A 115,343-nucleotide genomic window follows, 5' to 3' on the forward strand; every position below is an offset into this window, starting at 1 on the left:
TGTGTGCGGGCCGCACCGACGCTGGTGTTCACGCCTGCGGGCAGGTTGTGCACTTTGACACCCAAGCCGAGCGCAGCCTGAAAGCCTGGGTGATGGGCGCCAATATCAACTTGCCCCACGACATCAGCGTGACGTGGGCCAAGGTGATGCCGGCGCACTTTCACGCCCGCTTCAAAGCCATCGCCCGGCGCTACCGCTACGTCATCTACAACGACCAGATCCGACCGGCGCATTTGGGTGAGGAGATCACCTGGAACCACCGGCCGCTGAACGTCGAGCGCATGCGCGAAGCGGCTCAGTATTTGGTCGGTGAGCATGACTTCAGCGCCTTCCGCGCCGGCCAATGCCAAGCGAAATCGCCGATTAAAAAGATGCACCACCTTCGTGTGACGCAGCACGGCAAAATGATTGTGCTGGACCTGCGCGCCAACGCCTTTCTGCACCACATGGTGCGCAACATTGCCGGCGTGCTGATGACCATTGGCGCGGGCGAGCGGCCGGTTGAGTGGATGAAAGAGGTGCTGGAGTCGCGTATTCGCCGCACCGGCGGGGTGACGGCGCATCCGTTTGGCTTGTACTTGGTGCAGGTCGAATACCCCGCGGAGTTTGTGTTGCCGGAGCGCTATATCGGGCCGCATTTCCTCTCGGGTCTGCCGGACCTTGGCTGACGCCTGCCGATTGCCTTTGCTACCATTCCAGGCCTTGTGTTCAACAGCCGGTTATTCAGGTGTCTGCCGTGTCCGTCGTTCGTAGCAAAATCTGTGGCATCACCCGCCTTGAAGACGCACTCGCGGCCATCGAGGCGGGCGCCGACGCGTTGGGTTTCGTGTTCTTCGCCAACAGCCCGCGGGCGATGACGGCAGAGCGAGCCGCCGCCATCATCGCCGCGCTGCCGCCATTCGTGACCACGGTCGGGCTATTCGTTGATATGCCGCGCACTGAGTTGGAAGCCTTGCTGCAACAGGTGCCGCTGGACCTTCTGCAATTCCATGGCGACGAAACGGCAGCCGATTGCGCCGGTTATGGCCGCCCGTATGTCAAAGCCCTGCGGGTGCGTACCGGCGATGACGTTGCGGCAATGATCGCGCGCTACCCCGAGGCTTCAGGCATTCTGCTGGACACCTTTGTCGCCGGCATTCCGGGTGGCACCGGTGAAGCGTTTGACTGGGCGTTGGTGCCAAGCCAGGCGAGCAAGCCGATCATCTTGGCCGGTGGGCTGACGCCTGAGAATGTGCGCGCCGCGATTGAACAGGTGCAACCGTATGCCGTGGATGTCAGCGGCGGGGTAGAGCAGAGCAAAGGCATTAAAAGTGCGTCGAAAGTGCAGGCGTTTATTCGCGCTGTTAAGGGGGCTTGAAACGCCCGCCAGGCATGTGACGGTTGGCCATCATGTGCCGTCCATAACCCTGTCGCTGCGCAAGGCGCGTGAACTTCGCCGTCTCGTTGCGGTTAAACCCATACGGCAACGAGCGGCATCAGCGGGTCTGAGGCGGTACCTCAGGTGATCGACCGGACCGCAAACCTGAATTTTTTGCTTTGCGACAGGCAGCGGTAACGCCGCCTGTACAGGCCAACAGCTTTGGAGAATGAGTGCATGAGTAACTGGCTGGTAGACAAGCTGATCCCATCGATCATGCGTTCCGAGGTGAAAAAGAGCTCTGTCCCCGAGGGCTTGTGGCACAAATGCCCATCCTGCGAAGCGGTGCTTTACCGTCCTGAGCTTGAGAAAACCCTGGATGTTTGCCCTAAGTGCAACCACCACATGCGCATCGATGCCCGCGCCCGTCTGGACATTTTCCTCGACCCCGAGGGCCGCGAAGAAATCGCCGCTGATCTCGAGCCGGTTGATCGCCTGAAATTCCGCGACAGTAAAAAGTACAAAGACCGCCTCACCGCGGCGCAAAAGCAGACCGGCGAAAAAGATGCGCTGATCGCTATGCGCGGCACCTTGCAAGACCTGCCTGTGGTCGCGTGCGCGTTTGAGTTCGCCTTCATGGGTGGCTCGATGGGCGCCATCGTCGGCGAGCGTTTTGTTCAGGCCGCCAACGTCGCGCTGAAAGAGCGTTGCCCACTGGTGTGCTTCGCCGCCTCCGGTGGCGCGCGTATGCAGGAAGCGTTGATCTCGCTGATGCAAATGGCCAAGACTTCGGCCGTATTGGCCCGCTTGCGTGAAGAGGGCGTGCCGTTTATTTCCGTACTGACCGACCCGGTCTACGGCGGCGTGTCGGCCAGCTTGGCCATGTTGGGTGACGTAATTGTCGCTGAGCCCAAAGCGCTGATCGGTTTCGCTGGCCCGCGAGTGATCGAGCAAACCGTGCGTGAAAAGCTGCCGGAAGGCTTCCAGCGCAGCGAATTCCTGCTGGCCCACGGCGCCATCGACATGATCATTTCCCGTCAGGAATTGCGTCCTCGTCTCGCCCGTTTGCTGGCGCAAATGCAGAACCTTCCGACCCCGGTCGCCATCCCTGCGCCTATCAGCGCATGACCCAGCCCACGGTGCAGCGCAACCTGGCTGAGTGGTTGAGCTATCTGGAGCAGTTGCACCCGGTGGCCATCGACATGGGCCTGGACCGCACTCGCGAGGTGGCCAGCCGCCTCGGTCTGGGGCGGCCGGCGGCGAAAGTCATCACCGTGACCGGCACCAATGGCAAAGGCTCAACCTGCGCCTTTCTCGCCTCGCTGCTTGCCGAGCAGGGGCTGAAAGTGGGCGTCTACAGCTCGCCCCACCTGCTGCGTTACAACGAGCGCGTGCAAGTGGCGGGAGTGGAAGCCACTGACGCCGCGCTTTGCGAAGCCTTCGCCGCCGTTGAAGCGGCCCGTGGCGAAACGTCCCTGACCTATTTCGAAGTTGGCACCCTGGCCGCGTTCTGGTTGTTCCAGCGGAGCGGCCTGGATGCGGCGGTATTGGAAGTAGGCCTGGGCGGTCGACTGGACACGGTCAACCTGATTGATCCTGATCTGGCGCTGATCACCAGCATTGGCCTCGACCATGCGGACTACCTGGGCGACACCCGTGAGTCGGTAGCATTCGAGAAGGCCGGCATTTTCCGCGCTGGCGTACCGGCTATTTGTGGCGATTTGAAACCACCGGCGCCGATTCGTGAAAAAGCCAGCTCGCTCCCTTGCCCATTGCTGCTGCGCGGCCCCGATTACGACCTGGCGTTTGGCGAGCACAGCTGGCACTGGCGTGGCTTCAACGCCGCCGGCGAGCCACTGAGCCTGCATGACCTGCCGCTGCTTGATCTGCCCATGGAAAACGCCGCGCTGGCACTGCAGGCCTACGCCATGCTCGACCTGCCTTGGCAGCCTGACCAATTGGTCACTGCGCTGCAACGCACGCGGGTGACCGGCCGCCTCGATCGCCGCGCAATAAATTGGCATGGCAAGGCACTCACGCTGTTGCTGGATGTTGGGCATAATCCCCACGCCGCCGAGTATTTGGCGCAGCGCCTGGCAGATCGCCCGGTGGCGGGCAAACGCCTGGCGGTGTTCGGTTTGTTGGCCGATAAAGATTTACCCGGCGTACTCGCCCCGTTGCTCACACAGGTGGCGACTTGGGCCGTGGCGCCGCTGCCAACGCCGCGCAGCCGGCCCGCCGCCGAGTTGCAGGCCGCGCTGCTGAACCTGGGCGCACGCGTTGAAGCGTATGGCGACATCGCCGCAGCCTTAGAAGCGCAACTGCAGCAGGCGACGGCAGAAGACGAAATTCTGTTGTTTGGTTCTTTTTACTGCGTGGCCGAGGCCCTGGAATGGCTGGCCCGCCATGCCATGGGAGAAGTGGGGAATGGCTTTGCTGGATAAAGGATTGAAGCAGCGGATCGTCGGCGCCTTGGTGCTGATTGCCTTGGCGATCATCTTCTTGCCGATGCTGCTGTCGCGCCAGGATGAATCCCGCCACGTCGTGGTCGAGGCTCCGGCTATGCCACAAGCGCCCGCCATGCCGGAAGTGGCGCAAGAGCCGGTGTCGGTGCCAGAGCCAGAATTGCTGCCCGAAGAGCCCGTGCCGGTCGAGCAGGTGGCAACTACGCCAGCCCCGCTTCCGACTACTCCTAGCGCATTGCCGCCGCCGACCACGCCTATCGCTCCGGCGCCTCCCGCACCGCCAGCCAGCAAGCCGCCGGCTACTGCCAGCGCCACGCCGGCGGCGCCTCCTGCCGCTGCGGCGACGCAAAATCGCCTGGATGCCAACAGCTTGCCGATCAGTTGGTCGATTCAACTGGCCAGCCTGTCCAACCGCGCCAGTGCCGAAAGCCTGCAGAAAACGCTGCGTAGTCAGGGCTATAACGCCTACATTCGCAGCGCTGAAGGCATGAATCGGGTATTTGTCGGGCCGCTGATTGAACGCGCCGAGGCGGATCGCCTGCGTGATCAGTTGACCAAGCAGCAAAAACTCAAAGGCTTTGTGGTGCGTTTCCAGCCGGAAAGTAGCTGATGGGCCGGTAAGAGCATCGCGGCTGAAGCCGCTTCCACAGGAATGTACGATTCTTGGGAGCATCTTTGCCGCGACGCTTTCAGCAGTTAGGTTGCGTCGGTAAGCTCTTCGAGCACAGCGCAACCCAGTGCGCCATCAGCATTTTCGCCAAGCGGCCGGGATTTAATCGGTGTTCGATAAATCCCGGCTTACTCCTTTTCCGAACGCTCTGCTAAAATCCCGCGCCTCTTCCGTCGGTAGGCCTGTAACGTGCCATTTACCTGGGTCGATTGGGCGATCATCGCCGTTATCGCAATTTCCAGTTTGATCAGCTTGAAACGCGGCTTCGTCAAAGAAGCGCTGTCGCTGGTAACTTGGATCATTGCTGGAGTCGTGGCCTGGATGTTCGGCGGCGCGCTTTCCCAGCACCTCGTGGATTACATCGACACCCCCTCTGCCCGCGTCATCGCCGGCTGCGCCATTCTCTTCGTGGCCACATTATTAGTGGGTGCCCTATTTAATTTTCTTATTGGCGAGCTGGTTCGCGTTACCGGACTATCGGGCACTGACCGCGTGCTAGGCATGGTGTTCGGTGCCGCACGGGGCGGTTTGCTGGTGGTGTTGCTGGTCGGATTATTGAGCCTGGCGCCTGTTACTCAGGACGCCTGGTGGAAAGAGTCATCACTGGTGCCGCACTTTCTGATCGTGGCGGACTGGTCGAAAAACATGATTCTTACCCTGGCCAGTCAATGGCTGGCCAGCGGTGTGAGCGGGCCGGCAGAACTGTCGTTTAAAGATGTTCTGGCGCCAAAGCCGTTGTAGAAGTCAGCAGTTGCGGTAATTCAGAAACGTAGCGAGCAAACGTTAGGCGAGGCGAAAGCAGGTGAAAAAAGCGGAGTTGGCTCTAGCCAATGAGCATTTTTGAATCCTGTTTTCAACGAAGCCTAGCCGAGCGCAGTTGTTCAGAAACGTAGCGAGCGAAGGCTAGGCGAGGCAAAAACGGGCGAGTAAGCGGAGTTGGCTGTAGCCAATGAGCGTTCCGAGCCGGTTTTTAACGAAGCCTAGCCGAGCGCAGTAGTTTCCCACTTCAAAGGGGTTGGTCGCATGTGTGGCATCGTGGGTATCGTCGGTAAGTCAAACGTCAATCAAGCGCTGTATGACGCGCTTACCGTGCTCCAACATCGCGGCCAGGACGCTGCCGGTATCGTGACCAGCCATGACGGCCGGTTGTATCTGCGCAAAGACAACGGTCTGGTGCGCGATGTGTTCCACCAGCGCCATATGCAGCGCCTGGTCGGGCACATGGGCATCGGTCACGTGCGTTATCCGACAGCGGGCAGTTCCACGTCCGCTGAAGCACAGCCTTTTTACGTGAACTCGCCGTATGGCATCACCCTGGCGCACAACGGCAACTTGACCAACGTCGAGCAGCTGGCCAAGGAGATCTACGAGTCTGATCTTCGCCACGTCAACACCAGCTCCGACTCCGAAGTGCTGCTCAACGTGTTCGCTCACGAGCTGGCCGTTCGCGGCAAGTTGCAGCCGACCGAAGACGACGTGTTCGCCGCCGTCACCGACGTGCACAAGCGCTGCACCGGCGGTTACGCCGTGGTGGCCATGGTCACTGGCTACGGCATCGTCGGTTTCCGCGACCCTAACGGCATCCGTCCGATCGTATTTGGCCAACGTCACACCGACGAAGGCGTGGAATACATGATCGCTTCGGAAAGCGTGTCGCTCGACGTGCTCGGCTTCACCCTGATCCGCGACCTGGCGCCGGGCGAAGCGGTGTACATCACCGAAGAAGGCAAGATTTCCACCCGCCAGTGCGCCACCAACCCGAAATACGCCCCGTGCATTTTCGAACACGTGTACCTCGCGCGTCCGGATTCAATCATGGACGGCATTTCGGTCTACAAAGCGCGTCTGCGTATGGGCGAGAAACTGGCCGATAAGATTCTGCGCGAGCGCCCGGATCACGACATCGACGTGGTTATCCCGATTCCGGACACCAGCCGCACGTCCGCCCTCGAACTGGCAAACCACCTGGGCGTGAAATTCCGCGAAGGCTTCGTTAAAAACCGTTACATCGGACGCACCTTCATCATGCCGGGCCAGGCTGCGCGCAAGAAATCGGTCCGCCAGAAGCTCAACGCCATTGAGCTGGAATTCCGCGGCAAGAACGTGATGCTGGTCGACGACTCCATCGTGCGCGGCACCACCTGCAAGCAGATCATTCAGATGGCCCGCGAAGCCGGGGCGAAGAACGTGTACTTCTGCTCGGCAGCGCCGGCGGTTCGTTACCCGAACGTGTACGGCATCGACATGCCGAGCGCCCACGAACTGATCGCCCACAACCGCACCACCGAGGAAGTGGCTGAACTGATCGGCGCCGACTGGCTGGTGTATCAGGACCTCAGCGACCTCATCGACGCGGTGGGCGGCGGCAAGGTCAAGATCGACCAGTTCGATTGCGCGGTGTTTGATGGCAAGTACGTCACCGGCGACGTCAACGAGGCGTACCTAAACAAAATCGAACAGGCGCGCAACGACTCGTCGAAGCTCAAGACCAACGTAGTCAGCGCCATCATCGACCTGTACAACAATTGATAACCCCAGCCCGCGAAAGCGGGCTGAACGTTTTAGTGCTGAACATTTGATGGAGAAAGGGCATGACGCAGGAATGGGATGCCGGTCGGCTGGACAGTGACCTCGAAGGCGTAGGCTTCGACACCCTGGCGGTGCGCGCCGGGCAACACCGTACCCCTGAAGGCGAGCATGGCGAGGCGATGTTCTTCACCTCGAGCTACGTGTTCCGCACTGCCGCCGACGCCGCTGCGCGTTTTTTCCGGCGAAGTGCCGGGCAACGTCTATTCGCGTTACACCAACCCCACCGTGCGTACCTTCGAAGAGCGCCTCGCCGCGCTGGAAGGCGCCGAGCAAGCAGTCGCAACGGCGTCCGGCATGTCGGCGATCATGGGCGTGGTCATGGCGTTCTGCAGCGCTGGCGACCACGTACTGGTGTCGCGCAGCGTGTTTGGTTCGACCATTAGCCTGTTCGAAAAATACCTGAAGCGCTTTGGCGTGCAGGTCGACTATGTCGAGCTGACCAACGTCGCCGGCTGGGGCGAAGCCTGCAAGCCCAACACCAAAATGTTCTTTGTCGAATCACCCTCCAACCCGTTGGCCGAGCTGGTGGACATCGCCGCGTTGGCCGAAGTGGCTCATGCCCACGGCGCGAAACTGGTGGTCGACAACTGCTTCTGCACGCCGGTGCTGCAAAAGCCACTGGCGCTCGGCGCCGACGTGGTGGTGCATTCGGCTACCAAATTTATCGACGGCCAGGGTCGTTGCCTGGGCGGCGTGGTGGCCGGCAGTGCCAAGTTGATGGCCGAGCTGGTGGGCTTCGTGCGCACCGTTGGCCCGACCCTAAGCCCGTTCAACGCCTGGGTGTTCCTCAAAGGTCTGGAAACCCTGCGCATCCGCATGCAAGCCCATTGCGCCAGCGCGCTGCACTTGGCCCAGTGGCTGGAGCAGCAGCCGGGCATCGAGAAGGTTCACTACGCCGGCTTGCCGAGCCATCCGCAACACGAACTGGCCAAGCGTCAGCAACGTGCGTTTGGCGCCGTGGTGAGCTTTGAAGTGAAGGGTGGCAAAGAGGGCGCCTGGCGCTTTATCGACGCCACGCGTTTGCTCTCGATCACCGCTAACCTGGGCGACAGCAAATCCACCATCACCCACCCGAGCACCACGTCCCACGGTCGTTTGACGCCCGAAGAACGCGCTGCAGCGGGCATCCGCGACAGCTTGATCCGCGTGGCCGTTGGCCTCGAAGAAGTCGACGACATCCAGGCCGATCTGGCCCGGGGCCTCGCGGCGCTGTGATCGGGCGTCGCTGATGGTCGAGTTGGAAGTGGAGCGCCCGCTGGCCAGCAACGGCAAAGTCGCGTTGGTCACGGGTGCCGCTCGTGGCATCGGGCCGGGCATCGCCGCCTGGCTGATCGCCGAGGGTTGGCAAGTGGTGTTGGCCGATACCGAGCGCGAGCGCGGCGCCAAGGTCGCCAAAGCGCTCGGCGACAACGCCTGGTTTGTGGCGATGGACGTCAGCCAGGAAAGCCAAGTGGTTGAAGGCGTTGCGCAGGTGCTGGGCCAGTTCGGCCGGCTCGATGCACTGGTTAACAACGCCGGTATCGCCGACCCGCATAACGCGCCGCTGGACAGCCTGGAGCTGGCTCAGTGGAATCGCGTGCTGGCCGTCAACCTGACGGGCCCGTTGCTGCTGGCCAAACACTGCGCGCCTTATCTGCGTGCGCATTACGGCGCCATCGTTAACATCACTTCTACCCGTGCCCATCAAGCTGAAGCCGACACCGAAGCCTATTCGGCGAGCAAAGGCGGGCTGCTGGCACTCACTCGCGCGCTGGCAATCAGCCTGGGGCCGGACATCCGCGTCAACGCCGTCAGCCCAGGCTGGATCGACGCCCGCGACCCCAGCGAACGCCGCGCCGCGCCACTGACCGACGCCGACCACGACCAACATCCCGCCGGCCGCGTAGGCACGGTTGAAGACGTGGCCGCGCAAGTGGCGTTGCTGCTGTCGGCGAGCGCCGGGTTTGTGACTGGGCAAGAGTTTGTGGTGGATGGCGGGATGACGTGCAAGATGATTTACGCGGATTAAACAGCCGGAGTGGGCGGGGGCGGTTGCGCCTTTATTGCTTCAAAAAGCATCGCGGCTAAAGCCGCTCCTACAGGGCTCTGCATAGCCTGTGGGAGCGGCTTTAGCCGCGATGGGGTTTCCCAGACGACAACGAACGGGCCTGTTTACTGCGGCCGCAGATCAATCGCCGAATCGCCCTGGCCATCAAATAGCTGCCCCGGCTTCTGCGGCAAAATGCTCGGCCGTGCGCTATCCGCCGCGCCGCCTAATACGCGAATGTCGCTGTACTTCTTGCCCGAAAGCGCTGCCAAACCCGCGCCATCACGCACGACGCTCGGTCTGGAGGAAGACCATCAAATTGCGCTTGGTATGGGCCTCTTTGGTTGAGCGAAACAGTCGGCCCAGCCATGGGATATCGCCTAACAGCGGCACTTTCGAATCCGTCATGGTCACGTCGTCCTGAATAAGGCCGCCGAGCACAATGACCTGGCCGTCTTCGGCAAGGATGGTGCTTTTGATCGAGCGCTTGTTGGTGATCAAGTCCACCGCCTGCGCAGACAGCGTGGCGCTGGGGGCAATCGAGGAAATCTCCTGTTCGATCTCCAGCCGCAGCGAGGCGCCGTCGTTAATGTGCGGGGTGACCTTGAGGGTGACGCCGATATCTTTGCGTTCGATGGTCGTGAACGGATTGCTCGCGCCGTCGGTAGCGGTGGTGTACGAGCCGGTTTGGAAGGGCACGTTTTGCCCCACCAGAATCTCGGCTTTCTGGTTGTCGAGCGTCAACAGGCTTGGCGTGGAGAGCAGGTTGCTTTTGCTGTTGGCCGACAACGCCGTTATCAATGCGCCGAAGTTTTTGCTGCCAATTCCGATAATAGCGCCGTCGGGCAGGGTGTCCGGCACGGTGTCATCCTGGATGGCTTGCAGCACGGAACCGACAGAAAGCCCGGTATTGCCGAAGTTGACGCCGCCGACGCCACCGGTACCGCCCCGCGCATCCACAGCCCACTGCACGCCGAGCGCGTCGGTGATGTCGCCGGAAATCTCGACAATCGCTGCTTCCACCATTACCTGCGCGCGCGGTACGTCGAGCTGGTGCACGATGTCTTCGAGCATGGCCACGGTGTCTGGCTCGGCCAGCAATACCAGGGCGTTCAGGCTCTCGTCGGCGCGAATCAGAATGTTCTGCGGCTTGCCCGCACCGGCTTCGGCAGTGCCGCCGCCAGCCGGGTTTTTAATACCTTCGGAAATCTCGCCCAGCACGGTGGCCAATGCTTTGGCATCGTTATGCCGCAGCCGAATAACGCGGGTATTGGCAGAGCGGCTGCTGGGCGTGTCGAGGGATTTCGCCAGACCGACCATTCGCGCGCGGGCGGCGGGCGGGCCGATGAGAATCAAGCGGTTGGTGCGCGTGTCGGCAATCACCTGCGTACCGGCGGCCCCCTTGGCCTGCCCGTGCGCCACGCTGGCATTGAGCGCTTCGGCGGCATCGGTGACCCAGGCGTATTGCAGGTTGACCACGCTGTAGTCGTTGTTGCTCTTCTGATCCAGCTGATGAATCAGGTCTTCGATGCGCGTGATGTTGGCGCTGCGGTCGCTGATGATCAGGGCGTTCGCCGAGGTCACCGCCGCCAGGTGGCCGTACTGCGGAACGAGTGGGCGAATCAGCGGAATCAGCTCGGCGACATTGCCGTGTTGTACTTGAATCAGTCGAGTTTCCAGGCGATCCGGTGCAGCGCGACCGGTGTCGGCATCGGCCTTGGCTTCGGCGTTCGGCACGATGCGCGCCTGGTCGCCCTGGGTAATCACGCTAAAACCGTGGGTGGCCATTACCGAGAGGAAAAGCTGGTACACCTCGCTGAGATTCAGCGGCGCTTTGGACACCACGTTGACCTGGCCTTTGACGCGCGGATCGACCACAAAGGTTTGCCCGGTGATGTCAGCGATCTGGTCGACGAACTCAGCGATGTCGGCGTCCTTGAGGTTGATCGTCCAGCGTTCCTCGTTCTGCTGCTGTTCATCGTCGGCCGTGCCGTTCGCCGGTGTTATCGCGGCGCCAGCCGTGGCGCTGATGCTAAGCAGACCGCAAGCGAACAGGGCCAGGGTCAAGCGTGAAAGAGTCAATGGCATCGGCTTAATCGCTTTCCGTAGGCGGGTCGGTAGGGAGGGGTTCGGTTGAGCGCGGCGCGGCAGGGGGCTCGGGTTCGTTCACCGGCTCCTGATCGGGTTCGTCCTGACCGCCAGCGCTTTCCATCTGTTGACGCAAGGCTTCCATGCGGTCTCGCAGCTGCTGTTCATCCTGCTGTTGCAGCGTGGACAGTGCGTCCACGGCGTCGTAGCTGCTGGGAAGCGGGCGGCTGGCCGGGGCGTTTTTGTTCTTGTTGAACATCAGCGTTTCCAGGCGGCCGTTGCGCTCGATTTCGACGCGATCGCGGTACACCGCATGCAGGCGGATGCCTTTGTCGATTTCGGCGCCCACGCCGAAGCGCAGCGGCTTGGCGTTTTCCCGTTGGATGATGGCGCTGGAGCTGCGCGCATCGCTGTGAACAAAGCTGCCGCGCAGGGTCAGGCGCAGGCTGGTGGCAGGGGGCGCGGTGGTTTGCGTGACGCGGGCGGGACCGAAGAGGGTTTCTATACTGTCCAGGGCCGGTGCGCTGGACAGCTCGCTGGCCTCATCGGTCTGCACGCTTACTTGGGTGCGGTTGAGTTGGAGCCATTCGATGGTTTGCGTGGCGAAACTCAAACTGATCAACAGGATCAACAACACGCCCAACAATGTCGGGGCATTGTGCATCAGCCTGCGGAGGGTTTCGGGCACGGTCAAAGACGTTTCTCGCACTGTCGGATTTGCTGGCGGCCGATCATAGAGCAGCCAAGTGTTTTTACGCATCCACTTCGCGCCGTAGTCCTATTCTGTTTTATATGGCGGGGCGATGTGTTTTTTCGGCAGTGTGGTAAAGATAGCCGCCGTTGCACACTCTACGAGTCGCCTCGTCTAAAAATCGATAAAAAAACAGCAGCATGGCGAATGATCGTCATCCTTAATCTTGAACATGGGCGCTGAACAGCAGCCCCTTCCACAATGCCAAGGTCGGATTACAGATGAACGTTTCTCCGGTGGAAACCGTGTCACGCCGTTTACCGTTCAGTTACGCCAAGCGTAATGGCGTGGTGTTGATGCTCGATAAAGACCAGGTGTGCCTGGGCTTTCGGCCGGCTGTGGAGATGGTCGCGCTGGCCGAAGCGCAACGGTTTGTCGGCCGCCGCTTGCCGCTGCGAGCGCTCAGCCCGACCGATTTCGATCAGGCGATGGCGGCGGCCTATCAGCATGATTCTGCGTCCATGCAACTGGCTGAAGACATCGGCGGGCGGCTCGACCTGGCTGCGCTGGCCGATCAGGTGCCCGAAACCGAAGACTTGATGGAGCAGGAAGACGACGCACCGATCATTCGTTTGATCAACGCCATTCTTGGCGAATCGATCAAGGAAAACGCCTCCGATATTCACCTCGAAACCTTTGAAAAACGCTTGGTCGTGCGCTTTCGCGTCGACGGCGTGCTGCGCGAAGTGCTGGAGCCCAAACGCGAGTTGGCGGCGCTGTTGGTGTCTCGTATCAAGGTGATGGCGCGTCTGGATATTGCCGAGAAACGTGTGCCACAGGACGGTCGTATTTCCTTGCGCGTGGGCGGGCGGGAAGTGGACGTGCGAGGTTGTCGACGTTGCCCTCGGCCAACGGTGAGCGCGTGGTGTTGCGGCTGCTCGACAAACAAGCGGGGCGCTTGAGTTTGCAGCACTTGGGCATGTCCAGCCGCGACTGCCAACTAATGGAAAGCAGCGTGCGCAAACCGCACGGCATCATTCTGGTCACCGGCCCCACGGGCTCAGGGAAAACCACCACCTTGTACGCCAGCCTGGTCAGCCTCAACGACCGCACACGCAACATTCTTACCGTCGAAGACCCCATCGAATATCACCTTGAAGGCATTGGCCAAACGCAGGTCAACACCAAGGTCGACATGACTTTTGCCCGCGGCCTGCGCGCCATTCTTCGGCAAGACCCGGACGTGGTCATGGTCGGCGAAATTCGCGACGCTGAAACCGCGCAAATTGCCGTGCAGGCCTCGCTCACCGGCCACTTGGTGCTCTCAACCTTGCACACCAACAGCGCGATTGGCGCCGTAACGCGCTTGGTGGATATGGGCGTTGAACCGTTTCTGTTGTCGTCCTCGCTGCTCGGTGTGTTGGCCCAGCGCCTGGTTCGTGTGCTCTGTCCGCACTGCAAAGAAGGCCTGCCAGTCACTGAAGCCGAAGCCCAGGTGCTGGGCGTGCGCAGCGGCGAAACGCCGGTCATTCATCACCCGCGCGGCTGCCCGGAATGCAAGCAGCAGGGCTATCGCGGGCGCACCGGTATTTATGAGTTGGTGGTGTTCGATGACCGCATGCGCACGCTGGTCCACAGCGGCGCCGGCGAGCAGGAGATGACCCGTCATGCACGCGGCAACGGCCCGAGCATCCGCGATGATGGCCGGCGCAAAGTGATGCAGGGCGTCACCAGCCTGGAAGAAGTGCTGCGCGTGACGCGCGAAGACGAAGCGCCGACCACCGCTGCGCAACGGCGCGAACTATCTGCCAGTTCGCCGAATCAACACCAACGTAGGGGCGAGCGACGTGAAGACCGTTAAGTCCGTCGCCCGTGCTCTGACCGTCACCCAACCGGGCACATTCTGATGGCAGCGTTCGAATACCTTGCCCTGGACAACGCGGGGCGCCAGCAAAAGGGCGTGATGGAAGCCGACAGCGCGCGGCAAGTGCGGCAGATGCTGCGCGAAAAGCAACTGGCGCCGCTGCAAGTCAACGCCACGCGTACCCGTGAGCAGGCGAGCAACGACGGTCATTTCACCTTTGTGCGTGGGCTGTCGGCACGCGATCTGGCGATGCTCACGCGCCAGTTAGCCACCCTGATTCAAGCCGCATTGCCTATCGAAGAAGCGTTGCGCGCCGCCGCCGCTCAGGCCTCCGCACCGCGGGTGCAGGCGATGTTGCTGGCAGTGCGGGCGCGGGTGCTGGAAGGCCACAGCCTGGCGGCAGCGCTAAAAGAATTTCCCGCAGCGTTCCCCGACCTGTACCGCGCCACCGTGGCAGCGGGCGAGCACGCCGGGCATTTGGGCCCGGTGCTCGAGCAACTGGCCGACTACACCGAACAGCGCCAACAGTCGCGGCAGAAAGTACAGCTGGCGTTGTTGTACCCGCTGGTGCTGATGATCACCTCGCTGATAATCGTCGGCTTCTTGCTCGGCTATGTGGTGCCGGATGTGGTGCGGGTGTTTATCGATTCGGGGCAAACGCTGCCAGCTCTGACGCGCGGCCTGATCGCCCTCAGTGATGCGGTGAAAAGCTGGGGCTGGTTATTTGTGCTGCTGGCGATTGCTGGTGGCTTTACCGCGCGTTGGGCGCTGCGCGACGACAACGTCAAACGGCGCTGGCACGGCTTTCAATTGCGCTTGCCGCTGGTGGGCCGATTGGTGCGTGCCACCGACTGCGCGCGCTTCGCTTCGACCCTGGCCATTCTCACCCGCAGCGGCGTGCCGCTGGTGGAAGCGCTGAGCATTGGCGCCCAGGTGATTTCCAATCGCGTGATTCGCGCCGACGTGGTCTTGGCCGCGCAAAAAGTCCGCGAGGGCGGCAGCCTGACCCGCGCCCTGGAAGCCAGCGGGCAGTTTCCGCCGATGATGCTGCACATGATCGCCAGCGGCGAACGCTCCGGCGAACTGGACCAGATGCTGGCCCGCACCGCGCGTAATCAGGAGGGCGACCTGGCCGCCCAGATCGCGCTGATGGTCGGCCTGTTCGAACCTTTTATGCTGGTGTTTATGGGCGTTGTGGTGCTGCTCATTGTGCTGGCGATTCTTCTTCCAATTTTGTCTTTGAACCAACTAGTGGGGTGATCACGATGCAAGCAAACGTCATGCAAAACGGGCTGCGACAACGGCAACGCCAGCGCGGTTTTACCCTGATTGAAATCATGGTGGTGGTGGTGATTCTCGGCATTCTCGCGGCGCTGATCGTGCCCCAGGTAATGAGCCGCCCCGACCAGGCGAAAATCACTGTGGCCAAAGGCGACGTCAAAGGCATTAGCGCCGCGCTGGACATGTACAAGCTCGACAATCACGCCTATCCGAGCACCCAGCAAGGCCTCGAAGCGCTGGTGAAAAAACCGAGCGGCAACCCGGTAGCGAAAAACTGGAACGCTGACGGCTACCTCAAACGCGTGCCCGTCGACCCATGGGGCAACCCGTATCAATACCTGGCGCCCGGCAGCAAAGGCCCGTTCGATCTCTACTCCTTCGGCGCCGATGGCAAAGAAGGCGGCAGCGACAACGATGCAGATATCGGTAACTGGGATCAGTGAGTTTGAAGCGGCCGCAGGCCCTGGCCGGCTTCACGTTAGTGGAGCTGCTGGTGGTGCTGGTAATTCTGGGCACCCTGGTTGGGCTGGCGGTGCTCAGCACCGGCATCGCCGGCCCGGCGCGCGAGCTGCGCAACGAGGCCGAGCGGCTTAGCGGGCTGATTGGCGTGCTGGCCGATGAGGCCGTGTTGGACAACCGCGAATACGGCCTGTGGTTCGACGCTTCGTCCTATCAAGTGCTGCGCTACGAGCCCGGCAAAAGCCGCTGGCAGCCCGTGGATCGCGCGCCGCACCAGTTGCCTGCTTATGCCGTGCTGACGGTCGAACTCGAAGGTGCCGCGCTGAAACTTCCCAGCCAACACGCTGAAGAAGACCAACCCAAAGACGCCGAGCGCAGCCCGCAAGTGCTGATTCTATCCAGCGGTGAACTCAGTCCCTTTCGCCTACAACTGGCCGAGAAGCGTGCCCAAGGCGCGCGCTTGCAGATGTCCACCGACGGCTTTCGCTTGCCCAAAGTTGAAGCAGCAGACGGCAAAGGAGCCGGCAAGTGAGCCGCTGCCGTGGCTTCACCTTGCTCGAAGTGTTGGTAGCCCTGGCGATATTTGCGTTGGTGGCGGCCAGCGTTCTGGGCGTTAGCGCCCGCAGCTTGCAGACGGCCGCGCGGCTTGAAGACAAAACCCTGGCCATGTGGATCGCCGACAACCAGCTCAGCGACATGCAATTGGCCCCCGCCGTGCCCAGCATCGGCAATCAGCAGGGCCAGGTCGATTTCGCCAACCGCCAGTGGCAATGGCAAAGCACCGTCGAAGACACCAGCGAGCCAACCATGCGCCGCATCACCGTGTGGGTCGCCACGCGGGACGAGCGTGGGCGCGGGGGCGAAATCAAAGACCGCGCCGTCGCCAGCCTGGTCGGCTTTGTCACCACCGAGCCCATCGAGGCCGGGCAATGAAACGCGCGCAAGGCTTTACCCTGCTGGAGCTGCTGATTGCCGTGGCCATCTTTGCGCTGCTGGCCTTGGCGACCTATCGCATGCTGAGCAGCGTGATGCAGGCCGACAGCGCCACGCGCAGTCACGAGCAGCAATTGCGCGAACTGGTGCGCGGCATGGCCGCGTTCGAGCGTGATGTGTTGCAAGCGGTGCCGCGCCTGGTGCGCGATCCGTTTGGCGATGAACGTGCCGCGTTGCGCGGTGAAGACGGCGACGCCACTGCTCTGGAATTCACTCGCACCGGCTGGCGCAACCCCATGGGCGCCGGTCGGTCGCGCTTGCAACGGGTGCGCTGGGAACTCAGCGGCGAGCAACTACAACGCCGCTACTGGCCGGTGCTCGATCAAGCGCAAGACAGCCAGCCGCAGGTGCAAGCCGTGCTCGATGGCGTCACCCGCATGACGCTTCGCTACCTCGACCGCCAGGGCCAATGGCAAGCCAGTTGGCCGCCTGCCGACGGCAACGAAAGCGAGCGCCTGGAACAGCTGCCCAAAGCCTTGGAACTGGTGCTTGAACACCGGCGCTACGGCCAGATTCGCCGCGTGCTGCGCCTGCCCGATCTGCCCGCCGAAGGTAACCCTGGCGACGGTCAGAACCCGGATAATCCTAACGCCAACCCAGACGCCAACCCGGACGGCCAAAGCCCGGCGCCCGATGATTCGCAGGTGCTGGAATGAAGCGTCAACAGGGTGTGGCGCTGATCACCGTGCTGCTGGTCGTGGCGGTAGTCACTGTGGTGTGCGCCGGCATGATCGCCCGCCAACATGTGGCCATTCGCAGCAGCGCCAATCTGCTCGATACCCGTCAAGCCTGGCAGTACGCGCTGGGCGGCGAGACGCTGGCCAAGGCCGTGCTTAAACGCGATGCGCGCGGCGGCGACCCGCGTCAGTCGGTGGATCATCTCGGCGAGAACTGGGCCAAACCCATGCAGCCGTTCGCGCTGGACGAAGGCGGCGTGCTCAGCGTGCGCATCGAAGACCCCAGCGGGCGCTTCAACCTCAACAGCCTGGTGCGCCAACAGCAAGTCGACGAACCCTCGGTGCTGCGCTTCCGCCGCCTGCTGCTGCGCCTGGGCATCACCACGCCCTATGCCGATCGTCTGGTGGACTGGCTCGACGTGGACCAGGAAGCCACAGGCAGCGAAGGCGCCGAAGACAATCAATACCTGCTCGCCAAGCCGGCCTATCGCGCCGCCAACCGTCGCCTTCAAGACGTCTCCGAGCTACGGTTATTGCTGGGCATGACCGAGGCTGACTTCCGCCGCCTGCAACCTTACGTAAGCGCCTTGCCGGCGGATGCGCCGTTGAACGTCAACACGGCTGGCGCCATGGTGCTGTCGTGCCTGGCCGACGGCCTGACGCCGGACCTGGCACAAGGGGTGGTGCTGGCGCGCGGCAAGGAAGGTTTCGCCTCGGTGGACGCGTTTCTCGCCCAGCCCGGCCTGGCCGGGCAGGGAATCGAGGGGCAGGGCTTGGCAGTCGGTAGTGCGTATTTTCAAGTGATCAGCGAGGTGCGAATGGGTGATCGCCGGCAGGTGGCGGTGAGTAACATGCACCGAGATCAACAAGGGCGCGTGCGTGTACTGGCGCGCGACCTTGGACAAGACGGGCTGATCGCCATTGGCGCGACCGCCTCCGCAACAAATGAGGAGCAGGCACGATGAGCCTGGTAACGATTTTTCTACCGGCGGCCGCTGCGGTGGCTGTTGACGAAACCCTGTTGGTGCACCGCATCCGCGCGGGTGTGCACGACCAGCTGTTGCTCGCCGAAGCGATGGTGGAGCTGGATGAACCGTGGCGCCTGGTGATTCCGGTCGAGGCTGTCACCGCCTGTGCCGTAGCGCTGCCCACGCAGAAAGCGCGCTGGCTGCGTCAGGCCTTGCCGTTTGCTGTGGAGGAATTGCTGGCCGAAGACGTCGAGCAATTTCACCTGGCCCTCGGCACACCGCTCGGGGACGGGCGTTACCGTATTGTCGCCGTACGCGCAGCCTGGCTGCAGGGCTGGCTCGCCGCGTGCCCGGTGGCGCCGGTGAGTATTCATGTCGATGCCGATTTGCTGCCTGACATCGGCACCCAGATTTGCTGGCTTGGCGAGCGCTGGCTGCTGGGCGGCCAGTTGGCCACGCGTATGGCGGTGGCGCAGGATGATTGGCCGCAGATTGCCGACCAGTGCCCGTTGCCCTTGCACGCCATCGCGCCGCCGACCCAAGCCTTGCCGGACGGCATCGAAACCGCCCAGCGCGAAGAGGATGTGTACCTCTGGCTCGCGGCCCAAACGGCCGGCTGCAACCTGGCCCAAGGCGAGCTGGCCAGTCGCGAAGACAGCCAAGGCTGGAAGCGCTGGCGCCCGGTGCTGGGGCTGGTGGGGTTATGGCTGGTGCTGCAATGGGGCTTCAACCTGGCGCAGGCCTGGCAGTTGCAACACAAGAGCGACACGATCGCCGCCGCCAACGCGGCGCTGTATCGCGAGTTGTTTCCGCAGGACACCAAGCTGGTGAACCTGCGTCATCAACTCGACGAACACCTGAGCCAAGGCCGCACGGCCGGGGGCAGTCGCTTTCTTGCTTTGATGGATCTGGCCAGCACCGCTGTGCAAGCTGATGGCGGTCTGGTGCGCGTTCAACAGTTGGACTTCAGCGACACCCGTGGCGACCTCGCGCTGCAACTGCAAGCGCCTGACTTCAGCGCACTGGAGCGCCTGCGCCAACGCCTGGCAGATGCCGGTTTGCCCGTGCAACTGGGCTCGGCGAGTCGGGAAAACAACGGCGTCAGCGCCCGGTTAGTCGTAGGAGGGCAGGGATGAATACCGCCACAGTCAAAATGCAGCTGCTCGACCGCTGGCAGCGCTCACCGCTGCAACGGCGCTGGACCACCCTGGCGCCGCGTGAGCGTTTGGCGCTCGGGCTGATGGTTATCTGCGTCCTCGGTGCGCTGCTCTACATCAGCTTCTGGCAACCGGCCCAACATCGTCTGCACAACGCGCGTGAAGCGCTGGCGCAGCAACTGGAACTGAGCGGCTACCTGCAAGCCAAAGCCCCGCAAGCCCGTGCCTTGGTGGAAAAACCCACCACCAGCCTGGCGCCGGAACAGCTGCAAGGTTATGTGACCAGCAGTGCGGCGGCCGCCCAGCTGACCATCGAACGCCTCGACAGCTCCGGTGATGGCAGCTTGCAAGTGAACCTGCAACCGGTGGCCTTCAACGTGCTGCTGCGTTGGTTCCAGGAGCTGGAAGGGCAGGGCGTACGAATTGACGAGGCGGGCATGGACCGCAATGAAGAAGGTTTGGTGACAGCGCGGTTGACGTTGCGGGTTGGGCAATAGGTAACGGGTCTGGAATTGCCTTTTGCAGGTAATCGCGGCTAAAGCCGCTCCCACAGGAAACACTACTTGCTGTGGGTGCTGCTGGGCGGCACCACTTTGATGTAGTGCTTAGGCGCAAAAACTTGCGGCTTAGCCAAAACAGCCTAATTCACCTAATTTCAGAAAATTTCTATACAGGGTGTTGACTTAGGTATGCCCCCCGCGTAAATTTCGCGCCTCGCAAGCAAGGGGTGATTAGCTCAGCTGGGAGAGCATCTGCCTTACAAGCAGAGGGTCGGCGGTTCGATCCCGTCATCACCCACCACTTGTGAAACCGGACGAAAGTCCACCGACGCGCAGCGGTAGTTCAGTCGGTTAGAATACCGGCCTGTCACGCCGGGGGTCGCGGGTTCGAGTCCCGTCCGCTGCGCCATTATTTGCCAAGTCCGACGTTGTCGAGCTTGAGATCAAAAGCCAACCAGGGCTTTACGATCAGACGCAGCACGTTTCACGTTGTACCGGACGAAAGTCCACCGACACGCAGCGGTAGTTCAGTCGGTTAGAATACCGGCCTGTCACGCCGGGGGTCGCGGGTTCGAGTCCCGTCCGCTGCGCCATATACGAAACCCTTGGATCGAAAGGTCCAAGGGTTTTTTATTGGCTGCGATTTAATGATTGGCTGTTTGGGTTCGTTCATCTGTTAGTCATCTGCGGGTTTTAGGCTTGGCCTTGACCTGAACGAAAATAGAGCGAGCACAAGCAAATGGACGAGTACCAAGAAGAGTTGTTGGAATACCGCGCGGCTGAGCAGGATGAGCCGGCTGAATTAGTGGAAGACGCTACAGAGCTTTAAATCTGCGCCGGCTTCCCCCCTCACCCTAGCCCTCTCCCCTAGGGGCGAGGGGACTAAAAGCAAATCGCGTTAGTCAGCAGAAAGGCGATTGGCTCCCCTCGCCCGCGAGCGGGAGAGGGGCTGGGGGTGAGGGCCGGGCAAAACGCGGTCACCCCGCCTTACGCTGCGCCTTCCTGAACTCCCCCGGCGTCTGCCCATTCCAGCGTTTGAACGCCCGTTGAAACGCCTCCGCCGATGCAAACCCCAGCAAATACGCAATTTCCCCGAACGCCAATTCCGTGTCGCGGATATACGCCACGGCCAGGTCGCGGCGGGTGTCGTTGAGGATGGCGCGGTATTGCGTGCCTTCTTCGGCCAGCTTGCGCCGCAAGGTCCAGGTCGGCAGTTGCAGGCGGTTGGCCACTTCCTCCAGGTCCGGCTCGCGGCCGTTTAGCAGCGGCCCGAGCAACTGGCTGATGCGCTCGCGCAGGCTGCGGGTGCGGGTCAGTTGCTCCAGCTCGCGCTCACAAATATCCAGCAGGTGCCGCCAGGTGCTCGGGCAATGCTCTGGGTTGCGCAAGGCAAGCGTGGCCTGGTTCAGGCGCAGTTGGTTAGTGTCGCTGGCGAATTCCACGGCGCAGCCAAACAGCTCGCCGTAGCGTTCGGCATAAGGCGTGGCGGGGAATTCGATGTCGACTTTTTCCACGTCCAGGCGCTGTCCGGCCAGCGCGCCCAGTTGCGCTGCCCAGCCGGCCAATACCGAGTCGACGACGAAGCGGTTGTAGGCGTTATAAGGGTTGATCGAGTAGAAGCGCAGCCAGGCGCCACGGGTGTCTTCGTGAAAGCTCGATTGGCCACGGTAGTTGTAGGCGTAAAGCGGCTCGAAGCGAATCAGGGCACGGGCTGCCTCGCGCACGGTCGGGGCTTGAGCGGCGGTCACGCCGGCTAACCCAACCTGGCTCAGACGCGTGTGCACGCCCATGCTCAAGCCCAGTGCCGAATCGCCGGTCAGTTGAATCGCGGCATGGCCCAACCGCATGTAACGCGGAATCGACAACCGCGCCCGCGCCTCGGCCAGGCGCGCCGGGTCGAGCCCGTATTGCTCCAGCAACGGCAGCGGATCATGCCCGGCATGGCGCACCGCATCTGCCAGGCCATGCACAAAGCCGACCGACAAATCTCCCAGCCGAACCCGTACCGGCTTCATGGCTTACAGCCAAATGTTCAGCAGCCGGCCACCGGGCCCGCCGCTGTCGTCGAGCGTGCTCACGGCCTGGTCTTGCATCAGCAGGCTCTGGCCATCGCTGCGCAGGTTCCAGAACTGGCCATGGAGAAAAACCGTCATGCCCAGGCGGACGCTGCTGCCGTCCAGTGGCGGCGCCATATGGGTTTCGTTATGGCTGATCTGGAACGCTGGAACGGCGAGCACCTGCACGCCTTGTTTGCTCAGCTCGGCAAACGCATCGGCGCGCTCGCTGTCGCTGCCCAGCACCACGGCCAAGCGCCCAGCCGGTGTGTCGATTACCTGTGGCGCGTTCGGCGCGGCGGCGATGAAACCCAGCTCATCGGCGGTGGGATACGCCTTGCGTTGAGGCTGCCCCAGCGGCGCACCGTCGCTGCCAAACACCAGGCTGACGTTGTAGAGCGGGCCGCTGCCGACCACCAGTTGGCCGTCTTCCACGCTCGGCTCGGGCAGCACGATCGAGCCGGCCACCAGGGGTGATGCCGAAGTCTTTGGCCAAGCCGCCAAACACCGTTTGGTAGTCGCGCGCCATGTGCTCGCCCTGCATGCGCAGCAGGGCGTCATGCAAGCGGTTGTCACCTTTGGCGAACAGCAGCGCGCGGCTGAGTTTCAGTGGATTGCTTGCCGCCAGCCAGGCCATTGCGCTGTTGACCGTGTGCGCCTGATACACCTCGACTTTCTCGCCGCTGATGACCAGGCCCGTGCCGATATGTTCGGGCAGCACGGCGACGGTTTTGCCATTGAGCAAGCCGGCTTCGTTGGCCTTGTGCAGGTAAGCGGCGAGCTTCAAGCGCAGCAGGTCGGCGCTGTGGTAGTCGCCCGAATACAGCTGCGGCTGAATGCCCAGCAGGTTGCCGTTGGTGCCCGGCTGGCCCTGATTGAGCGCCACTTCGCTGCGAAGGTCGGAGAGGTAATGGGCCTCCGGACGGCAAATCGGTCCACAGCGCATAAGCGCCGAGCAGAACGATGGTGGAAGAGGCGAGGGCGTTGCCGAATAGTCTGCGCATGGTCGTCGGGGTGCGAAATGAGGCCATAAGGGTAGGGGGCGCAGCGGCGCTTGCCAAGTTGTGCTGCGCGTTTGGATCAATAACTTGTCACTTTGGATCATTGAGAGGGCGCGGCGCGCTCTTTATCGTTCGCTCACAACTGACCGCCGCCCACGCTTTCGGCCAGAAAGCCAAACCATGAGGCAGCGGCATTCCGTGCGTTAACCCCCGATGTGGAGCTTGCTATGACCGTCGCCCAATTTCCCCACCTGTTGGCCCCGCTGGACCTGGGTTTCACCACCCTGCGTAACCGCACCCTGATGGGCTCCATGCACACCGGGCTGGAAGAAAAACCGGGCGGCTTCGAACGCATGGCGGCCTACTTCGCCGAGCGCGCATTGGGTGGCGTCGGCCTGATGGTAACCGGCGGCATTGGCCCGAACGTGGAAGGCGGCGTGTATGCCGGCGCGGCCAAACTGAGCACCCCGGAAGAAGCCGAGCAGCACCGCATTGTTACCCGCGCCGTGCACGAAGCGGGCGGCAAGATCTGCATGCAGATTCTCCACGCCGGCCGTTATGCCTACAGCCCGAAATCGGTAGCGCCGAGCGCCATTCAAGCGCCGATCAACCCGTTCAAGCCCCACGAGCTGGACGAAGAGGGCATCGAAAAGCAGATCGCCGATTTCGTCAATTGCTCCAGCCTCGCCCAAGTGGCCGAATACGACGGCGTGGAAATCATGGGCTCCGAGGGTTATTTCATTAACCAATTCCTCGCCGCCCACACCAACCAGCGCACCGACCGCTGGGGTGGCAGCTACGAAAACCGCATGCGCCTGCCGGTGGAAATCGTGCGCCGCGTGCGTGAAGCGGTAGGCCCGAACTTCATCATTATTTATCGCCTGTCGATGCTCGACCTGGTGGAAGGCGGCAGCACCTGGGACGAAATCGTCACCCTGGCCAAAGCCATCGAAAAGGCCGGCGCCACCATCATCAACACTGGTATCGGCTGGCACGAAGCGCGTATCCCCACCATCGCCACCAAAGTGCCGCGCGCCGCGTTCACCAAAGTGACGGCCAAACTGCGTGGCGAAGTCAGCATTCCGCTGATCACCACCAACCGCATCAACACCCCGGAAGTGGCCGAGCAAGTGCTGGCCGATGGCGACGCCGACATGGTGTCCATGGCCCGCCCGTTCCTCGCCGACCCCGAGTTCGTCAACAAGGCCGCTCAAGGTCGCAGCGACGAAATCAACACCTGCATCGGCTGCAACCAGGCCTGCCTGGACCACACCTTCGGCGGCAAACTCACCACCTGCCTGGTCAACCCGCGCGCCTGCCACGAAACCGAGCTGAACTACATTCCCACCGCAGCTGTGAAGAAAATTGCCGTGGTCGGCGCTGGCCCGGCGGGTCTTTCCGCTGCCACCGTGGCGGCCGAGCGTGGCCACAGCGTGACCCTGTTCGACTCGGCCAGCGAAATCGGCGGCCAGTTCAACATCGCCAAGCGTGTGCCGGGCAAAGAAGAGTTCTACGAAACCATTCGCTACTTCGGCCGCAAGCTGCAAACCACCGGCGTTGATCTTCAACTGAACACCCGCGTCAGCGTTGAAGACCTGGTTAAAGGCGGCTTTGACGAAATTATCCTGGCCACCGGCATCGCCCCGCGCACGCCGGCCATTCCGGGCATCGACCACCCGAAAGTGATCAACTACCTCGACGCCATCTTGCAGCGCAAACCGGTTGGCCAGAAGGTGGCCGTGATTGGCGCCGGCGGCATTGGTTTCGACGTATCGGAATTTATCGTTCACCAAGGCGACGCCACTAGCCAGGACCGCGATGCGTTCTGGAAAGAGTGGGGCATCGACAAAGCCCTGGAAGCGCGCGGCGGTATCGCCGGCATCAAAGCTCAAGTGCACGCCCCGGCGCGCGACGTGTTCCTGCTGCAACGCAAGAAAACCAAAGTGGGCGACGGCCTCGGCAAAACCACCGGCTGGATCCACCGCACCGGCTTGAAAAACAAAAACGTGCAAATGCTCAACAGCGTCGAATACCTCAGCGTTGATGACGCCGGTTTGCACATCCGCATCGCCGAAGGTGAGCCGCAGCTATTGCCGGTCGACACCATCATCATCTGCGCCGGCCAAGACCCGCTGCGTGAACTTCAGGAAGGCCTGGAAGCGGCCGGGCAAGTGGTGCATCTGATTGGCGGCGCGGACGTGGCGGCGGAGCTGGATGCCAAGCGTGCAATCAACCAGGGTTCGCGCCTGGCTGCAGGGTTGTAATCGCTCTGCTCCCTCTCCCGCTTGCGGGAGAGGGCTGTTTCTGCTGTTTCTGTGGAGCGGCTTTAGCCGCGATGCGTTTGATTGTTTTAAAGGCATCGCGGCTAAAGCCGCTCCCACAGAGGGTGTGTATTCCTCAAAAAACAAAAAAGGAGTTGCCATGACCACTTCCGCCCTCAGTTCCAACCCCGCCGTCACCGCTGCCCTCGAGCAGTGGCACCACATGATCGCCAGCAAAAGCCTCAAGGCCTTGCCCGAGTTGTTGGATGCCAAGGCGGTGTTTCGTTCGCCCATGGCTTACAAGCCGTACGAGGGCGCGCAGATGGTCAATGTGATTCTGAATACCGTGATTCAGGTGTTCGAAAACTTCGAATACCACCGCGAGCTGGTCAGCGCCGACGGCCTGAATGTGGTGCTGGAGTTCAGCGCCACGGTTGGCGAGCGTCAGCTCAAGGGCATCGACATGGTGCGCTTCAATGAAGACGGCAAAATTGTCGACTTCGAAGTGATGATCCGCCCCATGAGCGGCCTGCAGGCGTTGGGCGATGAGATGGGCAAGCGTCTGGCGCCGTTTCTGGCCAAGGCCAACGCTTCGGCCTGATGCCGCAAACCTGACCGCTTGTACCGATTCCGTCACACTTTCATGTCAGCGCCTGTTCGCCAGGCGCTCGGCACGAGTGACTGCCAACCCAGTCACATTGCCGTCGATACTTTTTACCCCTAGACTTGAGCCAAATGTAGGAATACGCCCTACTTTCTCGCCGTGCGCGCAGAAAAAATTGAGCGTATTCATAAGCGCGAAAGTCGCCATGTATCTGGGTTAGGGGGTTCGTTGATGAGCATGCAGATCAAGCCGCAAATGGTTGAAGCCGTGATGTTCTTCAGTGAGCGCGGCATCTGCAAAGAAATGCTGTACCCCGAATTCGAGGCCCTGCTCGACGGCGTGGTCAACATGCCCGAGTTCAGAGACCAGCAAATGCGCGTGGCGTACGTGCTGATCAACCCGCGCTTGCTGGTGCGCGCGGCGGTGTTTTTCTTCCTCGACTTCGACGAACGCGGCTCGCCCGACAGCGGCTGGAACATTCCCCTGCGTCACCTGGCCGAACGCTCTGGCCGTGGCCCGGACCTGGGCGCCGGCCCCATTCGTTTGGCCTGCCGGAGCCAGTGCCCGGTGTCGTGGCACCAAATGCATTTGTGGGATCCCAGCTTGGTGCCCGGTCAGAACGATCTGGTGTTGCTGCGCGATACCGTGCGACGTAATCAGCTCGGCTTGTTGGTGGAAGACGATTCCGGCCAGAGCGTTGCCCCGGAACGGTTGCAACTGGCGCCGGAAGATCAGTGGCACGCGCCGGATCCGGCCAAGGAAGCGGCCGACCAGGTGGCGGAGAAAATCGAGCAGGAACACCGGCTCAAAACCGCCCAGCTCATCAAGCAGCAGCGCCTGCGCATCAGCAGCCAAACCCAGCAGTACGAAGAAGAGCTGGCCAAGCTAAAGCTCGCCGCCGCGCAAGACACGCAAACCATGCTCGGGCAGATTCAGAGCCTGCATCAGGCGCTGCGCCAGCAAGAAGAATTGAACGTCAGCCTGGAAATCGCACTGGCTGCCCAGGCCGACACCTTTCAGAAAAACCGCGAGGAAATGACCGAGCAACTGCGCGCCATCGAGCGTCACGGGCGTGCCGAGGCGGACATTCTGCGCGCCCAATTCGACAGCGAACTGCAGGCGCGAATTTCCTCGCTGTGGTCGAGTACAAAGAGCAGATCGCCATTCGCGATGTCGAGCTGGCCTACCGCAACGAACTGGATACCCAGCTCGAAGAAGAAGTCGAGCGCCTGAAGAAAGAGCGCGACGCCTTTGCCAGCCAGGGCGGCGAGCAGATTTTGGAGCGCCTGTCGAAACTCGGCGTGGTGTTCGTGGTGTACCACCCGGGCGCCGGTCACCTGACCATTCCGCTGCAAGACATCGCCCGCTACCAAGACAACCCCACTGGCCTACGCGGCGGCCAAGTGCTTTGTTGCCGAGCCACAATACCGCCAGTGGCTGGCCCATTACGAAAAACCCAGCTGCGACGCTAGCTTGCCGAACGGTGATCGGTGCGGCATTCCCCTGGACCGCATCGACACGCCGAGCCGCTTTGTTATCGGCGACTCCAACTGCTGCGCCCGCCACAAAGCCGGCGCCCGCCTGCGGACTGTCAGCTAACCCTTGTCCCTCGACGTTTCCGATTGGTCACCCCAGGCGCCGCTCCAGCGCCTGGCCACGCCGTGGCTGCAAGAAGCCGGCGTCGACGTGGCGGTGCTGCGACTGGATGAAATCGACCCGCTGATCAGCGGCAACAAATGGTTCAAGTTGCGCCACCATCTCGACGCCGCTGCGGCGGCTGGCGCACGCGGGGTCATCAGCCTGGGCGGCGCCCATTCCAATCACTTGCATGCCCTAGCCGCTGCCGGCCAGCGCTTTGGTTTCGCCACGGTCGGTCTGCTGCGCGGCGATGCGCTCGACACCCCGACCGTGCGCGACCTGCACGCCTGGGGCATGACGGTGCATTGGCTTGGCTACGGCGGTTATCGGCAGCGGCATCAGCCCGACTTCTGGCAACCGTGGCTGGCTCAATACCCCGGCTTCTACCCGATACCCGAAGGCGGTGGCGGTTTGCCCGGCGCGTTGGGTTGCATGGGCCTGCGCGAGATGGTGCAGGCACAGCTGGCGAATATCGGCTGGGATGACTTCGACGCCTGGTGGCTGGCCGTCGGTACTGGCACCACCCTGGCTGGGCTGGTGCTGGCCGAGCAAGGCCAGCGGCGCGTGTACGGGGCGTCGGCGGTGCCGGCGGGGCACGGTGTGGAAGCGAACCTTCGGCTCATCTTCGAGCAGGCTGGTTACACAGGTGACGGGTACGACGTGCTGCAAGCGAGCCGAGCAGGCTTTGCTAAGGTCGATGAAGCGCTAACGGCATTCATCAGCCAGACTGAGCGCGAGGGCGAATTGCCGTTGGAAGCGATTTACACCGGCAAGGCCCTAATGGCGTTGCGCCTGCACGTGGCGGCCGGTAACGTGGCGCGCGGCACTCGCCTGCTGTTCGTCCACACCGGCGGTTTGCAGGGCCGCCGCGCCACGCAAGTGAACATTGCCCGCCCGTCGCACCAGCCCTTTCATGAGTAGCCGCCTTCCATGAGTGAACCCCTGAACCTTGAGCAACTGCGCAGCCTGACGCCGCTCAATGTGCTGTCGGAACAGCAGTGGCGCGAATTGCGCAGCCAACTGGTGCCGCAGCCGATGCTGGCCGGGCAGCTGTTGTTCAGGGCGGGCGACCAGGCGCGGGTTACGTATTTCCTGCTGGCCGGCGAATTGGTATTGACCGACGCCGACGGTCGCAAGCAGCGCTTGCAGGCTGGCAGCGAAGCCAGTTGTCATCCGGTCTCACCCAACCTGCCGCGCCTGCACGAAGCGCGGGCGCTCACCGACATCAGCATTCTGGTGCTCGACAGCGCGACCCTCACGCGCCTGCTGACCTGGCGCCTGGCGTATCAGGATTTGCTGCTGGAGTTGGGCCAACGCGGCGGCGATGTCGAATGGCTGGAGCGCCTGCTGCAAAACCCGCTGTTCGCCAAAGTGCCGCCGCCGAACGTGCGCGCCATGCTCGACCGCTTGCAGCGCCTGGAACTGAAAGCGGGCAGCACCGTGCTTAGCGAAGGCGAAACCGGTGACTGCTGCTTTTTCCTCAACAGCGGCCGCGCGGAAGTGATGCGCAGCGCCGGGAGTGAAAAGCAGGTACTGGCCGAACTGGAAGAGGGCGCCTGCTTTGGGAAGAAGCCTTGCTCGCCGACCAGCCGCGCAACGCCACCGTGACCATGCTCGAAGACGGCGTGGTGCTGCGCCTGGACCGCCAGGATTTTTTTCTCCCTGCTCAAAGCGCCGATTGTCGACGAGTGTGTCGTTCGGCGAAGCGGCGCGGCTGCTATCGGCCGGCGCGCAGTGGCTGGACGTGCGTCTGCAAGAAGAATACGAACGCGGCCACGCCCTGGAAACGCTGAACATGCCGCTGCAACTGCTGCGCTTGAAAGCGCGGCTGCTGGATAAAACCCGCACCTACCTGTGCTACTGCGACAGCGGTACGCGCAGCACCAGTGCGGTGTTTTTGCTCTCGCAGCTGGGGTTTAACGCTTATGCGTTGCGTGACGGGTTGAATGCGTTGCCGGCGGTGTTGCGTGACGGGTTGCTGTGTGAGAGCGGCTCGGGGTATTTGGCGCGGTCGGGGGGGAGGACGGAGCGGAGTCGGTAGGGTTGTTCTTGGGTTCGAGATGCGGTCGGGAAGCGAGGTTGCCTGAACGAGCCTGGATTCCGAATCGTCGGACCGCCGCCTTCGCGGGAATGACGGTGCTCTCTACACATAACGCCGACACATCCGAGATTCTGGATCCCCGCGTTCGCGAGGATGACGGTGAGTTGATTAGAGACATCCGTCATTCCCGCGCAGGCGGGAATCCAGAATATTGAGTCGAGCGGAGATGCCTCGGCGAACGACGAGAACCAAGCCCCTTCACCCACCCCACTGCGGCCACCCATCCCCCCCACCAAAAACACCCGCTCCGCCTCCCGCCAGTCCCCACTCCCATCCCGCTCAAACCGCACCAACAACTGCGCCTGCGCATCCACCTCCAGCTCCCCCAACCACTGCCCAAACCGCTCAGCCGTCCACACCGTCCCAGCCTGTTCCCGCGCCGGTGCCAGCCAAGTTTGCCGGGAATCGGCTGCCACAGCCCGGCGCCTTCCTGCTCGGCAGCAAAACCGGCCCAGTCTTTGCGATGCAGCCAACGTCCACGCAAATGCTCGCGCAGCGCGCCAGCGGGCGGCTGGCTGTGGCCGGGCCAGGGGTAGAACAGATAACCCGCCAGCCATAGTTGCGGCTGCACGTTGGCAATGCCAAGTTCGGCCAGCGCCGCCTGCGCTTGTGGCGTGGCAGACAGCGGCAGTTGGTGGTCCAGCAAATGGCTGAGCTTGCGCGCCAGGCGGTCCTGGCTGCCAGGGCCGAGCCATTCGTGGGCGTTGCGGCCATCGCCGTGTTGCGGGCCGAGGTAGAGCTTGATGGCCAGTTCCTGGTGGTGCACGCCGTCATCGTCTTGCAGCAGCAAATCCAGCTCACCCGGGCGTATGCCCGCCCTCGCGAATCGCCAGGTTGGCGGCCAGCAGTTCCACGCCAGGCGCGGCCATCAGGGCGAATTGCCAGAGGCGTTCGTAATACAAACCCAAACGCCGGATGCTGTGTTGCGCCAGCCAGGTGCTGAGCGCAGCAGGGTCGCGGTCGAGTTGTTGCAGCCAGTCGGCCAGTTGCTCAGGCACGGCGGCCCACGTGCTGGCGGTTAATGGATGACGTTGCCGGCAATGCGTCGGATCCATGAGTGGCGGCGACAGCAACCACCCAGGCCAGGTCGCGCACGGCGGGCTGGTGCAGGTGCTGGGGCAGGGCGGTGAGGTGGGAAAAGCGTCATGGTGCGAGCATAGCGGGTCGCTGGGGTGAAGTGCGCCTTGGTTTGGCCCGCGGGTTTCGCCCATAATCGTGCTCGCCTCTGTGGATAGAGGATGTCTTTCAAATTTTCTGCCAGCGTCTGCCAGGAGCCTCATGGAGCAATTTCGCAATATCGGCATCGTTGGCCGCCGGCAGTTCGCAGGTGCTGGACACCATCCGCCGCCTGGAGCAACTCGCTTATCGAGCGCCAGTTGCACGTGATCCTCGAGGACACCATCGCCGAGGTGTTGCCTGGCCATGGCCTGCAAACCTCATCGCGCGAAAGCCTGGGCGAAGCCTGCGATCTGGTGATTGTGGTCGGCGGCGACGGCAGCATGCTCGGCGCCGCTCGCGCCCTGGCGCAGTTCAATGTGCCGGTGCTGGGCATCAACCGGGGCAGCCTCGGGTTTCTCACCGACATTCGCCCCGACGAGCTGGAAAGCAAAGTGGCCGAAGTGCTCGACGGCCAGTATCTGGTGGAAAACCGCTTCCTGTTGCAAGCCGAAGTGCGCCGTCACGCCGAAGTGATCGGTCAGGGCGATGCGCTGAACGATGTGGTGCTGCACCCCGGCAAGTCGACGCGCATGATCGAGTTCGAGCTGCACATTGATGGCCAATTCGTGTGCAGCCAGAAGGCCGACGGCCTGATCGTCGCCACGCCCACCGGCTCCACCGCTTACGCCTTGTCGGCCGGCGGCCCGATCATGCATCCCAAGCTCGACGCCATTGTGGTGGTGCCGATGTACCCGCACACCTTGTCGAGCCGCCCGATTGTGGTGGACGGCAACAGCGAGCTGAAAATCGTCGCCTCCAAAGACATGCAGATTTATCCGCAGGTGTCGTGCGACGGCCAGAACCATTTCACCTGCGCCCCAGGCGACACGCTGATTGTCAGCAAGAAGCCGCAGAAACTGCGCCTGATTCATCCGCTGGACCACAACTATTACGAAGTTTGCCGGACCAAGTTGGGTTGGGGCAGTCGCCTCGGGGGCGGTAACGACTGGATGGAACTTGATCCGGCGCGCGGGTATGACTTGATTGGTGACGTGCATGGTTGCGCGCACACCTTGGCGCGCCTGCTCGACGGCCTCGGTTATCAACGCCAGGGCGGCGTGTGGCGTCATCCGCGGCGTATGGCGATTTTCCTCGGCGATATCGTCGACCGTGGCCCGCGTATTCGCGAGGCGTTGCACATGGTGCACGACATGGTCGAAGCCGGGCAGGCGCTGTGCATCATGGGCAACCACGAATTCGACGCCCTCGGCTGGAGCACCCCGGCGCCGCCCGGCAGCGGCCGCCAGTTCGTCCGCGAGCACACGCCGCGCAATGCCCGCCTGATTACCCAAAGCCTGGCGCAATTCGATGCCTATCCCAACGAGTGGCGCGAATTCCAGCGCTGGTTTTACGAGCTGCCGCTGTTTATCGACGCCGGGCATTTTCGCGTGGTGCACGCCTGCTGGGACGCCGGCCTGATCGACTCGCTGCGCACGCAACACCCTGACGGCCGTGTCGATGAAGCCTTTATCCAGGCCTCGGCGGTGCCCGGCAGTTTTGCCAACAAAGTGTTTAGCCGCTTGCTGCGTGGCACCGATATGCGCCTGCCCGATGGCCTGACGCTGACCAGCGGTGACGGCTATACCCGCGCGTTCTTCCGCACCAAATTCTGGGAAGAAGACCCGCAAACCTACGGCGATATCGTCTTCCAGCCCGACGCTTTGCCCGAAGACGTGGCGCGCACGCCGCTGACCCCGCAAGAAAAAACCCAGTTGCTGCGCTACGGCCCGAAAGAGCCGCCGCTGTTCGTCGGCCACTACTGGCGCAAAGGCCGGCCAGCGCCGATTCGGCCGAACCTGGCCTGCCTCGATTACAGCGCCGTGCTGTACGGCAAGCTGGTGGCGTATCGCATGGACCAGGAAGCCCGCATCGATCCGAACAAATTCGCCTGGGTAGACGTTGAGCGCCCGGAGGTTCCCGTTGAGTGACACGGCATCGAGCAGGTAACGCCATGAACCCGGTTGAAGTGTTGCGCCTGCCCGTGAGCGTCAATCTGGCCGGTTTCGTTCAGCTGTTGCAGCGCTTGCAGGTGCCGCACCGGGTGAGCGAAGAGTCGGGCGAGCAGGTGCTGTGGGTGCCGGGCGAGCAGTTGGCGGCGGATGTGCGCGGTTTGTATCAGCAGTATCCCGACGGCGATCCTGAGCAGCGTTTGCAGGTGCCGGAGCAGGTGCAGCCGGCGCGGGCGGGGTTCATGGCGCAACTCGGCGCCAGCCCGATGACTGCGTCGTTGATGGTGGTGACGCTTGTCATTGCAGCCGTCACGTTACTTGGCACGTATGACGCAACGATGCACTGGCTGACTTTTCAGGATTACTACGTGCTTGGCGACTCCCGATATATCAGCGCGGACACGCCAATTGTCGACATCCGTCAAATATGGCGGCTGTTAACTCCGATTTTTGTTCACTTCAGCATTTTGCATCTGGCCATGAATGGGATGTGGATTTGGGAACTGGGGCGGCGCATAGAGTCGCAGCAGGGCAAGTGGCTTTTCCTGGCTTTAATCGTTTTGTTCGGTCTGTTCTCAAACGCAGCGCAATTCTGGTGGACCGGCCCGTCACTATTCGGCGGCCTGTCGGGCGTGCTCTACGGCCTGCTCGGCCACTGTTGGATTTACCAATTGCTGGCCCCAAATCGTGCTTACCACTTACCCAAAGGCGTGGTGGCGATGATGCTGATCTGGCTGGTCATCTGCATGAGCGGCATCACCGAGCTGGCCGGCATTGGCGCCATCGCCAACGGCGCTCATGTCGGTGGTCTGGTTATGGGCTGCCTCACCGGTCTGTTGGGCGGTGCACTGGCGCGCCGTCGTCGTTAAACTGCGACTTTGTTTTTGGAGGCGAATATGTCGTCCTTTGCTGAAATGATTGAAAACATCACCCCTGATATCTACGAAAGCCTGAAGCTGGCCGTGGAAATTGGTAAGTGGTCGGACGGGCGCAAGCTGACCCAGGAACAGAAAGAACTGAGCATGCAGGCCGTCATCGCCTGGGAACTGCAAAACCTGCCGGAAGACCAGCGCACCGGTTACATGGCCGTGCAGGAATGCAGCTCGAAATCGAAAACCGTGCCGAACATTCTGTTTAAGTCGGACGCTATCCATTGAGTGAATTGGGTCGCGGTGCCTTGAGCAAAATGGCCGCCCGCCTGGGCGCGCCGGTTGCAGTACGCGTTTCGGTTGGGTGACGACGAAATTCCGGTCAACCCGCTGATCGGCAAGACCGTGCGGTTGGAGTATTTGGGTGCGATTCACTGCAGCCACTGCGGGCGCAAAACCAAAACCAGTTTCAGTCAGGGGTATTGCTACCCGTGCATGACCAAGCTGGCGCAGTGCGACACCTGCATGATGAGCCCCGAGCGTTGCCACCATGAGGCCGGCACCTGCCGCGAGCCGGAATGGGCGGCGCAGTTCTGCATGACCGATCACATCGTGTACCTGGCCAATTCGTCGGGCGTGAAAGTCGGTATTACCCGCGCCACGCAAGTGCCCACCCGCTGGCTCGACCAGGGCGCCAGCCAGGCGCTGCCGATCATGCGCGTCAGCACCCGCCAGCAATCGGGCTTTGTGGAAGACTTGCTGCGCACTCAGGTGGCCGACAAAACCAACTGGCGCGCGCTGCTCAAAAGCCACGCCGAGCCGGTCGAACTCAAAGCCGTGCGCGAGCAAATCTTTGCGGCCTGCGCCGAGGGGATGTTGGGCTTGCAACAGCGCTTTGGCTTGCAGGCCATTCAGGCGCTGACGGATGTGGAGCCCATCGAGATCACGTATCCGATCGAGGCCTACCCGGCAAAAAATAACCAGCTTTAATCTGGATAAAGACCCTGTCGCCGAAGGCACGCTGCTGGGCATCAAGGGCCAATACCTGATGTTCGATACCGGCGTTATCAATATCCGCAAATACACGGCCTACCAACTGGCCGTGCATTCCTGAACGTAAGGGCAACTGCCATGCGCACCGAACAACCGAAGATGATTTACCTGAAGGACTATCAGGCGCCGGATTACCTGATCGACGAAACCCATCTGACTTTCGAGTTGTTCGAGGACCACACTCTGGTTCACGCGCAGCTGGTGATGCGCCGCAACCCGGTGCGCGGCGAAGGCCTGCCGCAGCTGGTGCTGGATGGTCAGGAGCTGGAGCTGTTGTCCCTCAGCCTCGACGGCAAAACCCTGGAGCCAGGCGACTACCAGCTCAGCGACAGCCACCTAACGCTGCAACCGGCCGGCGAGCGCTTCGTCATCGACAGCAGTGTGCGCATCCACCCGGAAACCAATACCGCGCTGGAAGGTTTGTACAAATCCAGCGGCATGTTCTGCACCCAGTGCGAGGCCGAAGGCTTCCGCAAAATCACCTACTACCTCGACCGCCCGGACGTGATGAGCAAATTCACCACGACCCTCAGCGCCGAACAGCACAAATACCCTGTGCTGCTTTCCAACGGCAACCCGATTGCCAGCGGCCCGGAGGAGGGCGAGGGCGGCCGCCATTGGGCGACGTGGGAAGACCCGTTTATGAAGCCCGCCTATCTGTTCGCCCTGGTGGCCGGCGACTTGTGGTGCATCGAAGACACCTTCACCACCATGAGCAACCGCGAAGTGGCGCTGCGCATTTATGTCGAGCCGGAAAACATCGACAAATGCCAGCACGCGATGGACAGCCTGGAAAAATCCATGCGCTGGGATGAAGAGGTCTACGGCCGCGAATACGATCTGGATATTTTCATGATCGTCGCCGTCAACGACTTCAACATGGGCGCCATGGAAAACAAGGGCCTGAACGTCTTCAACTCCAGCTGCGTACTGGCCAAAGCCGACACCGCCACCGACGCTGCGCACCAGCGCGTTGAAGGCGTGGTGGCGCACGAGTACTTCCACAACTGGTCCGGCAACCGCGTCACGTGCCGCGACTGGTTCCAGCTGTCGCTCAAAGAAGGCTTCACCGTGTACCGCGACGCCGAGTTCTCGGCCGACATGAACTCGCGCACGGTCAAACGCATTGAAGACGTCGCCTACCTGCGCACCCACCAGTTTGCCGAAGACGCCGGCCCGATGGCCCACGCCGTGCGCCCGGACAGCTTTATCGAGATTTCCAACTTCTACACCCTGACCGTGTACGAAAAGGGCTCGGAAGTGGTGCGCATGCTCCACACCCTGCTGGGGAACGACGGTTTCCGCAAAGGCAGCGACCTGTACTTCGAGCGCCACGATGGTCAGGCGGTGACCTGCGACGACTTTATCAAGGCCATGGAAGACGCCAACGGCGCCGACTTCACCCAGTTCAAACGCTGGTACAGCCAAGCCGGCACGCCGCGTTTGCAGGTGAGCGAGGCGTATGACGCCAACGCGAAAACCTACACACTGACCTTCCGCCAAAGCTGCCCGCCAACCCCAGGGCAAACCGAGAAGCTGCCGTTCGTGATTCCGGTCGAACTGGGCTTGCTCGGCACCCAGGGCCAGGCGCTAACCTTGAAGCTGCAAGGTGAAAGCGAGGCGCGTGGCGAGTCCACGGTTATTGCGGTGACTGAAGCCGAGCAGAGCTTCACGTTTGTGGACGTGGCCGAGCAGCCGTTGCCCTCGTTGCTGCGCGGCCTGTCGGCGCCGGTGAAGCTGAGCTTCCCGTACAACCGCGACCAACTGATGTTCCTCATGCAACACGACGCCGACGGCTTCAACCGTTGGGAAGCCGGCCAGCAACTGTCGGTGCAAGTGCTGCAAGAGCTGATCGGCCAGCATCAACGCGGCGAAGCGCTGGTGCTGGATCAGCGTCTGATCACTGCGCTGGGCACCGTGCTCAGCGATGCCAGCCTCGATCAGGCCGTGGTCGCCGAAATGCTTTCGCTGCCAAGCGAGGCGTACCTCACTGAAATCAGCGAAGTGGCAGACGTCGACGCCATTCACAGCGCCCGTGAATTCGCCCGTCAGCAACTGGCCGAGGCGTTGTTCGAGCCGCTGTGGCAGCGTTATCAGCAGAACCGCGAGGTCTCGCGTAACAGTGAGTACGTGGCGCAAGCCGAGCATTTCGCCCGCCGCAGCCTGCAAAACATCGCGCTCTCATACTTAATGCTGAGTGGCAAACCGCAAGTGCTCACCGCGTGCCTGGAGCAGTACGACGCGTGCGACAACATGACCGAGCGCCTCACCGCGCTGGCCGTGTTGGTCAATTCGCCGTTCGAGGCCGAGAAAGCCAAGGCGTTGGCGGCGTTTGCCGAACACTTCAAAGACAACCCGTTGGTGATGGATCAGTGGTTCAGCGTGCAAGCGGCGAGCGCTCTGCCTGGCGGTTTGGCGCGGGTTAAAGCGCTGATGGAACACCCGGCCTTTACCCTGAAAAACCCCAACAAGGTGCGTGCGCTGATCGGTGCTTTCGCCGGGCAAAACCTGGTCAACTTCCACAGCGCCGATGGCTCGGGCTACCGCTTCCTCGCGGACCTGATCATCACCCTCAACGGCTTCAATCCGCAGATCGCTTCGCGGCAATTGGCGCCGCTGACCCGCTGGCGCAAATACGATGCCGGCCGTCAGGCGCTTATGAAGGCCGAGCTAGAGCGGATTCTCGCCTCTGGCGAGCTGTCTTCCGACGTCTATGAAGTGGTCAGCAAGAGCCTTGCTTAAGATTTGATTCATCCCTTCCCCGAAGAACAGAAAGTGTTACTGGCGAAATGCCGGTAACACTTTTCTGTTACTTACCGAAATAACGCCCCCGCTGCTTATTAGAAAACCCTTAATAGGTTGGGGCTTCGCCCTTGACTCTTTTCTGATTGTGCGGCCAGGAATTTGAGCTGGAACGGCGGCGAGTGGCTATCCGCGCCACATCGTAGGACAAACCGCGCAATAGTTTCCTGAATAGTGGGTGCGTTGGTTAATGAATGATCAGTCACGTCTTGTCTGGCAAACCATAAAACGTTGGCGTCATTAAATTGAATTAAAACGCTTGTTTGGCACCATGGTTGCATTGCTCGACTGTAATTGGCCCCGCAATGGTGCAGACAATGCTCGGGGGTGCGTGCTAGACGCGTTGGAGGGGAATCTTCCAATCAACTAAAAAGACCGCCTCTAAACAGCGGCGTACATGAGCCCGCTTGCTACTAAGCGCGGGCCGATAAGAATAACGATCTGTCCACGGAGTAAAGTCTCGATGGAATTCAAGTCCCGTAGTCCTATGTTGCGTTTCGCGCCGTCCAAGGCAGGCTTTGCCTTCGCCGGTCTTCTGCCGTTGCTGGTGGCTGTTCAAGCCCAGGCCGTGGAATTCAGCTTTGCCGACAATGAAGTCAGCGGTTCCATCGACACCACCGTGTCGTACGGCCAGTTGTGGCGCGTACAGGGTCGTGACAAAGGCAACGACGACATCAACACCAACGATGGCAACCGTAACTTCGATACCGGTCTGGTTTCCGAGGTGTACAAGATCACTTCCGACCTGGAAGCGACCTACAAGAACTACGGTGTGTTCGTGCGTGGTACCGCTTTCTATGACACCCAGATCATGGACAAGCGCAACGACTACAACGACAACAACAATCCGAATCAGCCGAGCCAGACTTCTCCGAACAGCTCGAGTTTCACCTACGAAACTCGCCACAAGGCTGGTCGTGATGCTCAGCTTCTTGATGCCTACGTTTACGGCAACTGGGACGTGGCGGATCTGCCTGTTACCGCTCGCCTGGGCAACCAAGTATTCAACTGGGGCGAAGGCCTGTTCTACCGTGGTGGCGTGAACACCACCAACCCGGTAGACGCCGCCAAATTCCGCCTGCCAGGTTCCGAACTGAAGGAAGTGTTGGTCCCGGTTGAAGCGCTGAGCTTCAACGTTGGTCTGACCGATAACCTGTCGATGGAAACCTTCTACCAGTTCAACTGGAAAGAGTCGGCGATTGACCCGGTTGGTACTTACTTCTCCGAGACTGACTTGTTTGCTGACGGTGGTAACACTGCTTACTCGACTCAACCGAGACTGCAGCAGCTTTCCGCTCTCTACACCGGGTTGGGCGCGCTTGGCACTGGTGGCTTGAACGGCGGTCGGACGATTGACAGCAATGGCAACATCCAGGTCGCCCGCATTGGCTCGGATATCAACGCTAAAAATGATGGTCAGTACGGCGTTAACTTTAAGTACATCGCGGAGGAACTGAACTCCACGGAATTCGGCGCGTACTTCGTAAACTATCACTCCAAAGAACCGACCATCGCCGCTAACCTTGGCGAGTACGACGGCATCACCAGCTTGGCAACTCTTGCTGGCGCGAGCTGCGTGGCGCGAGGCCTGGGCCCCGCCTGTGCAAGTCCGGCGGTTCTTGCATTGTTTGCTGATGCAGCCGACGGCTTGGCGACCCTTGATGTGGCCAACCAAGTGAACGCACAGCGTGAGTACGCTGAAGATATTCGTATGTATGGCTTCAGCTTCAACACCACCGTAGGTAACGCGTCGGTGTTCGGTGAAATTGCTTACCGTCCCAACCTGCCAATTGGCATTGCCACCACCAATGACCTGCTGGGTGACCTGCTTCAACAAGCGCCTGAACTGGCAACCCGTCAGACCGTGAACATCGGCGGCCAAAACGTTCAGCTCGGCGATGAGATCCACAACGTCGAGCGCGTAGAGGCTTACAACACGTCGTTGGGCACTATCTACAACTTCGGTCCTTCGGCCGGCTTCGATTCCCTGTTTGGCGTGTTCGAACTGGCCTCCGAGCACCTGCGCGGTAGCGATCTGAAGTACACCGATTTCGAAGGCAACACCAAGTACTACTCCGGGCGCGGCAACAGCTCCTACATCAGCGGCGCTGACCGTGACGACCAGGTCAACAAAAACGCCTACGGCTTCACCACTGTGCTCTCGGGTACCTGGAACGACGTATACGCTGGCGTGAACGTTTCCCCGTACGTCGTCTACAAAAACGACTTCGAAGGTAACTCCTACCAGACCGGTAACTTCATCGAAGGCCGTCAGGCTTACACCCTCGGCGTCAAGGCCGCCTACCTGAACAGTCTGGAAGGCGAACTGGCCTACACCGAGTTCTCCGGTGGTGGCAAGAACAACGCCAGCCGTGACCGCGACAACATCGGCGTCAACGTTAAGTACTCGTTCTAACACCCTCTATATAAGAAGCCGGGCGCCTACGGGCGCTCGGACGATGATTGACCACGGAGAATCAAGATGCTGAAAAAGCACACGCTGATTAGTGCAGCGATCGCACTGGCGTTTACCGCCGGTAGCGCGCTGGCCGCTGTTTCGTCTTCGGAAGCCGCCAAGCTCGGCACTACGCTGACGCCGTTCGGCGCCGAGAAAGCGGGTAACGCGGCAGGTACCATTCCGGCTTGGACTGGCGGTATCACCAAGGCACCGGCTGGCTACAAAACCCCGGGCCAACACCATGTCGATCCGTTCGCTGACGACAAGCCGCTGTACACCATCACCAAAGCCAACATGGACCAGTACAAGGCCAACCTGACCCCAGGCCAGATCGCCTTGTTCAACGCCTACCCAACTGACTACCAGTTGCCGGTGTACCCGACCCGTCGCTCCGGCTCCGCGCCGCAGTGGGTCTATGACAACACGCAGAAAAACGCTACCACCGCCAAACTGCTCGATGGCGGCAACGGTTTCGCCGACGCTTACGGCGGCATCCCGTTCCCGATTCCGCAGAACGGCGTCGAAGCGGTGTGGAACCACATTGCGCGTTATCGCGGCACTTACATCGTGCGTCGCGCTTCGGAAGTGGCCGTGCAGCGCAATGGCGATTTCACCCTGGTGACGTCCCAGCAAGAAGCGATGTTCCGTTTCTACGACCCGAAAAGTAACTACTCGAACCTGAACAACATCCTGTTCTACTACCTGTCCTTCACCAAGAGCCCGGCACGCCTGGCTGGCGGCGCGGTACTGGTACACGAGACCCTGGATCAGGTGAAAGAGCCGCGTCAGGCCTGGGGCTACAACGCCGGTCAGCGTCGCGTACGTCGCGCGCCGAACCTGGCATACGACACCCCGATTGCTGCCGCTGACGGCCTGCGTACTGCAGACGACACCGACATGTTCAACGGCTCGCCAGACCGCTACGACTGGAAGCTGATCGGGAAGAAAGAAATCTACATTCCGTACAATAACTACAAAATCAGCAGCCCCGACGTGAAATACGCCGACCTGCTGAAAGTGGGCCACCTTAACCCGGCTTACACCCGTTACGAGCTGCACCGTGTGTGGGTAGTTGAAGGCACGCTGAAAGCTGGCGCCCGTCACATCTACTCCAAGCGCGTACTGTTCCTCGACGAGGACAGCTGGCAAGCAGCAGAAGTGGACCAATACGACGGCCGTGGCGAACTGTGGCGCGTGTCGTTGGCGTACCTGAAAAACTTCTACGAACTGCCAACCACCTGGACTGCCCTGGACGTGTTCCACGACCTGCAAGCCCGTCGCTACCACGTACAGAACCTGGACAACGAAGAGCCGACCACCATCGACTTCAGCCAGCCGATTCCAGACGACGGCTACTTCAAGCCGGCTGCTCTGCGTCGTCGCGGTACGCGTTAATAGCGTGATGCTGTAGGAGCGGCTTTAGCCGCGATGCTCTTGAGGTAGAAAAGCATCGCGACTGAAGTCGCTCCCACAGGGTTCGAGGGTTCGAGCTTTTGATGGTGTAGGAGCGGCTTTAGCCGCGATGCTCTTGATGCAGAAAAGCATCGCGACTGAAGTCGCTCCCACAGGGTTCGAGGTTTCGAGCTTTTGATGGTGTGGGGAGCGGCTTTAGCCGCGATGCTCTTGATGTAGAAAAGCATCGCGACTGAAGTCGCTCCCACAGGGTTCGAGGTTTCGAGCTTTTGATGGTGTGGGAGCGGCTTTAGCCGCGATGCTCTCGAGGTAAAAAAGCATCGCGGCTAAAGCCGCTCCTACAGAGTTCCGAGTTCGTTCCCACAAGACCATAGGCAACACAACTCAGGTTGTGTAGTGTTCGGCAAAGGCCGCTACAGTCGTAGCGGCTTTTGTGCATCAGGGGTATCTATTCCGATGCATCAGAGGTGCCTATAACGCGTCAATCACGCGGGTTTGCCTTAACAAAACATAACGTCACGTTGATTGTCAGACCTTTCGAAAGCTGGATAGGATAGGCGGCCTGCAAAAAGGCTGATATCCCATAACAATAAAGGGAAAGGTGTATGAGTGAGCCCGTCATGCGGCGCACCCAGTCTGGTGAGGCTAAGAAGTTGCGCACACCAGCGTTCCGCTTCCACTCGCCGCTGGCTAACGTGCTTTCGCTGTGTAGTGTGTTGTCCGTTCTGAGTTTTGTTGCACCCCTCAGTGTGCACGCGGCGACCGACGATTCGGCGACCGTCTACTCAATCCCATCCGCCAAAGCTGCAGACTCTCTGTTGCTCGACATCGACAACGCCGGCAAACGCCTGGTCGCTGTGGGTGACCGTGGCCACATTCTGTATTCCGACGATGAAGGCAAAACCTGGGTGCAGGCCAAAGTGCCAACCCGGATGATGCTCACAGCGGTGGCGTTCGGTGACGACAAACACGGCTGGGCGGTTGGTCACGACGCACTGATCCTCGCTACCGAAGACGGTGGCACCACCTGGACCCAACAATTCAGCGACCAGGAACGGGAGGAGGGCGCGCCTTTCCTCGACGTCTGGTTCAAAGATGCTTCCATCGGTTTTGCGGTTGGTGCGTATGGCGCGTTGTTCGCCACCACCGACGGCGGCAAGAACTGGGAAGATGCCGGCGACCGTCTCGACAACCCCGACGGTTACCACATCAATGCCATCACCGAAGTCAAAGGCTCGGGCCTGTTTGCCGTCGGTGAAATGGGCAGCATGTTTAGAAGTGCCGACGACGGCGAAACCTGGGAAACCCTCGAGGGCCCGTATGAAGGTTCGCTGTTTGGTGTGATCGGCACCAATGAGCCCGGCACGCTTCTGGCCTATGGCCTGCGCGGCAACCTGTTCCGCTCCACCGACTTCGGCACCACCTGGACACCCATCAAGGTCAAGTCGCCTCGCGGCAAACTCGACTTCGGTTTGTCTGGCGGCGCACTGCTTAAAGATGGCTCTGTGGTCATCGTCGGGCACGGCGGCAGCGTACTGAAAAGCACCGATAACGGCCTGACCTTCAGCCTGATCAACCGTCCGGATCGCTTGTCCTTGTCCAGCGTTGCAGCTGACGACAAAGGTGATCTGGTGTTGGTCGGTCAAGGTGGCGTCCATGTCACTTCGCCCCACCGGTGAAGACGCTAGCCCAAAACAATAAGCCGTGGCTTTGAGGTATGAGTACGATGAGTAACCATCATCAGGATAAGGGCTCCTTTCTGGAGCGCCTGATCTTCAACAACCGGCCGACAGTGATCCTCATCTGTCTGCTGGTCAGCGTCTTCCTGTGCTACCAAGCCTTGCAAGTGCGCCCGTCCACCAGCTTCGAAAAGATGATTCCGCTGCAGCATCCGTTCATTCAGAAGATGCTCGAGCACCGCAATGATCTGGCCAACCTGGGCAACACCGTGCGTATCTCGGTGGAAGCCAAAGATGGCGATATCTTCAGCAAGGAATACATGGAAACCCTGCGTCAGGTGAACGACGAGGTGTTCTACATTCCAGGCGTCGACCGTTCCGGTCTGAAGTCGCTGTGGAGCCCGAGCGTTCGCTGGACCGAAGTGACCGAAGAAGGCTTCGCCGGCGGCGAAGTGATTCCGCAAACCTACGACGGCTCGCCAGACAGCCTCGACGAGCTGCGCAACAACGTGCTCAAGTCGGGCCAGATCGGCCGCCTGGTGGCGAACAACTTCAAGTCGAGCATTGTCGACGTGCCGTTGCTGGAGTCCTACCCAGACCCGCAAGACCAAGGCACCCTGCTGAAACTCGACTACCGCCAGTTCTCCCACGAACTGGAAGCGAAGATTCGCGACAAGTACGAAGCGCAAAACCCGAATGTGGAAATTCACATCGTCGGTTTCGCCAAGAAAGTCGGTGACCTTATCGACGGTCTGGTGATGGTGGTGGCGTTCTTTGCCATCGCGTTCCTGATCACCCTCGTCTTGCTGATGTGGTTCACCCGCTGCATTCGCAGCACCATCGCCGTGCTGTTCACCACCTTGATTGCCGTGGTGTGGCAACTGGGCCTGATGCACACCGTAGGGTTCGGTCTGGACCCTTACTCGATGCTCGTGCCGTTCCTGATTTTCGCCATCGGTATTTCCCACGGCGTACAGAAAATCAACGGTATCGCCCTGCAATCGAGTGAAGCCGATAGCCCGCTGACCGCTGCGCGCCTGACCTTCCGCCAACTGTTCCTGCCGGGCGCCATCGCGATTCTGGCCGACGCCGTGGGCTTTATCACGCTGCTGATTATCGACATCGGCGTGATCCGCGAACTGGCCATTGGCGCGTCCATTGGTGTGGGCGTGATCGTGTTCACCAACCTGATCCTGCTGCCGGTTGCCATCTCGTATGTCGGCATCAGCAAAAAGGCCATCGAGCGCAGCAAGAAAGACGCCGTGCGCGAACACCCGTTCTGGCGCCTGCTGTCCAACTTCGCTCACCCGGTGGTGGCGCCGATTTCGGTGGTTATCGCCCTGGCAGCCTTCGGTGGCGGCTTGTGGTACGGCCACGGCCTGAAAATTGGTGACCTTGACCAAGGTGCGCCGGAGCTGCGTCCGGACTCGCGCTACAACCAGGACAACGCCTTTATCATCAACAACTACTCGACCAGTTCGGACGTGTTGGTGGTCATGGTCAAGAGCAAGCCTGAAGGCTGCTCGATTCACGAAACCATGCAGCCCATCGATGAGCTGATGTGGACCATGAGCAACACCGAAGGTGTGCAATCGGCCATTTCCCTGGTCACCGTCTCCAAGCAGATGATCAAGGGCATGAACGAGGGCAACCTGAAATGGGAAACCCTGTCGCGCAACAAAGACGTGCTGAACAACTCCATCGCTCGCGCTGATGGCCTGTTCAACAACGATTGCTCGCTGGCCCCGGTGCTGGTGTTCCTCAACGACCACAAAGCCGAAACCCTCGACCGTGCGGTTAACGCGGTGAAAGCCTTCGCCAAGGAACACGACAACGAGAACCTGCAATTCCTGCTTGCTGCCGGTAACGCTGGTATCGAAGCGGCGACCAACGAAGTGATCAAGGAAACCGAGTTCACCATTCTGATCCTGGTGTACATCTGCGTGGCCACCATGTGCCTGATCACCTTCCGCTCGTTCGCGGCGACCTTGTGCATCGTGCTGCCGCTGATCCTCACCTCGGTGTTGGGTAACGCGCTGATGACCTTCCTGGGCATTGGTGTGAAGGTGGCGACGTTGCCGGTGATCGCGCTGGGTGTGGGTATTGGGGTCGACTACGGCATCTATATCTACAGCCGTCTGGAAAGCTTCCTGCGCGCCGGTATGCCGCTGCAAGAAGCCTATTACCAGACGCTGAAATCCACCGGTAAAGCGGTACTGTTCACCGGTTTGTGCCTGGCCATCGGCGTGTGCACCTGGATTTTCTCGGCCATCAAGTTCCAGGCCGACATGGGCCTGATGCTGACCTTTATGCTGCTGTGGAACATGTTCGGCGCGCTGTGGCTGTTGCCAGCGCTGGCACGCTTCCTCATCAAGCCTGAGAAGCTGGCAGGCAAGAAAGGCGGCTCGCTGCTGGCCCACTAAGGCCCGGGTGAGCAACAAAAAAACCGCAGCCTGGGCTGCGGTTTTTTTATGCCTGAAACGTCGTTTCCTGGAATCGCGGCTAAAGCCGCTCCTACAGGACTGCACCGACTGTGGGAGCGGCTTTAGCCGCGAGTTTTTGATCTTCCCGCTCAGCCGTGCCCCTTCAACCACTCATCAATCATCCCGCGCAAACGCTCGCCGGAAAAACTGTCGAAATGCCCGCCATGCACCGTGCGCACGGGCAGCCGCCGCAAGCGTTCGAGGCTGGCGGCATAGTCGTCGAGGTTGGAGTGGTAGGCGTCTTCGATCAGCGGACCGTCGTAGATGATGTCGCCGCTGAACAGCGTTTCGGTGCTGGCTTCCCACAGGCTGATGCCGCCCGGCGAATGACCCGGCGTGTGCAGCACCTGCAACACGCGGTTGCCCAGGTCCAGCACATCGCCGTCTTCGACAAACCCGGTCGCCGGCGCCGCTTTCACCTGGTACTCGGCGTAGCACAGCGGGCAATCCGGGTGGGCGTCGAACATGTCATCGCCAACGAATGCCGTGCTCAAGGTATTAGCGCCATCGGGGTGCGCGAGAATGTCTGCCTCGGCCGGGTGCACCAGGCGCTCGCTGAATTCGTGGTGGCCGGCGATATGGTCGAAATGGCAATGACTGGCCACGGCCAGCAGCGGCTTTTCCGTGAGCCACGGCAGCTGCTCGCGCAGGCTAACCAGGCCGGAGCCGCTGTCGAGCAGCACGTCTTTATCGCGGCCCTGGATATGCCAGAGGTTGCAGCGGTAGAACGGGCGGATGTAGGGCTCGTGGATAAGGCTGATGCCGTCGTAGCAGTGGCGGACTTCGAACCATTTGTCGCGGGTGACGATTTTCATGGGGGGGCTCTTTTCTGAGGCGCGCGGTGTGGGCGAAGCTTTCGATCCATTCAAGATTCTGGATCCCCGCGTTCGCGAGGATGACGGTGGTCTCGTTAAAAACCTCCGTCATCCTCCCGAACGCGGCGGTCCGACGATTCGGGATCCAGACTTACGGAGCGAACGGCGGCCCCTGAACAATCTCAATCACCAACGGCCGGTCACCCGGCGCCATCTCCAACAACCTGGCCAAATGCGCCAAATCCATCGCCCGCTCCGCCACACACCCAAACCCCCGCGCGATGGCGATAAAGTCTGGCGTGTAAATATCCACCCCAATCGGCTCAATACCCCGGCGTTCCATGTAGCCCTTGATCTCGCCGTAACCGTAGTTGTTCCACAGCAAGATCACGATGCCGACTTTGGCCTCCACCGCGCTGGCCAGCTCCGGCAGGCTGAATTGCAGGCCGCCATCGCCGATCAGGCAAATAACCGGCGTCTGCGGTTCAGCCAGTTTTGCGCCGATGGCGGCGGGCAGGGCGTAGCCGAGGGTGCCGTAGCCGGTGGAGGAGTTGAACCAGCGGCGCGGGGTGTTCAGATCGACCAGATGATTGCCGCTGTACACGGTTTGCGTGGAATCCCCGACAAAGCGCGCCGTCGGCAACACGCCGAGCACGGTGGCGAATAGCTCGCGATAGGGCGCCCAGCCGCTAAACCCTTCAGCCAATTGCGCGCGCACGGCGGCGGCACGCTGAGCGCCAGGGCTGCCGGCATCGCCGGTGCGACCCGGCAGCTCGGCCAGCAGGGCGACTATGGCCGCGCGCGCATCGCTTTGAATCGCCAGCGTCGGGGCATGGTTGCGCTGCAATTGCTGGGCGTCGATGTCGATGCGGATCAGCTCGCCGTTCAAGGCAAAGCCGCCGTCGAATACCACGTCGTAATCCGTTTCGCCCAGCTCCGTGCCGATGGCCAGAATCACGTCCGCATCGGCGGCCAATTTGCGCACGGGCACCAATGACTGGTTGCTGCCGATCAGCAGCAAATGCTCAGCGGGCAATAAGCCTTTGGCATTGATGGTGAGGGCGGTCGGCGCATCCAGAACGGTGGCCAGTTGCGACGCGACGTCGGCCGCCTCCAGGCAGCCGCCGCCGAGCAACAGCAGCGGCCGTTTCGCGCCGTGCAGTTTCGCGGCGGCCTGTTTGATCAGCTCGGCAGAAGGCGCGGGTCGGCTTGAGGCGTTCGCGCGGCTGAATGGCCAGGTGGGCGGCCGGCGCGGTGATGATGTCTAGCGGCAGCTCGATGTGCACCGGGCGCGGGCGTTCGCTGTCGAACACGGCGAACGCGCGGGCCAGCACCTCGGGCAATTCGTCGACGCTGAGCACGGTATGGCTGAACGCGGTGACGCCAGCGGTCAGCCCGCGCTGGTCGGGCAGTTCGTGCAGGTAGCCATTGCCAGTGCCCAGGCGCGAACGCTCGTTGACGCTGGAAATCACCAGCATCGGAATCGAGTCGCCATAGGCCTGCGCCATGGCGGTGAGGATGTTGGTCATGCCTGGCCCGGTGATGATGAAACACACCCCAGGTTTGCCCGTGACCCGCGCGTAACCGTCGGCCATAAAGCCGGCGCCCTGCTCGTGACGCGGGGTGATGTGGCGCAGGGCCGTGGCAGGCAAGCCGCGATACAGCTCCACCGTGTGCACGCCGGGAATACCGAACACGGTGTCCACGCCCCAGGCGTCCAGTTGCTTCAGCAGAAATTCACCGCAGGTGCTCATCGGGCAGTCCTTAGAGGCGAGGAGGGCAGCAGGGCCGTCAATGGCTGATCTGCGACAGAAAGGCTTGCAGGCGCGGGTGCTTGGGCTGCTCGAAGAATTCGGTCGGCGCGCCGGTTTCGACGATTTGCCCGGCGTCCATAAACACCACACGGTCGGCGACCTTGCGGGCAAAACCCATCTCGTGGGTCACGCACAACATGGTCATGCCTTCAAGCGCCAGCTCGGTCATCACGTCCAACACCTCGCCGACCATTTCCGGGTCGAGCGCCGAAGTGGGCTCGTCGAACAGCATCACCTTCGGGTTCATGCACAGCGCCCGGGCAATGGCCACGCGTTGCTGTTGGCCGCCAGACAGTTGGCCGGGCTTCTTCTGCGCCTGGCTGCCGATGTGCACGCGGTTGAGGTAACGCAGCGCTTGTTCCTCGGCCTGGGCACGCGCAATGCCGCGCACTTTCATCGGCGCCAGGGTGCAGTTTTCCAGCACGGTCAGATGGGGGAACAAGTTGAAGTTCTGAAACACCATGCCCACTTCGCGGCGCACATGGGCGCTGCCTTGTTTGCTGGCCACGTCCTGGTTTTCCACGGTGATGGTGCCGGTGTCGTGGGGCGAAAGGCGGTTGATGCAGCGAATCAGCGTCGACTTGCCCGAGCCCGACGGCCCGCAAATCACAATTTTCTCGCCCTGGCGCACCGACAGGTTGATGCCCTGCAACACCTGAAAATCGTCGTAGCGCTTGCCGACGTTCTCGAGCCGAATAATTTCGGTAGTCATAGGAATTCCTCAGATGCGGCGCATACGCGCAAGGGTGCGTTGCACCAGGCCGACGTTCTTCGCGGCGGGGCTGACCTGATCCCACGACAAACGCCGCTCCAGGCGACCTTGCAGCCAAGTCAGGGTGTAAACCATGACCAGGTAGTAGACCAACGCCACCGCGTAGTACTCGGAAAACTGAAAGGTGGTGGACACGGTTTGCGAGGTCACGGCCATCAACTCTTGCAGGGAAATCACCGAGGCCAGCGAGGTGATTTTCAGCAACGTGATGAACTCGTTTGCCGTCGGCGGAATGGCGATGCGTGCCGCTTGCGGCAGCGTGACGTAGCGGAAAATCTGCCAGCCCGACAAGCCCAGCGCGTGGCCGGCGGCGTGCTGACCTTTGTCCAGCGCCTTCAAGGCGGCGCGGTTAATTTCGGCCTGGTAAGCCATTTCATTCAGGCTTAGGGCAATCCAGGCGGCGAAGAACGGGGTGAACCAGGTCTCGCGAAAAATCGGGAAGAACTGCGGCAGCGCGTTCCACACAAACAGCAGTTGCAACAGCGTCGGCGCGCCACGAAACACACTGAGCACAGCGCGCAGCAGCATACGCAGCGGATTGGGCGGGCCGTCCAGCGCCAGTGCGGCCGGAATGGACAGGGCGATGCCGACCGAATGGGCGAGCAGGGCGAGCAGCAAGGTGATGCACGCGCCCTTGAAAAAGGGGTAAGAAAACAGTGCGTCCCAGAAGACGGCGACGTCGAATTGCATGGGGGTATCCCCTTTGAGGCGGTGGGAAAAACGCGGCGGTTTCGTTGATCAGCCGCCAACGGTGGTGGGCCCAGCCCTCACCCCCAGCCCCTCTCCCGTAAACGGGCGAGGGGAGCTAAACGGTGTTATCGCAGCGAACCGCGATTGGCTCCCTCGCCCCTCCGGGGAGAGGGCGGGGGTGAGGGGAGTGGGCGCCGCAAATAGTTGAACTTACTCCCCGCACCTTCCACATTCACCGGATCGAGCTTCCACTTCTCGCTGAGCGCTTTCAGCGTGCCGTCGTCTTTCAGCGACTTGATCGCCGCCGCCACGGCTTTGGTGTTGGCTTCGTCTTTCACCAGATACGCGCCAAATACATCCTTCTCCGGGAAGGTATAGAGCGTCTTGAATTGCCCCGGCGTTTGCAGTTCGCGGTAGGCCAGTTCGGTGTCTTGCGACAACCCGGCGCTGGCGCGGCCGACCAGCACTTGCTGGGCCACGTCGCTGCCCTTGGGGTAGGTCTGAAGGGTGGCGGCCGGTTTGCCGGCGGCTTTGAGTTCAGTGTTGAGCTTTTCCATGATTGCCACGTAACGCGTGCCCGATTGCACGGCCACCACTTTGCCGGAGAGGTCTTCCAGCTTGCTCAGGGTGAGGTCGCCCTTGCCGCTGCCAAACACGATGGTGGCGCTGGACAGATACGGCACTGCATTGAGCTTTTGCGTGCGCTCAGGCGTGATCAACGCACCGCTGATGACCACGTCGCAGCGTTTGGATTCCAGGCCCGGCAGCAAGCCGGTGAATTCGGTGACGATAAAGCGCGCCGGCACGCCCCAGGTTTTCGCCATGGCGCGGATCAGGTCGGCATCGAAGCCGCTGGGCTCGCGGTCGCCGGTTTTCTCAAAGAACTCCAGCGGCGGGAAGGTGGGGTCGGAGCAGACGTTGAAACTACCGCCGCTGACAAAAGACGGTTTGCTGTCGGCGGCGTGCAGCGTGGCGCTCAGGGCAGCGGCCAGCAGGCCGAGAAGGGCAATGGAACGAGTGCGCATGGGTGACTCCTTAAAAGGCTAAGTGCATCTGTTATTGGCAGTTCAAGAATCAGGCCAGCGAGGACCTGTAGAGCCGTTTGTTGTTATGCAAAAGCGTTTGGAGCGGGTGGAGCTACTTCCATCTCATCCTTGCCACCGTCATTCCCGCGAAAGCGGGAATCCAGAATTGCCCATGAATAGGTGCACCTGGATTCCCTCCTGCCGGGGGAATGACGGGGGACGGGTTTGTGATCTACGCGATTTCCGCGTTGCCTTTCATTTCAGCTTTCTTGGGCAGCGGCATCCAGCGTGGCCCTTGTGGCCCGTACACCTCAGCCGGTTCCGGGAACACCAGCAGCAGCACCAGATACAGCACCGCCGCCAAGCCCAGCGTCACCGGCAAGCTGACGTCGATGCCGTTGGCCAGATTGCCCAGCGGCCCGACGAATTGCCCCGGCAGGTTGACGAAGCACAAACCGATCAACGCGCTTGGCACCCAGGCGCCCATGCCGCGCCAGTTCCAGCCGTGGGTGAACCAATAGCTGCCACCTTTTTTGCCCACGGGTGAACACTTGCAGGTCATCGGCGTGGTAAACGCCACGACGAATGATCAGGCCCAGAATCATGATCACCATCCATGGCGTGGTGCAGGTAATGATCAGCACCGCGAAGGTCGACACGCTTTGCACCAGGTTGGCGGCGAAGCGGCCGATGAAGATAAACGCAATCGACAACACACCAATCAGCAGCGTCGCCTTGACCCGCGACAGCACGCGCGGGAACACGCTCGACATATCCAGCCCGGTGCCATACAGCGAAGTGGTGCCGGTGGACATGCCGCCAATCACCGCAATCAGGCACACCGGCAGGAAAAACCAGGTCGGGCATACCGCCAGCAAGCCGCCGACATAGTTGTTCGCGGTGATGTACTCCGGTGCCTTCACCGCCACGATGGTCGCGGTCGCCAGGCCGAACAGGAATGGAATCAAGGTAGCCAGCTGGGCGAACACCACCGCCAGCATGATCCCGCCTTTCGAGGTTTGCTTGGGGATGTAGCGCGCCCAGTCGCCGAGGAAGGCGCCGAAGGAAATCGGGTTACTCATGGCCACCAGCGCGGCGCCGATAAATGCCGCCCAGAAGCCTTCGGTACCCATGTTCACGCTGCCGGCGTAGGCGCTGTCGAAGGTGCTGGAAAAAGCAAAGATGCCCAGCAGAAACAGCACGCTGGCGCTCCATACCGCCACCTTGTTTACCCACAACAAAAAGCGGAAGCCGTAGATGCACACGGTGAGAACGAGGAGGGCAAACAGGCCGTACGCCAGGCCCAGGGTCAGGTCGGTTTCGGGCAGGCCGATGAGGCGTTTTGCGCCGCCGATCAACGCGTCGCCCGAGCTCCAGACCGACAGCGAAAAGAACGCGATGGCCGTCAGCAGCGACAGAAACGAGCCGACAATTCGCCCGTGCACACCAAAGTGCGCGCCCGACGACACGGCGTTATTGGTGCCATTCAACGCCCCAAACAAGCCCATGGGCGCGAGGATCACCGAGCCCACCAGCACGCCCAGCAAAATAGCCCACACGCCGGCGTGAAACGACAGGCCAAACAGCACGGGGAAACTGCCGAGCACGGCGGTGGCGAAGGTGTTGGCGCCGCCGAAAATCATACGGAACAGGTCCAGCGGTTTGGCGCTGCGCTCGCTGTCCGGGATCTGTTCGACGCCGAAGGTTTCGATGGTTGTCAGTGTTTTTTGGTTGTTGTTATTCATTTTTTCTCCCCGCAAAGACGCACTAAGCGTCTGCGCCCGGCTTATATTTTTATGGTTTTGCGTGGTTACGCGTTACTGCGGTACAGCCGACAAATGCTCATGGCAGGCCAACCAGCGGCCCGCTTCTACCTCACGAAAGACAATGGTCTCGCGCTCGTAACTGGTGCTTTCGCTGCCGGCTACGCGCACTTGCGTGCGCACCTCGTGGACGAAAATCGCCACGTCGCCCTGCACGCTGACGAAGGGTTTGCTCGAGGTGCACTCCAGCACCTCGAAGCCATCCGCCAGCCAGTCGGCCCACACGGCTTCGTACGCTGCGCGACTCAACAACGGCGTGGGCCAGGTGTGGAAGACAAAGCTGGCGTCTTCGCTGAACGCGGCGAAGTAGGCCGCCGTGTCGGTGCGGGCGAAGGCGGCGACCAGGCGTTCGGCGGCATTGAGCACTTGCTGTTCTTTTAGCGCGACGGTCATTTGTGGCTGACTCCCGGCAGTACGCAGAGCATTTCGTACAGCAGGTTGGCGCCCAGCAGCGAGGTGTTGCCGGTGGTGTCGTAGGGTGGCGACACTTCAACTACGTCACAACCAATCAGGTCCAGCCCTTGGCAGCCGCGGATGATTTCGATGGCTTGAATAGTGGTCAAGCCGCCGATTTCCGGCGTGCCGGTGCCAGGCGCCCAGGCCGGGTCGATGCCGTCGATATCAAAACTCAGGTACACCGGGCCACCGCCGACTTTCTCGCGCACTTCGGCCATTAGCGGGGTCAGCGACTTGTGCCAGCACTCTTCGGCCTGCACCACACGAAAGCCCTGCTTGCGGCTCCAGTTGAAGTCTTCAGCGGTGTAACCCTGTGCGCGCAAACCGATCTGCACCACACGGTCGCAGTCCAGCAGGCCTTCTTCCACGGCGCGGCGGAAGGTGGTGCCGTGGGCGATTTTCTCGCCAAACATATGGTCGTTCACATCGGCGTGGGCATCGATGTGCACCAGGCCAACCTTGCCGTACTTCTTGGTCAGCGCCCGCAGAATCGGCAGGGTGATGGTGTGATCGCCGCCCAGGGTCAGCGGCAGAATGCCGTGAGAGACGAACTTGTCGTACGAGGCTTCGATGATGCGCACGGCATCCAGCAGATTGAACGTATTGATCGCCACGTCGCCGATGTCGGCCACGTTCAACGAATCGAACGGCGCGGCGCCGGTGGCCATGTTGTAGGGGCGGATCATCACCGACTCGGCGCGAATTTCACGGGGGCCGAAGCGGGTGCCGGAGCGAAGGGAGGTGCCGATGTCCAGCGGTACGCCAACGAAGGCGGCGTCCAGGGCATTGAGTTCGGCGTCGGTTTGGATATGCGGCAAGCGCATCATGGTGGCGATGCCGCCGAAACGCGGCATTTCGTTACCGCCCAGGGGTTGATGAAGCGTCTTTTCCACGGGGTGGCCTCACGATCTTATGTTTTTAATAGTGGGCGGATTCTGCGCAAGGCGTAGGCGGGAGAAAAATCCGGTGTAGGCAAATACTTAGTTCAGAGATTTCTAAACTAAGTTGGGGTGGGTAGACTGGGTCAGCCCCGACGTACATCTGGCCCCCCTCGCCCCTTCGGGGAGAGGGTTGGGGTGAGGGGAGGCGGCAGACAACGGTGTTTGCCCCGGCCCTCACCCCCGGCCCCTTTCCCGCAAGCGGGCGAGGGGAGACAAGCTGGCACAATTTTGCCCCCTCGCCCCTCCGGGGAGAGGGCTGGGGTGAGGGGAGGCGGCAGACAACGGCGTTGGCCCCGGCCCTCACCCCCGGCCCCTCTCCCGCGAGCGGGCGAGGGGAGACAAGCTGGCACAATTTTGCCCCCTCGCTCCTTCGGGGAGAGGGTTGGGGTGAGGGGTAGCGGCAGACATCGGTGTTGGCCCCGGCCCTCACCCCCGGCCCTCTCCCGCGAGCGGGCGAGGGGAGACAAGCTGGCACAATTTTGCCCCCTCGCCCCTCCGGGGAGAGGGCTGGGGTGAGGGGAGGCGGCAGACAACGGTGTTTGCCCCGGCCCTCACCCCGGCCCCTCTCCCCGCAGGCGGGAGAGGGGAGCAGAGCATTTGAGTTTGTTTGGAGTTTGTTTTGAGCCAAGTCCTTCCCGACCTAAAACTCCTGCGCATCTTCGTCAGCGTGGTCCGCCATCAGGGCTTCGCCGCCGCGCAGCAGGAGCTCAATCTCTCCACCTCGGCCATCAGCACCTACATGAGCCAACTCGAAGGCCAACTGGGCCTGAGCCTGTGCCATCGCGGTCGCGGTGGGTTCAGTCTGACCAGCAAAGGCGAACTGTTTTTTCAGGAAACCCTGCGCCTGCTCGGCGAGATGGAAGGCTTCGAGCGCTACGCCGCCGCACTCAAGGGCGAGCTGCGGGGCACGCTCAATTTAGGGGTGATCGACTCCACCGTCAGCGACCGCGCGTTGCCATTCGCCGAGGTCATCGGCACTTACAGCGAAGAACACCCGGCCGTGCATTTGCACTTGTCGGTGCTCAGCCCTTACGAGCTCCAGCTTGGCGTGTTGGAGAATCGGCTGGACTTGGCCATCGGTTCGTTCTCCACGCGCATGAACGGCTTGCTCTATCAGGCGCTGTACCGCGAGCAGCACTGGCTGTATTGCAGCGACCGCCATCCGCTGTTCGGCGAGCGGCGCATTCCGCCAGAGTTGATCACTCAGCAGCGCATGGTCGGGCGCAGTTATTGGAGCCAGGCGGAGCTGGCGCGCCACGGTTTCAAGCACAGCGCGGCTACGGTAGAAAGTATGGAGGCGCAGTTGATTCTGGTGCTGTCGGGCGCCTACATCGGCTACCTGCCCGAGCACTATGCGCAAGCCTGGGTCGACCAGAAACGCCTGCGCCCGCTGCTGCCCACCACGTTTGGTTACCAGGCGCCGTTTTCCCTGACCTACCGCCGTGGGCGTTCGCGTGAGCCGCTGTTGCAAACCTTTCGCGATTTACTGAAAACCCAGCTGAGCCAACCGCGCCCGGCCGCTTCGCTATAAGCGCGGCCGTTGCTGGCGTCTAGCCATTGCTGTGCTACACCTAAATCCTTATGGGCATAGGGATTTATATGCTCGTCACCACAAGGATGAACGCGATGCGCCAGAACCTGCCTGTTACTCAGCGCGAAAGAACCTTTTCCGAGCATGAGCGCCTGATTTCCACGACGGATTTGCACAGCAAAATCACCTACTGCAACGACGCGTTCGTCGAGCTCAGCGGTTTTACCCGGGAAGAGCTGATCGGCCAGCCACACAACCTGGTGCGCCACCCCGATATGCCGCCGGCGGTGTTCGGCCACATGTGGGACGTGATCAAGCAGGGCAAGCCGTGGATGGGACTGGTGAAGAATCGCTCCAAAAATGGCGATTTCTATTGGGTCAGCGCCTACGTCACGCCGGTGTATGAGAACGGCCAGATCGCCGGTTACGAGTCGGTGCGCTCGTTGCCGACCCGCGAGCAGGTCGCGCGGGCAGACAAACTTTACGCCCGCCTGCGTGCCGGCAAGAGCCCGGTGCCGGCCTTGGCCTACTGGACGCGGGACATTGTGAATTCCTGGCCGGTGATTCTGGCCACGCTGATTATTCTTGGCGGGGATTTGTGGCTTAAAGGCTGGGCGAAAACTGCATTGGCCATGGTGGTCATGGCGCTGCTGGCGCTCTGGCTGGTCATCAGCAAACGGCAAGACGTACGCAATACCCTGGCCGATCACCCCAAAGCCTTTACCAGCGAGCTGGTGGCCCTGACCTATTCCGACAACCCCGGCCCGCAGGGCTTGCTCGATCTGGCCATGATCAGCGAAGAGGCGCGTCTGCAAACCGCACTCACGCGCCTGGAAGATGCCGGCATCAGCGTAAAACTGCGCGCGGCGGAGTCGTCCAAGTTATCGAACTCCAACGCCGAACTGATCGAGCAGCAACGCAGCGAAACCGATCAGTCGGCCACCGCCATCAACCAGATGGCCGCCACCATTCAGGAAGTGGCGCACAACGTCGCCAGCACCGCCAACGCCGCGCAGGAAGCGGATCAGTTGGCGCAGCAGGGACGCGGTCTGGCCAACGACAGTCTGGGCGCCATGAAGCACATGGCCGATGCCGTTACCGAAATCGGCCAGGCGGTGAAGGACCTCGCCGACTCGACACAATCGATTGGTAGCGTCGCCGACGTGATCACCTCCATTGCCGAGCAAACCAACTTACTGGCCCTGAACGCTGCAATCGAAGCGGCGCGGGCCGGGGAGCAGGGGCGCGGGTTTGCCGTGGTAGCAGACGAGGTGCGTTCGCTGGCCTCACGTACACGAGAATCCACCGAGCAGATTCATGCCATCATCGCGTCGCTGCGCAGTGGTGCCGACCGCGCCGTAACCACCGCCAGCAAAGGCGAAGAGATTTCCCGCGAAAGCGTGCACAGCGTGGAAGCCGTTCAGCAGGCGTTGGATGGCATCAGCCAGGCGGTGACGCGCATCACCGGCATGAGTCAGCAGATGGCGACCGCTTCCGAGCAGCAAAGCCACGTGGCCGAAGACATCAGCCAGCAAATCACCCGCATCGCCCAGCTTTCCGAGCGCAGTGCCGGGCAGGCGCAGGAAGGCGTGGTCATCAGCCAGGACCCTGGAACACATGGCCGATTACCTGCACAGCCTGGCCGAGCGTTTTAACAAATAATCAGTGGCGAGCCCGATGGCAGCGACTGCCATCGGGTGGCAGACTTCGCGCTCCGGAGGAGTGCCCATGTCCCGCCCGTTATGCCCGCGTTGTCAGCGTCCGCTCAGCCATTGCCTGTGCGCGCTGATCCCCAGCCTCAACAGCCGCACCCGCGTGCTGATTCTGCAGCACCCCAGCGAAGTCAAACACGCCCTCAACACGGCGCGCCTGGCTGCGCTTGGCTTGAGCAATGCCGAGCTGTGCGTGGGCGAGCGGTTTGATCAGTTGGAGGCGCTGCTCAATCCGCCGGGTTATCGCAGCGTGCTGTTGTTTCCGGGCGAGGGCGCTACGGTGCTGGAAGCGGGCCCGGCAGACGTACCGATTCAACTTGTTATGCCGGATGGCACCTGGCGCAAGGCGAGCAAACTGCTGCACGTGAATCCGTTGCTGGCGGCGTTGCCACGGGTGTGTTTGCCGGCAGGCGGGGCTTCCCGATATCGGCTGCGCAAGGCGCCGAAGGAAGGGGCCTTATCGACAATCGAGGCCGTTGTTCAGGCGCTAGAAATTGTCGAGGCGCCGCTGCGTTTTGGCGAATTGCTCAGGCCGTTCGAGGCGCTGATTGAAGGTCAGATTGCGGCGATGGGCGAAGAGACGTTCCAGCGCAATCACCTATAAAAGGCATCGCGGCTGATCGGGTTGTGTTGCTGTTTGTGGGAACGGCTTCAGCCGCGATTGGCCGGACCTGCACAGCGCATTCCAGACCAACACACCGCCCCGTAGGAGCTAGCTTGCTAGCGAACCCTGCAAACGAAGATCGAGAATTTCGATTGCAAGGTTCGCCACCAAGGTGGCTCCTACAAAAAACCGTACGCAATGCGCCTGCGGGAGCCGCGATGCTGTTGATCTTCAAGGCGCATCCCGCAAGGCCAGCGCGTTATCGAGCATGCGGTTGGAAAAGCCCCACTCGTTGTCATACCAGGCCAGCACCTTGAGCAGCTTGCCGTTGGTTTTGGTGTGGTTGGCGTCGAAGATCGACGACAGCGGGTTGTGGTTGAAGTCGTGCGACACCAGCGGCAGCGTGTTGTAGCCGAGAATGGGCAACTGCTTGCTGGCTTCCAGCATCAGCGCATTGACGGTTTCGGCGCTGGTCTGCTGTTTCAGTTCTACCGTTAAGTCCACCAACGACACGTTGATAACCGGCACCCGCACCGCCATGCCGGTGAGCTTGCCCGCCAGTTCCGGCAGTACCAGGCCGACCGCTTCGGCGGCGCCGGTTTTGGTCGGGATCATCGACTGGGTGGCCGAGCGCGCGCGGTACGGGTCGCTGTGGTAGACGTCGGACAGGTTCTGGTCGTTGGTGTAGGCGTGAATCGTGGTCATCAGGCCGTTTTCAATGCCCAGCTCGCGGTGCAGCACTTGCGCAATCGGCGCCAGGCAATTGGTGGTGCACGAGGCGCTGGAAATGATCTGGTGCGACTGGCGCAAGGTGTCGTGGTTGACGCCATAAACGATGGTGGCATCGGCGCCTTTGGCTGGGGCCGAGATAATCACCTTGGCGGCACCGGCCGAAAGGTGCGCGGCCGCTTTGTCGCGGTCGGTGAACAGGCCCGTGCATTCAAAGACGATGTCGATCTGTTGCTCGCGCCATGGCAGTTCGGCGGGATTGCGGATGGCGGTTACGGCGATGCGGTCGCCGTTCACCAGCAGTGCGTCGGCTTGTGCCTCAACAGTGCCGTCGAAAATGCCGTGCACGCTGTCGTACTTGAACAGGTGGGCGTTGATGGCGCTGTCGCCGAGGTCGTTGATCGCGACTACCTGCAGCTGTTGGCGGTAGTCCTGGGTGTACAGGGCGCGCAGAATGTTGCGGCCGATACGGCCGAAGCCGTTGATTGCGATACGCAGTGTCATGGAATCACCGAATCTTGTCTTTTGTTGTTGGAATTACAAGATTATGCTCGGTAATATATAAATCAAGCCATTTTTACCGACTATATTTTGTTTTATATAAAATTTATGCCTGTTTGGAGCCGATGATATGCATCCCCGTGTCGTAGAAGTTACCGAGCGTTTGATTGCCCGCAGCCGCGCCACGCGTGAGCATTATTTGAAGATGATTCGCGCCGCTGCCGAAGACGGTCCGGCGCGAGCCAAGCACCAGTGCGCCAACTTCGCCCACGGCGTGGCGGGGTGTACCGGCGAGGACAAACAGCGCCTGCGCCTGATGGATTCCGCCAACGTGGCGATCATCTCGGCCTACAACGACATGTTGTCGGCCCACCAGCCTTACGAGCACTTCCCCGACCAGATCAAACAGGCTTTGCGCGATATCGGCTCGGTCGGCCAATTTGCCGGCGGCGTGCCGGCTATGTGCGACGGCGTGACCCAAGGCGAGCCGGGCATGGAAATTGGTATCGCCAGCCGCGAAACCATCGCCATGTCCACCGCCGTGGCGCTGTCCCACAACATGTTCGACGCCGCGCTGTGCCTGGGTATCTGCGACAAGATCGTGCCGGGGCTGATGATGGGCGCGCTGCGCTTTGGCCACTTGCCGATTATTTTCGTGCCGGGCGGGCCGATGACCACCGGCTCGTCGAACAAAGAAAAAGCCGAAGTTCGCCAGCGCTACGCCGAAGGCAAAGCCACCCGCGACGAGCTGCTGGAATCGGAAATGAAGGCCTACCACGGCCCCGGCACCTGCACCTTTTATGGCACCGCCAACACCAACCAGCTGCTGATGGAAGTAATGGGCCTGCACCTGCCGGGCGCCTCGTTCGTTAACCCGTACACGCCGCTGCGTGATGCGCTGACCCGCGAAGCGGCGCAGCAGGTCACGCGCCTCACCAGCCAGGCCGGCAACCGTCTGATGATGGGTGAAATGGTCGACGAAAAAGTGTTGGTCAATTCCATCGTCGCTCTGCACGCCACCGGCGGTTCCAGCAACCACACCTTGCACATGCCCGCCATCGCTCGCGCGGCCGGCATCTTGCTGACGTGGCAAGACATGGCCGACCTCTCCGAAGTGGTGCCGACCATGGCCCACGTCTACCCGAACGGCAAATCCGACATCAACCACTTCCAGGCCGCTGGCGGCATGGCGTTTCTGATCCGCGAGCTGCTCGATGGCGGCTTGCTGCATGAAGACGTGCACACCGTGGTCGGCCATGGCCTGCGTCGCTACACCCAGGAGCCGTTCCTGCAAGACGGCAAACTGGTGTGGCGCGACGGCCCGACGCAAAGCCTCGACGAAAGCATTCTGCGTCCGCTCGCCAACCCGTACTCGCCCGAAGGCGGCTTGCGCGTGATGGAAGGCAACCTCGGCCGTGGCGTGATGAAAGTGTCGGCCGTGGCGCTGGAGCACCAGATTGTCGAAGCGCCGGCGCGGGTCTTTCACGATCAGCAGGAACTGGCCGACGCCTTCCAGGCCGGCGAGCTGGAGCGCGATTTCGTCGCCGTGATGCGCTTCCAGGGGCCGCGCAGCAACGGCATGCCCGAGCTGCACAAAATGACGCCGTACCTGGGCGTGTTGCAGGACCGTGGCTTCAAAGTGGCGCTGGTCACCGATGGCCGGATGTCGGGTGCCTCGGGTAAGATCCCGGCCGCCATTCATGTGTGCCCGGAAGCCTTCGACGGCGGCCCGCTGGCCCGCGTGCGTGACGGCGATATCGTTCGTGTTGACGGCACCAAAGGCGAATTGCGCGTGTTGGTGGATGAAGCGGAACTGGCGCAGCGGGAAAATGCCCAAGGGCTGCCGGTCGCCTTCGGTACCGGCCGTGAATTGTTTGCCTTTATGCGCGCCGCGTTCAGCACCGCCGAACAAGGCGCCAGTGCCTTTACTACCAGTTTGGAAGGATTGAAATGAAGTTAGCCCTGGTCGGCGATATCGGCGGCACCAATGCACGCTTTGCGTTGTGGCGCGATAACCAGCTGGAGTCTGTGCGGGTTCTGGCCACGGCCGATTTTCCCGGCGTCGAGCAAGCCATCATCGCCTACCTCGACGGCCTCGGCTTGGCGCCGGGCGCCGTACACGCGGTGTGCCTGGCCTGCGCCGGGCCGGTGAGTGGCGATGTGTTTGTATTCACCAACAACCACTGGCGCCTGAGCCGTTCGGCGTTCTGCCGCGACCTGAAAGTGGACGACCTGCTGCTGATTAACGATTTCTCCGCCATGGCCCTGGGCATGACGCGCCTGGAAGACCATGAGCGCGTGCAAGTGTGCCCCGGCACCGCCGAAGCCGATCGCCCGGCCGTGGTGGTCGGGCCGGGCACCGGTTTGGGGGTTGGCACCCTGATTGGTTCGGCGGCTGAAGGCTGGCAAGCGTTGCCGGGCGAGGGCGGGCATGTCGACCTGCCGATTGGCTCGCCGCGCGAAGCGCAGCTGTGGCAAGAGCTGTATCGCCTGAACGGCCATATTCGCGCCGAAGACGTGTTGAGCGGTGGGGGTTTGCTGCTGTTGTACCGCGCCCTGTGCGCCCTCGACGGCCATGAACAAAGCCTGCAATCGCCAGCCGACATCACCGCCGCCGCACTGGCCGGTGACGAAGTGGCGGGCCAGGTGATCGACCAATTTTGCTCATGGCTAGGCCGCGTTGCCGGCAACAACGTGCTGAGCCTTGGCGGGCGCGGTGGTGTGTACATCGTCGGTGGCATCGTGCCGCGTTTCACCGAGCTATTCTTGCGCAGCGGTTTCGCGCGCTGCTTCGCCGAGAAAGGCCCGATGAGCAAATACATGGTCGATGTGCCGGTGTGGCTGGTCACCGCCGAGTACCCAGGTTTGATGGGCGCCGGTGTCGCCCTGCAACAGCTGTTGGAACGCCAGCAATAAACGTCTAGAAAACAAAAACCAGAAAAGGACGGGCCCCTTGAGCCAGACCGGAAAATCCATTCTGTTAGTGGATGACGATCAGGAAATTCGCGAACTGCTGGAAGCCTACCTGAGCCGCGCCGGCTTCCAGGTGCGCACCGTCGCTGACGGCGCCGGCTTTCGCGCGGCGCTGGGGGAGGAGAGCGCCGACCTGCTGATTCTCGACGTCATGCTGCCCGACGAAGACGGCTTCAGCCTGTGCCGTTGGGTGCGCCAACACCCGCGCCTGGCCCAGGTGCCGATCATCATGCTGACCGCCAGCTCCGACGAAGCCGACCGCGTGATCGGCCTGGAATTGGGCGCTGACGACTACCTCGGCAAACCCTTCAGCCCCCGCGAACTGCAAGCGCGCATCAAAGCCCTGCTGCGCCGCGCCCAGTTCGGCCAGGAACGCAGCCGCGTCGAGGTGCTGGCCTTTGATGAATGGCGCCTGGACATGATCAGCCATCGCCTGTTTCACCTCGACGGCGAAGAAGTGTTTCTCTCCGGCGCCGACTTCGCCTTGCTCAAGCTGTTCCTCGATCACCCGCAACAAATTCTCGACCGCGACACCATCGGCAACGCCACCCGTGGCCGCGAGCCGATGCCGCTGGATCGCATCGTCGACATGGCCGTCAGCCGCTTGCGCCAACGCCTGCGCGACACCGGCAAAGCGCCGCGCCTGATCCGCACCGTGCGCGGTTCCGGCTACCTGCTGGCGGCCAACGTGACGCCGCACAATGCTGCCTAACCCGGCGCCGACGCCACCGAAACCCTGGTATCAGCGCTGGTTCGGCTGGGTGCCGGTGCCGCGCTCCTTGCTCGGGCGCATGTTGCTGCTGACGCTGCTGGCGGTGTTGATGGCGCAAAGCTTGTCGAGCGTGATCTGGCTGTCACAACTGCGCGCCACGCAACTGGAAGGCCTGGTGACCAGCGCCCGCAGCCTGGCGCATTCGATGTCGGCCAGCGTCAGTTACCTGCGCTCATTGCCGCTGGCCTACCGGCCGCTGGTGCTGGATCAGTTGCGCAGCATGGGCGGCACGCGCTTTGTGGTCACCCTTAACGACAAGCCGCTGGACATGCGCGTGCTGCCGCCAACGCCGCGCAAAACGGCGGTGCTCGAATCGGTGCACGACGTGCTGCGCGAAGCCATGGGCAGCGACCCCGACATTCTGGTGACCTTCGTCAGCCCCGACGATCTACGTATCTTCAATGGCGGCCTGAAACTCGACGAACTGCCGCGCTCCTGGGCGCATTACGCGCTGACCCTGGAACCGGTGAAACCGCCGGTGCTGGTCACGCAAATCCAGATGGCGCCAGGCGAATGGCTGTACATCGCCTCCTTGTTGCCCGAGCCCTACACCAGCCTGGAAGAAGAAGGCCTGCCGGCGCAGCAGGTGTGGTTCATCTTCCTCACCAGCAGCTTTTTGCTGCTGTTTATCGGCGTGCTGGTGCACTGGCAAAGCCGTCCGCTTAAACGCTTGGCCCGGGCCGCGCGCGACATGTCGCTGGGCGCCGCCGAAGTGCGGCCGGTGGCGGAGGGCGGGGGCAGTGAAGTGGTGGAAGTGGGCCGCGCCTTTAACGCCATGCGCGAACGCATCAGCCGTTACCTGATCGAACGCAGCCAATTGTTCAGCGCCATTTCCCACGACCTGCGCACGCCCATCACACGCTTGCGCCTGCGCGTGGAATTGCTCGAAGACGAAAAGGTGCAAGCCAAATTCGGCCGCGACCTGGACGACCTGGAAATGTTGGTCAAAGGCGCGTTGCAGTGCGTGAAAGACACCGACATCCACGAAAACATCGAGCCGGTCGACCTCAACCTCGCGCTCGACTGCCTAATCGAACCGTACCTGCCGCCCCAAGGCAACGGCCGCGTCAGCCTCAACGGCCGCGCGCTGGCGGCCTATGCTGGCAAGCCGCTGGCGCTGCGCCGCTGCATGGGCAACCTGATCGACAACGCCCTCAAATACGGCAACAAAGCGCACCTGCACATTGAAGACAACGACAGCGCGTTCATTCTGCACGTGGATGACGAAGGCCCCGGCGTGCCGGAGCAGCGCCTGGAGCAAGTGTTCGAGCCGCACTTTCGCCTGTCTGGCAAGCAGCAGGGCTACGGGTTGGGCTTGGGCATCGCGCGCAACATTGCCCATAGCCACGGCGGTGAAGTGACCCTGCAAAACCTGCGCGAAGGCGGCTTGCGCGTGACCTTGTACCTGCCGCGTTTCGCCGACTAATCAGAACTCAGCGACGATCTGCCCGAGCATTTCCATGGCCCGCTCGCTGGCTTCGTCCCACGTGTGGCCGTGGTTCAGGCGCGCGCAATTACCGAAACTGCGTGTGGCCGAAAAGATCGGCCCCGGCGCCAGGCTGATGCCCTGCGCCAACGCCAGTTGGAACAGCTGCAACGAGTCCACCGCCTGGGGAAATTCGAACCATAAAAAATAGCCGCCGCTGGGCCGCGTCACCCGCGTTTCGGCCGGAAAGTGGCGGGCAGCGGAGGCGAGCATGGCGCTCTGCTGCATCTCCAGCGTGTGCCGCAACTTGCGCAAATGGCGGTCGTAGCCGCCGTGTTGCAGGTAATCGGCAATCGCCGCTTGCGCCGGCACGGACGGGGAAATGGTGGTCATCAGCTTCAACCGGCTAATCTTTTCCGCATAACGGCCGCCCGCCACCCAACCCACCCGATAACCCGGCGCCAGGCTTTTCGAAAACGAGCCGCAGTGCATCACCAGCCCGTCGCGGTCGAAACTCTTCACCGGCTTGGGCGGCTGGGTGCCGTAATACAGCTCGGCGTACACGTCGTCCTCAATCAGCGGCACCTGATGCTGGTGCAGCAGCTCATACAGCGCGCGCTTTTTCTCATCGCTCATGCTCGCGCCGAGCGGGTTCTGCAAACTGCTCATAAACCAGCACGCCTTGATCGGCAGCTGCGTCAGGCTGTCGGCCAGGGTTTGCAGATCAATGCCCTCGCGCGGGTGCACCGGAATTTCCACCGCCTTGAGCTTCAAGCGTTCCAGCACCTGCAACGTCGCATAAAAGGCCGGCGCCTCAATGGCCACCAAGTCGCCGGGCTGCGTGACCGTTTGCAAACACAGATTCAACGCCTCCATGGCGCCGTTGGTGATCACCAACTCTTCGAGCCGCAGCATCACGCCGGCCACGCGATAACGCAGAGCAATTTGCCGGCGCAGATCGGGGTTGCCCGACGTCATGTCGGCAATCACCGCATGGGGCGACAGCGCGCGCAGGCTTTGCGCCATCGAGCGCGCCAGGCGGGCGAGGGGGAACAGATGCGGGCTGGGAAACGCCGAGCCGAAGGGCACGGTGTTGGGGTCTTTCAGGGAACCCAGTACCGAGAACACCAACTCGCTGACATCCACCTCGGTGGTATGCGCCGCACGCGGACTGATCTGCGCCTCGGGCAGGGGGCGTTTGGCGTGTTCACGCACGAAGTAACCGGAACGGGCGCGCGCCTGAATCAGGCCGCGATCTTCGAGCAGGTAATAGGCCTGAAACACTGTGGAAGGACTGACCCCATAGGTGCGACTGGCATGGCGCACCGACGGCACTTTTTCGCCGGCAGCGAGCACACCGGAGCGGATCAGTTCGGCGATTTCATCGGCGAATTTTTCGTAGCGTTTCATCGAATCCTGCGCGGGCTTGGGCGGGAGGGCAGGGAGGGGACTTTACGGGAAGGGGTGGGGGCATGGCGATGGGGTCTGTTTTGAAGAGCTTCGCGAGCAAGCTCTGGGGTAGATCAAAAACATCGCGGCTAAAGCCGCTCCCACAGGTTTTCGCGTTCTGTGGGAGCGGCTTTAGCCGCGATTCCTGCACAAGGCGATATCAAACCGTACGCGCTCCCTCTCCCGCGTGCGGGAGAGGGCTGGGGTGAGGGGCTTTTAATCAGCGATTCACCGGCGCCACAAACGTACTCACCCCCGCCACACGACTGCCCGGCACATCCACATCCTTCAACTCAAAATGCACTTTCTCGGAAATACTCGCCGGCCGCTCCGCTGTCAGCACCACGCTCAGTGGCACGTCGGTTATCTCGCCCGGCGCCAGTTGCAAGGTGGTGTTGCCGCTGAGTTGGTACGGGCCGTCGCCGGTCAGGGCGAGTTGATAGCGGCGGGTTTGTTGGGTTTTGTTAATGACTTTGACGCTGTAGATGTTTTCGATTTGCCCGGCGCTGTTTTCGCGGAACAGGCCACGGTCGCGGGTGATGTCCAGGGACAGCTGCGGCCGGGCGTCGAGCGCCCAGACAAAGGCGCCGATCATTAGCAGCAACGCGGCGCCGTAGCTGACCAGCCGGGGCCGCAGAAAGCGGGTTTTTTCGCCAGTCAGCGAGCGCTCGGAGCGGTAGCCGATCAGGCCGCGGGCGTAGCCCATTTTGTCCATCACCGAGTCGCAAGCGTCGATGCACGCCCCGCAGCTGATGCAGTCCAGTTGCAGGCCGTCGCGGATGTCGATGCCGGTGGGGCACACCTGTACGCACACGGTGCAGTCGATGCAGTCGCCCAGGCCCACACTTTGCGGCACCACGTCACGGCGGCGGGCGCCACGGCTTTCGCCACGGGCGGCGTCGTAGCTGACCAGCAGGGTGTCTTTGTCGAACATCACGCTTTGAAAGCGCGAGTACGGGCACATGTGCAGGCACACTTTCTCGCGCAGCCAGCCGGCGTTCAGGTAGGTGGCGGCGGTGAAGAAGAACAGCCACGTGGCGCTGCCGCTGTCGAGGCTGAAAGTCATCAGCTCAGTGGTGAGGTCGCGCACCGGCACGAAGTAGCCGATAAAGCCGACCGCCGTTGCCAAACTGATGGCCAACCACAAACCGTGCTTGGCGCTGCGCCGCAGCAGTTTGTTGGCCGACCATGGCGCGGCGTCGAGTTTGATCCGTTGGCTACGATCACCCTCGGTGACTTTTTCCGCCCACATAAACACCCACGTCCACACGCTTTGCGGGCAGGTGTAGCCGCACCAAACGCGGCCGGCGAATACGGTGATGGCGAACAGGCCAAAGGCGGCAATGATCAGCAGCGCCGACAGCAGAATGAAATCCTGCGGCCAGAAGGTGGCGCCGAAGATGTAAAAGCGCTGGCCGGACAAATCCCAGAGCACCGCCTGGCGACCGCCCCAGTTCAGCCACGCGGTGCCGAAGAAAATCAGGAACAGCAGCCCCGCGCCGTACAGGCGCAAGTTGCGAAACAGGCCGGTGAAGGCACGGGTATGGATCGGCCCGCCGGCTTGCGCCGGGGTCAGCCGCAATGGCTGGCGCGGGTCAATGGTTTCAAGCAGTTGCGCGGGAATACGGTCGGTCATGGCTGGCCCCATCAGGCTCTTTTCCAGGCGTGGCCATGATGGGGCGGCATCTGCTCCGATAACAGACTCAGGTTTAGCGGAAAAAACCGGATCAGATGGGTTTCGCTCAGCTCAGTTCGAGCCAGATCGGGGCGTGGTCGGAAGGCTTTTCCATGCCGCGCAGGTCGTAGTCGATGCCAGCGTCTTTGAGGCGGCTCAGCAGCGGGGCGCTGGCCAGAATCACGTCGATGCGCAGGCCGCGTTTGGGTTCGTCTTCAAAACCACGGCTGCGGTAGTCGAACCAGCTGAAGCGGTCGTTCACCTCCGGGTGCAGGTGTCGGAAGGAATCCACCAGGCCCCAGCCTTTCAAGGTTTCCAGCCATTCGCGCTCTTCCGGCAGGAAGCTGCACTTGCCGGTTTTTAGCCAGCGCAGTCGGTTCACGTCGCCAATGCCGATGTCGCAGTCTTGCGGGGAAATATTGATGTCGCCCATCACCACCACCGCCTGGTCCGGCGAGAACTGCGTGGTGAGCAGGGTTTGCAGGTCGGCGTAGAAACGCTGTTTGGCCGGGAATTTGGTCGGATGGTCGCGGCTTTCGCCTTGGGGGAAATAGCCGTTCATCACGGTGACGGGCTGGCCGTTTTCGTCGGCAAAGGTTCCGTAAATGAAACGGCGCTGGGCGTCTTCTTCGTCGCCGGGGAAGCCTTTGTGCAGCGACAGCGGCGCCTGGCGCGAAAGCAGGGCGACACCGTAATGGCCTTTCTGCCCGTGCCAGCTCACGTGGTAACCCAGGGCTTCAATTTCAGCGAAAGGAAATTGCTCGTCCGCCACTTTGGTTTCCTGCAGGCCGATGACGTCGGGCTGGTGTTTTTCGATCAACGCCGCCAACTGATGAGGGCGGGCGCGCAGGCCGTTGATGTTGAAGGAAACGATCTTCATGGGCGGCAAGTTCTCTTTATGGCGGTCTAGACGGGCGGACAACAAAGCCTGCGATGCTAGCCCATGGCTGGCCTGCGAACCAGCGCGGCGGCGTGTGGCAGGGCAGCGGCTCTGCTGCTAACGTGAGGTCGGTCTAACGCAATAAACGCCCGATAAAACCAACAATAAAAAACCGCCTGGAGCCCGCGCCATTTGTGCGTTTGCGCCAAGGCAGGTGAACCGAGGTACCGTGCATGCCTTCGTCTGTTGCCCTTCCCGCTGCCGAGGTGCGTTTACTCGACAGCAGCTTTGTTCGCGAAGCCCGTTCCTTGCTGTATCACGCCTACCGCCACGAGCCGACGTTCGGCTATCTGTTTGAATCCGAACGCCCCGGTTACGACCAACGCGTACGCGCCACCGTGCGCGAACTGGTGCAGCGGCATTTTCTCGAAGACTTGCCCGCCATTGGCCTGGTGATCAACGACCGGCTGGTGGCCTTGGCCTTGATCGCGCCGCCACAGCGCCGGCTCGACATCACCGAAAGCTGGGGCTGGCGCCTGCGCATGTTGCTGACCACCGGACTGCGCTGCACCAAACGTTACCTGCACTACCACGACGCGGTGCTCGCCTGCCTGCCGCCGGGGCAATACCACGTGCTGCCATTGCTGGGCGTGCACCCGGAATTTCAGGGCAAACACTTGGGCGAACAATTGCTCGAAGCCCTGCACGACTGGTGCGCCAGCGACGAAACATCCCTCGGCGTGGTGCTCGACACCGGCAACCCGCGCTACCTGGATTTCTACAAACGCCAAGGTTACGAAGAAATTGGCGAAGTGGCCGTGGGACCGATTCACGAGCATGTGTTCTTCCACGCCAACCCCCAGCAGATCGCCCTCGCCAGCGCTTGAAACGAGCCGCCACCGTGGCGCCCGCCCGCTCTGGAACGGGCGGGCGCCCGTGTTAGCATCGGTGCCCATGACTTTTCACGCATCAATCGGGCTGGCGTTGGCGCTGCTGCTCACGGCCACCACCGCCCTCGCGCAAACCCAGCTGAGCGTGCGCATCAAGCCGGCCAACCCGGCGCTCAAAGCCAACGTCAGCGGCTATGTGGGCGATCTGGGCGAGCGCGACGAACCGGCCTTGCAGCGCTTCAGCCGCGGCGCCGAAGTGCAGGCACGCAAGGCTGCCGAGGCGTTGGGCTATTACCAGGCAACCATCAGCAGCGAGGTCGACCGCAACGACCGCGGCCCGCGCCTGATCCTGCGCATCGAACCCGGCGAGCCGGTTCACATACGCAACGTGACGGTGCGTATCGACGGCCCCGCCGCGCAATTGCCCGCCTTTCGCGTACCGGCCAGCAGCGAGCTGCGCAGCGGCGCGGTGCTTAATCACGGTCACTACGAAGATGCCAAACGGCTGATCCAGAACCAGGCCTCGCGCTATGGCTTTTTCAGCGGCCGTTTCACCTCGCAACGCATGGCCATCGACCCGGTAGCCGGCGTGGCAGATATCGAGCTGATCTACGCCAGCGGCCCGCGCTATTACTTCGGCCCCAGCCAATTCAGCGGCGACCAGACCTTCGACGAACAACTGCTGCAACGCATGGTGCCGTTCAAACCGGGCACCGCCTATGACGCCGACCTCATCGCCAAGCTCTATCAAAACCTGCAAGGCAGCGGCTACTTCGACAGCGTGCGGGTGGATGCCGCGCCGGTTCAGGGCAGCGGCGAGCAGGTGCCGGTGAAGATAGGCCTGGTCTCCCGTGAACCGCGCACCGTCGGCATCGGCTTGGGTTTTTCCACAGACGTTGGGCCGCGCGCGCGCTTCAACTGGACGCGCCACTGGGCCAACGCGCAAGGACACAGCTACGGCACGGAAATGGAAATATCCGCGCCTCGGCAAAACATCGGCCTGTGGTACGACATTCCCGGCAACCCGCCGCTGACCGACAAAACCCGTTGGGCCGGCGGCTACCAATACGAAGAACTGGCCAACACCGATAGCCTCAGCCGCCTGCTCACCGTCGGCCCGGAGTGGCACAGCAAACTCGACAGCGGCTGGCAGCAAGTGCTCTCGCTCAAGCTGCAACGCGAGGAATATCGGCTGGGCAGCGACAACGGCCTGAGCACGTTATTGATGCCTGGCGTCAGTTATTCCTACCTGCACAGCGACAACGCCATCGACCCCGCCAACGGCTACCGCTTGCAGTTCGAAGCGTCGGTGGCGAAAGACGGGCTGATCTCCGACAGCAACCTTATTTACGGCACGGCGCTGGCCAAAGGCCTGACCACGCTGTGGGACAAGCACCGTTTTCTCGGCCGCATTCAATTCGGCGGCAGCGCCACTGACGACTACAAAGCAGTGCCGCCGTCGTTACGCTTTTTTGCCGGTGGCGACCAAAGCGTGCGCGGTTACGACTACCAGTCGCTGTCGCCGGAAAACAATGAGGGCGACCGCATCGGCGGCCGCTATCTGGTGGCCGGCAGCGTGGAATACCAATACGCCTTCGCCGAGCGCTGGCGCTGGGCAACCTTTGTTGACCAAGGCAACGCCTTTCAGAATCTGGAAATACCCACCCTGAAAACCGGCGTCGGCATGGGTGTGCGCTGGATTTCGCCGGTGGGGCCAATCCGCCTGGACCTCGCCCGGGCGCTGGATGACGACGGCGGCTTTCGCCTGCATTTCTCCATGGGGCCGGAGCTGTGAGGGTGCTCAAGCGTGCGGTCGGCGCGCTGCTCGCCGTGGTGCTGAGCACGGTGCTGGTGGCGGCGGTAGTGCTTGGCACCGAGGGCGGCAGTCGCTGGCTAGTGACGAAAATTCCGGGCGTGCAGGTGGACGCCTTCGAAGGCCGCCTGGGCGGCGCCTGGCGTGCGGCGAGCGTGGTGTGGCAGCAGCAGAAGGATGAGGTGGCGCTGACGGACGTGAGCGTCGAGTGGTCGCCGTCGTGCTTACTCCGGCTGACCCTGTGCATCGACCAACTTCACGCCCAGCAATTGACCCTGCAATTTGCCAGCAGCGAGAGCAGCGACGACACGCCCTTGGCGTTGCCGGCACTGAACCTGCCGGTGTCGCTGCAACTGGGCGATATCCAAGTGGGCAGCATTGTTTACAACGGCGGCGAGCAGGCGAGCCAGCTGGCGCTGGTGGCGCACTGGAACGCGGGCGGCTTGCAGATCGAACGCTTGCAGGGCGCCAGCAGTGGCGTGGCGCTAGACATACACGGCTCGCTCGACCCCAACGGCCAGTGGCCGCTGAAGCTGGAGGGCACGGTGCAACTGCCGGCCCCCGATGCGCAGCGCTGGGATCTGGCGGTTAAGGTTGAGGGCGAGCTGCAAAACAGCCTGGCGGTGACGGCCGTCAGCTCCGGCTACCTGACGGCAACGCTCAAGGGCCGCGTGCAGCCGTTGGCCGATGGCCTGCCGGCACAGGCGCAGATCAGCGCTGAGCAATTTGCGGCCTACGCGGATATGCCTGCGCTAAAGACCATCGAACTGAGCGCGGCCGGCACGCTGAGTGCCGGTTATCAAGTGAACGGCACGGCGGCGCTGGCGGCGCAGAACGGCGATATTCCGCTGACCCTGGCCGGGCTCGTCACCGCCAGTGGCGCCGATATCCAAGCCCTGACGTTGCAAGCGGCGGACAACCAGCACGTCACCGTCAATGGCCGCCTGGATTGGCAAGACGCCTTTACCGCCGACGCCGACTTCACCTGGCTGGACTTCCCCTGGCGCCGCCTGTTGCCCGAGGTGGAGGAGCCCGCCGTCACGCTGCACACCTTGGCCGGGCAGGTGCATTTTCAGGACGGCAACTACCTTGGCCATTTCGCCGCCGAGCTCAACGGGCCGGCCGGCGCGTTCAGCCTGAGCAGCCCGGTGAGTGGCGACCTCAGTCAGGTGCATTTAGTCAGCCTGCAACTGCAAGCCGGGCAGGGCAAAGCCGAAGGGCAGGTGACCCTGGGTTTTGTCGATGGCATTCGCTGGGACAGCCGCTTGCAGCTCAGCCAGCTCGACCCCGCCTATTGGCTGGCCGAGCTGCCCGGCACACTCGGCGGCACCTTGGTCAGCCAGGGCGAATACCGCGAGCAGCTGAAGCTGACTGCCGACCTCGACCTCAACGGTCGCCTGCGCGGCCAACCCGCCGTGGTTCAGGTGCAAGCGGCTGGCGCCGGTGAACGCTGGAGCGTGGACAAGCTCAACATCCGCCTGGGCGACAACCGCGTGCAGGGGCAGGGCAGCCTTGATCAACGCCTGGCCGGCAAACTGACCCTGGCCATGCCACGCCTCGGTCAACTCTGGCCGCAACTGGCGGGCCAGTTGAATGGCCAGCTCGACCTCGCCGGCAGCCTGCAAGCGCCGCAAGGTCAGCTGAAACTGCGCGGTACCCAGTTGGCCTATCAACAGCAAAAAATCGCCACGCTCGACGTTGCCGGCGCACTCGACAGTCAACAGCGCGGCAACCTGGAACTGACGGGCACGGCGATCAGAAACGGCGACACCGACCTTGGCCGCCTTCACCTGGTCGGCAGCGGCAACCGCCAGCAGCAGCGTGTGGCCCTCGACCTCACTGGTGACAAACTCAAACTGAATATCGCCGCCGACGGCACCCTGGCGCCGAATTTCGACTGGCGTGGACGCATCGCCAGCGGCCGCGTTGAAACGGCCGGGCAGGTGTGGACGCTGCAACAAGCCGCCACGCTGCAACGCTTGGCCAACGGCCAGTTGAGCCTGGGCGCGAACTGTTGGCTGAGTGGTGCGGCCAGCTTGTGTGGCGACGAGCAACGGCTGATGCCCGAACCGCGCTTGCGCTGGCGCCTGCGCGATTTCCCCATGCAAACCCTGGCGCAGTGGTGGCCGGCGGACTTCGCCTGGCAAGGGCAACTCAACGCCGACCTGTCCCTCGACTTGCCCGCCAACGGGCCTAGCGGCGATGTGCGCCTGGACCTGGGTGCCGGCAACTTTCGCGTCCGCGACAACGGTCATTGGCTGGACTTGCCCTACGACCGCTTCCTGCTCACCAGCCAACTGCGCCCGCAACGCATCGACTCGCAGCTGGATTTCCATGGCGCCAAATTGGGCCAGTTGACCCTGCGCGCACAGATCGACCCACGGCCGATGAGCAAGCCGCTGTCCGGCACCTTTGAACTGGCGGGCCTCGACCTCAGCGTGGCGCGGCCCTTTGTCCCCATGGTCGAGCGCCTGAACGGGCATCTGAACGGCAGCGGCACGTTGTCTGGCGGCTTGCTGGCGCCGCAAATCAACGGCCGCTTGCTGATCGAAGACGGCGAGGTGGCGGGCAGCGGATTGCCGGTCAGCGTCCAGGGTTTGAAGGCAGAGGCGTTGATCGTCGGCGAGCGCCTGCAACTGACCAGCAACTGGCGCAGCGGCGAAGCAGGCGAGGGCAGCCTAAGCGGGCAACTGACGTGGAACGCAGGCCTGAATATGGACATGCAACTGCGCGGCAGTCGCCTGCCAGTGATCGTGGAACCGTACGCCAACCTGGAAGTGCACCCGGACCTCAACCTGCGCCTGGCCGATGAACGTCTGGCGGTGCAAGGCAAAGTGCGCGTGCCCCGTGGCGCCATCGAAATTCGCCAGTTGCCGCCGTCAACTGTGAAGGTTTCTGACGATGCGCAAGTGGTCGGCGTGCACGACCCCGAAGCGCGGCAAACGCAGGCCATGGCGATGGATATCGACATTGACGTAGGTGCCGCCGAAGGCGAGCCGCCGCTGACCTTCAGTGGTTTTGGCCTGACTGCCGAACTGGGCGGGCGCCTGCACATGGGCGACAACCTCGACACACGCGGCGAGCTGACGCTGAAAAAAGGCCGTTACCGCGCCTACGGCCAGCGCCTGAACCTGCGCCGCGCACGGCTGCTGTTTGCCGGGCCGATTGACCAGCCGTACCTCGACGTCGAGGCGGTGCGCCAGGTCGACAGCGTGACGGCCGGCCTGCGCATCAGCGGCAACGCCGAGCAGCCGACCACGGAAGTGTTTTCCGAACCGGCCACGAGTCAGCAGCAGGCGCTGTCGTATCTGGTACTGGGACGCCCGGCCAGCAGCGGCAGCGGCGACAACAATATGCTCGCCGAAGCGGCGTTGGGCCTGGGCTTGATGGGCAGCTCATCGGTGACCACGGAAATGGCGCAGCGCCTGGGCATCAGCGACTTCCAGCTCGACACTGGCGGCAGCGGCGCGACCACCAGCGTCGTCGCCAGCGGCAATCTGTCTGAACGTCTGAGCCTTCGTTACGGCGTTGGCGTGTTCGAGCCAGCGAGCACCATCGCCCTGCGCTACGAACTGACCAAACGGGTGTACGTGGAAGCCGCCAGTGGCCTGGCCAGTTCGCTGGATATTTTCTACAAGCGCGACTTTTTGACCGGCACGTAAAGCAAAGGCCCCCTCACCCCAGCCCTCTCCCGTGAACGGGAGAGGGGGCGAGATGCGATCTACGCCAACAAGCTCAGCCACGCCGAGGCCAGCAACAGCAACGCCATCACCTGATTGAACCGACGCATGCCGGCGTCGGTGCGGCAAAAGCGCGTCACGCCCCGGCCCAACGCCGCCCACACGCCGAGGCACGGAATCGCGACCAGAAAGAACAGCAAGGCCAGCAGCGCCACGCGGCTGGTTTTGTCCGGCGCATGGGCGGCAAACACCCCAACCACCGCCAGCGCCATCATCCAGGTTTTCGGATTCACCACCTGCAAACCGGCCGCTGCCGCCATGCTCAGGCGCTTGCCTGGTTGCTGGCGGGCATTGTCCAGACCCACCGCCGGGCTGCGGAAAATCTGCCAGGCCAGGTAGCTCAGCCAGGCAATGCCCGCCCACGCCATCGCTTGCTGCACAAGCGGATGGCGAGTCAGCGCATCGCCAATGCCCACACCCACCAGCAACACCAACAGGGCCGCACTGGCGCAGGCGGCCAGCACCAAGGGCACGGCCGCGAGCAGACCAAAGCGGGCGCTGTTACTGAGCACCAACAGGTTGGTGGGGCCAGGCGTTATGGAGGCGACGAGGGCGAAAAGCAGAAAGGGCAGCAAGTCCACGATGGGCTCCAGGCGGATTCAGGAGCCGTAAGGGTTGCAGGCGGGCGAGGTTCAGTCTGGATGATTTGTGCAGCGCTTGCGGTAGTCCGCCGGGGTCAGCCGATACGCCCGACGGAACCAGCGGCCGAGATGACTTTGGTCGGCAAAACCAAGGGCGCTGGCCACCTGGGCGGGCGTTTCGCCCCGAGCCAGCAGGTGCCGGGCTTTGCTCAGGCGCAACTGAATGAGATAGGCATGGGGCGCCATGCCAAACGCGACCTTGAACGCGCGGCTGAGGCGGAAACGGTCGACACCGCTGATGCGCGCCAGGTCGTCCAGCCCGATGTCGTCGTGCACATGGGCATGTAAATAATCCCGCGCCCGCTGCGCCACCAGCGGCAAGCGCGGGTCGAGGCCTTGCGGCTTGCGCCAATGCAAATGCGCGGTCATTTGCCCGAGCAGATCATCCAGCGCCGTCTGCCGCACGATGCGCAATTCGTTGCCATGCAACGCCTGGAACGCATTCAGCGTGGCCTGGGCCAGCGGCCGGTCGCCGATCAACGTTTGCTCGAACCCCGGCTGGCAATCGCTGGGCGCCTGCTCGAACAGGGCGTGCAGCTCGCGCTCCAGCCACTGCGGGTCGAGATAGAGCATGGAATAGGTGAAGCCTTCCTCGGACGGCGCGGTGCCGTCATGAATCTCGCCGGGCTCGAGCATAAACACCTGGCCGGGGGTGCTGTTGTGGCGCTGCTGGCGGCAACTGAACTGCTGCACTCCTTGCTCGGTGACGCCGATCAGGTAGCTGTCGTGCCAGTGCGGGTCGTAGGCATGGCCCCGGAAATGCGCGCGGATGGTCTCGATGCCGGTGTCGGCGTCTTGGCTGAGATCGATCCAGTTGCTATCGGCCATGGCGGGGGGACCAGACAGGAGGAGGGGTGAGTCAGTATGCCAAGGTGGGAAATGGGCGTCTGGAAGTTTTGTGCAGTGGGTTTGGATGGCGGCAGCGGCCGGAATCGCATCGCGGCTAAAGCCGCTCCCACAGAAATCGCACAACCTATAGGAGCGGCTGGGCGGCATTCCGCTTTAGCCGCGAGATTTCGATCTACTGCATTTGGCGTTCAGCTCACGCAGTAATGAATGAAGACTCAAAACTGAGCCAGACGTGGAACTCTGGATCCCCGCCTGCGCGGGGATGACGGTGGATTGTCCAAACACCTCTGTCATCCTCGCGAACGCGGGGATCCAGAATTTCAAGCCGTACACGGTAGATCCGCGCAGGTATTCATTACCGCACGCGCTGAACGTTTTGTTTCGCGCCCAGTGGCACAACGGACACCACCCGTCACCCTCACCGAACAGCCGTCGACGTCGCCGCGTTAAACCACCCCTTCACATAACACGTCGACACCAACGACGTATCACACCGCCCGTTCGTCAACGCCTCACGCAATTTGTCCACGTCCGCCCGCTCCACATAGCGGCGCGCATCGTCCATGTCGTCGGCCTGCCCATAGCCGCCGTTGAGCATTTCGCTCAGGGCTTCCTGTTTGCTCCAGCCTTGAATCACCGTGCGGAACATCGCGCCCATCAGGCCAGTGCGGTCGCTGCCGTGTTTGCAGTGCATCAGCACCGGGCCGCGGGTTTCGGCCAGTTGCAGGGTGTTGAGCACGCGCAGTACGTCGGCGTCGTTTACGCGGTCGGCGTGCAGGGGAATGCTGATTAAGGTGATGCCGCTGTTGCCTAGCCACTGGCGGTCGTCTTCCTTGCTCAGGCTGACCACGGTGCGCAATTGCAGCTGTTCTAGCACCGCCAGGTTTTGCGGCTTGGGCAGGGCGCTGCGGTAGAGGGTGGGGGACATTTCGAAGAGTTTGAAACTGCTGTCTACCGGCCGCGCCCAGGTTTCGTTTTGCGCGGCGCTGAATACTTCAACCGGCGCGGCCTGGGCGTGGCGGAAATGGACGAGCAGCCCCACGCCCACCAGCGCGATAAACCCCGCAACAGCAACCACCAGACGATAAGACGTACGCATGAAAGCCCCTCAAGTAAGGGCACCCATGCTAGGAATCGGCCGGTGAAGCGTTGATCAAATCGATGTGAAAAAACGGTGAAAGGCGAGGCGTTTTATTGCGTGCGCGAGCCGCCGAAATAGGCGCAGCCGCGTTCTACTTTGCCATTGCTGCGCAGCTCGGCGGACAGAAACTGCACGGCGCCGGTGGCGCTGTCGACGCAGCGTTGCGGGGCCACCCACAGCTCTATGCGCAAGCCGTTGGCTTCGCTGGTGAGGTTGAAGCGGCCGTTGGGCAATTGTTCTTCCAAATAGGGCAGGGCCAACGGTTCCTGGTTGGGACGCTCGAGCACCATGCCTTTGGCGTTGACGCTCACGCTCCAGTCCGGCTCGTGGCCGCTGGCGCGCAGCATTTGGCGTTTGAAGTTGGGGTCGTCGCAGCCGTGGCCTTCACGTTGCACGCGGTACAGGCGGGTGAGGTTCAGTTGGCCGTCGGTGCCGGCCACGGGGCTGGCGCCGAGGTTGCCGCTGACGTCGGCGAACAGGGTGGCGTCGCGGGTGTCGAGCAGGGCGGCGGACTCTTGCAGCAGGCCGGTGTTGCCGCTGTCGTTGATGACGAAGCGGCGCTGTTCCTGGCACGGGCGCAGCAGCAGCTTGCCGTTGCTGACGCTTAGTTCGCCCTGCATGCGGGTGCCGGGCGAGACCGAGTGTTTCGTCCTGTTGGTCAAACATGGCGCAACTGGCGAACAGGGGCAGCAGGGCAAACAGCAGAGGGCGAACGGCGCGCATCGGGAGGGTCTCCTGGAAAGTGCGGCCACGTTACCCATGGGTCTGCGTTGGCACAAGAGCGGAGCGCGGATTGAAAAGCATCGAGGCTGAAGCCTCTCCTACAGAAAACTGGGGGCTTCAGCATCGTGGGGCCCGTCACTCACCCGACGGTATAAACCTGCCCGGTTTGCTTGCCTTCCACGCTTTTCGAGTAGGCCAGAGAAACGTCCGCTGCCGGCACCGGCTTGAAGCCACGGAAGAACGGGCCGTAGCTGTCCATGGATTCCACCAGCACGTTGGGGCTGACTACGTTCACGCGCAGGCCGCGCGGCAGTTCGATGGCGGCGGCTTTGACGAAGCTATTGAGTGCGCCGTTAACCATGCTGGCCGAGGCGCCGGCAACGATGGGGTCGTCGCTGAGGATGCCGGAGGTGAAGGTGAACGAGCCGCCGTCGTTGATGAATTCGCGGCCGATTAGCAGCAGGTTTACCTGGCCCATCAGCTTGTCGTTCAGGCCGATGGCGAACTGCTCGGCTTGGAGGTCGGCCAGCGCGCCGAAGTGCACGGAACCGGTGGTGCTGACCAGCGCATCGAAGCGGCCGGTTTGTTCGAACAACTGGCGGATGGAGGCGGCGTCGCGGATGTCGACCTGGAAGTCGCCGCTACTGCGACCGACGCGAATCACTTCATGGCGCTCGGCCAGTTCACGTTCAACGGCTTGGCCAATGGTGCCGCTGGCACCGATCAGGATAATTTTCATGGCACTGCTCCTCGGGGGTGGGTGTGGGACGCAGTGTAGGACGGCAGTTTGTAAGCGATAATCCGTCTAATTGGAAACCTTTGGTTCTCGCTGGGAAACAATCGCCATGAGTGAAATGGATGATCTGGCGGCCTTCGCCACGCTGGTGGAGGCCGGCAGCTTTACCGCCGCCGCGCTGCGGTTGGGGTGCAGCAAGGGGCAGCTGTCCAAGCGTATTGGCTTGCTGGAGCAGGGCTTGGGCATCAGCTTGCTGCACCGCACCACACGGCGATTGTCGCTGACCGCTGCGGGCGCAGCCTTGTTGCCGGAAGCGCAGGCGTTGGTGGCGCAAGCGACGCGGGCGCGGCAGACCCTGGCGCGCTTGCAGGAAGAGGCGAGCGGCGTGGTGCGCATTACAGCGCCGGTGTCGCTGGGCGATACCTTTTTCGACGCCCTGCAACTGGAGTTCGCCCGCGCCTATCCGCACATTCGCATCGAGCTGGAGCTGAGCAACAGCTACCGCGATCTGGTTGCCGATGGTTTCGACCTGGCCATTCGCAGCGGCGAGCAGAGTGATGATCGCCTGGTGGCGCGGCCGTTGTTGTCGATGCAGGAACTGACCTGCGCCAGCCCGGCGTACCTGGCGGCCCACGGCCAAGTGCGCGAGCCGCAGGCGTTGAGTGAGCAGGTGTGCTTGCTCAACAGCCACTACAGCGGCGCCGAGGAGTGGCTGTACCACCGCCAGCATGAGTTAACCCGTGTGCAAGTAAACGGCCCGTTTGCCAGCAACCACTACAGCTTGCTGAAAAAAGCCTGCCTGGGCGGGGCGGGGATTGCGCGGTTGCCCTCGTACCTGGTGCATCAGGAATTGCTCGACGGCACGCTGGTGTGGCTGCTGCGCGATTACCAGACGCGCATCAGCCCGGTGTTTCTGGTGCATGCCTATCAGCACGGGCTGCCCAAGCGCACGCAGGTGTTGGCGGATTATTTGTTGGCGTGGTTTGAAGAGCGGCGGGGGGAGTTGGATCGGTTGACGACCGTGGCGCCTTAACGTCCCCCCTCACCCCAACCCTCTCCCGCGAGGGGAGAGGGGGCATATCGAGGTGCTCGCAGGATTTCCTCTCCCCTCTACCTCTGGGAGAGGGGGTGAGGGTGGGGTCAAACGCGCTGATCGGCCCTAAGCAGCGTCTCCAGACACTGCTCCTGAATCCCGTAAAACGTTTTGATCCCTTGAATCCGCTCCATCACCGGCGCCGGGTCTACCGGTTCGGGGCGTTTCACGGCGAGGATCATTTTGTTTTTGTTGGTGTGTTCCAGCGAGACGAATTCGAACACTTTGGTTTCATAGCCGCAGGCTTCGAGCAGCAGGGCGCGCAGGCTGTCGGTGACCATTTCGGCTTCCTGGCCCAGGTGCACGCCGTATTGCAGCATGGGCCGCAGCAGCGCCGGGGTTTGCATCTGTGGGCGGATCTGTTTGTGGCAGCACGGCGAGCACATGATGATCGAGGCGTCGCTGCGAATACCCAGGTGGATGGCGTAGTCGGTGGCTACGTCGCAGGCGTGCAGGGCGATCATGATGTCGATGGCGGCTGGCGTGTACGTGCGCACGTCGCCGTGCTCGAAGCTCAGGCCCGGTTGCTCCAGACGCGCAGCGGCGTCGTTGCCCAGGCGCACCATGTCTTCGCGCAATTCCACGCCGGTGACCTTGCCCTGACGGCCGAGACTGTTGCGCAGGTAGTCGTGCATGGCGAAGGTCAGGTAGCCCTTGCCGGAGCCGAAGTCCACCGCGTGAATGGCCTCGTCGGCGCCGCGTTGTTGCAGCGGCGAGCTGGCCAGGGCGTGGGAAAACACTTCGACGAACTTATTGATCTGCTTCCACTTGCGCGCCATCGCTGGCACCAGTTCGTGCTTGGCGGTGGTCACGCCGAGGTCGGTGAGGAACGGGCGCGTCAGCTCCAGAAAACGTTTTTTCTCGCGGTCATGGCCGGCCTGGGCGCCTTCGCGTTCCACAGCCTTGCCCATGAAAAGCCGGCTTTTGTTTTTCTTGCCGAAGGTCAGTTGCACGTCGTCGGTGAGCGACAGCAGGTGGGCGTTTTTGAACGCGGCCGGCAGTAAGTCGGCGATTAGGGCCAGGGCCTCGGCGTGGGGGAAATTCTTGGTGATGTCGCGGGTTTTGTAGGTGTACACGAACGACAAACACGCCTGGCCGCGCACGGTCACCGGACGGATTGCCACCCGTTGCAGCTCGGTTTCCTCGCCGTGGTATTTGCTCAGCAGCACCTTGACCAAGGTGTTCTGCACCAGGCTTTTTTCCACGAGGGCAAGGAAATCGCCACGGTCATCGGTGGTGGCGGCGGCGGAAACTTCGACTGACATGGACGGGCCCGGTCTTCACTGGCTGGCGAGGGGCGGTAATGCTACAGGGTTCGCGCCGTTCTGTGGCGCCGCGCCAGCAGGTGGTCGATGGACAGCACGCCAGGCCCGCGCGCCATCAGCAGCAGCAAAATCGCCGCCCAGGTGCCGTGCACGGGGTAGGCGTCGGGGTAGACAAACAGCTGAATCGTCAGCGTCATGCCCAGCAGTGCCAGGGCGGAAAAGCGTGTGGCCAGGCCCATCAGAATCAGCACCGGGAATAGGTGCTCGCTGAACGTGGCGAGGTACGCCGCCGTTTCGGGCGGAATCAGCGGCAGCGCGTATTCACTGGTGAACAGCGGAACGGTCGAGTCGGCCAGGTGCGGGTTGTCGTAGACAAAGGTGCCGCTCACCAGGTCGACGGCAAAGCCCTCGACCTTGGTTTGGCCGGATCGCCAGAACACCGCCGCAATGGAAAACCGCGCGATAAAGGCGATCAGGCTGTGGGGAATTTTTTCGAACAGGTCGATCAGGCGTTGGATGTTCATGGGGTTGCTCGGTAAGAAAGCGCGGTGATCGCGCCGTGGGAAATCAGCAGGGCCAGTGCGGCGCCGAGGTCGACATCCGGCGCGCAGGATTGCGCCGCGTCGGCGAAGGTCTGGCCATTCAGCAGCCGGCCAATAAAGCCGGCGCTGTCGGCGTCGATGCCGATCACCAGCACGTCGAGGTGCTGACGCAGCACCAGGCAATGTTCGGCGCTGCCAAGGTCAACCTGCTCGATGGCCAACTCGCCCTGATGCGCGGCCCATAGCGAGCGCACCCCGTAAGCCGACGTCAGCAAGTGAACGCAGGCGTGCAACTGAAACCGCACATCGCCCAGACGCTCGCTGTCGCCTAGCGCGCCGGCTAGCACCTCATGCGCGACGGGCTCGGCATCAGCCGCGTGGTAAGCCTGCACCCGCAAGGCTTCCAGTCGCGCCATGTCTGCGAGGTACGGCAGCGTGGCGGCAGGCTCGAAGGTTTCTATAAACAACGGAAAGTCGCTGCCGTAGTGCACCAACAGGCACGAGGAAGGCGGATTGGCTTTTACGTACACCGCCGCCATGGCGCGGAAAAACGCCTCGCCGACCAACTGCTGCACAACGGGAAAGGTATCGGCCAGGGCATTGATCAGCGAGCTGAGCACGTTGTTGCGGTACACGGCGAAACGCGCCGCCGGGTCGGAGCCGTTGTAAGTGTGCAGCCCGCTCGGCGTGATGAGCTCGTCGCTCAGCAGGGCGTGCTCGAACTCGGCTTGCACGCTCATCGCGCGGTGCTCCGCGCCAGTACGCGTTCGGCCATGTGCGCTTCGGCTAGCAGGTGGTCCAGCGGCGGCACGTCGTTGTCGCGTTCGATCAACGTCGGCAGAGGGCCGAGGCGGGCGATGAGTTCGGCGTACAGCTGCCACACGGCGTGGTCTACCGGCGCGCCGTGGCTGTCGATCAACAGGCGGGCGCCGCTGCTGTCGCGGTCTTCGGCAAAGCCAGCGAGGTGAATCTGCTCCACAGCGTGCAACGGCAGTTCGTTGAGATAAGCCTGCACGTCGCGCTGGTGGTTGATGCACGAGATGTACAGGTTGTTGACGTCCAGCAGCAGGCCGCAGCCGGTGCGCTGCACCACGTCGCGGATAAACGCGGCCTCGCTCAAGCTTGAGGCGGTGAACTCGACGTAGGTGGCGGGGTTTTCGAGCAGCATGCGGCGCTTGAGCACGGTTTGCGTGTGGTCGATGTGTTCGCACACGCGCGCCAGCGTCGGTTCGTCGTAGGCCACGGGCAGCAGATCGTTCAGGTACGTGGGCCCGTGGCTGGACCAGGCCAGGTGCTCGGAAAACGCCGCAGGCTCGTAGCGTTCCAGCAGGGTGGCGAGGCGTTGCAGGTGGTCGCGATCCAGCGGCTCGGCGCCGCCAATCGACAACCCGACCCCGTGCAGCGACAGCGGGTAATGCTGGCGAATCTGCCCGAGGTAGTGATGACAAGGGCCGCCGGCGACCATGTAGTTTTCCGCATGAATTTCGAAGAAACCAATGGCGGGCAGGCTGGCGAGAATGGCTTGGTAATGCTGGGACTTCAAACCCAAGCCCGCACGCGCGGGCAGGTTTGAAACAGAAGCGAGAGGCGCGCCGCTCGGAGCGATAACGGACTGATTCATGACGGCGCGCCCCGTGTACTTAGGCTTTTTCTTTAAACGCTGCCATCTGACCGAAGCCGGTCGGGGAGGTCGGGCTGGCGGTTTTTTCGCAGGTGCCAGCCGGTACGTGTTTCCAGGCGCTGCCTTGGTAGTCCTTGGTGGACGTGCCAGCACAGGTGGTGCCTGCGCCTGCTGCGCAATCGTTTTTACCCTTCATGGAAACGCCAAAACATTTTTCGCCTTTGCTGTCATCGGCATGGGCAACCATAGGCGCGGCGGCGATGCTCAATGCGCTGCCCAAGGCCAGAGCGAGGGCGGCGGTATGCAGAGGGCGGTTTTTGTTGTTCATGGAAGTGTCTCTCTTCAGTGGGAGGAAACAAGCCGTAGTGGCCTGCTTAGTGAAGTAGAGAAACGAGGCGGGGGGTTGTTACAGGGGACGGAAAATAATTTTTTCCTGGTTTGAATGGATCAAGAGCATCGCGGCTAAAGCCGCTCCCACAGGGTATGTGCGGTCTGTGGGAGCGGCTTCAGCCGCGATGCTTTTTGAGGTCAACCGCCCAGGTAGGCGTCGCGCACTTTCGGGTCGGTGAGCAGCGCCTCCCCCGTGCCTTCCATAACGACATGCCCGTTTTCCAGCACATACGCCCGGTCAGCAATCTTCAGCGCCTGGTTGGCGTTTTGTTCCACCAGGAACACCGTCACACCGTCTTGGCGCAGCTGTTCGATGATCTGGAAAATCTGCTGGATGATGATCGGTGCCAAGCCCAGCGATGGCTCGTCGAGCAGCAGCAGCTGCGGCTTGCTCATCAGCGCACGGCCGATGGCGAGCATTTGCTGTTCGCCGCCGGACATGGTGCCGCCGCGCTGGCTGTAGCGCTCTTTCAGGCGCGGGAACAGGTGCAGCACTTTGTCGAGCTGTTCCTGATAGTCGCCTTTGTCGGTGAAGAAGCCGCCCATGGCCAGGTTTTCTTCAACGGTCAGGCGGGCAAAGATGCGGCGGCCTTCAGGCACCACGGCAATGCTTTTGCGCATGATCTCGCTGGATTCCAGGCCCACCAGTTCTTCGCCTTGGTAGCGAATGCTGCCGCTGGCGGCACGCGGCGAACCGCACAGGGTCATCAGCAGGGTCGACTTGCCGGCGCCGTTGGCGCCGATCAGGGTGACGATCTCGCCTTTGTGCACTTGCACGTTGACGTTATGCAGCGCTTGGATCTTGCCGTAGAAGGTGGAAACGTTGTCGAAATACAGCATGGTTACGCTTCCCCCAAATAGGCTTTGATCACTTCCGGATTGTCGCGAATCTGCTCCGGAGTGCCATCGGCCAGCGGTGTGCCCTGGTTGATCACGACGATGTGGTCGGAAATGCTCATGACCAGTTTCATGTCGTGTTCGATCAGCAGCACCGTGACGTTGTATTCGTCGCGCAGCACGCCGATGAGCTGCTTGAGCTCTTCGGTTTCGTTCGGGTTGAGACCGGCCGCCGGCTCGTCGAGCATCAGCAGGCGAGGGCGGGTCATCATGCAGCGGGCAATTTCCAGGCGGCGTTGCTGCCCGTACGCCAGCGTGCCGGCCGGGCGGTTGGCGACCTCGGTGAGGTTGACCTTATCCAGCCAGTGCGCGGCAAACTCCATGGCTTCACGCTCGCTTTTGCGAAACGCAGGAGTCTTGAACAGACCGGCCAGGAAGTTGGTGTTGATGTGCCGGTGCTGGGCAATCAGCAGGTTTTCAATGGCGGTCATGTCTTTGAACAGGCGCACGTTCTGGAACGTACGCACCACGCCCTTGCGGGCGATTTCATGGCCGGCCAGCCCCTGAATGGCTTCACCGTCGAGCAGGATGGTGCCGCTGGTGGGTTTGTAGAAACCGGTCAGGCAGTTGAACACCGTGGTTTTGCCGGCGCCGTTCGGGCCGATCATCGACACCACTTGTTTCTCTTGCACGGTCAGGCCCACACCGTTGACGGCCAACAGACCGCCGAAGCGCATGCACAGGCCGCTTACTTCAAGAATCGGGCGGCTCATTGCTTCAACTCCAAGTGCGGGCGCTGCATGGGCAAGAAGCCCTGTGGACGCCAGATCATCATGAACACCATCAGGGCACCGAACAGCAGCATCCGGTACTCGCTGAAGTTACGCATCAGTTCGGGCAGCAGAATCATCACGATGGCGGCCAGAATCACCCCCAGCTGCGAGCCCAGACCGCCGAGCACGACGATGGCCAGAATGGTTGCCGACTCCAGGAAGGTGAACGACTCCGGGGTGATCAGGCCTTGGCGCGCGGCAAAGAAGCTGCCGGCGAAACCGGCGAAGCAGGCACCGAGGGTGAAGGCGGAGAGTTTGATCACAGTCGGGTTCATGCCCAGGGCGCGGCAGGCGATTTCGTCTTCACGCAGCGCCTCCCACGCACGGCCGATGGGCATGCGCAGCAGGCGGTTGATGACGAACAGCGCGACCAACACCAGCAGCAAGGCCACCAGGTACAGGAAGATCACTTTGTAGATCGAGTTGTAGGCGATGCCGAAGTATTCGTGGAAGGTTTGCAGGCCTTCCGCCGCCTTGCGCTCGAAGCTCAGGCCGAACAGGGTCGGTTTGTCGATGTTGCTGATGCCGTTCGGGCCGCCGGTGAGCTCGGTGAGGTTACGCAGCAGAATGCGGATGATCTCGCCGAAACCCAAGGTGACAATGGCCAGGTAGTCCCCGCGCAGACGCAGCACCGGGAAGCCCAGCAAGAAGCCGAACAGCGCCGCCATCAGGCCGGCAATCGGCAGGCACAGCCAGAAACCGAAGCCGTAGTAGTGCGAGAGCAGGGCGTAGCTGTAGGCGCCGACGGCGTAGAAGCCGACGTAACCCAGGTCGAGCAGACCCGCCAGGCCGACCACAATGTTCAGGCCGAGGCCGAGCATCACGTAAATCAAAATCAGCGTGGCGATGTCCACCGCGCCGCGCGAACCGAAGAATGGCCACACCAGCGCCACCACCACCAGGGCCAGCACGAACCAGCGCTGGGTCGAGGGCAGGGTCAGGAAGTTGGTAGCCGACGACGGCACGCCCGGCACTTTCGGCACGGCGTCCCAGGCATTGCCCAACTGGGTGCGGAACAACTGCCAGAAAAACATGCCGATGGCGCAGGCAAAAATGGTCCACAGCACCGGCGCGCTGGCGCCGTGCACTTCCAGCTTGATGCCGACGATGTTCAGCTTCAGGCCCAGAATCGGGTAGGCCACGGCCAGCACCAGCAGGGCGCTGAAAAACGCCGTCTTGAGCTGTTTGGCTTTAATAGAACTGGTCATACCTTTTTCAACCTCCGGGCGACCGAGAATGCCGGTCGGGCGGAACAACAGCACCAGCACCAACAGGCTGAACGCCACCACGTCTTTGTATTGGTCGCCGAAAATGTCGGCACCAAACGCTTCAGCCACACCCAACACCAGACCGCCAAGCATGGCGCCCGGAATGCTGCCGATGCCGCCGAGTACCGCTGCGGTAAAGGCCTTGATGCCGGCCAGGAAGCCCAGGTTCGGGTTGATCACGCCGTACTGCATGCCCAGCAATACCGCCGCAACGGCCGCCAGGGTGGCGCCGATGACAAAGGTCAGGGCAATGATGTTGTTGGTGTTGATGCCCAGCAGGTTGGCCATCTTGATGTCCTCGGCGCAGGCGCGGCAGGCGCGGCCCAGGCGGGAGCGGGAGATGAACACCGTGAGGCCGGCCATCACCAGGAACGTGACGACGAAAATCAGCACCTGCATATAGGAGATGACCACACCGTTCATGGTGCTCTCGCCAAATACGAAGTTGCCGGGGATCAGGTTTGGAATCGCTTTGTCTTTCGAGTTCTGCGCGAGCAAGACCTCGTTCTGCAGAAATATCGACATACCGATTGCCGAAATCAGCGGGATCAAACGGTTGCTGCCGCGCAGCGGTCGGTACGCGACCCGTTCAATGCTGTAGCCGTAGGCGCTGGCGACAATGATGGTGGCCGCGAACGCCGCGATCAGAATAATCGGCAGGCTGTCCAGGCCCATCATGGTCAGGCCGGCGATCACCAGAAAGGCGATGTAGGAACCGATCATGTACACCTCGCCGTGGGCGAAGTTGATCATGCCGATAATGCCGTACACCATCGTGTAACCGATGGCGATCAGGGCGTACGTGCTGCCAATGGTCAAGCCATTAACCAGCTGCTGTAAGAAATGGTAGATGTCAGGCATCAGAACTCTCCTGAAAACTTGCAAAACCTGTTGCGCGACTCGATAGCTCTGTCAGGTCGAGATGTTCCCTGCAGGCCGGTTACGGCTGCATCCACTCGGTGTGGGCACAGTTAGCTGGGGTTCCAGCCAAGCGGTGTGGTCAATCGCTTCCATCACGAAGCACGCCTTGTGCTTCGCCCCGTGCGGGGTCGGCTCGCGCCGCTCAGACCTGCCAGTGGCGGTCTGCCTTGCTATTTAGCTGGGGATTGGGGTTTTGAAGCTTTCGCGTGGGCGGCGCTCATTCGCTTGTGGCTGAGCGTGGACCCGTTTACCTCTTAAAACAAAGCCCACTGCGTGTGCAGTGGGCTTCGGGTTGCGGCTTGTTACTTACTTGGCTTCTGTTTTGGTGCCGTCAGCGTGCCAGTCATAGACCACGAAGCTGAAGTCTTTCAGATCGCCTTTGGCGTCGAAGCTCAGGTCGCCAGTCGGGGTGTTGAAGGTGTTGGCGCGCAGGGCGGCCGCTACCTTGGCGGTGTCGGTGTCGCCGGCTTTCTTGATGCCTTCGGCAATCACTTGTACCGCTGCGTAAGCCGGGAACACGAAAGGACCGGTAGGGTCTTCTTTCTTGGCTTTGAACGCTTCAACCAGGGCCTGGTTTTTCGGGTCTTGGTCGAACGACTTCGGCAGGGTAACCAGCAAGCCTTCGGAAGCAGGACCAGCGATGGCCGACAGCTCTTTGTTACCCACGCCTTCTGGGCCCATGTAGCGAACTTTCAGGCCTTTCTCAGCCGACTGACGCAGCAGCAGGCCGAGTTCCGGGTGGTAGCCGCCGTAGTAAACGAAATCGACGTTGGCTTGTTTCAGCTTGGAGATCATGGCCGAGAAGTCTTTGTCGCCGGCGTTGATGCCTTCGAACAGCGCGACTTTCACGCCTTTGGCTTCCAGGGTTTGCTTAACGGCAGTGGCGATGCCTTCACCGTATTGCTGCTTGTCGTGGATGACCGCAACGGTTTTTGGCTTGATGTGGTCAGCAATGAAGTTGCCGGCGGTTGGGCCTTGCAGGCTGTCCAGACCGATGGTGCGGAACACCAGCTGATAACCACGGGCGGTGATTTCCGGGCTGGTCGAGGCCGCGGTAATCATCAGAATGCCTTCGTCTTCGTAAATGTCCGAAGCCGGCTGAGTGGAGCTGGAGCACAGGTGGCCAACCACGAATTTCACTTCGTCGTTAACGATTTTGTTGGCCACGGCCACGGCTTGTTTCGGGTCGCAAGCGTCGTCGTACACCACGCCTTCGAGCTGCTGGCCGTTTACGCCGCCAGCCTTGTTGATTTGTTCGATAGCCATTTTGGCACCGATGAACTGCATCTCGCCGTATTGAGCGACCGCGCCGGTAACCGGGCCAGCCAGGCCGATTTTGATGGTGTCAGCTGCTAGTGAATAGCTGGCGACGCCGGCCATAGCCATGGCTGCAAACAGTTGCTTAGTAGCCTTGTTCATAGTGCTCCACTCTTATGTTTTTTCGTTTTTTTGTAAGACCCGATCACGCGAGCTGCGCGAGCGGTTCATGCCCTGTTGGCCTAAGCTGCGGCGCCAGACGAAAATCCCCGGCCCTAAGTCCCTTTGAATACGAGGGTCCTGGCAACTTTAACGGCGGAGTTTAGAGTGCCGATTTGTGCCTTGAAAAGCGGCGACTGATGCTGTCTGTAGGCAATGTCGCTAAATCGAAATAAATGTATAGAAAAACGGCGTGTCGCCACTGCCGGGCAGAGCGTCAGGCCGATCTTGTTCCCCCGGCAAACGCCGCTATCATTGCCGCCCGGCGGCTTGGCCGCCATTTACATCTTGTCGAACAAAAAGAGCCCGTGATGACCGACGCCATTGACCCGCTTTACGCCAAGTTGCTAGGCGAAACCGCCCCGATCACCTGGCAAGAGCTGCAGCCCTTCTTCGCCCGTGGCGCCTTGCTGTGGGTAGCGCCCGGCAGTGACCTGATCGAGGTGGCCATGGGGTTTGCGCAAGACAACGGCGCCCAGGTGGCGCAGTGGTTGGCGGATGGGGTGGTGAGCAAGGTGGAAGCAGAGGTGGCGCAGGACTTGCTCGACCGTGACCCGACGCTGTGGGCCGTGGTGGTGGCGCCTTGGGTGTTGGTTCAAGAGCGGGGGTAGGGCGCGGGTTCGTCGTTTCCAGGAATCGAGGCTAAAGCCTCTCCCACAGGTTTCATTCCATGGTGGGAAAGACGTCGTTTTATTGTGGGAGAGGCTTTAGCCTCGATTGGCCAGACCTGAAAACCGCACTCTCACCTACAAAAACGCAAAAAAAGCCGCTCAATCGAGCGGCTTCTTCATACCAACATTCTTACTCTTCGATGGCACCCATGGCCGTGGTGTTGAAGCCACCGTCCACATAGGTGATTTCACCGCTGATGCCCGAGGCCAAATCCGAGCACAGGAAGGCGCCGACGTTGCCGACTTCTTCGATGGTCACGTTTCGGCGCAGTGGGGTTTGCGCTTCGTTGGCGGCGAGCATTTTGCGGAAGCTCTTGATGCCGGAAGCCGCCAGGGTGCGGATCGGGCCAGCGGAGATGCAGTTCACGCGAGTGCCTTCCGGGCCGAGGCTGCCTGCCAGGTAACGCACGCCCGCTTCCAGGCTGGCTTTGGCCATGCCCATCACGTTGTAGTTGGGCATGGTGCGCTCGGCGCCCAGGTACGAGAGGGTGAGCAGGCTGCCGTTGCGGCCTTTCATCATTTCGCGACCGGCTTTGGCCAGGGCCACGAAGCTGTAGGCGCTGATGTCGTGGGCGATGCGGAAACCGTCACGGGTGGTGACTTCGGTGAAGTCGCCGTTCAGTTGGTCGCCAGGGGCGAAACCGACGGAGTGAACGATCACGTCCAGGCCGTCCCACTTCTTGCCCAGCTCAACGAATACGTTGGCAATTTCTTCGTCGCTGGCCACGTCGCACGGGAAGCACAGGTCGGCGTTCGAGCCCCAGCCGGCGGCGAATTCTTCGACGCGGCCCTTGAGCTTTTCGTTCTGGTAGGTGAAGGCGAGTTCAGCACCCTCGCGATGCATGGCGGCAGCAATGCCGGATGCGATGGACAGCTTGCTGGCGACACCGACGATCAGTACGCGCTTACCGGCGAGAAAACCCATGGTGTTATTCCTCTTCCTGCTTTCAAGGATTAATCGGCAGTGGCTGGGACCAGGAAAGCGGCCTCCAGCAACTGCTGCGTATATACGTGTTGCGGGGCGGCGAAAATGGCTTCGGCTGGCCCCTGTTCCACCACCCGACCTTGCTTGACCACCATCAAGTGGTGACTCAGCGCCTTGACCACCGCCAGGTCATGGCTGATGAACAAATAGGTCAGGTTGTACTTGCGCTGCAGCGATCGCAGTAATTCCACCACCTGGCGCTGCACGGTACGGTCCAGTGCCGAGGTGGGTTCATCCAGCAGAATCAACGCCGGCTTGAGCACAAGTGCCCGGGCGATGGCGATTCGCTGCCGTTGCCCACCGGAGAACTCGTGGGGGTAGCGATGCCGGGTTTCCGGATCCAGACCTACCTCCAGGAGTGCATCGATTATTGCCTGCTCCTGTTCTTCTTCACTGCCCATCTTATGAATGCGCAGCCCTTCACCAATGATCTGACACACCGACATCCGCGGGCTCAGGCTGCCAAACGGGTCCTGAAACACCACCTGCATCTGCCGCCGCAAGGGCCGCACTTGATGCTGGGTCAGGTCGTGCATGTCCTGGCCTTGAAAGCGGATGACGCCCTTGCTGCCAATCAGCCGCAAAATCGCCAACCCGAGGGTGGATTTGCCGGAACCGCTTTCACCCACAATGCCCAGGGTTTGGCCCTGAGGCAGGCTGAAGTTGATGCCGTCCACCGCTTTCACATGATCGACCGTATGGCGCAGCACGCCTTTCTTGATCGGAAACCACACCCGCAGGTCTTCGACTTCGAGCACTGGCTTGCCGGCTGCGTTGGCCACCGGCGAACCGCTGGGCTCGGCTCCGAGCAATTCCTGGGTGTAGGGATGCTGCGGATTGTCGAACAGTTCATCGCATGAAGCCTGTTCGACGATCACTCCGCGCTGCATGACACATACCCGGTGTGCAATTCGTTTTACCAGGTTCAAATCGTGGGTAATCAGCAGCAGCGCCATGCCCAGGCGGGCCTGCAAATCTTTGAGCAGTTCGAGAATTTTCAGCTGCACGGTGACGTCCAGCGCCGTGGTCGGCTCGTCGGCGATCAGCAGCTCCGGCTCGTTGGCCAGCGCCATGGCGATCATCACCCGCTGGCGCTGCCCACCAGACAATTCATGGGGCAGCGCTTTGAGGCGTTTGTGCGGCTCGGGAATGCCCACCAGCTCGAGCAATTCCAGGGTGCGTTTGGTCGCGGCTTTGCCGGTCAGGCCTTTGTGCAGGGCCAGCACTTCGTTGATCTGCTTTTCGATGTTGTGCAGCGGGTTCAGCGAGGTCATCGGCTCTTGGAAAATCATGGCAATGCGGTTGCCACGGATGTGCCGGAGTTTCTTTTCGTTGACCGTCAGCAGGTCGTGTCCGGCATAGCGAATGCTGCCGGCCGGGTGGCGCGCGAGCGGGTAGGGCAGCAGGCGCAGAATGGAATGCGCAGTCACCGATTTTCCCGAGCCGCTTTCGCCAACCAGCGCCAAGGTTTCGCCACGGCGAATATCAAAGTTCAAGCCTTGGATCACGCACTGACGGCTCGCGCCCGAGGTGAATTCCACGGCCAGGTCGCGCACTTCAATGAGATTTTCCGGCGCGGTGTTTGGCGGTGTTTTAGGGTTCTGGCCCATGTTATTTCCTTGGGTCGAAGGCATCGCGAGCAGCCTCGCCGATAAACACCAACAGGGTCAGCATCAGGCCCAGCACGGCAAAGGCGCTGATGCCAAGCCACGGCGCCTGGGTGTTGGATTTACCCTGCGCGACCAATTCACCCAGCGACGGCGAGCCGGCCGGCAGGCCGAAGCCGAGAAAATCCAGCGCGGTCAGCGTGCCGATGGCGCCGGTGAGAATGAACGGCATAAAGGTCATGGTCGAAATCATCGCGTTGGGCAGAATGTGGCGGAACATGATGCCGCCGTTCTCCATGCCCAGCGCCCGCGCGGCGCGCACGTATTCCAGGTTGCGGCCACGCAGGAACTCGGCGCGCACCACGTCCACCAGGGTCATCCACGAGAACAGCAGCATGATGCCCAGCAGCCACCAGAAGTTGGGCTGCACAAAGCTGGCAAGAATGATCAGCAGATACAGCACCGGCAGCCCCGACCACGCTTCCAGAAAACGCTGGCCGAGCAGGTCGACCCAACCGCCATAGAAGCCTTGCAGCGCGCCGGTCACCACGCCGATCACGGAGCTGAAAATGGTCAGCGTCAGGGCGAACAGCACGGAAATGCGGAAGCCGTAAATCACCCGCGCCAGCACGTCGCGGCCTTGGTCATCGGTGCCCAGCAGGTTGTCCGCAGAGGGCGGTGCGGGCGCCGGTACTTTCAGGTCGTAGTTGATGGTGGAGTAGCTGTAGGGAATGGGTGGCCACAGCGTCCAGCCGCCTTTTTCGGCGATCAGTTCGCGGATATACGGGCTCTTGTAGTTCGCCTCCAGCGGAAACTCACCGCCAAACGTGGTTTCCGGGTAGCGCTTGAATACCGGGAAATACCAGCCGCCGTCGTAATGCACCACCAGCGGTTTGTCGTTGGCGATCAACTCGGCGCCCAGGCTTGCCACGAACAGCACGAGAAACAGCCACAGCGACCACCAGCCGCGCTTGTGCGCTTTCAGGCGTTCGAAGCGGCGACGGTTGAGGGGTGACATTTTCAATGCAATGCCCATGCTCAACCCTCCCGATTCGCGAAGTCGATGCGCGGATCGACCAAGGTGTAAGTGATGTCGCCGATCAACTTCACCACCAGCCCGAGCAAGGTGAAGATAAACAGCGTGCCGAAGACGATGGGGTAGTCGCGGTTGATCGCCGCCTCAAAACTCATCAAGCCCAGGCCGTCGAGGGAGAAGATCACTTCGATCATCAGCGAGCCTGTAAAAAGATGCTGATAAACGCGGCGGGGAAGCCGGCGATGATCAGCAGCATGGCGTTGCGGAAGACGTGGCCGTACAGAATCGCGTTGTTGGTCAGGCCCTTGGCCCGCGCAGTGACCACGTACTGTTTGTTGATTTCGTCGAGAAAGCTGTTTTTGGTCAGGAAGGTGAGGGTGGCGAAGTTGCCGATCACCAGCGCCATCACCGGCAGCACCAAGTGCCAGAAGTAGTCGAGAATTTTCCCGCCCATGCTCATCTGGTCGAAGTTATTCGACGTCAGCCCGCGCAGGGGAAACCAGTCGTAATAGCTGCCGCCGGCAAACAGCACGATCAGCAAAATGGCGAACAGAAAAGCCGGAATCGCATAGCCGACGATGATCGCCGAGCTGGTCCACACATCAAACGTGCTGCCGTTGCGCATGGCTTTGGCGATGCCCAGCGGAATGGACACCAGGTACATGATCAACGTGCTCCATAACCCGAGGGAAATGGACACCGGCATTTTCTCCACGATCAGGTCGACCACCTTGGCGTCGCGGAAGAAGCTGTTGCCGAAATCGAGCTGGGCATAGCTTTTGAGCATCAGCCAGAAACGCTCCGGGGCTGATTTGTCGAAGCCGTACATTTTCTCGATTTCTTTCACCAGCTCCGGGTCCAGGCCTTGCGCGCCCCGGTAGTTGGAACCGGCCACCGACACCTCGGCGCCGCCACCGGAGATGCGACTGGTAGCGCCTTCGAAGCCTTCCAGCTTGGCGATCATCTGTTCCACCGGCCCGCCCGGCGCGGCCTGAATGATGATGAAGTTGAGCAGCAAAATGCCCAGCAGCGTCGGAATGATCAGCAGCAGGCGCCGCAGAATATAGGCAAGCATTTATTGGGAATCCTGTGGGGCCGCTTCGGGCGGCGCGGCGTCGGTGCTGGCCGGCGCTGCCGCTGGGGAGGTGCCCTCGGCGGTCTCGCGGGTTTGCCACCAGGTCATCAGGCCAAAATCATATTTCGGCGTGATGGCGGGCCGGCCGAATTTGTTCCAGCGAGCGATGCGCCAGGTGTCGATGTAGTAGTTGGGAATCACATAGTTGCCCCACAGCAGCACGCGGTCGAGGGCGCGTGCGTGCGTAATCAGGCTTTGGCGCGAGTCGGAGCGAATCAGGCCGTCGACCAACTCGTCGATGGCCGGGTCGCGCAGGCCGATGAAGTTCCGGCTGCCGGGGCTGTCGGCGCTGCTGGAATGCCAATACTCGCGCTGTTCGTTGCCCGGCGAGTTGGATTGGCCCCAGGTGGCGTTGGTCATGTCGAAGTCGCGCGAGCGTAGGCGGTTGACGAACTGCGAGGCGTCGACGCGGCGAATCTGCATGTCGATGCCCAGTTCGGCCAGGTTGCGCATAAACGGCAGCAGAATGCGCTCCATGTTCAGTTGGTACAGCATGAACTCGAAGGCCAGCGGCTTGCCGTCGGGGCCGACCATTTTGTCGTTTTCAATCTTGTAGCCGGCGTCCAACAGCAGCTTGTATGCCTTGCGCTTTTGCTCGCGAATCATACCGTCGCCCGACGACACGGGTGGGCGGAACACCTCGGTGAACACTTGGTCGGGCACTTTGCCGCGCAGCGGTTCGAGCAGTTTCAGCTCGGCCGCGTCGGGCAGCTCGTGGGCCGCCATGTCGGAGTTTTCGAAGTAGCTGCTGTTGCGCTTGTAAGAGCTGAAGAACAACTGCTTGTTCGACCATTCGAAATCGAACAACAAGCTGATGGCTTCGCGAACGCGCGGGTCCTGGAATTTCGGCCGGCGGATGTTGAAAGCAAATGACTGCATGCCCACCGAGTTGTGGTTGGGCAGGGCTTCTTTAACGATGCGGCCATCGCGCAGGGCCGGGCAGTCATAGCCGGTGGCCCAGTCTTTGGCGGAGTACTCGAGGTTGAAGTCGAACTGGCCGGCCTTGAACGCTTCCAGCGCTACCGACATGTCGCGGTAGTAGTCGATCTGCACGGTGTCGAAGTTGTAGTAGCCGCGCGTCACGGGCAGGTCTTTGGCCCACCAGTTGGGGTTGCGTTCGTAGCGGATGCTGCTGCCCGGCGACACCTGGGTAATGCGATACGGGCCGCTGCCCAGCGGTACTTCAAGGTTGGCTTTGTTGAAGTCGCGCGTGGCCCACCAGTGTTTCGGCAGAATTTGCAGTTGGCCGATGATCAACGGCAGCTCGCGGTTGCCGGCGTGCTTGAAGTTAAAGCGCACGGTCAGCGGCGTTTCGGCCACCACGGTGTCGACGTCCGCGTAGTAGTTGCGGTACATCGGGTCGCCGTTTTTCAGCAGGGTATTGAAGGTGAAAATCACGTCGTCGGCGGTGACGGGCGTGCCGTCGTTGAAGCGCGCCTTCGGGTTGATAAAGAAGCGCACGTAACTGTCGTCGGCGGCCTTCTCGATTTTCTCGGCGATCAACCCGTACTCGGTGAACGGCTCGTCGGGGGAGTGGTAGGTGAGGCTGTCGTAGAGCAAGCCCAGTTGATCGGCCGATACGCCTTTGGGAATGAACGGGTTGAGGCTGTCGAAGCCGCCGTTGCCGGCCAGGCGCAGGGTGCCGCCTTTGGGGGCGTCGGGGTTTACGTAGTCAAAGTGTTTGAAATTGGCGGGGTATTTGGGTGCTTCGTCGTACAGGGTAATGGCATGTTGCGGCGCCGCTGCGGCTGTCAGGCATAGACCGGCGAGCAGAGCGCCGCTGCCAACGCGCAGCACGGTGCGCAAAAACAAAGTCATAAAGCCTTCTCCGTGGGCTTCAGCCACCAGGCGCGCAACCCGAGGGTGTAAGGCGGCGTGGTGACGGAGGCGAACCGGTTGCGGTACGCCAGGCGGTGGTAGTTGAGGTACCAGTTGGGAATCATGTAGTGCTGCGACAGCAGCACGCGGTCCAGGGCGCGGGTGGCGGCCACCTGTTCATCGCGGGTTTGGGCTGCCAGCAGGCTTTCGAGCAAGCTGTCGACCACCGGGCTGCGAACGCCCGCGTAGTTTTTGCTGCCTTTGACGCTGGCCTGGCTGGAGTGAAAGTACTGCCATTGTTCGAGGCCGGGACTGAGGTTTTGCTGCAGCGTCATCAGAATCATGTCGAAGTCGAATTGGTCCAGCCGCTGTTTATATTGCGCCCGGTCGACGGTGCGCAAGTTTGCCTGTACGCCAATGCTGGCGAGGTTTTCCACATACGGCTGGAGAATGCGCTCAAGGTTGGGGTTGACCAGCAGCAGCTCGAAGCGCAGCGGTTCGCCCTTGGCATTTTGCAGACGCTGGCCGTTGAGCTTCCAGCCGGCGTCGGCCAGTAGACCCAACGCGCGCCTGAGGGTTTCCCGCGGAATGCCGGCGCCCTGGGTTTTCGGCACCGCGAACGGCTCGGTAAACAAGCGGGCGGGCAATTGCTCGCGGAACGGTGACAGCAGCAGCCACTCGCGGCCTTCGGGCTTGCCGGTAGCGCTGAACTCGCTGTTTGGGAAATAGCTGCTGGCGCGGGTGTAGGAATCGTTGAAGAGGGTGCGATTGGTCCACTCGAAATCGAGCATCAGGCCCATGGCTTCACGCACCTTTTCATCGGCAAAGGTTGTGCGCCGGCTGTTCATGAACAGCCCCTGGGTCTGCGTGGGAATTTGATGGGGAATTTGCGCGCGGATCACGTCACCGCGTTTCACGGCCGGGAAGCGGTAACCGTTGGCCCAGTTTTTAGCTTGATGCTCGATATAAAAATCGAATTCGCCGGCCTTGAAGGCTTCGAAGGCAACATCGCTGTCACGGTAGAACTCGACCTCCATGCGGTCGAAGTTGTACTTGCCACGGTTCACCGGCAAATCAGCGCCCCACCAGTCTTTTACGCGCTCGAACACCAGGCTGCGGCCAGGCGTGATCTCGGTGATTCGGTACGGGCCGCTGGTTACCGGGGCGTCGAAGGTGGTGGCTTTGAAGTCGCGGTCTTTCCAGTAATGCTGCGGCAAAATAGGCAGCTCGCCGAGGCGCAGAATCAGCAGCGGATTGCCGGCGCGCTTGAGCACAAAGCGGATGCGGTGGCGATTGAGGATGTCGACCCGCGCCACTTCCTGCAGGTTGGTGCGGTATTGCGGATGACCTTGCTTGAGCAGCGTGCGGTAGGAAAACGCCACGTCGAAGGCGGTGACCGGTTTGCCGTCGTTGAAGCGCGCTTCAGGGCGCAAGTTGAACACCACCCAGCTGCGGTCCTCGGGGTATTCCACCGACTTGGCAATCAGCCCATAACTGGACGCCGGCTCATCGCCGGAAGGGTCGTACTGGCCGGTGCCGGCCATCAGCGGTTCGTTTAATTCGCCAATGCCGTATTGGGCAAAGTTAGGAGTAGACGAAGGGCTGCTACCTTTAAATGTATAAGGGTTTAGAGTGTCGAAGGTGCCAAATGCCATCACTCGAATCGTGCCGCCTTTGGGCGCGTCTGGGTTAACCCAATCGAAGTGAGTGAAACTGGCGGGATATTTGAGTGTGCCGAATTGCGCATACCCATGGCTTTCGCTGATGGAGGCGAAAGCGGGAACGCACAGAGCCAGACTCAAGAGTAGCGAAAGGAGGCAACGCATCAGGCTAGGTGGTCCGTTCCGTAGCGGCATTGAGCTTCGTGGCCGTACAGTAACAGCTTGTATCCGCTGGAAAAAGAGAAAGCCCAGAGGCCGGTTTCAGAGGCTAATGGCGACAATGAAAGAATGTTCCGCGAGGTTTTCATCTTGGCAACACGCACCCATGGATTGCAGTCATGGATCGATCGTTTGAATCAAGCCGAGTTACCGGCATTGGCCGCCGTAGTGCAGGACTTGCACCGCCTGGCCCAGGCAGAAAAATCGTCGGTGCAGCAACTGGCCGATGTGTTGCTGCGCGACGCTTCGTTAACCTCCAAGGTGCTGCGCGTCGGCAATAGCGTTTACTACAACCCCGCCCAGGAACAGATTCGGACCATTTCGCGCGCCATTGTGCTGATTGGTTTCGACAACGTGCGGTTGATTGGTTTGTCCGTCAGCCTGATCGACGGCTTGCTGGGGCGCGCTTCCAGCGAGCAACTGCACGAACTGCTGGCCCGCTCGTTTCACGCTGCCGTGCAAGCCCGCAACATGGCCGGTTACGTGCTAACCAAGCACCAGGAAGAGGTGTTTATCGCCGCGTTGCTCTACCACCTCGGCGCACTGGCGTTCTGGGGCTGCGGCGGTGAGCAGGCGGATGAACTGGGCGCCGCCTTGGCGCGCCCCGGCGTCAACGAAGACGAAGTGGTGCGCGAAGTGCTCGGCACCAGCTTTCGGCAACTGACCCAAGGCCTGGTGAAAAGCTGGAACCTCGGCGAAATCGCCAGCCTTGCCCACAACACCAGCAACCACAACGACCCCGCCGCGTTTGCCGTGCACCTAGGCGCGCGCATCAGCGAAGCAGCGCTGGAAGGCTGGGACTCGCCAGAAATGGAAGGCCTTATCAATCAGATGGCCACCTTTATTGGCGTGACGCCGCAAGAAGCGCTGCAACAAGTGCTCGACAGCGCCGACGAAGCGGTAAAAGTGGCCGCCACATTTGGCGCCAGTTCCTTGTGCCGATTGATTCCCTCCACCGACCCGGAACTGATCCGCACCCAACAGGAACAGCGCAAGGCGCGACTGCTGCAGCCCAACCTGCTGATCTTGCAACAGGCGCTGCAAGACCTCGGCATGATGGTTTCCAAACGGGCCGACGTTGGCTTGATTCTCGAGACGCTGTTCAAAGGCCTGCACCAGGGCGCTGGGCTGGAACGGGTGATGCTGGCGGTATTGGCCGATGAGCAGACCCGCTTCAAAGCCAAGCGCGCCGTCGGCGAAAAGACTGAACGCTGGCTCAGCGACTTCGTATTGCCCGCCGAACAGGCCGAGCAGCCGCATATTTTCAGCTACGTGCTGCGCCACCGCGAAGCGCTGTGGATGGGCGTGCCGGCCAGCTACAACCTCAACGAACTGGTGACCCAACCGATCCGCCAATGGCTCGGCCAAGGCATGTTCTTCATCGCTCCGTTGCTGGCTGGCAATCGGCAGATTGGCGTGCTCTATGCCGACAGCCGTATTTCCGGGCGGGCGCTGAAGCATGAACAGTTTGTGGCGTTTCAGCGCTTTACTCAGCTGACTGGGCGGTGTTTGGAGGCGTTGACCAAGAAGTGATTCGGAGGCGGCTAAGGCCGGTCCCACAGTTTGTGCAGGTCTGTAGGAGCGGCTTTAGCCGCGATGCTGTTGATCTTCTCTGTCCACTGAAATCGACGTTTCCAGGAATCGCGGCTAAAGCCGCTCCCACAGGACCAACGCAATCTGTAGGAGCGGCTTTAGCCGCGATGCTGTTGATCTTCCCCGCCCACACCCCAATGGCACGCATAAAAAAAAGAGGCCCGCAGGCCTCTTTTTTCGATTGCGCGGGATTTTCTTACGACAAGAAACCACCGTCCACATTTAGCGCCACACCCGTGGTGTAGCTGGAAGCATCACTAGCCAAATACAGAACCGTGCCCGCCATCTCGCTCGGATCCGCTACGCGCTTGAGCGGAATCTGTTGCAGCGCGGTGTTCAGAATGGCGTCGTTTTTCACCAGCGCCGAGGCAAATTTGGTGTCAGTCAGTCCCGGCAGCAAGGCGTTGCAGCGAATGCCGAATTGCGCGCATTCCTTGGCGAACACCTTGGTCATGTTGATCACGGCGGCCTTGGTCACCGAATAGATGCCCTGGAACACGCCCGGCGATACGCCGTTGATCGAGGCCACGTTGATGATGCTGCCTTTGCCTTTTTCACGCATCAGCTTGCCGGCTTCGATGGACATGAAGAAGTAGCCGCGAATGTTCACGTCCACGGTTTTCTGGAAGGCCGACAGGTCGGTGTCCAGCACGTTGCAGAACTGCGGGTTGGTGGCGGCGTTGTTGACCAGGATGTCCAGTTGGCCGAACTGCTCGCGAATCTGGGCGAACACGTTCTGAATCTGTTCCATCTCGCCGATGTGGCAAGCGATGGCAGTGGCTTTGCCGCCGTCGGCAATGATGGCGTCGGCCACGGCCTGGCAGCCTTCGATTTTGCGGCTCGAAACGATCACGTGCGCGCCTTGCTGGGCCAGCAATTTGGCGATGGCTTCACCGATGCCGCGGCTGGCGCCGGAAACGAAAGCGACTTTGCCGTCGAGGTCGAACAGGTTGGTCTTGGACATGGGGTTCCCCTGATTGCGGGTTTTTATAAGCGTCGGGTTAGCGACGACCAGATGGCTGAACCCGCCGCCAGCCGAGGGCAGGGCGGCGGGTTGCGCATGATTACAGCGTGGACTTGTTGATGACCTGCAGGCTCGCTTGCTCCAACAGCTTGTTCAGCTGAATGAACGAGGCGAAGCGTTTGTCCTGGGTTTGGCCATGGAAGTAGCGGTAGTAAATCTGCTGCACGATGCCGGCCAGACGGAACAGGCCATAGGTGTAGTAGAAGTCGAGGTTTTTAACTTCCACGCCGGCGCGCTCGCCGTAGTAGTCGGCGAATTCCTGGCGGGTAAACATGCCCGGCGCGTGGCTCGGCTGGCGACGCATCATTTGCATCGGCGCCGGGTCGGCTGCATCGATCCAGTAGGCGAGGGTGTTGCCCAGGTCCATCAGCGGATCGCCGATGGTGGTCAGTTCCCAGTCCAGCACACCGATGATTTGCGTCGGGTTGTTAGGGTCGAGAATCACGTTGTCCAGGCGGTAGTCGTTATGCACGATTGCCGGCTTGTGGTGGTCGGCGGGCATCTTGTCGCGCAGCCAGGCTTTGGCCACGTCCCAGGTCGGCGCGTCGGGGGTCATGGCTTTTTCGTAGCGGTCGGTCCAGCCCCCAATCTGCCGCTCTACGTAGCCTTCCGGTTTGCCCAGATCGCCTAGGCCGCAGGCGTTGTAGTCGACGTTGTGCAGCTCGACGAATTTGTCGACGAAGTTCTTGCACAGCTCGCGGGTTTGCTCGGGGCTGAAGTTCAGCTCAGGCGGCATGTCGGTGCGCAGGATGATGCCGTTGACGCGCTCCATCACGTAGAACTCGGCGCCAATCACGCTCTCATCGGTGCAGTGCACGTAGGCTTTCGGGCAATACGGGAAGCCGGCGTTGAGCTGGTTGAGAATGCGGAACTCGCGGCCCATGTCGTGGGCCGATTTGGCTTTGTGGCCAAACGGCGGACGGCGTAGTACGAATTCCTGATCTGGGTATTCGAGCAAGTAGGTGAGGTTCGAGGCGCCGCCGGGGAATTGGCTGATTACCGGCGTGCCAGTCAGGCCTGGAATGTGCGCCTTCAAGTACGGGTCGATAACGGCGGCGTCGAGTTCTTCGCCATTACGGATTCGGGTGGACTGGTCGGTAAGCGCCATACTTATCCCTTCTACTTATAATGAGGGCCTTAGATTATTGGCTAATCTAATGCCGTGCCGCAGGCCTCACAAGCCGCGCGGGCCCTTATTGGCGAGCGTGTTTTTGGATAATCATCCGGCCTGATTGCCGGCTACAACCTACGCAACAGACCGCGCGCAGACGAAAAAAAACCGGAGTCCAAAGACTCCGGTTTGTCATCTAGCGTAGACGCTAAATCGCCTTAAACCGGGAACAGTTCGCCCAGCTTCATGGCCAGCATCATGTCGCCTTCAGCGCGCAGTTTGCCGCCCATGAACGCCTGCATGCCGTCGGTTTCACCGGAGGTGATGCCAGCCAGGGTTTCGGTGTTCATGATCAGGGTGACGTTGGCGTTCGGCGCGGTGCCTTCGGTCAGGTCGCAGGTGCCGTCTTTAACGGTCAGGTAGAAGTCTTCGCCGTCTTCGATTTTGAAACCGAATACCAGGTCCAGGCCGGCAGCAGCGGAAGCGTTGAATTTGGACTGCATGGTTTTTGCGATGTCAGCAACTGTGGTCATGATTCGATCCTTTATAGTTTTCTTGGGTTACGCGCGGCCTTGCGGGCCACAGTAGTCCGGAACTCAGCGGAAAGTGATGAGTTCCGGCGCCTTCAACAGCTCTAAATGCGCGTGACTGTTGAAGGAAGCCAGTGCCACCTCGCGACCGCGGAACTTGAAGCGGTTGAGCGAGGTGTTGACGATTTGCCAGTTCAGCTCGAAAGCTTGCGCTGCCGGTATTGCAGTTATGAGATGCAGCATGGCGGTAATGGTGCCGCCTGATGTGAAGACGGCGACGCTGTCTTTGCTCGAGGCGCGTTCGAGAATCCGCGCCAGACCGCCTTCCACTTGTTCAACGAATTCTTTCCAGCTTTGCAGGCCCGGTTTCGGATGCTCGCCGGAAATCCAGCGACCGATCAGCAGGGCGAACAGACGCTGAAACTCACCACGGTTTTGTGCCGCGTTGCGTAAGGTTTCGAGAGCGTGGGGTTCTTCGGGAAGCAGGTCGGGGAGCAGGGCGCGAATGACGGCGTCGGCGTCGAATTCGTTGAAGGCTTCATCGGTTTCCAGCTCCGGCGTGGCAATGCCTGCGGCCTGGAGTTGAGCGAGGGCCGATTTGCCGGTGTGCTGCTGACGCAAGAGGCTGCCGGCCAGGCAACGATCAAAGCGTACGTCGAGCTGCGCCAGGTGCCGGCCGAGAATCTCGGCTTGCTGCACACCGCGCTCGGACAGCACGTCGTAATCGTCGGCGCCAAAGGAAGCCTGGCCATGGCGAATCATATAAATGCTGCCCACGTGAGCGTCATCCCGCTACGGTGAAAGTTTCGCGAGGGTATGAGGATAGGGTGGGCCTGTCAACGAAAAAACATACGCTTGTTTGAATCGCTGTAGCTGCGCTCCGTAGCCCAAGCGAGACGCACAGCCTGGTAACAAACAGCGCCTTTGCGCGGCTGGTCGGGCCAGGGTTGCGTCGGTATGCTTGAGCCCTTACTCGCCGCCCGATGCCGGGCGCTTATCAGGTTTATCGAGGAAAAACGCGTGGAGTTTTTAGCCGATTACGCTGGCTTTCTGGCCAAGACATTCACGGTGGTGGTGGCCATTTTGGTGGTGCTGCTGACCATCGCCGCGCTGCGCGGAAAAGGCCGTAAACGTAGCGGGCAATTGGAGGTCCATAAACTTAACGACTTCTACAAAGCGCTGCACGAGCGGTTGCAAGGCTCGATTGTGAGCAAGGACCAACTGAAGGTTCTGCACAAGGCTCAAGCCAAGGCCGACAAACTGGCGAAGAAAAACCCCGAGGCGAAACCGCGTGTTTACGTGCTGGATTTCGATGGCGACATCAAAGCCTCCGCCACCGACGCGCTGCGTCACGAAGTGACGGCATTGCTTACCTTGGCCACACCGAAAGACGAAGTGGTGCTGCGCCTGGAGAGCGGCGGCGGAATGGTCCACAGTTATGGTCTGGCGTCGTCGCAACTGGCGCGCATCCGTCAGGCCGGCGTGCCGCTGACGGTATGCGTAGACAAAGTCGCCGCTAGCGGCGGCTACATGATGGCGTGCATCGGCGAGAAAATTATCTCCGCGCCGTTCGCCATTCTGGGTTCGATTGGCGTGGTGGCGCAGTTGCCCAACGTGCACCGCTTGCTGAAGAAACACGACGTTGATTTTGAAGTGCTCACCGCCGGCGAATACAAACGCACGCTGACGGTATTTGGCGAGAACACTGAGAAGGGCCGCGAGAAATTCCAGCAAGACCTGGAAATCACCCACGAGCTGTTCAAAGACTTCGTCGCCAGCTACCGCCCGCAGTTGCAGATGGACGAAATCGCCACGGGCGAGGTCTGGCTGGGTCAGGCCGCACTGGGTAAAAAACTGGTGGATGAGCTGATGACCAGCGACGAATACATCGCCACCAAAGCGAAAACCGCCGACGTGTACCAATTGCATTACGCGCACAAGAAAAGCCTGCCGGAGCGGGTCGGCCTGGCAGCGAGCCTGTCGGTTGACCGCCTGTTGTTGACTTGGCTGAGCCGCCTGCAACAGCAACGCTTCTGGTAAGTAGCCGGTCGGGCACCGCGTCGCGCGTTCAATAACAAGAGCTAACGCAGGAGAGCGATATGAGTAAGTTCAACGCACTACAAGTCAGTGAAGTGGCTGGCGTGTTCGAGCCGCAGGTGATTGAGCGAGACACCGCGGACCTTCCAGCCGGCGAGTTGCTGATTCGTGTGCATTACTCGTCGCTCAATTACAAAGACGCGCTGTCGGCCAGCGGCAACCGTGGCGTCACCCGTAACTTTCCGCACACGCCCGGCATCGACGCCGCCGGCGTGGTGGAGCAGTCCAGCGTTGGCGAATTTTCGGTTGGCGATGAAGTGATCGTCACCGGCTACGACCTGGGCATGAACACCGCCGGTGGCTTCGGCCAATACATCCGCATTCCTGCTGCCTGGGCGATCAAGCGTCCGCAGGGTTTGTCGCTGCGTGAATCCATGGTGCTCGGCACCGCTGGCCTGACCGCCGCGCTGTGCGTCGACAAACTCGAACAAGCCGGCCTGCGCCCGGACAGCGGCACCGTGCTGGTCACCGGTGCTACCGGCGGCGTCGGCAGCATTGCCGTGGTGCTCCTGAAACGCTTGGGTTACACCGTGGCGGCCTCCACCGGTAAAGCGGAGCAGGCGGCGTTTCTGCAGGGCCTGGGCGCCAGTCAGATTGTCAGCCGGGAAGACCTGCAAGCCGGCGCCGACAAAGCCATGCTCAAAGAACAATGGGCCGGCGCGGTGGATACCGTGGGCGGCGACATCCTCTTCAACGTAGTCAAAGCCCTGCAATACGGCGGCAGCGTCGCCTGCTGCGGTTTGACCGCTGGCGTGGGCTTCAAGGGCAGCGTAATGCCGTTCATTCTGCGCGGCGTGAACCTGCTGGGCGTCGATTCGGTCGAGCTGCCGATGGTGGTCAAAGCCTCGATGTGGGATCGCCTGTCGCTGCAGTGGAAGCTCGACCTCGAACCGCTGGTGGAAGAGGTGAACCTGCAACAACTGCCAGCCGCCTTGCAGCGCATTCTGGCCGGGAAAATGGTCGGTCGCGTGCTGCTCAATCTCGGCTAAGCGCCATTGAAGGGAGCGCGTGCAACGCTCGCTCCCAGCGACACCGCCTTACTAGGCGCCCGATTGCCGGGCTACACTCCAGGCTCATCCCCATAACAAGGAAAACAACCGATGAGTCTGCCGTTCTGGTGTGTGTTCATTACTGCGTTGCTGATTTACGTGGCCAAGGTTCCGGTGGCTCGCGAAATGAAGAAAGATGGCGGCTACGACAACCATCATCCTCGCGCCCAGCAAGCGCGCCTGACCGGCTTCGGCGCCCGTGCGTACGCTGCCCACCAAAACACTTTCGAAGCCTTCATGCTGTTCGCCGCCGCCGTGCTGATGGCGCACGGTACGCAAACCATGGGCTTTTTTGTCGACACCCTGGCGGTGATCTTTGTGGTAGCCCGCGTGCTGTATCTGTTTCTGTACTGGGGGGATTTGCACTGGCAACGGTCGCTGGTATGGATCGTTGGCCTGGTGTGCACGCTGTTGATCATGCTCAGCCCCACATTGCGTTAAGGCCGCGTGGCGCGTTGATCAGCGGTCGGTGAGGTAAAGCGTGAGGGTCTGGCCCGGAGTGAGGTCGTGACTGGTCTTCGGGTTCCAGGTTTTGAGGTTTTGCATTTCGACGTTGAAGCGCTTAGCGATCATGTACATCGAGTCGCCTTTCTTCACCTTGTAATAGGTGACCGTCTCGCGACCCTGCGCCGGGCTGTTCTTGGCGATGCTGCGGATCACTTGCTGGGTGCCTTGTAGCGCCAGGGTCTGCCCCGGTTTTACCGCATTGTTTGGCAGGTTGTTCCAGCGGCGCAGGTCGCCGACGTCCAGCTTGTTGGCCTTGGCGATCTGCCAGAGGTTGTCGCCGTTCTTCACCTTGTAGCTCTTGAGCTTGACGCTGGTGGTGGTGCTGCTGGCCACGGCGGTCGGCTTGCTGGTGGGGAAGGGCGAGGGCAGCGGCGCCGAGCCGGCGGTCAGCGGAATGGTCAGGGTCTGGCCGACGCTGAGTTTGTTGCCGGACAGGTCATTGGCTTCTTTCAATTCGGCTGACGAGAGCTGATAGCGGCTGGCGATGCCATGCAGGCTGTCGCCTTTGCGCACGCGGTATTCCTGGAATTCGGTGATGTCGCTCGGCTGAATTTGCGCCAGCGAGGTGGTCAGGCGTTCGGCTTTTTGGGTCGGCACTAAAAGGTGCGAAGGGCCGCCACGGGTGATGTTGCGTTTGAACGCCGGGTTCAGCTGGATCAACTCGTCTTTGTCGATATCGGCCATGGCGGCGACGCGGCTGAGGTCCATCGGCTTGTCGATTTCCACTACTTCGAAGTAGGGCTCGTTGGCGATGGGGTCGAGGTTGATGCCATACGCGGCTGGCGCATTCACCAGTTGCGACAGGGCCAGCAGCTTGGGCACGTAGTCCTGGGTTTCCTTGGGCAGCGGCAGGTTCCAGTAGTCGGTTGGCAAGCCGAGGCGCTGATTGCGCTCGATGGCGCGGCTCACGGTGCCCTCGCCGGCGTTGTAAGCGGCCAGGGCCAGCAGCCAGTCGCCGTTGAACATTTCATGCAGGCGCGACAGGTATTCGATGGCGGCGTTGGTCGAGGCCGTAATGTCGCGGCGACCGTCGTACCAGGTGGTCTGCTGCAAATTGAAGTTGCGCCCGGTGGACGGAATGAACTGCCACAGGCCAACCGCATCGCTGCGCGACAGGGCGAAGGGGTTATACGAGCTTTCAATCACCGGCAGCAGCGCCAGCTCTAGCGGCATGTCGTGGGCTTCAAGGCGCTCGACCACGTAATGGATATACAAGCTGCCGCGACCGCTAGCGCTTTCCAGATACGAGGGCTTGCTGGCGAACCACAGGCGCTGTTGTTCGATGCGCGGATTGATGCCGATTTCGTCTTGCAGCTTGAAGCCGGCGCGCATGCGGTCCCACATGTCTTGGGGCTTGTCGGTGCCGGGGGTGTCGGTCATCCATTCCGGCGGCTGGGTGCGGCTGGTCAGGGTGACGGGGCTGGAAGTGCCGGGATTGTGACCGCCGCTGCTTTGGCAGCCCGCCAGAATGGCCGCGAAGACAACCGGGAGCGCACGAGCCAGACGGGCCAATGTGTCGAATTTCCGGGACTTCTGGGCGATTGACGGCATTGGCGGCGGGTGTGATCCAGGCAAAAAGATCGGGCGATTCTAGGAACGCCGCCTAATGTGGTCAAGTTTTAACCGCCCGCCCGGTTAGGCGGCGATGGACTTAAAACTGGTCTTTCCAGGCCCGCAGGCGAGCAAATACCTCGCTAGGCTTGCGCTGAGCCGCGCCGTCCCGTTCGTCGATTTTTGCGACCACGTTCGCAACCTCGGCGCGCAAAAACGGATTGGTTGCCCGCTCCAGCGCCAGATTCGACGGCAAGCTGATCTGCCCGTTTTCGCGCCAGGCCGTCACCTGCGCCAGGCGCGCCGTCACCTCTGGGTTCTGCGGCTCCACCGCCTGGGCAAAGCGCAGGTTGCTGAGGGTGTATTCGTGGGTGCAATAAATAGCCGTGTCGTCGGGCAACGCCGCCAGCCGGCCCAGGGAGCTGAACATTTGCTCCGGCGTACCCTCGAATAAACGCCCACAGCCGCCGGCAAACAAGGTGTCGCCGCAAAACAGCAGCGGCACGTCGGCCTCGGTTGGCGCGCTGGCGGCGTAGTAGGCGATATGGCCGAGGGTGTGGCCCGGCACGGTGAAAATGCGCAGCGTGAGGCCGAGCACTTCAATCTGGTCGCCGTCGTCCAACGCCACGTCGCGGCCGGGAATGTTTTCCTGGGACGGGCCATAGACCTTCGCCCCGGTAGCGGTTTTCAATTGCTCCACGCCGCCGACGTGGTCGAAGTGGTGGTGAGTGACCAGAATGTCGCTCAGTTGCCAGCCGGGGTTGGCTTTCAACCAGGCCAGCACCGGGGCGGCATCGCCGGGATCGACCACCGCGCAGCGCTGCGTGGCAGTGTCTTGTAACAACCAGAGGTAGTTGTCGTTGAAAGCGGGTAGGGCATCGATCTGTATCATGGCGCGGTCGCTAAGCTGACGGTGACGACGCATCTTATTGGTTTTTCGCGCGGTCTGGTGCTGTGCCCGCAATGCGGTGCCCATGAAGTGAGGAACGGTTATGACTGACAAGGCCTTCGCCCAAGCTGACCCCGAATGGCTCGAGCTGATCAGCGCCGCGCGCGGCTGGCTCGACGGCCCGCTGGGGCAAATGATGCTCGGCGAAGAACGGCGCTTGCTGGAAGACGAACTGGCGCGGTTCTTTGGCGGCTACCTGGTGCATTACGGCCCGCACGCCGACAAACCGTCCGGCGCCAAACAGATTCAACGCTGCGTTCACGTCGGCGCGCCGTTGCCAGGCGCCGAGATTGTTTGCGAAGAACAAGCCTGGCCGCTGACCGAATCTGCCGCCGACGTGCTGGTGCTGCAACACGGCCTGGACTTCTGCCTCTCGCCCCACGGTCTGCTGCGCGAAGCCGCCCGCAGCGTGCGACCGGGCGGGCACCTGATCATCATCGGTATCAACCCCTGGAGCACCTGGGGGCTGCGTCACGTGTTCGCCCGCGACGCCCTTGGCGATGCCCGTTGCATTGCCCCCAACCGGGTCACCGACTGGCTGCGCCTGCTCGGTTTCGCGCTGGAGAAACGCCGCTTCGGGTGCTATCGTCCGCCGCTTGCCTCGCCAGCCTGGCAATCGCGCCTCAGCCGCCTTGAGCAGTGGGGCGGGGCCTGGCAAATGCCGGGAGCAGGCTTCTATCTATTAGTGGCGCGCAAGCTGGTCATCGGCCTGCGCCCCTTGCGTCAGGCACAGCGAGCGCCCATGGGCAAGCTGATGCCCATGCCGGTGGCGAAAGTCAGTCGGCGTGATTCAAAACCGTGACACACAAGCAGCAGGATTCATGAGCGAACAGATCGAAATCTTCACCGACGGCGCCTGCAAAGGTAACCCCGGCCCTGGCGGCTGGGGCGCGTTGCTGGTGTTCAAAGGCGTGGAAAAAGGAACTGTGGGGTGGCGAAGCCAACACCACCAACAACCGCATGGAACTCACCGCCGCCATTCGCGGCCTGGAAGAGCTCAAACGCCCGTGCGAAGTGCTGCTGGTGACCGACTCCGAATATGTAATGAAAGGCATGAAAGAGTGGTTGGTGAACTGGAAAAAGCGCGGCTGGAAAACCGCCGCCAAGCAGCCGGTTAAAAATGCCGACCTCTGGCAGGCGCTGGACGAACAGGTCAACCGCCACACCGTGACCTGGAAGTGGGTGCGCGGCCACACCGGCCACCCCGGCAACGAGCGGGCCGACCAGTTGGCCAACCGCGGCGTCGATGAAGTACGAGGAATCAAGCATGCGTAGTGTTGTACTGGATACCGAAACCACCGGTATGCCGGTTACCGATGGCCACCGGGTTATCGAAATCGGTTGTGTTGAACTGATCGGCCGCCGCCTCACCGGCCGGCATTTCCACGTGTACCTGCAGCCCGATCGCCAGAGCGACGAAGGCGCCATCGCGGTTCACGGTATTACTGACGAATTCCTCGCCGACAAACCGCGCTTCAAGGAAGTGGCCGACGAGTTCTTCGAATTCATCAAAGACGCGCAGCTGATCATCCACAACGCCGCGTTCGACATCGGCTTTATCAACAACGAATTCGCCCTGCTGGGCCAGGACGACCGCGCCGACATCACCGAGCACTGCAGCGTGCTCGACACCCTGATGATGGCCCGTGAACGTCACCCGGGGCAGCGCAACAACCTCGACGCCCTGTGCAAACGCTACGGCGTCGACAACTCCGGCCGCGAACTGCACGGCGCCTTGCTCGACGCCGAGATTCTCGCTGACGTTTACCTGAGCATGACCGGCGGCCAGACCAGCCTGTCGCTGGCCGGCAACGCCTCCGACGGCAACGGCGGCAATGGTGGCGCCAACCAGGCCAGCGAGATTCGCCGCTTGCCCGCCGACCGCCCGCGTACCCGCGTGGTCCGTGCCAACGAAGAAGAACTGGCCGCTCATGCCGTGCGCATGGGCCTGCTGGAAAAAGCCTCCGGCGCGCTGCCGCTGTGGGTGCAAATGGATGCGCCGGCAGTGCAAGCCGAGCCCGCCGAAACCGCATAAGGTTTTTATAGGAGCGACCTTGGTCGCGAACCCTGGAAACTACTTTCTAAAAAGAAGTTTGCAGGGTTCGCTAGCAAGCTAGCTCCTACGGTTCGCACCTCCCTTCAAAATTCTCGACGCTCCCAACATCCCCACTGTGGGAGCGGCTTCAGCCGCGAGCTCTTGATCTCGTCGTTTGCAGGAAATCGCGGCTAACGCCGCTCCTACAGATCGCACACCTCCTGTGGGAGCGGCTTCAGCCGCGATGCTCTTGATCTCATCGTTTCCAGGAAATCGCGGCTAAAGCCGCTCCTACAGATCGCACACTTCCTGTGGGAGCGGCTTTAGCCGCGATGCTCTTGATCTCATCGTTTCCACGAAATCGCGGCTAAAGCCGCTCCTACAGATCGCACACTTCCTGTGGGAGCGGCTTTAGCCGCGATGCTTTTTGTCCACATTCACCTGCGCCATTTCCTACTGAATTATCCGCGTGCGACGTTTTCGTACAGCCCCCGACGCAGGGGGTTACGCGCGTTCTGTCGAGTCTCTACCCTGAGGGCTGCACGGGCCCGGCCCGGTAACTCTTCAGGCGATAACAGCATGTATAAAGACCTCAAGTTTCCCGTTCTCATCGTGCACCGCGATATCAAGGCCGACACCGTGGCCGGCGACCGCGTGCGGGAAATTGCCCGCGAGTTGGAGTTGGAAGGCTTCACCATCATTTCCACCGCCAGCTCTACCGAAGGGCGCATCGTTGCCTCCACTCACCATGGCCTGGCCTGCATTCTGGTGGCCGCCGAAGGGGCAGGGGAAAACCAGCGTCTGCTGCACGATGTGATCGAACTCATCCGCGCCGCCCGCGTGCGTGCGCCGCAGTTGCCGATTTTCGCCTTGGGTGAGCAAGTGACCATCGAGAACGCGCCGGTCGAGGCCATGGCCGATCTCAATCATCTGCGCGGTTTGCTCTATCTGTTCGAAGACACCGTGCCGTTCCTGGCGCGCCAGGTGGCCCGCGCCGCACGTATTTATCTGGATGGTTTGCTGCCGCCGTTTTTCAAAGCGCTGGTGCAGCACACCGCCGAGTCCAACTATTCCTGGCACACGCCTGGCCATGGCGGCGGCGTGGCATATCGCAAGAGTCCGGTGGGCCAGGCGTTTCACCAGTTTTTCGGCGAAAACACCTTGCGCTCGGACCTCTCGGTATCGGTGCCGGAGCTCGGTTCGTTGCTCGACCACACCGGCCCGCTGGCCGAAGCTGAAGCCCGTGCGGCACGCAATTTTGGCGCCGACCATACCTACTTCGTGATCAACGGCACCTCGACGGCGAACAAGATTGTTTGGCACTCGATGGTCGGCCGCGACGACCTGGTGTTGGTCGACCGCAACTGCCACAAGTCGATTCTGCATTCGATCATCATGACCGGCGCCATACCGCTGTACCTGAGCCCGGAGCGCAACGAGCTGGGCATCATCGGCCCGATTCCGCTGAGCGAGTTCAGCCGCGAATCGATCCAGGCCAAGATCGACGCCAGTCCGCTTGCCCGTGGCCGTGAGCCGAAGGTGAAGCTGATGGTGGTGACCAACTCCACCTATGACGGCCTGTGCTACAACGCCGAGCTGATCAAGCAAACCGTGGGCGACAGCGTGGAAGTGCTGCACTTCGACGAAGCCTGGTACGCCTATGCCGCCTTCCACGAGTTCTACGCCGGCCGTTATGGCATGGGCACCTCGCGCACCGAAGACGGGCCGCTGGTGTTCACCACCCATTCCACGCACAAATTGCTCGCCGCGTTCAGCCAGGCCTCGATGATTCATGTGCAGGACGGCGGCGCTCGCCAGCTCGACCGCGACCGTTTCAACGAAGCGTTCATGATGCACATCTCCACCTCGCCGCAGTACGGCATCATCGCTTCCCTGGACGTGGCCTCGGCCATGATGGAAGGCCCGGCAGGCCGTTCGCTGATTCAGGAAACGTTCGACGAGGCCCTGAGTTTCCGCCGCGCCCTGGCCAACCTGCGGCAGAACCTGAGCGCTGATGATTGGTGGTTCAGCATCTGGCAGCCGACCCTCGCCGACGGCGCCGAGCAGCTGACCACCGCTGATTGGGTGCTGCAGCCACAGGCGGATTGGCATGGCTTTGGCGATGTGGCCGATGACTACGTGCTGCTCGATCCGATCAAAGTCACGCTGGTCACGCCCGGCCTCACCGCCGGCGGCGCGCTCAGCGAGCGGGGCATCCCAGCGGCAGTGGTGAGTAAATTCCTTTGGGAACGGGGGCTGGTGGTTGAGAAGACTGGTCTGTATTCCTTCCTGGTGCTGTTCTCCATGGGCATTACCAAGGGCAAATGGAGCACCTTGCTCACAGAGTTGCTGGAATTCAAACGCAGCTACGACGCCAACGTGCGCTTGATTAATTGCCTGCCTTCGATCGTGCGCGAAGACACCCGCTATCAGCACATGGGGCTGCGCGATTTGTGCGATGCGTTGCACACCTGTTATCGCGATAACGCCACGCCCAAAGCGCTGAAACGCATGTACACCGTGCTTCCGGAGCTGGCGATCAAACCTGCCGATGCCTACAACCATCTGGTGCGCGGCGAAGTGGAAGCGGTGCCGATCGATCAGTTGCAAGGGCGTATCGCGGCGGTGATGTTGGTGCCGTATCCGCCTGGCATTCCGCTGATCATGCCGGGCGAGCGCTTCACCGAAGCGACTCGCTCCATCATCGATTACCTGGCTTTCGCCCGCACCTTCGACCGCAGCTTCCCCGGCTTCGATACCGACGTGCATGGCTTGCAGCACCAGGACAGCCCGCAAGGGCGCTGCTATACGGTTGACTGCATCAAGGAATAACGGGTCTCGCGGGATGCACGCAGGATCAAGCGCAACAGAACGCGACAAGGCGTATGGGTTCTGGACCTGCTTGGCGCTGGTAGTCGGCTACAGGATTGGCTCGGGGGTGTTTCTGCCGCCCTAGAGCCTCGCCGCTTTCGGTTCAAACGCCAAGGCGTTCAGGCCCGGCGCCCGTGGCGCAACCGCGTGCACGGTGTCGCCACGTGATAGGCGTGGCGCGTTATTCGCCGGTGGCTACGGGCCGGCTTGGGTCGGTGATCCATTCGCTCCAAGACCCTGCATACAGCGGCGCCAGCGGGTAACCGGCGAGGCTCAGGGCGAACAGGTTATGGCACGCCGTTACGCCGGAGCCGCAGTACGCCACCACGCCGTCAGCGGGACGGTTGCCCAGTTGCGCGGCAAAGCGGGCGCGCAGTTGCTCGGTCGGCAGGAAACGCCCGTCGCTGCCCAGGTTGTCGGTGAACACCGCGCATTGCGCGCCGGGAATATGCCCGGCCACCGGATCAATAGGCTCCACTTCCCCACGAAAACGCGGCAGGGCGCGGGCGTCCAACAAGGTCAATTGCGGCTCGCTCAGGCGCTGCTGCACCTGCTCAGCGTTCAGCACCAACTTGGCGTCGGCGTGGCCGGTAAACGTGCCGGCGCTGCGCTCGGGCACGGCGTGGTCCAGCGGCAGACCTGCCTCGCGCCATGCCTTTAAACCGCCATCCAGCAAAAACACCTTGTCACGCTTGCCCAGCCAAACCAGCAGCCACCAGGCGTGGGCGGCAAAGGCGCCGGGGCCGTCGTCGTAGAGGATCACTTCGCTGTCGTTGTTCAGGCCCCAGGCACGCAGGCGTTCGATCAGCTGCTGTGGGTCGGGCAGGGGATGGCGGCCGGTGACGCCTTTGACGATGGGGCCCGATAGGTCGCGTTCAAGATCAGCAAACACCGCACCAGGAATGTGGCCTTCGGCATAACTGCGTTGGCCATAGGCGAGGTCATCGAGGGCGAAGCGGCAATCGAGCAGCAAACGCTCAGGGCCGGCAGGACGGTTGACGAGTTCGGAAGCAGAGATCAGTTGCGCGAGGGACATGATGGGCACCTGAGAACAAATCGGGGGCTCATCATAAACGCGTTTGACCAGAGAGGGCCGTTTCCAGGCCCGGCCAATCGCGGCTAAAGCCGCTCCCACAGAAATCGCACAACCTGTAGGAGCGGCTTTAGCCGCGATGCTTTTGGGACTACCGAACACAGACCGGGGAATTTTGTTTCCAGGGTTCGCCACCAAGGTGGCTCCTACAACGGCTTGTTTCAGTCGATTTTCAACTTACCAATCCGGTCGTTATCCAGGCTGCCGAAGTACAGGAAGCCACCCACCGGTTTCACCGACGTCACCATGCGCAGGTTGCTGCCGCTGGTGTCGTGCAGGCTGCGGGTGATTTTGCCTTGCTCGTCCACGGCAATCGCCAGGCCGTATTTCGCCGGTTTCGGCCACAGGGCGCGGGGCAGTTTGGCCATTTGCGCTTTCAGGAATGGCTGGCCTTGGAGGAAATCGGCGTCAGCTTTGCGTGGCGTTGGCAGGGCGACCCAGAAGGTGCCGGCGCGGTCGCCTTGGAGGTTGTCGGGCATGCCCGGCAGGTTGTCGATAAAGATGTCGTGGGTGCCGGCTTTCGGACCCTTAAGCCAGAGGCGGCTGATGCGGTAGCGGTAGGTTTCGTTAACCAGCACGAAATCCTCCTTCGCCGACAGCGCCACGCCGTTGGCGAAGTACAGGTCTTTGAGCAGCACCTCGGTGGTTTTGCTCACCGGGTCGTAGCGCAGCAGGCGGCCGTATGGGCGGCCTTCGAGCAGGTCGAGCAGGTAGTCCGGTTGTTCGAATTTGCTCGAGGCATCGGAGAAGTAGATGCGCCCGTCGCTGGCGATGTCGACATCGTCTGTGAAGCGGAACGGCACGCCGCCGGCTTCGGTCGTCAGCACGGTGATTTGGCCTTGCGGGTCGATGCTCAGCAAGCCTTTGTAGGCATCGGCGACGATCAGGTTGCCCTTGGCGTCGAAGTCCATGCCCAGCGGCCGGCCTTTGGTTTCGGCGAAGGTTTCGACCGAACCGTCTGCTTTGATGCGAATAATTTTGCCGTCATGGGTGCCGCCATACACGCGGCCTTCGGCGTCGACGGCGGTGTCTTCAGGGCCGTGAACCTGGCCTTTGGCGAGCAGTT

General features: G+C 61.6%; 83 protein-coding genes, 3 tRNA genes and 18 pseudogenes (2 of these 104 running past the window's edge). 58 read left to right on the forward strand and 46 right to left on the reverse strand.

Annotation, left to right across the window (positions count from 1 at the left end; translation table 11 throughout):
- From truA to ACZZZP_RS08060, 9 genes and pseudogenes are all read left to right on the forward strand, one after another.
- Nucleotides 1-668: the 3' portion of a tRNA pseudouridine(38-40) synthase TruA gene (truA, locus tag ACZZZP_RS08020; RefSeq protein ID WP_463384673.1), read on the forward strand. Its footprint begins 154 nt before the window's first position; only the last 668 of its 822 coding nucleotides appear in the window; the start codon falls outside the window, past its left edge; it ends in the stop codon at nucleotides 666-668.
- A 68-nt stretch (nucleotides 669-736) separates the two neighbouring features.
- Entirely contained in the window at nucleotides 737-1,357 is a 621-nt protein-coding gene (locus ACZZZP_RS08025) for a phosphoribosylanthranilate isomerase (protein ID WP_463382353.1), read from the forward strand.
- Nucleotides 1,358-1,594: 237 nt separating this feature from the next.
- Nucleotides 1,595-2,485 carry an acetyl-CoA carboxylase, carboxyltransferase subunit beta gene (gene accD / locus ACZZZP_RS08030; protein ID WP_122497194.1) on the forward strand — a complete coding sequence of 297 codons (891 nt, stop codon included), beginning with the start codon at nucleotides 1,595-1,597 and terminating at the stop codon, nucleotides 2,483-2,485.
- A complete protein-coding gene (gene folC, locus ACZZZP_RS08035; protein WP_463382354.1) occupies nucleotides 2,482-3,801 on the forward strand; it encodes a bifunctional tetrahydrofolate synthase/dihydrofolate synthase in 1,320 nt (439 codons plus the stop codon). Before accD ends, folC begins: the two co-directional genes overlap by 4 nt.
- Nucleotides 3,785-4,432 carry an SPOR domain-containing protein gene (locus ACZZZP_RS08040; RefSeq protein WP_463382355.1) on the forward strand — a complete coding sequence of 216 codons (648 nt, stop codon included), beginning with the start codon at nucleotides 3,785-3,787 and terminating at the stop codon, nucleotides 4,430-4,432. Before folC ends, ACZZZP_RS08040 begins: the two co-directional genes overlap by 17 nt.
- A gap of 249 nt (nucleotides 4,433-4,681) precedes the next feature.
- Entirely contained in the window at nucleotides 4,682-5,233 is a 552-nt protein-coding gene (locus tag ACZZZP_RS08045; protein WP_122497200.1) for a CvpA family protein, read from the forward strand.
- A gap of 282 nt (nucleotides 5,234-5,515) precedes the next feature.
- Entirely contained in the window at nucleotides 5,516-7,021 is a 1,506-nt protein-coding gene (gene purF / locus ACZZZP_RS08050; RefSeq protein WP_122497202.1) for an amidophosphoribosyltransferase, read from the forward strand.
- Nucleotides 7,022-7,083: 62 nt separating this feature from the next.
- Nucleotides 7,084-8,296, forward strand: a pseudogene (locus ACZZZP_RS08055) (O-succinylhomoserine sulfhydrylase).
- Between the two features lie 13 nt (nucleotides 8,297-8,309).
- Nucleotides 8,310-9,089 carry an SDR family oxidoreductase gene (locus ACZZZP_RS08060; protein WP_463382357.1) on the forward strand — a complete coding sequence of 260 codons (780 nt, stop codon included), beginning with the start codon at nucleotides 8,310-8,312 and terminating at the stop codon, nucleotides 9,087-9,089.
- Nucleotides 9,090-9,232: 143 nt separating this feature from the next.
- Here the strand turns inward: ACZZZP_RS08060 and gspD are convergent.
- Both gspD and ACZZZP_RS08070 read right to left on the reverse strand, forming a co-directional pair.
- Nucleotides 9,233-11,195, reverse strand: a pseudogene (gspD, locus tag ACZZZP_RS08065) (type II secretion system secretin GspD).
- A gap of 4 nt (nucleotides 11,196-11,199) precedes the next feature.
- Nucleotides 11,200-11,883, reverse strand: coding sequence for a type II secretion system protein N (locus ACZZZP_RS08070; protein WP_463382358.1), 684 nt, complete (start codon nucleotides 11,881-11,883; stop codon nucleotides 11,200-11,202).
- Nucleotides 11,884-12,167: 284 nt separating this feature from the next.
- On the opposite strand from ACZZZP_RS08070, the pseudogene gspE reads away from it, so the two are divergent.
- The 12 genes and pseudogenes from gspE (at nucleotide 12,168) to ACZZZP_RS08130 (ending at nucleotide 20,378) form a co-directional block, all read left to right on the forward strand.
- A pseudogene (gene gspE / locus ACZZZP_RS08075) lies at nucleotides 12,168-13,747 on the forward strand (type II secretion system ATPase GspE).
- A 45-nt stretch (nucleotides 13,748-13,792) separates the two neighbouring features.
- Entirely contained in the window at nucleotides 13,793-15,010 is a 1,218-nt protein-coding gene (gene xcpS / locus ACZZZP_RS08080; protein WP_463382359.1) for a GspF family T2SS innner membrane protein variant XcpS, read from the forward strand.
- 20 nt (nucleotides 15,011-15,030) lie between these two features.
- The gene (gene gspG / locus ACZZZP_RS08085; RefSeq protein WP_122497216.1) at nucleotides 15,031-15,474 is read left to right on the forward strand and encodes a type II secretion system major pseudopilin GspG; all 444 of its coding nucleotides are present in this window, start codon (nucleotides 15,031-15,033) and stop codon (nucleotides 15,472-15,474) included.
- A 2-nt stretch (nucleotides 15,475-15,476) separates the two neighbouring features.
- Nucleotides 15,477-16,022, forward strand: coding sequence for a type II secretion system minor pseudopilin GspH (gspH, locus tag ACZZZP_RS08090; RefSeq protein WP_463382360.1), 546 nt, complete (start codon nucleotides 15,477-15,479; stop codon nucleotides 16,020-16,022).
- On the forward strand, nucleotides 16,019-16,423 hold the full coding sequence (gene gspI, locus ACZZZP_RS08095; RefSeq protein WP_122497218.1) for a type II secretion system minor pseudopilin GspI: 405 nt from the start codon (nucleotides 16,019-16,021) through the stop codon (nucleotides 16,421-16,423). Before gspH ends, gspI begins: the two co-directional genes overlap by 4 nt.
- Entirely contained in the window at nucleotides 16,420-17,139 is a 720-nt protein-coding gene (gene gspJ / locus ACZZZP_RS08100; RefSeq protein WP_463382361.1) for a type II secretion system minor pseudopilin GspJ, read from the forward strand. Before gspI ends, gspJ begins: the two co-directional genes overlap by 4 nt.
- Nucleotides 17,136-18,125 carry a type II secretion system minor pseudopilin GspK gene (gene gspK / locus ACZZZP_RS08105; protein WP_463382362.1) on the forward strand — a complete coding sequence of 330 codons (990 nt, stop codon included), beginning with the start codon at nucleotides 17,136-17,138 and terminating at the stop codon, nucleotides 18,123-18,125. The genes gspJ and gspK overlap by 4 nt, the downstream gene beginning before the upstream one ends.
- The gene (gene gspL, locus ACZZZP_RS08110) at nucleotides 18,122-19,264 is read left to right on the forward strand and encodes a type II secretion system protein GspL (RefSeq protein WP_463382363.1); all 1,143 of its coding nucleotides are present in this window, start codon (nucleotides 18,122-18,124) and stop codon (nucleotides 19,262-19,264) included. The genes gspK and gspL overlap by 4 nt, the downstream gene beginning before the upstream one ends.
- Nucleotides 19,261-19,782 carry a type II secretion system protein M gene (locus ACZZZP_RS08115; protein ID WP_463382364.1) on the forward strand — a complete coding sequence of 174 codons (522 nt, stop codon included), beginning with the start codon at nucleotides 19,261-19,263 and terminating at the stop codon, nucleotides 19,780-19,782. Before gspL ends, ACZZZP_RS08115 begins: the two co-directional genes overlap by 4 nt.
- A gap of 228 nt (nucleotides 19,783-20,010) precedes the next feature.
- Nucleotides 20,011-20,086, forward strand: a tRNA-Val gene (locus ACZZZP_RS08120).
- Nucleotides 20,087-20,117: 31 nt separating this feature from the next.
- Nucleotides 20,118-20,194, forward strand: a tRNA-Asp gene (locus ACZZZP_RS08125).
- Nucleotides 20,195-20,301: 107 nt separating this feature from the next.
- A tRNA-Asp gene (locus tag ACZZZP_RS08130) sits at nucleotides 20,302-20,378 on the forward strand.
- Between the two features lie 384 nt (nucleotides 20,379-20,762).
- Here ACZZZP_RS08130 and ACZZZP_RS08135 read toward each other — a convergent pair.
- Both ACZZZP_RS08135 and ACZZZP_RS08140 read right to left on the reverse strand, forming a co-directional pair.
- Nucleotides 20,763-21,800, reverse strand: a complete 1,038-nt coding sequence (locus tag ACZZZP_RS08135; RefSeq protein WP_463382365.1) for an AraC family transcriptional regulator — start codon at nucleotides 21,798-21,800, stop codon at nucleotides 20,763-20,765.
- A 3-nt stretch (nucleotides 21,801-21,803) separates the two neighbouring features.
- Nucleotides 21,804-22,843 (reverse strand): annotated as a pseudogene (locus ACZZZP_RS08140) (carbon-nitrogen hydrolase family protein).
- 224 nt (nucleotides 22,844-23,067) lie between these two features.
- Between ACZZZP_RS08140 and ACZZZP_RS08145 the strand changes: the two are divergent.
- The 5 genes and pseudogenes from ACZZZP_RS08145 to ACZZZP_RS08165 all read left to right on the forward strand — a co-directional run bounded on the left by ACZZZP_RS08145 (nucleotide 23,068) and on the right by ACZZZP_RS08165 (nucleotide 29,384).
- Entirely contained in the window at nucleotides 23,068-25,104 is a 2,037-nt protein-coding gene (locus ACZZZP_RS08145; protein ID WP_463382367.1) for an oxidoreductase, read from the forward strand.
- A gap of 157 nt (nucleotides 25,105-25,261) precedes the next feature.
- Nucleotides 25,262-25,702, forward strand: coding sequence for a nuclear transport factor 2 family protein (locus ACZZZP_RS08150; RefSeq protein WP_463382368.1), 441 nt, complete (start codon nucleotides 25,262-25,264; stop codon nucleotides 25,700-25,702).
- 234 nt (nucleotides 25,703-25,936) lie between these two features.
- Nucleotides 25,937-27,304, forward strand: a pseudogene (locus ACZZZP_RS08155) (chromosome partitioning protein ParA).
- Nucleotides 27,305-27,307: 3 nt separating this feature from the next.
- A complete protein-coding gene (locus ACZZZP_RS08160) occupies nucleotides 27,308-28,264 on the forward strand; it encodes a 1-aminocyclopropane-1-carboxylate deaminase/D-cysteine desulfhydrase (RefSeq protein ID WP_463382370.1) in 957 nt (318 codons plus the stop codon).
- 9 nt (nucleotides 28,265-28,273) lie between these two features.
- A pseudogene (locus tag ACZZZP_RS08165) lies at nucleotides 28,274-29,384 on the forward strand (cyclic nucleotide-binding domain-containing protein).
- Nucleotides 29,385-29,665: 281 nt separating this feature from the next.
- Here the strand turns inward: ACZZZP_RS08165 and ACZZZP_RS08170 are convergent.
- Nucleotides 29,666-30,591: pseudogene (locus ACZZZP_RS08170) on the reverse strand (DUF1853 family protein); the annotation flags it as partial.
- A gap of 131 nt (nucleotides 30,592-30,722) precedes the next feature.
- On the opposite strand from ACZZZP_RS08170, the pseudogene ACZZZP_RS08175 reads away from it, so the two are divergent.
- From ACZZZP_RS08175 to ACZZZP_RS08220, 10 genes and pseudogenes are all read left to right on the forward strand, one after another.
- Nucleotides 30,723-31,606: pseudogene (locus ACZZZP_RS08175) on the forward strand (NAD(+) kinase); the annotation flags it as partial.
- Nucleotides 31,607-31,612: 6 nt separating this feature from the next.
- Nucleotides 31,613-32,590: a metallophosphoesterase gene (locus tag ACZZZP_RS08180; RefSeq protein WP_463382373.1), complete on the forward strand. Its 978-nt coding sequence runs from the start codon at nucleotides 31,613-31,615 to the stop codon at nucleotides 32,588-32,590.
- 23 nt (nucleotides 32,591-32,613) lie between these two features.
- The gene (locus ACZZZP_RS08185; RefSeq protein ID WP_463384674.1) at nucleotides 32,614-33,480 is read left to right on the forward strand and encodes a rhomboid family intramembrane serine protease; all 867 of its coding nucleotides are present in this window, start codon (nucleotides 32,614-32,616) and stop codon (nucleotides 33,478-33,480) included.
- A 27-nt stretch (nucleotides 33,481-33,507) separates the two neighbouring features.
- The gene (locus ACZZZP_RS08190) at nucleotides 33,508-33,768 is read left to right on the forward strand and encodes a DUF1315 family protein (RefSeq protein ID WP_122451247.1); all 261 of its coding nucleotides are present in this window, start codon (nucleotides 33,508-33,510) and stop codon (nucleotides 33,766-33,768) included.
- Nucleotides 33,765-34,594: pseudogene (locus tag ACZZZP_RS08195) on the forward strand (DUF2797 domain-containing protein). The gene ACZZZP_RS08190 and the pseudogene ACZZZP_RS08195 overlap by 4 nt, the downstream one beginning before the upstream one ends.
- Before the next feature lie 17 nt (nucleotides 34,595-34,611).
- Nucleotides 34,612-37,275, forward strand: a complete 2,664-nt coding sequence (gene pepN / locus ACZZZP_RS08200) for an aminopeptidase N (protein ID WP_463536431.1) — start codon at nucleotides 34,612-34,614, stop codon at nucleotides 37,273-37,275.
- A gap of 523 nt (nucleotides 37,276-37,798) precedes the next feature.
- Complete coding sequence (locus ACZZZP_RS08205; RefSeq protein ID WP_463382376.1) at nucleotides 37,799-39,751, forward strand: DUF1302 domain-containing protein; 1,953 nt, start codon at nucleotides 37,799-37,801, stop codon at nucleotides 39,749-39,751.
- Between the two features lie 66 nt (nucleotides 39,752-39,817).
- Complete coding sequence (locus ACZZZP_RS08210; RefSeq protein WP_122451251.1) at nucleotides 39,818-41,188, forward strand: DUF1329 domain-containing protein; 1,371 nt, start codon at nucleotides 39,818-39,820, stop codon at nucleotides 41,186-41,188.
- Between the two features lie 623 nt (nucleotides 41,189-41,811).
- The gene (locus tag ACZZZP_RS08215; RefSeq protein WP_463536432.1) at nucleotides 41,812-42,885 is read left to right on the forward strand and encodes a WD40/YVTN/BNR-like repeat-containing protein; all 1,074 of its coding nucleotides are present in this window, start codon (nucleotides 41,812-41,814) and stop codon (nucleotides 42,883-42,885) included.
- Nucleotides 42,886-42,923: 38 nt separating this feature from the next.
- Complete coding sequence (locus tag ACZZZP_RS08220) at nucleotides 42,924-45,308, forward strand: efflux RND transporter permease subunit (RefSeq protein WP_163016702.1); 2,385 nt, start codon at nucleotides 42,924-42,926, stop codon at nucleotides 45,306-45,308.
- Between the two features lie 149 nt (nucleotides 45,309-45,457).
- Here ACZZZP_RS08220 and ACZZZP_RS08225 read toward each other — a convergent pair whose 3' ends face one another.
- From ACZZZP_RS08225 to speB, 8 genes and pseudogenes are all read right to left on the reverse strand, one after another.
- Complete coding sequence (locus ACZZZP_RS08225; protein ID WP_463382378.1) at nucleotides 45,458-46,183, reverse strand: MBL fold metallo-hydrolase; 726 nt, start codon at nucleotides 46,181-46,183, stop codon at nucleotides 45,458-45,460.
- Nucleotides 46,184-46,334: 151 nt separating this feature from the next.
- Nucleotides 46,335-47,937: pseudogene (locus tag ACZZZP_RS08230) on the reverse strand (5-guanidino-2-oxopentanoate decarboxylase).
- 37 nt (nucleotides 47,938-47,974) lie between these two features.
- Nucleotides 47,975-48,709: an amino acid ABC transporter ATP-binding protein gene (locus tag ACZZZP_RS08235; protein ID WP_463382380.1), complete on the reverse strand. Its 735-nt coding sequence runs from the start codon at nucleotides 48,707-48,709 to the stop codon at nucleotides 47,975-47,977.
- A gap of 9 nt (nucleotides 48,710-48,718) precedes the next feature.
- The gene (locus ACZZZP_RS08240) at nucleotides 48,719-49,459 is read right to left on the reverse strand and encodes an amino acid ABC transporter permease (protein WP_122497263.1); all 741 of its coding nucleotides are present in this window, start codon (nucleotides 49,457-49,459) and stop codon (nucleotides 48,719-48,721) included.
- A 125-nt stretch (nucleotides 49,460-49,584) separates the two neighbouring features.
- Nucleotides 49,585-50,484 carry a transporter substrate-binding domain-containing protein gene (locus ACZZZP_RS08245; protein WP_463536433.1) on the reverse strand — a complete coding sequence of 300 codons (900 nt, stop codon included), beginning with the start codon at nucleotides 50,482-50,484 and terminating at the stop codon, nucleotides 49,585-49,587.
- Nucleotides 50,485-50,716: 232 nt separating this feature from the next.
- Nucleotides 50,717-52,229 (reverse strand): annotated as a pseudogene (locus tag ACZZZP_RS08250) (purine-cytosine permease family protein).
- Nucleotides 52,230-52,301: 72 nt separating this feature from the next.
- A complete protein-coding gene (locus ACZZZP_RS08255) occupies nucleotides 52,302-52,700 on the reverse strand; it encodes a YybH family protein (protein ID WP_463382383.1) in 399 nt (132 codons plus the stop codon).
- Nucleotides 52,697-53,656, reverse strand: coding sequence for an agmatinase (gene speB, locus ACZZZP_RS08260; RefSeq protein ID WP_463382384.1), 960 nt, complete (start codon nucleotides 53,654-53,656; stop codon nucleotides 52,697-52,699). The genes ACZZZP_RS08255 and speB overlap by 4 nt, the downstream gene beginning before the upstream one ends.
- A gap of 667 nt (nucleotides 53,657-54,323) precedes the next feature.
- Between speB and ACZZZP_RS08265 the strand changes: the two genes are divergently transcribed.
- The 4 genes and pseudogenes from ACZZZP_RS08265 to ACZZZP_RS08280 all read left to right on the forward strand — a co-directional run bounded on the left by ACZZZP_RS08265 (nucleotide 54,324) and on the right by ACZZZP_RS08280 (nucleotide 57,551).
- Nucleotides 54,324-55,235 (forward strand): LysR family transcriptional regulator, encoded by a 912-nt coding sequence (locus ACZZZP_RS08265; protein WP_463382385.1) that lies wholly within the window; start codon nucleotides 54,324-54,326, stop codon nucleotides 55,233-55,235.
- Nucleotides 55,236-55,330: 95 nt separating this feature from the next.
- Nucleotides 55,331-55,814, forward strand: a pseudogene (locus tag ACZZZP_RS08270) (PAS domain-containing protein); the annotation flags it as partial.
- Between the two features lie 116 nt (nucleotides 55,815-55,930).
- Nucleotides 55,931-56,897: pseudogene (locus tag ACZZZP_RS08275) on the forward strand (methyl-accepting chemotaxis protein); the annotation flags it as partial.
- A 66-nt stretch (nucleotides 56,898-56,963) separates the two neighbouring features.
- Nucleotides 56,964-57,551: a tRNA-uridine aminocarboxypropyltransferase gene (locus tag ACZZZP_RS08280; RefSeq protein WP_463536434.1), complete on the forward strand. Its 588-nt coding sequence runs from the start codon at nucleotides 56,964-56,966 to the stop codon at nucleotides 57,549-57,551.
- A 231-nt stretch (nucleotides 57,552-57,782) separates the two neighbouring features.
- Here ACZZZP_RS08280 and gap read toward each other — a convergent pair whose 3' ends face one another.
- The gene (gene gap / locus ACZZZP_RS08285) at nucleotides 57,783-58,784 is read right to left on the reverse strand and encodes a type I glyceraldehyde-3-phosphate dehydrogenase (protein ID WP_122497756.1); all 1,002 of its coding nucleotides are present in this window, start codon (nucleotides 58,782-58,784) and stop codon (nucleotides 57,783-57,785) included.
- Nucleotides 58,785-58,911: 127 nt separating this feature from the next.
- Here gap and edd point away from each other — a divergent pair, with 127 nt between their 5' ends.
- From edd to ACZZZP_RS08305, 4 genes are all read left to right on the forward strand, one after another.
- Nucleotides 58,912-60,735, forward strand: a complete 1,824-nt coding sequence (edd, locus tag ACZZZP_RS08290; RefSeq protein ID WP_463382387.1) for a phosphogluconate dehydratase — start codon at nucleotides 58,912-58,914, stop codon at nucleotides 60,733-60,735.
- Entirely contained in the window at nucleotides 60,732-61,697 is a 966-nt protein-coding gene (locus tag ACZZZP_RS08295) for a glucokinase (RefSeq protein ID WP_463382388.1), read from the forward strand. The genes edd and ACZZZP_RS08295 overlap by 4 nt, the downstream gene beginning before the upstream one ends.
- 37 nt (nucleotides 61,698-61,734) lie before the next feature.
- The gene (locus ACZZZP_RS08300; protein ID WP_122497762.1) at nucleotides 61,735-62,466 is read left to right on the forward strand and encodes a response regulator transcription factor; all 732 of its coding nucleotides are present in this window, start codon (nucleotides 61,735-61,737) and stop codon (nucleotides 62,464-62,466) included.
- 79 nt (nucleotides 62,467-62,545) lie between these two features.
- On the forward strand, nucleotides 62,546-63,952 hold the full coding sequence (locus ACZZZP_RS08305) for an ATP-binding protein (RefSeq protein WP_463384675.1): 1,407 nt from the start codon (nucleotides 62,546-62,548) through the stop codon (nucleotides 63,950-63,952).
- On the opposite strand, the gene mapR is transcribed toward ACZZZP_RS08305, so the two are convergent.
- From mapR to xthA, 3 genes are all read right to left on the reverse strand, one after another.
- The gene (mapR, locus tag ACZZZP_RS08310; RefSeq protein WP_463382389.1) at nucleotides 63,953-65,362 is read right to left on the reverse strand and encodes a GntR family transcriptional regulator MpaR; all 1,410 of its coding nucleotides are present in this window, start codon (nucleotides 65,360-65,362) and stop codon (nucleotides 63,953-63,955) included.
- Between the two features lie 259 nt (nucleotides 65,363-65,621).
- Complete coding sequence (gene ccoG / locus ACZZZP_RS08315) at nucleotides 65,622-67,037, reverse strand: cytochrome c oxidase accessory protein CcoG (RefSeq protein WP_463382390.1); 1,416 nt, start codon at nucleotides 67,035-67,037, stop codon at nucleotides 65,622-65,624.
- Between the two features lie 106 nt (nucleotides 67,038-67,143).
- Nucleotides 67,144-67,956, reverse strand: a complete 813-nt coding sequence (gene xthA, locus ACZZZP_RS08320) for an exodeoxyribonuclease III (RefSeq protein WP_463382391.1) — start codon at nucleotides 67,954-67,956, stop codon at nucleotides 67,144-67,146.
- A 233-nt stretch (nucleotides 67,957-68,189) separates the two neighbouring features.
- On the opposite strand from xthA, the gene ACZZZP_RS08325 reads away from it, so the two are divergent.
- The 3 genes from ACZZZP_RS08325 to ACZZZP_RS08335 all read left to right on the forward strand — a co-directional run bounded on the left by ACZZZP_RS08325 (nucleotide 68,190) and on the right by ACZZZP_RS08335 (nucleotide 74,321).
- Nucleotides 68,190-68,843 (forward strand): GNAT family N-acetyltransferase, encoded by a 654-nt coding sequence (locus ACZZZP_RS08325; RefSeq protein ID WP_463382392.1) that lies wholly within the window; start codon nucleotides 68,190-68,192, stop codon nucleotides 68,841-68,843.
- A gap of 67 nt (nucleotides 68,844-68,910) precedes the next feature.
- Complete coding sequence (locus ACZZZP_RS08330) at nucleotides 68,911-70,641, forward strand: autotransporter assembly complex protein TamA (RefSeq protein ID WP_463536435.1); 1,731 nt, start codon at nucleotides 68,911-68,913, stop codon at nucleotides 70,639-70,641.
- Complete coding sequence (locus ACZZZP_RS08335) at nucleotides 70,638-74,321, forward strand: translocation/assembly module TamB domain-containing protein (protein WP_463536436.1); 3,684 nt, start codon at nucleotides 70,638-70,640, stop codon at nucleotides 74,319-74,321. The genes ACZZZP_RS08330 and ACZZZP_RS08335 overlap by 4 nt, the downstream gene beginning before the upstream one ends.
- Nucleotides 74,322-74,380: 59 nt before the next feature.
- Here ACZZZP_RS08335 and ACZZZP_RS08340 read toward each other — a convergent pair whose 3' ends face one another.
- From ACZZZP_RS08340 to ACZZZP_RS08360, 5 genes and pseudogenes are all read right to left on the reverse strand, one after another.
- On the reverse strand, nucleotides 74,381-74,983 hold the full coding sequence (locus tag ACZZZP_RS08340) for a LysE family translocator (RefSeq protein ID WP_122497774.1): 603 nt from the start codon (nucleotides 74,981-74,983) through the stop codon (nucleotides 74,381-74,383).
- Between the two features lie 48 nt (nucleotides 74,984-75,031).
- On the reverse strand, nucleotides 75,032-75,868 hold the full coding sequence (locus ACZZZP_RS08345; protein ID WP_463382395.1) for an AraC family ligand binding domain-containing protein: 837 nt from the start codon (nucleotides 75,866-75,868) through the stop codon (nucleotides 75,032-75,034).
- A 439-nt stretch (nucleotides 75,869-76,307) separates the two neighbouring features.
- Nucleotides 76,308-76,988 (reverse strand): tyrosine-protein phosphatase, encoded by a 681-nt coding sequence (locus ACZZZP_RS08350; protein WP_463382396.1) that lies wholly within the window; start codon nucleotides 76,986-76,988, stop codon nucleotides 76,308-76,310.
- 92 nt (nucleotides 76,989-77,080) lie between these two features.
- Nucleotides 77,081-77,753: pseudogene (locus ACZZZP_RS08355) on the reverse strand (COG3650 family protein).
- Nucleotides 77,754-77,892: 139 nt separating this feature from the next.
- On the reverse strand, nucleotides 77,893-78,492 hold the full coding sequence (locus ACZZZP_RS08360; RefSeq protein WP_463382397.1) for a short chain dehydrogenase: 600 nt from the start codon (nucleotides 78,490-78,492) through the stop codon (nucleotides 77,893-77,895).
- Nucleotides 78,493-78,598: 106 nt separating this feature from the next.
- Between ACZZZP_RS08360 and ACZZZP_RS08365 the strand changes: the two genes are divergently transcribed.
- Nucleotides 78,599-79,522 carry a LysR family transcriptional regulator gene (locus ACZZZP_RS08365; protein ID WP_463536437.1) on the forward strand — a complete coding sequence of 308 codons (924 nt, stop codon included), beginning with the start codon at nucleotides 78,599-78,601 and terminating at the stop codon, nucleotides 79,520-79,522.
- Nucleotides 79,523-79,629: 107 nt separating this feature from the next.
- Here ACZZZP_RS08365 and ACZZZP_RS08370 read toward each other — a convergent pair whose 3' ends face one another.
- The 10 genes and pseudogenes from ACZZZP_RS08370 to ACZZZP_RS08415 all read right to left on the reverse strand — a co-directional run bounded on the left by ACZZZP_RS08370 (nucleotide 79,630) and on the right by ACZZZP_RS08415 (nucleotide 88,678).
- Nucleotides 79,630-80,847: a class I SAM-dependent methyltransferase gene (locus tag ACZZZP_RS08370; protein WP_463382399.1), complete on the reverse strand. Its 1,218-nt coding sequence runs from the start codon at nucleotides 80,845-80,847 to the stop codon at nucleotides 79,630-79,632.
- Nucleotides 80,848-80,888: 41 nt separating this feature from the next.
- Nucleotides 80,889-81,371 carry a DoxX family protein gene (locus ACZZZP_RS08375; protein WP_463382400.1) on the reverse strand — a complete coding sequence of 161 codons (483 nt, stop codon included), beginning with the start codon at nucleotides 81,369-81,371 and terminating at the stop codon, nucleotides 80,889-80,891.
- Nucleotides 81,368-82,129 (reverse strand): HvfC/BufC family peptide modification chaperone, encoded by a 762-nt coding sequence (locus ACZZZP_RS08380; protein WP_463382401.1) that lies wholly within the window; start codon nucleotides 82,127-82,129, stop codon nucleotides 81,368-81,370. The genes ACZZZP_RS08375 and ACZZZP_RS08380 overlap by 4 nt, the downstream gene beginning before the upstream one ends.
- A complete protein-coding gene (bufB, locus tag ACZZZP_RS08385) occupies nucleotides 82,126-83,010 on the reverse strand; it encodes an MNIO family bufferin maturase (RefSeq protein WP_463536438.1) in 885 nt (294 codons plus the stop codon). The genes ACZZZP_RS08380 and bufB overlap by 4 nt, the downstream gene beginning before the upstream one ends.
- Nucleotides 83,011-83,029: 19 nt before the next feature.
- Nucleotides 83,030-83,338 (reverse strand): BufA1 family periplasmic bufferin-type metallophore, encoded by a 309-nt coding sequence (locus ACZZZP_RS08390; RefSeq protein ID WP_122453359.1) that lies wholly within the window; start codon nucleotides 83,336-83,338, stop codon nucleotides 83,030-83,032.
- A 200-nt stretch (nucleotides 83,339-83,538) separates the two neighbouring features.
- Nucleotides 83,539-84,240: an ABC transporter ATP-binding protein gene (locus ACZZZP_RS08395; RefSeq protein WP_463382403.1), complete on the reverse strand. Its 702-nt coding sequence runs from the start codon at nucleotides 84,238-84,240 to the stop codon at nucleotides 83,539-83,541.
- A gap of 2 nt (nucleotides 84,241-84,242) precedes the next feature.
- Complete coding sequence (livG, locus tag ACZZZP_RS08400) at nucleotides 84,243-85,010, reverse strand: high-affinity branched-chain amino acid ABC transporter ATP-binding protein LivG (RefSeq protein ID WP_122453357.1); 768 nt, start codon at nucleotides 85,008-85,010, stop codon at nucleotides 84,243-84,245.
- Nucleotides 85,007-86,278 (reverse strand): high-affinity branched-chain amino acid ABC transporter permease LivM, encoded by a 1,272-nt coding sequence (locus tag ACZZZP_RS08405; RefSeq protein WP_122497798.1) that lies wholly within the window; start codon nucleotides 86,276-86,278, stop codon nucleotides 85,007-85,009. Before ACZZZP_RS08405 ends, livG begins: the two co-directional genes overlap by 4 nt.
- Nucleotides 86,279-86,281: 3 nt before the next feature.
- Nucleotides 86,282-87,199, reverse strand: a pseudogene (livH, locus tag ACZZZP_RS08410) (high-affinity branched-chain amino acid ABC transporter permease LivH); the annotation flags it as partial.
- A gap of 366 nt (nucleotides 87,200-87,565) precedes the next feature.
- Nucleotides 87,566-88,678, reverse strand: a complete 1,113-nt coding sequence (locus tag ACZZZP_RS08415) for a branched-chain amino acid ABC transporter substrate-binding protein (protein WP_122497800.1) — start codon at nucleotides 88,676-88,678, stop codon at nucleotides 87,566-87,568.
- 368 nt (nucleotides 88,679-89,046) lie between these two features.
- On the opposite strand from ACZZZP_RS08415, the gene ACZZZP_RS08420 reads away from it, so the two are divergent.
- Entirely contained in the window at nucleotides 89,047-89,346 is a 300-nt protein-coding gene (locus tag ACZZZP_RS08420; RefSeq protein WP_463382404.1) for a DUF2288 domain-containing protein, read from the forward strand.
- 190 nt (nucleotides 89,347-89,536) lie between these two features.
- Here the strand turns inward: ACZZZP_RS08420 and fabI are convergent, their stop codons facing one another.
- From fabI to ACZZZP_RS08450, 6 genes and pseudogenes are all read right to left on the reverse strand, one after another.
- Entirely contained in the window at nucleotides 89,537-90,331 is a 795-nt protein-coding gene (fabI, locus tag ACZZZP_RS08425) for an enoyl-ACP reductase FabI (RefSeq protein ID WP_463382405.1), read from the reverse strand.
- 29 nt (nucleotides 90,332-90,360) lie between these two features.
- Nucleotides 90,361-92,001 (reverse strand): ABC transporter ATP-binding protein, encoded by a 1,641-nt coding sequence (locus ACZZZP_RS08430; RefSeq protein ID WP_463382406.1) that lies wholly within the window; start codon nucleotides 91,999-92,001, stop codon nucleotides 90,361-90,363.
- A gap of 1 nt (nucleotide 92,002) precedes the next feature.
- The gene (locus ACZZZP_RS08435) at nucleotides 92,003-93,022 is read right to left on the reverse strand and encodes an ABC transporter permease (protein ID WP_463384676.1); all 1,020 of its coding nucleotides are present in this window, start codon (nucleotides 93,020-93,022) and stop codon (nucleotides 92,003-92,005) included.
- Nucleotides 93,023-93,036: 14 nt separating this feature from the next.
- A pseudogene (locus ACZZZP_RS08440) lies at nucleotides 93,037-94,109 on the reverse strand (microcin C ABC transporter permease YejB).
- Nucleotides 94,110-95,987, reverse strand: a complete 1,878-nt coding sequence (locus tag ACZZZP_RS08445; RefSeq protein ID WP_463382407.1) for an extracellular solute-binding protein — start codon at nucleotides 95,985-95,987, stop codon at nucleotides 94,110-94,112.
- The gene (locus tag ACZZZP_RS08450) at nucleotides 95,984-97,813 is read right to left on the reverse strand and encodes an extracellular solute-binding protein (protein ID WP_463382408.1); all 1,830 of its coding nucleotides are present in this window, start codon (nucleotides 97,811-97,813) and stop codon (nucleotides 95,984-95,986) included. Before ACZZZP_RS08450 ends, ACZZZP_RS08445 begins: the two co-directional genes overlap by 4 nt.
- Nucleotides 97,814-97,978: 165 nt before the next feature.
- On the opposite strand from ACZZZP_RS08450, the gene ACZZZP_RS08455 reads away from it, so the two are divergent.
- The gene (locus tag ACZZZP_RS08455) at nucleotides 97,979-99,400 is read left to right on the forward strand and encodes an HDOD domain-containing protein (protein ID WP_122498531.1); all 1,422 of its coding nucleotides are present in this window, start codon (nucleotides 97,979-97,981) and stop codon (nucleotides 99,398-99,400) included.
- A gap of 256 nt (nucleotides 99,401-99,656) precedes the next feature.
- Here the strand turns inward: ACZZZP_RS08455 and ACZZZP_RS08460 are convergent, their stop codons facing one another.
- The 4 genes from ACZZZP_RS08460 to ACZZZP_RS08475 all read right to left on the reverse strand — a co-directional run bounded on the left by ACZZZP_RS08460 (nucleotide 99,657) and on the right by ACZZZP_RS08475 (nucleotide 102,902).
- Nucleotides 99,657-100,424, reverse strand: a complete 768-nt coding sequence (locus tag ACZZZP_RS08460; protein ID WP_108094369.1) for an SDR family oxidoreductase — start codon at nucleotides 100,422-100,424, stop codon at nucleotides 99,657-99,659.
- A 100-nt stretch (nucleotides 100,425-100,524) separates the two neighbouring features.
- Nucleotides 100,525-101,592, reverse strand: coding sequence for a phosphotransferase family protein (locus tag ACZZZP_RS08465; RefSeq protein WP_463382409.1), 1,068 nt, complete (start codon nucleotides 101,590-101,592; stop codon nucleotides 100,525-100,527).
- 221 nt (nucleotides 101,593-101,813) lie between these two features.
- Nucleotides 101,814-102,128, reverse strand: coding sequence for an SCP2 sterol-binding domain-containing protein (locus ACZZZP_RS08470; protein WP_122453347.1), 315 nt, complete (start codon nucleotides 102,126-102,128; stop codon nucleotides 101,814-101,816).
- Nucleotides 102,129-102,191: 63 nt separating this feature from the next.
- Nucleotides 102,192-102,902: a histidine phosphatase family protein gene (locus tag ACZZZP_RS08475; RefSeq protein WP_463382410.1), complete on the reverse strand. Its 711-nt coding sequence runs from the start codon at nucleotides 102,900-102,902 to the stop codon at nucleotides 102,192-102,194.
- Nucleotides 102,903-103,145: 243 nt separating this feature from the next.
- Between ACZZZP_RS08475 and sohB the strand changes: the two genes are divergently transcribed.
- The 3 genes from sohB (at nucleotide 103,146) to ACZZZP_RS08490 (ending at nucleotide 105,712) form a co-directional block, all read left to right on the forward strand.
- Nucleotides 103,146-104,165 (forward strand): protease SohB, encoded by a 1,020-nt coding sequence (gene sohB, locus ACZZZP_RS08480; RefSeq protein WP_463382411.1) that lies wholly within the window; start codon nucleotides 103,146-103,148, stop codon nucleotides 104,163-104,165.
- 59 nt (nucleotides 104,166-104,224) lie between these two features.
- Nucleotides 104,225-105,211, forward strand: a complete 987-nt coding sequence (locus ACZZZP_RS08485) for a YhdH/YhfP family quinone oxidoreductase (protein WP_463382412.1) — start codon at nucleotides 104,225-104,227, stop codon at nucleotides 105,209-105,211.
- A gap of 111 nt (nucleotides 105,212-105,322) precedes the next feature.
- Entirely contained in the window at nucleotides 105,323-105,712 is a 390-nt protein-coding gene (locus ACZZZP_RS08490) for an MAPEG family protein (protein WP_122497821.1), read from the forward strand.
- A gap of 18 nt (nucleotides 105,713-105,730) precedes the next feature.
- Here ACZZZP_RS08490 and ACZZZP_RS08495 read toward each other — a convergent pair whose 3' ends face one another.
- Nucleotides 105,731-107,329 (reverse strand): LysM peptidoglycan-binding domain-containing protein, encoded by a 1,599-nt coding sequence (locus ACZZZP_RS08495; protein ID WP_463536439.1) that lies wholly within the window; start codon nucleotides 107,327-107,329, stop codon nucleotides 105,731-105,733.
- 100 nt (nucleotides 107,330-107,429) lie between these two features.
- On the reverse strand, nucleotides 107,430-108,221 hold the full coding sequence (gloB, locus tag ACZZZP_RS08500) for a hydroxyacylglutathione hydrolase (protein ID WP_463382413.1): 792 nt from the start codon (nucleotides 108,219-108,221) through the stop codon (nucleotides 107,430-107,432).
- A 100-nt stretch (nucleotides 108,222-108,321) separates the two neighbouring features.
- On the opposite strand from gloB, the gene ACZZZP_RS08505 reads away from it, so the two are divergent.
- From ACZZZP_RS08505 to ACZZZP_RS08525, 5 genes and pseudogenes are all read left to right on the forward strand, one after another.
- The gene (locus ACZZZP_RS08505) at nucleotides 108,322-109,080 is read left to right on the forward strand and encodes a methyltransferase domain-containing protein (RefSeq protein ID WP_122497826.1); all 759 of its coding nucleotides are present in this window, start codon (nucleotides 108,322-108,324) and stop codon (nucleotides 109,078-109,080) included.
- Between the two features lie 19 nt (nucleotides 109,081-109,099).
- Nucleotides 109,100-109,553 (forward strand): annotated as a pseudogene (gene rnhA, locus ACZZZP_RS08510) (ribonuclease HI).
- Entirely contained in the window at nucleotides 109,546-110,313 is a 768-nt protein-coding gene (dnaQ, locus tag ACZZZP_RS08515; RefSeq protein ID WP_163016739.1) for a DNA polymerase III subunit epsilon, read from the forward strand. Before rnhA ends, dnaQ begins: the two are co-directional and overlap by 8 nt.
- A gap of 579 nt (nucleotides 110,314-110,892) precedes the next feature.
- Nucleotides 110,893-113,145 carry an Orn/Lys/Arg family decarboxylase gene (locus tag ACZZZP_RS08520; RefSeq protein WP_463382414.1) on the forward strand — a complete coding sequence of 751 codons (2,253 nt, stop codon included), beginning with the start codon at nucleotides 110,893-110,895 and terminating at the stop codon, nucleotides 113,143-113,145.
- A 13-nt stretch (nucleotides 113,146-113,158) separates the two neighbouring features.
- Nucleotides 113,159-113,266 (forward strand): annotated as a pseudogene (locus ACZZZP_RS08525) (hypothetical protein); the annotation flags it as partial.
- A 99-nt stretch (nucleotides 113,267-113,365) separates the two neighbouring features.
- Here the strand turns inward: ACZZZP_RS08525 and ACZZZP_RS08530 are convergent.
- Both ACZZZP_RS08530 and ACZZZP_RS08535 read right to left on the reverse strand, forming a co-directional pair.
- Complete coding sequence (locus tag ACZZZP_RS08530) at nucleotides 113,366-114,220, reverse strand: sulfurtransferase (protein WP_122497832.1); 855 nt, start codon at nucleotides 114,218-114,220, stop codon at nucleotides 113,366-113,368.
- A gap of 218 nt (nucleotides 114,221-114,438) precedes the next feature.
- Nucleotides 114,439-115,343 carry the 3' portion of an SMP-30/gluconolactonase/LRE family protein gene (locus ACZZZP_RS08535; protein ID WP_122497834.1) on the reverse strand. The gene runs 157 nt beyond the window's last position, so only the last 905 of its 1,062 coding nucleotides appear in the window; the start codon falls outside the window, past its right edge; its stop codon occupies nucleotides 114,439-114,441.

The sequence above is a fragment of the Pseudomonas sp. AC211 genome (genome assembly GCF_979258055.1).

Bases quoted from the DNA above. Each gene is read 5' to 3' on its own strand.
- ACZZZP_RS08490 (WP_122497821.1), top strand. From the start codon at position 105,323: ATGAGTCTGCCGTTCTGGTGTGTGTTCATTACTGCGTTGCTGATTTAC.
- ACZZZP_RS08325 (WP_463382392.1), top strand. From the start codon at position 68,190: ATGCCTTCGTCTGTTGCCCTTCCCGCTGCCGAGGTGCGTTTACTCGAC.
- ACZZZP_RS08415 (WP_122497800.1), bottom strand. From the start codon at position 88,678: ATGAACAAGGCTACTAAGCAACTGTTTGCAGCCATGGCTATGGCCGGC.
- xcpS (WP_463382359.1), top strand. From the start codon at position 13,793: ATGGCAGCGTTCGAATACCTTGCCCTGGACAACGCGGGGCGCCAGCAA.
- ACZZZP_RS08375 (WP_463382400.1), bottom strand. From the start codon at position 81,371: ATGAACATCCAACGCCTGATCGACCTGTTCGAAAAAATTCCCCACAGC.
- gap (WP_122497756.1), bottom strand. From the start codon at position 58,784: ATGACACTGCGTATCGCAATCAACGGCTTCGGCCGTATCGGCCGCAAC.
- ACZZZP_RS08295 (WP_463382388.1), top strand. From the start codon at position 60,732: ATGAAGTTAGCCCTGGTCGGCGATATCGGCGGCACCAATGCACGCTTT.
- accD (WP_122497194.1), top strand. From the start codon at position 1,595: ATGAGTAACTGGCTGGTAGACAAGCTGATCCCATCGATCATGCGTTCC.
- fabI (WP_463382405.1), bottom strand. From the start codon at position 90,331: ATGGGTTTTCTCGCCGGTAAGCGCGTACTGATCGTCGGTGTCGCCAGC.
- gloB (WP_463382413.1), bottom strand. From the start codon at position 108,221: ATGATACAGATCGATGCCCTACCCGCTTTCAACGACAACTACCTCTGG.
- ACZZZP_RS08365 (WP_463536437.1), top strand. From the start codon at position 78,599: ATGAGTGAAATGGATGATCTGGCGGCCTTCGCCACGCTGGTGGAGGCC.
- gspJ (WP_463382361.1), top strand. From the start codon at position 16,420: ATGAAACGCGCGCAAGGCTTTACCCTGCTGGAGCTGCTGATTGCCGTG.
- ACZZZP_RS08040 (WP_463382355.1), top strand. From the start codon at position 3,785: ATGGCTTTGCTGGATAAAGGATTGAAGCAGCGGATCGTCGGCGCCTTG.
- ACZZZP_RS08350 (WP_463382396.1), bottom strand. From the start codon at position 76,988: ATGCGTACGTCTTATCGTCTGGTGGTTGCTGTTGCGGGGTTTATCGCG.
- dnaQ (WP_163016739.1), top strand. From the start codon at position 109,546: ATGCGTAGTGTTGTACTGGATACCGAAACCACCGGTATGCCGGTTACC.
- ACZZZP_RS08530 (WP_122497832.1), bottom strand. From the start codon at position 114,220: ATGTCCCTCGCGCAACTGATCTCTGCTTCCGAACTCGTCAACCGTCCT.
- xthA (WP_463382391.1), bottom strand. From the start codon at position 67,956: ATGAAGATCGTTTCCTTCAACATCAACGGCCTGCGCGCCCGCCCTCAT.
- ACZZZP_RS08060 (WP_463382357.1), top strand. From the start codon at position 8,310: ATGGTCGAGTTGGAAGTGGAGCGCCCGCTGGCCAGCAACGGCAAAGTC.
- ACZZZP_RS08470 (WP_122453347.1), bottom strand. From the start codon at position 102,128: ATGACCACAGTTGCTGACATCGCAAAAACCATGCAGTCCAAATTCAAC.
- ACZZZP_RS08190 (WP_122451247.1), top strand. From the start codon at position 33,508: ATGTCGTCCTTTGCTGAAATGATTGAAAACATCACCCCTGATATCTAC.
- ACZZZP_RS08245 (WP_463536433.1), bottom strand. From the start codon at position 50,484: ATGCGCACTCGTTCCATTGCCCTTCTCGGCCTGCTGGCCGCTGCCCTG.
- ACZZZP_RS08180 (WP_463382373.1), top strand. From the start codon at position 31,613: ATGGAACTTGATCCGGCGCGCGGGTATGACTTGATTGGTGACGTGCAT.
- mapR (WP_463382389.1), bottom strand. From the start codon at position 65,362: ATGAAACGCTACGAAAAATTCGCCGATGAAATCGCCGAACTGATCCGC.
- pepN (WP_463536431.1), top strand. From the start codon at position 34,612: ATGCGCACCGAACAACCGAAGATGATTTACCTGAAGGACTATCAGGCG.
- ACZZZP_RS08445 (WP_463382407.1), bottom strand. From the start codon at position 95,987: ATGACTTTGTTTTTGCGCACCGTGCTGCGCGTTGGCAGCGGCGCTCTG.
- ACZZZP_RS08115 (WP_463382364.1), top strand. From the start codon at position 19,261: ATGAATACCGCCACAGTCAAAATGCAGCTGCTCGACCGCTGGCAGCGC.
- ACZZZP_RS08185 (WP_463384674.1), top strand. From the start codon at position 32,614: ATGAACCCGGTTGAAGTGTTGCGCCTGCCCGTGAGCGTCAATCTGGCC.
- ACZZZP_RS08520 (WP_463382414.1), top strand. From the start codon at position 110,893: ATGTATAAAGACCTCAAGTTTCCCGTTCTCATCGTGCACCGCGATATC.
- ACZZZP_RS08255 (WP_463382383.1), bottom strand. From the start codon at position 52,700: ATGACCGTCGCGCTAAAAGAACAGCAAGTGCTCAATGCCGCCGAACGC.
- ACZZZP_RS08280 (WP_463536434.1), top strand. From the start codon at position 56,964: ATGTCCCGCCCGTTATGCCCGCGTTGTCAGCGTCCGCTCAGCCATTGC.
- ACZZZP_RS08465 (WP_463382409.1), bottom strand. From the start codon at position 101,592: ATGGCGCTTACCGACCAGTCCACCCGAATCCGTAATGGCGAAGAACTC.
- ACZZZP_RS08150 (WP_463382368.1), top strand. From the start codon at position 25,262: ATGACCACTTCCGCCCTCAGTTCCAACCCCGCCGTCACCGCTGCCCTC.
- ACZZZP_RS08215 (WP_463536432.1), top strand. From the start codon at position 41,812: ATGAGTGAGCCCGTCATGCGGCGCACCCAGTCTGGTGAGGCTAAGAAG.
- ACZZZP_RS08460 (WP_108094369.1), bottom strand. From the start codon at position 100,424: ATGTCCAAGACCAACCTGTTCGACCTCGACGGCAAAGTCGCTTTCGTT.
- ACZZZP_RS08420 (WP_463382404.1), top strand. From the start codon at position 89,047: ATGACCGACGCCATTGACCCGCTTTACGCCAAGTTGCTAGGCGAAACC.
- ACZZZP_RS08305 (WP_463384675.1), top strand. From the start codon at position 62,546: ATGTTGCTGCTGACGCTGCTGGCGGTGTTGATGGCGCAAAGCTTGTCG.
- ACZZZP_RS08395 (WP_463382403.1), bottom strand. From the start codon at position 84,240: ATGCTGTATTTCGACAACGTTTCCACCTTCTACGGCAAGATCCAAGCG.
- purF (WP_122497202.1), top strand. From the start codon at position 5,516: ATGTGTGGCATCGTGGGTATCGTCGGTAAGTCAAACGTCAATCAAGCG.
- gspK (WP_463382362.1), top strand. From the start codon at position 17,136: ATGAAGCGTCAACAGGGTGTGGCGCTGATCACCGTGCTGCTGGTCGTG.
- gspL (WP_463382363.1), top strand. From the start codon at position 18,122: ATGAGCCTGGTAACGATTTTTCTACCGGCGGCCGCTGCGGTGGCTGTT.
- ACZZZP_RS08220 (WP_163016702.1), top strand. From the start codon at position 42,924: ATGAGTACGATGAGTAACCATCATCAGGATAAGGGCTCCTTTCTGGAG.
- ACZZZP_RS08405 (WP_122497798.1), bottom strand. From the start codon at position 86,278: ATGACCAGTTCTATTAAAGCCAAACAGCTCAAGACGGCGTTTTTCAGC.
- ACZZZP_RS08495 (WP_463536439.1), bottom strand. From the start codon at position 107,329: ATGCCGTCAATCGCCCAGAAGTCCCGGAAATTCGACACATTGGCCCGT.
- ACZZZP_RS08135 (WP_463382365.1), bottom strand. From the start codon at position 21,800: ATGAAGCCGGTACGGGTTCGGCTGGGAGATTTGTCGGTCGGCTTTGTG.
- ACZZZP_RS08235 (WP_463382380.1), bottom strand. From the start codon at position 48,709: ATGACTACCGAAATTATTCGGCTCGAGAACGTCGGCAAGCGCTACGAC.
- ACZZZP_RS08145 (WP_463382367.1), top strand. From the start codon at position 23,068: ATGACCGTCGCCCAATTTCCCCACCTGTTGGCCCCGCTGGACCTGGGT.
- ACZZZP_RS08390 (WP_122453359.1), bottom strand. From the start codon at position 83,338: ATGAACAACAAAAACCGCCCTCTGCATACCGCCGCCCTCGCTCTGGCC.
- ACZZZP_RS08210 (WP_122451251.1), top strand. From the start codon at position 39,818: ATGCTGAAAAAGCACACGCTGATTAGTGCAGCGATCGCACTGGCGTTT.
- ccoG (WP_463382390.1), bottom strand. From the start codon at position 67,037: ATGACCGACCGTATTCCCGCGCAACTGCTTGAAACCATTGACCCGCGC.
- ACZZZP_RS08370 (WP_463382399.1), bottom strand. From the start codon at position 80,847: ATGTCAGTCGAAGTTTCCGCCGCCGCCACCACCGATGACCGTGGCGAT.
- bufB (WP_463536438.1), bottom strand. From the start codon at position 83,010: ATGAATCAGTCCGTTATCGCTCCGAGCGGCGCGCCTCTCGCTTCTGTT.
- ACZZZP_RS08380 (WP_463382401.1), bottom strand. From the start codon at position 82,129: ATGAGCGTGCAAGCCGAGTTCGAGCACGCCCTGCTGAGCGACGAGCTC.
- ACZZZP_RS08330 (WP_463536435.1), top strand. From the start codon at position 68,911: ATGACTTTTCACGCATCAATCGGGCTGGCGTTGGCGCTGCTGCTCACG.
- ACZZZP_RS08450 (WP_463382408.1), bottom strand. From the start codon at position 97,813: ATGCGTTGCCTCCTTTCGCTACTCTTGAGTCTGGCTCTGTGCGTTCCC.
- ACZZZP_RS08505 (WP_122497826.1), top strand. From the start codon at position 108,322: ATGACTGACAAGGCCTTCGCCCAAGCTGACCCCGAATGGCTCGAGCTG.
- ACZZZP_RS08485 (WP_463382412.1), top strand. From the start codon at position 104,225: ATGAGTAAGTTCAACGCACTACAAGTCAGTGAAGTGGCTGGCGTGTTC.
- ACZZZP_RS08225 (WP_463382378.1), bottom strand. From the start codon at position 46,183: ATGAAAATCGTCACCCGCGACAAATGGTTCGAAGTCCGCCACTGCTAC.
- ACZZZP_RS08205 (WP_463382376.1), top strand. From the start codon at position 37,799: ATGGAATTCAAGTCCCGTAGTCCTATGTTGCGTTTCGCGCCGTCCAAG.
- livG (WP_122453357.1), bottom strand. From the start codon at position 85,010: ATGAGCCGCCCGATTCTTGAAGTAAGCGGCCTGTGCATGCGCTTCGGC.
- ACZZZP_RS08360 (WP_463382397.1), bottom strand. From the start codon at position 78,492: ATGAAAATTATCCTGATCGGTGCCAGCGGCACCATTGGCCAAGCCGTT.
- folC (WP_463382354.1), top strand. From the start codon at position 2,482: ATGACCCAGCCCACGGTGCAGCGCAACCTGGCTGAGTGGTTGAGCTAT.
- ACZZZP_RS08430 (WP_463382406.1), bottom strand. From the start codon at position 92,001: ATGGGCCAGAACCCTAAAACACCGCCAAACACCGCGCCGGAAAATCTC.
- gspG (WP_122497216.1), top strand. From the start codon at position 15,031: ATGCAAAACGGGCTGCGACAACGGCAACGCCAGCGCGGTTTTACCCTG.
- edd (WP_463382387.1), top strand. From the start codon at position 58,912: ATGCATCCCCGTGTCGTAGAAGTTACCGAGCGTTTGATTGCCCGCAGC.
- ACZZZP_RS08345 (WP_463382395.1), bottom strand. From the start codon at position 75,868: ATGGCCGATAGCAACTGGATCGATCTCAGCCAAGACGCCGACACCGGC.
- ACZZZP_RS08240 (WP_122497263.1), bottom strand. From the start codon at position 49,459: ATGCAATTCGACGTCGCCGTCTTCTGGGACGCACTGTTTTCTTACCCC.